Below are 104406 nucleotides of genomic sequence, written 5' to 3' on the forward strand. Positions count from 1 at the left end.
GGACAGCCCGCTGGTGCACCACAGCATCGGGTGGCCGAGGTCGCCGACGCAGTAGCGGACCAGCGTCCGATATGCCTCCCAGTCGATGTCGTCCCCGTCCGGACCACAGAACGGGGTGTAGAGGGAGTCGCCGATTCCCCGCAGTGCCCCGCGCGCCCACGCGCGCGCCTCGCTTGCCGTCGCCACAATCGACCCCTTCTCCTCAGCCGAGCGTCTAGATCTGGGCGGTCAGGTGAAGTCCGAACCGCCGTCGACGTTGATGTTGGCCCCGGTCATGTAGGAGTTGCGTCGCGAGGCGAGGAAGGCGACCACCGGCCCGATCTCCTCCGGCAGGCCCGCCCGCGGCATGTGCGCGGGATGGCCAAAGTGTTTGGCAATGGCCTCCATCAGCGCGTAGGGGTCGTCACCGTCGACACCGACCGACTTGGCCCATCCGACCAGAGACTCGGATGCGATGCTGCCGGGCGACACCACGTTGACCAAGATCTCGTCCTTGGCCAACAGCAACGAGAGGTTTTTCGACACACTCGTCAACATCGACTTGGCCGCCGTGTAGGCGGGCAGCATGACGCTCTGCCGCTGGGTCGAGTGGGCCGAGAAGTTGACGATCCGTGCCCATGGCGCCTTGCGCAGCAGCGGAAGCGCCGCGCGGACGCACCGAACCATTCCCATCACGCCGTCTTCGACGGCCTGGCGCCACTGCTCGTCGGTCAGTTCGTCGAACGTGCCCGCCGCGCCGGGCCCCACCGTGTTGACGAGCACATTGATCTCGCCGCCCCAACGCCGCCCGATTTCGGCGAACGCCTTATCGACCTGACCGGCGTCGCCGATGTCCGCGACCACCGCGACGACATCGGGGCTACCTCGCGACGTCAGATCCGCAACCGCTGTGTCGAGCGCCTCACGGCCGCGGCCGACCAATGCCACCCGGGCACTCTCGTCGGCGAGGCAACGGGCCGCCGCCAAACCCATCCCGCGGCTACCACCGACGACAACCGTTGCGGCATTCGCCAGGCCTAGATCCATGGCAAATCCCGTGGCCTATCGGAGGACTCGGTCAATGGCTTGTGCCCGGTCATCTTCGCCCGTCCAGCCTTCGTTACCAAAAAGCCTACGATAGGTATTACAGTAGCAGATGGAAAAACGCACGGAAGCCCGGTTGACGGCCATCGTCGAGCGGCAACACCCGCACGTATGCGCAGGTGAGTTGGCACGGCTCTCCGACCGCATGCACAGGATACATCGTGATGGAGGTGCCCGTAGTGGCAAAGCAGGCTACCGCCGACAAGCGTCAACGACGCGAGCGCGGATCCATCAATCCCGATGACATCATCAGTGGCGCATTCGAACTCGCAGAGCAGGTGTCGATCGACAACTTGAGCATGCCGCTGCTCGGCAAACATCTGGGCGTCGGCGTCACCAGCATCTACTGGTACTTCCGTAAGAAGGACGATCTGCTCAACGCGATGACCGACCGCGCGCTGAGCAAGTACGTGTTCGCCACTCCCTACGTCGAGGCCAGCGACTGGCGCGAGACGTTGCGCAACCATGCGCGCCTGATGCGGAAAACGTTCATGGGCAACCCGATTCTGTGCGACCTGATTCTGATTCGGGCCGCGCTCAGCCCGAAGGCGGCGCGACTGGGCGCCGAGGAGATGGAGAAGGCGATCGCCAACCTGGTCGAAGCCGGCCTTACTCCAGAGGATGCCTTCGACACCTACTCGGCGGTTTCGGTGCACGTCCGCGGATCGGTGGTGCTGCAGCGGCTCTACGAAAAGAACCAGTCCACCGATGAGGGCGCGCGCGCCATCGAGGACGCCGTCGCCATCGACCCGGAGAAGACTCCACTGCTGGCGCAGGTGAGCCGCATCGGCCATCGGATCGGCGCCCCGGACGAGACCAACTTCGAGTACGGCCTCGGCTGCATCCTCGATCACGCCAGCCGGTTGATCGAGGAGGGCAAAGGAGCCAAAGGCGGCAAGGCGGCGCCGTCACGGGCCCGCAAGGCCGCCAAGGCGCCCGGGTCGCGCGCGCGGACCAAGGCCCCGGCCGCGCGCTAGCCCACACGAATCGGCTTACTACACCTCGGGTTCCGGCACGTCGAAGTATTCGTCGCGGAGCCGGAACGCTTCCTTGGTCCCGTGCTGCGCGCGGGTTTTGACGAAGTTGAACTCTCCCGGCCCGAATTGCAGATTGGTGCCGAAGGCGTGAAAGAGGTAGCTGGCCACTTCCTCGCCCTGGTATGCCTGACTCTGTTCGACGAGACGGAACGCCTCCTTGGCGATGACCACCCCGTCGGCGGGCATCTTCGCCGCCTTCTCTGCCCAGTACCGCGCCCGAGCGGGTACCGCGGCGGAATCGCATGTGTCGGTGAAGATCCCGAGATGCTCGAGCTCGCCCGCCTCGACGACGTCACCGGTCAGCAGCAGTCGCCGGGCCAGCACGGGGCCGAGGCGGTGGAAGAACATGTGCAGGCTGCCGAGAGCGGGCCCGAGAAAGCGGGTCGCCGGCATGCCTATCTTGGTGTCGCGTGCTATCACGGAGATGTCGGTCATCAGCGCCATTTCGAAGCCGCCGCCGAGCGCGTAGCCGGCGATCTCGCCCACCGTGACCTTCGGGAAGCCCATGAAGTTGTGGTAGAAGCCAAAAGACTTACGGTCCACGGTGAGTCGCCGGCGCTGACTGGGACGGCGCTTGGCCGGCGCGTCGTCACCGTCGGTTTTGCTTGGCGTGCCGTACCAGCCATACGCGTTGTTCATGTCGGCCCCGGTGGAGAAGACTCCCCCGGCGCCGCGCAACAGCACCACCGTCAGATCGTCGTCTTCGGCCACCTCGTCAAGGCATCGGGCGACCGTCTCGCGCATCGCGGCGTCATACGAATTGCGTTGGGCCGGATTGTTCAGCGTGATCGTGGCGATGCGGCGGTCGCGGTCGACCTCGAACAGCACGCGATCGTCCGAGGAGTTCGGGGAAGTCATCTGTCGGACTCCTTTCGCCGCCTGCCGAATTGAAACCCGGCCAGCTTTTCCGGCGGTGACGCCAACGTGGTCACCTCGCCGGTGCAGAGCACTTCGTCGTCGAGCAGCAGCCGAGCCGTCGACGCGATCCCGCGTTCGATCTGCGAGCGAGCGATGTCGAACCGCAGGTCGGTCAACACCGGTGTCGGCCGGCGAAACGTCACCGCCAGCGACCGCGTCTTCCCGGACAGGCCCGTGACGCAGTTGTGGTGCTGAATGACGCAGTCGAAGAAAACGCCCAAAAAGCCCCCGTGCACCAATCCCGGTGGGCCCTCGTAGACCAGGGGAAAGTTGACCCGCCCGGTCGCCTTGTCGGCATCGAGTTCGTCGAACAGGTACTCCGGAAAGCACGGGTTGTAGGCGCCGACGTCGGTGGCGTGGTTGAGGTAGACCCGTCGGGGATCGTCGGCGATGTCACCGATCCGCGGCGCGTTGTCCTCGGGCGCCGCGGCGGACAGTTCGTGCTCCCACTGCGCGAACTTCTCGAGCATGGTGTCGACCGTCGGATGCGGATGTTCCAGTGCGACCAGCAGTGAGCTCAGGCGCCGCATGGCGCCGGCCGCGGCCACGGTCTGGTCCAGGGGCCGCTCGCCGAACCTGGCGTCGCCGGTGGGCGTCGACCCGGGCGCGGCCCGCCGCTGGGCTCCGCCCTCCTGCATGGCCATGCTTGATCTCTTTTCGCTTGGGTTTCCGGCCCGGCTATTTCCGGCGGCAGCGTACCCTGCTAACTTATACAGCGTATCAATCGTATTGCCTACTGTATGGGTAACCGTATCGGCAGAAAGGCCGGATCCGACGGTGAGTCAGGGGGCCGACGCGGCCGGTGCCGACGGTTCGGTGGCAACGCACCGAGACGGCGCGATCTTGCGGATAGCGCTTGATCGACCGGGGCGGCGAAATTCGCTGAGCGAGGCCATGATTGGGTCATTGGTGGATGCGCTGACGACAGCCGCCGCCGACGATTCACTCAGGGCGATCCTCATCCGGGGCGGTGATGACTTCTGTGCCGGGGTGGACTGGGTCGCCACCAACGACCGGCAGCGGCCCCGCACCGGCGATCTGGTGCGGCGGATCCCCCATGGCGCCCACCGGGTCATCGAACTCGTCGCGAGCATCCAGCTGCCGGTGCTGTGCAGCGTGCGGGGATGGGCAGCGGGGTTCGGCTGCAACCTCGCGCTGGCCGCCGACTTCACCATCGCCGCCTCCGACGCGGTGTTCTGGGAGCCCTTCATCGACCGCGGCTTCAGCCCCGATTCGGGCGCCACCTGGCTGCTGCCCCGGCTGATCGGCCTCGCGCGGGCGAGGCGAATGTTGTTGCTCGGTGAGAAGCTCGGCGCCGTCGACGCGGCCGACTGGGGACTGATTCACCAGGCGGTGAGCCCCGGCGAGCTCGACGACGCCGCCGAGGTGTTGCTCGAACGGCTGGCGTCCGGGCCGACGGCGGCGATGGGGCTGGCCAAGCAGGCGCTGAGCTTCGGCCAGCACGCGACGCTGAGCGAATCGATGACCCAGGAGCTGTTCAACCTCGAACTGTCCTGCCGCACAGCGGACTTCAAGGAGGGCTTGGAAGCCTTCCGGCAGCGACGCACACCGAAATTCCAGGGCAGATGAGGGAACAGGATGCCTACTGACTCGTTCGACACCATCACCTACGACGTCGACGGGCATACCGCCACCATCGCGCTGAACCGCCCGGAGGCCCTCAACGCGCTCAGCCCGCACATGATCACCGAGTTGCGGGCGGCCTACGACGAGGCCGAAAACGACGACAAGGTATGGCTGACCATCGTGACCGGGACGGGTCGCGCGTTCTGCACCGGCGCCGACGTCAAGGCCATTCCCGAAGACGGCAAGGTGATCTACGAACGCCCGTACCTGTCGACTTACGACCAATGGGAGGCGCCACAGGAGGGCACCCCGCCGTTTCGCACGGCCGCCAAGCCCGTGATCACTGCGGTCAACGGGTTGTGCTGTGGCGCCGGCATGGACTGGGTCACCACATCGGACATCGTGATCGCGTCGGAACAAGCCACATTCTTCGATCCGCATGTGAGCATCGGGTTGGTGGCCGGACGCGAGATGGTGCGGGTGTCGCGCGTGCTGCCCCGCTCGATCGCCCTGCGGATGGCGTTGATGGGCAAGCACGAACGGATGAGCGCACACCGCGCCTACGAACTCGGCTTGGTGAGCGAGGTCGTCGAACACGACCGGCTTCTCGAGCGGGCGCGCGAGATTGCCGACATCGTCAACTCCAACGCGCCGCTGGCGGTCCGGGGAACTCGGCTGGCCATCGTCAAGGGCCTCAATGTCCCGCTGCACGAAGCCGAGATCATGGCGGAAACGTTCCGCGAGCGCGTGTTGCGCACCGAGGACGCGGCCGAAGGGCCCAAGGCCTTCGTGGAGAAACGCAAGCCGGATTGGCAATGCCGATGACGTTCGAGACCATCCTGCTCGACATCGACAAGACCGCCCGGGTCGCGACGATCACGCTGAACCGGCCGGGGCAGTTGAACGCGTTCAACCGCACCATGTGTGAGGAGATGGCCGAAGCCTGGCGCACGGTCAAACTCGATGACTCAGTCAACGCTGTCGTGCTGAGGGCGGCCGGTGATCGTGCGTTCAGCGCCGGACTGGATGTCAAGACGCCCTACGGGCAGCCCGAAAACATCTGGAACCACGAGGATCCCGGCGAGTCGCTCAGCCCCAAGTGGCAGAAGATGTGGAAGCCGGTCGTGTGCGCCGTTCAGGGGATGTGCACCGCGGGCGCGTTCTACTTCATCAACGAATCGGACGTGGTCATCTGCGCGGAGGACGCCACCTTCTTCGACTCGCACGTGTCGGCCGGCCTGGTCTGCGCCTTGGAACCGATCGGTTTGATGAGGCGGATCGGCTTGGGCGAGACGCTGCGCATCGCGCTGATGGGTAACGACGAACGGGTCGGCGCCGACACCGCGCTACGGATCGGATTGGTATCAGAGGTGGTCCCCGCCGCCCGGCTGTGGGACCGCGCGCACGAAATCGCCACGACCATCGCCGCGAAGCCCCCGACCGCGACGCAGGGCACGGTGAAGGCGATTTGGGAATCGCTCGACAAGCCATATCGGGCGGCGCTCGAGCAGGGGCTGATCTACACCCGGCTGGGCAATCCGCTCGGCACCGCCGAACTCGCCGCCCAGAAGGCCGACGGCGAAGGTGCGGCGCATACTCCAAAGATTCGCTGATGCCACCGCACCCGCTCAGTCAACGCATCGCCGATGTCCTCGGTCTGCGGCCAGAAGCGCACGCCATCGAGTATGAGGGCCAATGGATCTCCTGGGCCGGGGTCGGCGCCATGGCGCAGCGCATCGCCTGTCTCGTCGCCGAGCGTGGGCCCGATGTCGGTATCCTGCTGCGCAACCGGCCCGGGCAGGTGGCCGCGTTTCTCGGCGTGCTGCTGGCCGGCGGAACGGTCGTCGTCATCAACCCGGCTCGCGGCGACGAGCGCACCAAGGCCGACGTCGCCGGACTGCGGCTGCCCCTGATCATCGGGGAACGCGGCGATCTGACGACACTGCTGCCGCCGACGACCGGCGCCAGCACTGTGGCGATTGCGGGCCGGTTGGACGACGGCCCGGCCGGCCGCTCGGCGACTCCCCGGGCACCCGGTGTCCACCCGCGGACCGGGGTCGCGGTGCGAATGTTGACCAGCGGCACGACGGGTCCGCCCAAAAGGATCGACCTCGGCTACGACATGCTGGCGCGCAGCGTGATGGGCGCCGATCCCCACCGCGCCCCGGCGCCCACCGAACTCCGTCGCGGCGTCGCGATCGTCAACTCCCCACTGGTGCACATCGGCGGGGTGTTCCGCGTGCTGCAATGCATCGCCGACGCACGACCATTCGCGCTGCTCGAACGTTTCGAGCTGAAAGCCTGGGCCGACGCGGTGCGCAGGCACCGGCCGCGCACTGTATCGCTGGTACCCGCGGCCCTGCGCACGGTGTTGCACTCGGACCTGCCGCGGGCCGATCTGGAGAGCATCCGCGCCGTGACCTGCGGCACGGCCCCACTGACGGCCGACGACGCCGACGCCTTCACCGCCAAATACGGCATCCCCGTTTTGACGTCCTACGCGGCAACGGAATTCGGTGGTGGCGTCGCCGGTTGGACCCTGCCGGATCACCAACGCTATTGGGCCGCCAAACGCGGCAGCGTCGGCCGCGCCAACCCCGGTGCGCAGCTGCGGGTGGTCGCGGACGACGGCACGCCGCTGGGGGCCGACGCGGTCGGTCTGCTCGAGGTCAAGCCGGGCCAACTGGGGCCGTCGGCCGAATGGATGCGGACCACCGACATGGCGCGCATCGACGCGGACGGCTTTCTGTGGATCGTCGGGCGGGCCGACCAGGCGATCATCCGCGGTGGGTTCAAGGTGATGCCCGACGACGTTCGCACCGCCCTGGAGAGCCACCCCGCGGTGGCGGGTGCGGCGGTGGTCGGCCGGCCCGACCAGCGTCTCGGCGCGACGCCGATCGCCATGGTGGAGCTGCGTCGGCCCGCCTCCGTCGACTCCGACGCGCTGGTGGAATACCTCGGAACACGGTTGGCGCGCTACGAGATTCCCACCGAGATCGCGATCGTCGACACCATCCCGCGGACACCGTCGGGCAAGGCAGATCTGGGGGCGGTCCAGCGCTTCTTCAGCGCGGCCGACAGTGACCATGCCCGGTGACAGCCCGACGGTCGCCCGGGTCCTGACAGAGCGCGCCCGTGCGCGCGGGAAACATCCGCTCCTCATCTGCGACGGCGACCGGATCAGCTATGCCCAAGCCGAGGCCCGCTCGGCCGCGCTCGCCCGCGGCCTGATCGCCGTCGGCGCCGGCAAGGGCACCCATGTCGGCCTGCTCTACCCCAACGGCTCGGAATTCGTCGTCGCGATGCTGGCGGCGGCGCGGATCGGCGCCGTGGTGGTTCCGTTCTCCACCTTCGTCACCGCCCGTGAGATGCACGAACAGCTGCTCGACAGCGATGTCGAAATACTCTTGAGCGCAGCATCTTTCCGCGCCCACGACTACGTGCAACGACTCGAACAAGTGCTCTCGGACCCGGAATTCGAATCAGACGACCCGCTCTTGGCCCCGGCGGCACCGCAACTGCGGCAGGTCGGCATCAGCTACCACCCCCGTGCGCGGCGGCGCGTCCGCGACATCGACCGGATCTACCGGCTGGCCGATACCGTGACCCCCGAGCTGCTGGCGGCGACGCAAGATGACCTCCGGGGCTGCGATCCCCTGGCCATCGTGTACACGTCGGGCTCCAGCAGCGCCCCCAAGGGCGTCGTGCACACGCACGGCGCGCTGCTCGAACACCAGCGCAACCTCAACGACATTCGCGGTTTGACGGCCGACGACAAGCTGTTCTGCAATTCGCCGTTCTTCTGGATCGGCGGCCTGGCGTTCGGACTGCTCGCCACGTTGGTCGCGGGCTCGACTCTGATGTGCTCCCACGCCGAGGATCCCGGCAACACGCTTGACTTGCTCGAAGCCGAAAAGCCGACCATGACAAACGGTTTCAGCGCGGGGATCGCGCACCTCGCCGACCATCCGAGCTCCCCGAGCCGTGATCTGTCATCGATGCGTCGCGGCAACCTGTACCCGATCATGGCGCCCGAGGTTCGACCGGCCGATCCCGAGCTCCGGCACAACATGCTGGGCATGACCGAGGCCGGCAGCGTCGTGCTGATCAGCGGCGACGAGACCGACCAGCCCGAGAGCAGGCGCGGATCGTTCGGCAAACCCGCGCCCGGCTTCGACACCAAAATCGTCGACACCGAAACCGGATCGACGGCCGGCGTCGGCAAGGTCGGGGAACTCTGGATCCGCGGACCTTTCGTGATGCGGCGCTACCACCGACGCAGCCGCGAGGAGTGCTTCGACGCCGACGGTTGGTTCCACACCGGGGATTTGGTGCGCGCCGACGCCGACGGGTTCTTCTACTACCTCGGCCGGCTCAGCACGATGATCAAGACGGCCGGCGCCAATGTCTCGGCCGACGAGGTGGAACGGGCGATCGCCAAGGTCACCGGCGGGCTCACCGCCCATGTCGTCGGCGTCCCGGATGCGCGGCGTGGACAGCTGGTCGCGGCGGTCGTGATCGTTCCCGACCGCGCCGCCTTCGACGAGGCGGCGCTGCGGGACGGCCTCAAGGCCGAACTGTCGGCATACAAGATCCCCCGGCGCTTCCTGGCCCTGTCGCGCGATCAACTGCCGCTGCTCTCCAGCGGCAAAGTGGACAGACAGCACCTGCGAAAGCTGCTCGATGCCTGAATCGACGACGATCGACCAGCTGGTGCGTTCGCGCGCCACCCGCTACGGCGACAAGCCAATGGTGATCGACCCGACAGCGCGCACCGGTTACGGCCAACTGGACGCGGTGACAAGGGATCTCGCCGCGGTCTTCGTCGAAGCAGGCGTCACCAAGGGGACCCGGGTCGGGCTGATCATGCCGAACGGCGCGCGCTGGGTGGAGGTGGCGCTCGCCCTGACCCGCATCGGGGCGGTGCTGGTTCCGCTGAGCACGCTGCTCGCCGCGGGTGAACTGGTCGCGCAACTGCGGGCCGCCGCGGTGCAATTCCTGATCAGCGTCGAAGAGTTCCGCGGGCGCCGCTACCTCGACGCCCTGCCACCGCGGACCGAGCTTCCCGCCCTGCGCCAGATCTGGACGGCGGACCGGCTCACCGATGCCATCGCCGGCGATCGGGCCCGCCGGCTCGTCGACGCCATGACGGGCGCGGTCACGGCCGCCGACCTCATGGTCATCATGTTCACCTCCGGCAGCAGCGGGGCGCCCAAGGGAGTCATGCATTCTCACGGCAGCGCGCTGGGCGCCGTGCGATCGGGCCTGGCCGCGCGCCGCATCACCGCCGACACCCGGCTGTATCTACCGATGCCGTTCTTCTGGGTGGGCGGCTTCGGCAGCGGCATCCTTTCGACGCTGCTGGCCGGCGCCACCCTGGTGACCGAGGAGATACCGCGACCCGAGACCACGTTGCGACTGCTGGAAGCCGAGCGCGTGACGCTGTTCCGCGGCTGGCCCGACCAGGCCGAGACGCTGGCCCGGCACGCCGCCGCGATCGGCGCCGACCTGTCCGCCCTGCGCCCCGGAAGCCTGCAGGCGCTGCTCCCGCCCGACCAGCGGGCTCAGCCCGGCGCACGGGCCACATTGTTCGGCATGACCGAGGCGTTCGGCCCGTACTGCGGTTATCCCGCCGACACCGACATGCCCGCGCCGGCCTGGGGCAGTTGCGGAAAGCCGTTCGCGGGCATGGAGATTCGCATCGTCGACGCCGACAGCGGCGAGTCCGTCCCTGCGGGCAGGGTCGGCATGATCCAGATCCGCGGACCGCACACCCTGCGGGGCATCTGTGGCCGCAGCCGAGAAGACGTGTTCACCGTCGACGGCTTCTACCCCACCGGCGACCTGGGCCGCCTCGACGAAGAGGGGTTCCTGTTCTACCACGGGCGCTCCGACGACATGTTCAAGGTCAGCGGTGCAACCGTCTATCCCAGTGAGGTCGAACGGGCGCTGCGAACCATCGAGGGCGTCCGCAGTGCCTTTGTCACCAGCGTGCCGGGAACGACGGGCGAAAAGGTGGGCGCGGCGGTGGTGTGCGAGGGGGCGCTGTCCTCCGATCACCTGAGTCGTTGTGCGCGAACGCTGCTGAGCGCGTTCAAGGTTCCGACCGTGTGGCTGTTGTTGGAATCCGATGACGGCGTCCCGCGCGGGGGAACCGGCAAGGTCGACACCGGTCGGCTGCGGGAGATGCTGATCGAGACGCTCGCGGGCTGATCGTGGTCGTGGTTACGGTCAGCGGCGGACACCGGAGACCGCCGACCGCGGTAACCGGCCCGCGCGGGAATGCCCGGCCATCCGGTCCCCGTCGACCACGACGTCGAAGGCCAGGTTGAGCCGCATCGGTTTGGTCACCGATTGCCGCCAGGTCAGCCGCGTGCCCTCGGCGGCCGCGCCACTCGTCAAGTCCCGCAACAGAACTGTCTCGCCCTTGTACGTCGCCGTGCCGGCCAGTCCGCCCGGCAACTCGGCGAACGCATACCGCACCGCCAGAGTCCCGATCGGGGTCTTGATAGTTACGTCCCAGTCACCACCGATGCCCATCTATGCCTCCACCGGTTCTCGTCCCGTCGGACGCCACACGGTGCCCCGACGCTCGTACTCGAAGAGCTCCTCGACGGCGTGCGCGACTCGCGGTCCGTACCACCGGTCCAGCAGGTACAGGGCCAGATCGAGCCCCGACGTGACACCGCCTGCGGTAATCAGGTCGCCGTCGTCGACCACGCGCGCCGCCACCGCACGCACACCCGCGGCTTCGAGCAGCTCCAGGCCCAGGTGATGAGTCACCGCGTGGCGCCCCTCGATCAGGCCGGACATCGCCATCACCACGGATCCGCCGCAGACACCGGCCACCGTCACCTCCGGGTTGTCAAACGCCTTCCGCAACAACGGTGTCAGCTCGGTCTGCGCCGCTCGGGCCAGCAGCACCGGGATGGTCTCGACACCGTCGTCCGGATCACCGGCGATGGGGCCGCTGGCGCCGGGCACGATCACGCAGCCGCTCGCCGACGGATCGAGTGCGGCGGCGGCCGTCAGCGCCAAACCGCGAGTGCCGCCGATGACACTGCGCGGCCCCTCCGCCGACACCAGCGTCACCGTCAGGTCACCCACCACACGGTCGCTGCCCGCCGCCAGGACTTCGAACGGGCCGATGACGTCGAGCGGGTCGAACCCGTCGTACAAGACAATCTGTGCGTGCACCACGTCATCGTCATCGGCCGCGTCCGACAAAACCAGTGGCTGGATTGACACTATGGACCGGTATATTGCCAACCCATGCACTCCGTGGCGATCCTGGCCGAGCCGGACGTCATCGCGTTCGATCTGGCGATCGCGATCGAGGTATTCGGTCGTGTCTGCCTCCCGACCGGCGCTCCGGGGTACCGCGTTCGGGTTTGCGGCGCGGACCCCGTCGTTCCGGCGGGACCCGTGCGGATCGCCACCGATTGCGGCCTGGCGGAACTCGCAAACGCCGATACCATCGTGGTGCCCGGGCGCAACGACGTCACGGTGCCGGTCCGGCAGGATGTCATCGCGGCGCTGAAGTCGGCGTACGGCAAGGGGATTCGCATCGCCTCCATCTGCAGCGGCACCTTCACCGTCGCCGCCGCCGGGATACTGGCTGGCAAACGCGCCACCACGCATTGGTCGGCCGCCGACCTGTTTTCCGCCGTGCATCCCGACGTCCGACTCGATGCCGCCGCGCTCTACGTCGACGAAGGCCAGGTTCTCACCTCCGCCGGGGCGTCCGCGGGACTCGACTTGTGCCTGTACATGGTTGCGCGCGACTACGGCTCGTCGGCGGCCGCCGACGCCGCCCGGTTGGCGGTCACACCCCTTCATCGCACCGGCGACCAGGCTCAGTTCGTCATTCGCCACCGCGCAAGGTCCGACACCGAACTCGACGGCCTGCTGGTTTGGCTGGAGGGCAACGCCCACCTGCCACTGACGCTCCGCGACATCGCGCGGCAGGCCGCCACCAGCGAGCGAACCCTCAACCGGCGGTTCAAGACGGAAACGGGCCAAACGCCGATGCAGTGGGTGAACAGCGTCCGGATCAAGCACGCCGAGGAGCTGCTCGAGCGCAGCTCCGACAGCGTCGAATCCATCTCGCGCCAGGTCGGTTTCGCGTCAGTGACGAATTTCCGCGAACAGTTCCGCCGCCTGGTGGGAGTGGCGCCGCAAAGTTATCGCAATGCCTTTCGCGACAAGAATCACGACACCCAGGCGTGGGCCGCGAGGCGCGCTAGGAAACCCGTGTCCACGGTTGACAGTTCTGCGACTCGAAGGCCTTGACCGCCGTGTTGATGTTCGCGTACATCGGGCCGATCGAGGTGTTGGTCTGAAGCACGTGCTCCTTGTTCGCATCGGGCGTGCTGTAGGTGAACCACGAGCACATCGAGTCCTGGGTTGGCACGTTGTTGATCCACACGCCGAAGGCCGAACCCGAGCCGCCCGTGTGGTAAAGGCCCGGTGCGATGTCGGGGCCCACGACAAAGACGCCGTTGCCGGGGATCGGGTCCAGTGGGTCGGCGACGGCCGGGGGTGCGAGAGCTATCGCGACCACGGCGACACCGAGGATGGCCGACGTGCGGATCGTTCGGGGCACTTTTCCTCGCTTATGTCGTTGCCCCCTCCCAGGGGAGAATATGCCGAGGCGCGCGCGGGAAACAACAGTTAGCCCGAGGCCGGACGGCTCCCGTCGACGACCACCCCACGAGCGGTGAGGTGGTCGATCAGGGGCACCGCGCCGGCCGCGAGATGCTGGGACATCGCCGAGCGGGCCAAATCCTCGTCGCGCTTCTTCAGCGCGGACAGGATCCGGCGATGGTCCCTCATCGACTGTTCCGGCCAGCCCTCGATGGCGGGGAACACCGATTCCGGTGCGTAGCGGGTGATCTGGGACATCAGTTGGGCCAGTTTCGGCGAGTCGGCGGCGACGTTGATGGCCCGGTGGAATTGATGGTTCAGACGCACCGTCCGCTCGTCATCGTCGCCGGCGTAGGCGTCTTCGAGCTCCGCCTGGATCTGTTTGAGTTCGCGCAGTTGGTCGTCGGTGATGTTGATCGCGGCCCGCGCGGCGAGTTCGCCGCCGACGTGGGCCTGCACGTTCGCGACGTCGGTGACGTCGCGCCCGGTCACCGGCAACACCATGAAACCGCGCCGGGGCCGTTGGTCGATCAAACCTTCGGCGCGAAGGGCGAACAGCGCTTCCCGCACCGGTGTGACACTGATGCCCAACTCGGCGGCAAGTTGATCCAGGCGGACGTAGGACCCCGCGACGTAGGTGCCATCGAAGATCCGCTGACGGATCAACCGCGCGACATCGTCCGAGAGTTGGGGCCGCGCGGCGAAATCCGGAACCGTCATCGCTACACCTGGTACTCGGCGAGCAGCCGCTTGCTAATGATGTTCTTCTGGATTTCGCTGGTGCCCTCGCCGATCAGCAGGAACGGCGCATCCCGCATCAACCGCTCGATCTCGTATTCCTTGGAATAGCCGTAACCGCCGTGGATCCGAAAGCTCTGCTGGGTGACCTCGGTGCAGTATTCGCTGCACAGGTATTTGGCCATCCCGGCGGCGACGTCGTTGCGCTCCCCCGAGTCCTTCAGCCGCGCCGCGTTGACCATCATCAGGTGCGCCGCTTCGACTTTGGTGGCCATCTCGGCCAGTTGGAAAGCGATGGCCTGATGTTCGGCAATGGGCTTGCCGAAGGTGTGGCGCTGTTGCGCGTAGCGGACCGCGAGCTCAAAAGCGCGGATGCCGACGCCACAGGCGCGGGCCGACACGTTGACCCGGCCGACCTCGATGCCGTCCATCATCTGGAAGAAGCCCTGCCCGGGGGTTTCGCCGAGGATGTCGTCGGCACTGGCCTGGTAGCCGTCGAAAATCATCTCCGTCGTTTCGATGCCCTTGTAGCCCAGCTTGTCGATTTTGCCCGGAATGTGCAGCCCGGGAACGACTTCGCCGAAACCGACCGGCTTCTCGACGAGGAACGCGGTCAGATTGCGGTGCGCCCTGTCCGAGCCCTCGTCGGTGCGCACCAGGACAGCCACCAGCGTGGAGGTGGCGCCGTTGGTCAGCCACATCTTCTGACCGTTGATCGTGTAGTTGCCATCCGGGTTGCGCTGGGCGCGCGTACGGATCGCGGCGACGTCGGAGCCCAGCTCCGGTTCCGACATCGAGAAGGCGCCCCGCGTTTCACCGGTCGCCATGCGCGGCAAGAACCGCTGTTGCTGCGCGTCGGTGCCGTGCTGGCGCAGCATGTAGGCCACGATGAAGTGGGTGTTGAGGACACCGGACACGCTCATCCAGCCGCGGGCCAGCTCCTCGACGCACAGCGCGTAGGTCAGCAGCGACTCCCCCAGGCCGCCGTACTCCTGGGGAATCATCAGCCCGAACAAGCCCATATCGCGCATCTGGTCCACGATGTGCTGCGGGTAGGTGTCGCCGCGTTCCAGCTCCGCGGCGTTGGGGATGACTTCCTTCTCGACGAATTGCCGTACGGCGGCGACGATTTCGGTCTGGAATTCGGTCAGCCCGAGGGTCTGTGCGAGTCTGGTCATGCGTCGTCTTTCCGTTTCGGGTTGCTGCGCTAGTCGATCGTGTTCGCGTCCGTCAGCCGTTCGATGTCGGCCGATGTCATTCCCAGGCGCCGCTCGAGGACCTCGGCGGTGTCTTGCCCCAGGGCGGGCGCGGCCGCGCTGGCGGGGTGGGCGCCGTCGAACGCGACCGGCAGTCCGGCGGCGAAGTAGTCGCCCAGACCGGGTTGGTGTAATCGGGAAAACACGGGGTTGGCCGTCACCTGAGGGCCCGCGGCGACCTCCGCGAAGCAGCGGTAGCGCTCGAAGAGCACCGTGGTCTTCGACAGCGTGGCGGTGACGTCGTCGGCCGTGTGATCGCTGAACCAGGTGGCGAACAGGCCGGACAGGACGTCGCGGTACCGGTAGCGGTCACCCTCGGAATCGAAGTCGACGCCCAGGGCCTCGGCTAGCGCGGACACCGCGGCGCCGGTGCCCGTCACGTCGACGAGATCGCGAAAGTGCCTGCGGGTCAGGGTGACCACCATGAACCTGGCGCCGTCGCCACAGGTGAAGTCCTGTCCGTACTGGCCGTAGATGGCGTTGCCCAGGCGCTGCCGCTGGGTGCCGGTGACCTGCGGCTCGGTCAACAGTCCCAGGTTCCCGGCCGTGGCCAGCGCGACATCCTCCAGCGCCAGGGTGATCCGCGCGCCCAGCCCCGATTCGTCCCGCCGGCGGACAGCGGTGACGACGGCCAGGGCGGCATACAGGCCGCAGCACACGTCCCACGCGGGCAGCACGTGATTGATCGGCCCGGCGTGCTCGGCCGGACCGGTGACGAGCGGGAACCCGACACCGGCGTTGACCGTGTAATCCACACCGGTGGAACCGTCGCCGCGCCCGAGCAGTTGGACGTGGATGACGTCGGAACGCTGGGCGGCCAGCACGTCGTGACCGAGCCAGGACAGCCCGGCGGCGTTAGTCACCACCACACCGTCTCCCTCGACGATGAGCCGCTGAACCAGTTCCTGCCCGTCCGGGGAGCGCAGATCGATGGTGGCCGAACGCTTCCCCTTGTTCAGGCCGGTCCAGTAGATCGACGTGCCGTCCGCCGCCAACGGCCAGCGCCGGACGTCGGAGGCGCCGCCGATCGGATCGACGCGAATCACTTCGGCGCCAAGCTGACCCAGCGTCATGCCGCAGAGCGGGGCGGCGACGAAGCTGGACACCTCCACGACGGTGAGGCCGCTCAGCGGGCCGGTCACGTCGAGGCGACCCGCTCGAACACCGCGGCGAGACCCTGGCCGCCGCCGATGCACATGGTCTCCAACCCGTAGCGCGCCTCGCGGCGGTTGAGCTCGCGCGCCAGGGTGGCCAGCATGCGCCCACCCGTCGCGCCGACCGGGTGACCGAGGGAGATCCCCGATCCGTGCACGTTTGTCCGGTCGTGGTCGGCGGTGCCGAAGTTCCATTCACGCATCACCGCGAGCGCTTGCGCGGCAAAGGCTTCGTTGAGTTCGATGAGGTCGATGTCGGACAACCGCAGGCCGGCCTTGCCGAGCGCCGCCTCGGTGGCCGGCACCGGGCCGATACCCATGATGTGAGGCGCCACGCCGGCCAGCCCCCACGACACCAGGCGCACCAGGGGCGTCAGACCGCATTCGCGCGCCTTCTCCGGCGTGGTCACCACGCACATCGAGGCCGCGTCGTTCTGTCCGCTGGCATTGCCGGCGGTCACCGTGGCTTCTGAATCCTCATTCGCCAGAACGGGTTTCAACTTGCTCAACGACTCGACCGACGTGTCGGCGCGCGGGTGCTCGTCGGTGTCGATCAATTCCTCGCCCTGCCGGGTACGCACCGCGACTGGAATGATCTCCTCGGCCAGGATGCCGTCCTTCTGCGCGGCCACCGCACGCTGGTGCGACCGCACGGCCAGTTCGTCTTGCTCCTGGCGCGGAATGCCGTACTGGCGGCGCAAATTCTCTGCCGTCTCCAGCATGCCGCCGGGCACGGGGTGATGCCGACCACCGGCGGTGGTGCGGCCACGCGCCAGCCCGTCGTGCACCCGGACGCCGGTTCGCGCGCCGCCCCACCGCATGTCGGTGGAGTAGAAGGCGACGTTGCTCATGCTTTCGCAGCCGCCGGCGACGACGAGGTCGTGATCGCCGTTGCCGACCTGCAGGCACGCTTGGATCACCGCCTGCAGGCCCGACCCGCATCGGCGGTCGACCTGCATCCCGGGGACAGTGACCGGCAGCCCGGCGTCCAGCGCCACCACCCGCCCGATCGCCGGCGCCTCACTGCTCGGGTAGCAGTGGCCGAGGATGACGTCCTGCACGGCGTCGGGCGCCAGCCCCGTCCGTTCGAGGAGACCCTTCAGCGCCGCGACCCCAAGATCGACGGCGGTCAGCGACTTGAACACCCCGCCGTAGCGGCCAATGGGGGTCCGTACGGGTTCACAGATGACGGTCTCGCGCATCGCGCTCATAGATGCCGGCCGCCGGTGATTTCCATGACGGTTCCGGTCATGTACGAGGACAGGTCAGAGGCCAGGAACAGCGCCACGCTGGCAACCTCGCTGGGTTCGCCGGCCCGCCCCATCGGCACCTCGGCAACTTTCGAATCCCAAATGCGCTGCGGCATGGCCTCCGTCATCGCCGAGCGGATCAAGCCGGGGGCGATCGCGTTCACCCGGACGCCGAGGTAGGCCAACTCTTTGGCGGCCGCCTTGGTCATGCCGACGATGCCGGCCTTCGCGGCCGAATAGTTGGTCTGGCCGACCATGCCCACCTTCCCCGACACCGAGGACATGTTGATGATCACGCCTCGCTTGTTTTCCCGCATGACGGCGGCGGCCAGCCGGGTGCCGTTCCAGGTTCCCTTCAGGTGCACGGCGATGACCTGATCGAACTGCTCCTCGGTCATCTTGCGCATCGTCGCGTCGCGGGTGATGCCTGCGTTGTTGACCATGATGTCCAGGCCGCCGAAACGCTCGACGGCGGTCTGAATCAGGGTCTCGACGTCGGCCGCCTGCGTGACATCGCAGCGGACCGCGACCGCGACGTCGTCGCCGCCCAATTGCTTGGCGACGACCTGGGTTTCTTCGAGGTTGACGTCACCCAGCACAACTCGCGCGCCCTCGGCGACAAAGCGTTCCGCGATGGCAAGACCCAGTCCCTGCGCGCCGCCGGTGATCACCGCGGTCTGACCTGTCAGCATCGACACCTGATTCCCGCCTCCCTGTGCTGTCGTCCCGGGGACACCCCGGCAGTCGAATATCATATTTCATATAGGATCTGCACCGGTGCCCGGTTCCCGCCCCGGGCCGTTGACCGGGCCGGCCGCTCGCGGCCGAGAGGCCCCGCCACTGCCAACGATGGAGCGTCCGCCTATGACCACCGCCGAACAACCCGAGGTCTCCGACGACGATTTCCAGGAGATCCTGGCCCAGACCCGCCACTTCGTCCGGACGGCCGTGGTCCCGCGCGAACAGGAGATCCTCACCGAGGATCGGGTGCCCGACGACCTGCGTGAGCAGGCCAAGAAGATGGGGCTGTTCGGGTACGCGGTGCCGCAGCGGTGGGGCGGCCTCGGCCTGAACCTGATGCAGGATGTCGAACTGGCGATGGAACTGGGTTACACCTCGCTGGCACTGCGTTCGATGTTCGGCACCAACAACGGCATCGCCGGCCAGGTCCTGGTCGGCTTCGGCACCGACGAGCAGAAGACCCGCTGGCTGGAATCGATGGCGTCCGGCGACGTCGTCGCCTCCTTTGCGTTGACCGAGCCGGGCGCCGGATCGAACCCCGCCGGCCTGCGAACCAAAGCCGTTCGCGACCAAGGCGATTGGGTGATCTCGGGGCAGAAGCGCTTCATCACGAACGCGCCCGTCGCCGACCTCTTCGTGGTGTTCGCGCGCACCCGGCCGGCCGACGACCAGGGTCCCGGGATCGCGGTATTCCTGGTCCCGGCGGACGCGCCCGGCGTCGAAGTCGGCAGCAAGGACGCCAAGATGGGTCAGGAAGGCGCGTGGACCGCCGACGTCAGCTTCGACGACGTCCGGGTCGGGGGCGACGCACTGATCGGGGGCAGCGAGGACATCGGCTATCGAGCCGCGATGACGTCGCTGGCGCGGGGCCGGGTCCACATCGCTGCCCTCGCGGTGGGCGCCGCGCAACGCGCGCTCGACGAATCCGTCTCCTACGCCGCGACCGCCACGCAGGGCGGCACGCCAATCGGACAGTTCCAGTTGGTTCAGGCGATGATCGCCGATCAGCAGACCGGGGTGCTCGCCGGCCGCGCGATGGTGCGCGAGGCGGCGCGGCTCTGGGTCTCCGGCGAGGACCGCAGGGTCGCGCCGTCGGCGGCCAAGCTGTTCTGCACCGAAATGGCCGGCAACGTTGCCGATCTCGCGGTGCAGGTGCACGGCGGCAGCGGCTACATGCACGGCGTCCCCGTCGAGCGCATCTATCGCGATGTGCGGCTGCTGCGCCTCTACGAGGGCACCAGCGAGATTCAGCGCCTGATCATCGGATCCAACCTCGTCAAAGCGGCGCAGCGCACGACATCAACGAAGGAGCGGTAATGGCAGGAAAGCTCGCAGGGAGAGTCGCATTCATCACCGGGGCCGCGCGCGGCCAAGGCCGCGCGCACGCGGTTCGGCTGGCGCGGGAGGGCGCCGACATCATCGCCGTCGACATCGCCGGCAAGCTGCCGTCCTGCGTGCCCTACGACCCCGCGACTCCCGACGACCTTGACGAGACCGTTCGCCTGGTCGAGGAAACCAACCAGCGCATCATCGCCTCGGTCGTCGACACCCGCGACTTCGAGGCGCTTCGCCGGGCCGTCGACGCGGGCGTCGCCGCGCTCGGGCGACTGGACATCATCGTCGCCAACGCCGGCGTCGCTGCCCCGCAGGCGTGGAACGAGATCACGCCGGAGAACTTCCGCGACGTCATGGACATCAACGTGACCGGCACCTGGAACACCGTGATGGCCGGCGCGGACAAGATCATCGAAGGCGGTCGCGGCGGCTCGATCATTCTGATCAGCTCCGCGGCCGGCATGAAGATGCAGCCGTTCATGGTGCACTACACCGCGAGCAAGCACGCCGTCACCGGGATGGCCCGGGCCTTCGCCGCCGAGCTGGGCAAGCATTCGATCCGCGTCAACAGCGTGCATCCCGGGCCGGTGAACACGCCGATGGGCACGGGCGACATGGTCGCCGCGGTGGGCAAGGCCATGGAGACCAACCCGCAGTTGTCCAACGTGCTCACGCCGTTCCTGCCCGACTGGGTGGCCGAGCCGGAGGAGATCGCCGACACCGTGTGCTGGCTGGCCAGCGACGAGTCGCGCAAGATCACCGCCGCGCGGATCCCGGTCGATCAGGGCTCGACGCAATACTGAGCCGGCGGGGAATACATCGCCCTGATCGATGCTTGCAGGTCACATGAAAGCCTTCACCGAGAGCGAACGTCAGGAGTTTTTGGCCGGCTTGCATGTCGCGGTCCTGTCCGTCGACGCCCCCGACGGGCGACCGCCGGCCAGTGTTCCCATCTGGTACGACTACACCCCCGGCGGAAACATCCGGATCATGACCGGGGCCTCCAGCCGCAAGGCACGACTCATCGAGCGGGCGGGCAAGGTGACGTTGGTGGTCCAGCGCGAGGAACCGCCGTATCAGTACGTGGTGGTCGAGGGCTCCATCGTGGACACCGCCAATCCCGCACCCACCGACGTGCAGGAGGCAATCGCCATCCGCTACCTCGGGGAGGAAGGCGGGCGGGCGTTCATCCGCAGCATGGAGGGTGTGGACGAGGTGATGTTCACCATTCGCCCCGACCGCTGGCTCACCGCGGACTTCACTGGCGACCTCTGAGTTCTCGGCCGATCGCCGGGCGTAGCAGATAGCGCTGGCGGCCGAAAACTACGCGCATACGCCGATGTTTGCCGCGTGCGGTTGCCGCATGCTGGCTAACATGAGCGAAATCGATCCACGGGCGGAAATGCCGCCCCTGGACTGGAGCCACGCGGCCATGAACGAGCCCCTGCCGACCGGCATCGTCACCCTGCTGCTGGCCGACGTCCAAGGCTCGACGCAATTGTGGGACTCTCAGCCCTCGGAGATGATGGCCGCGATCGCCAACCTCGACCAAACGCTGGCCGAGTTGGTGATCGGTCATCACGGCGTCCGGCCGGTCGAACAGGGCGAGGGTGACAGCTTTGTCGTCGCATTCTCCCGAGCGTCGCACGCCGTGGCATGCGCGCTCGCGATACAGCGTGCGCCCTTGGCGCCGTTGCGACTGCGCATCGGGTTGCACACCGGCGAGGTGCAGCTGCGTGACGAGAACAACTACGTGGGCCCCGCGATCAACCGGACGGCACGACTCCGCGAGCTCGCGCACGGCGGCCAGACCGTGCTGTCGGGCACTACCAGCGATTTGGTGGCCGACGCACTCCCCGATGACGCGTGGTTGAGCGATCTCGGCAGCCATGCGTTACGGGATCTGCCCCGTCGAGAGCGCGTGGTGCAACTGTGCCATCGCGACCTCTGCAACGAGTTTCCTCCGCTTCGTAAGCGGGAAACCCCTGCCACCCAACATCTTCCAGCCGAATTGACCAGTTTCGTGGGCCGCGACGCGGAAATCGCCGCGGTGCGAGACATTCTCGCGCGCGGCAGGCTGGTGACGCTGACCGGTGCCGGTGGGGCCGGCAAGACCCGGCTGGCCGTGCGGGTTGCGGCTACCGCGAGCGGCGCGTACGCCGACGGCATCTGCTATGTGGACCTGGCTCCCCTCACCGACCCCGACCTGGTGCCCGTTGCCACCGCCCGCGCGTTGGGCCTGCCGGACCAGCCGGGGCGTGCCCCGGAGAAGAACCTGCTGCAGTTCATCGGGGACCGAGAGATGTTGATGGTGCTCGACAACTGCGAGCATCTCCTGGATGCCAGCGCGGCGCTGGCCGAGACCCTGCTGGCGGCCTGCCCGCGATTGACGATGCTGGCGACGAGTCGCGAGCCGATCGGCATGAACGGCGAGGTGACCTGGCGAGTGCCGTCTTTGTCGCTAGCGGACGAAGCCGTACGGCTGTTCATCGACCGTGCCGGCAATGCGCATCCGGGCTTCCGGGCCAATGATGTCGACGCTCGCGCGATCGACGAGATCTGCCGCCGCCTGGACGGCATGCCGCTGGCGATCGAGCTGGCGGCGGCACGGGTTCGCGCGCTGTCACCTGGGGAGATTCTCGCCGGACTGCAAGACCGGTTCCGATTGCTGACCGGTGGATCGCGAACCGCGGTGCGCCGCCAGCAGACGTTACGCGCATCGGTGGACTGGTCGCATGCGCTGTTGACCGAACCGGAGCGAATCTTGTTCCGCAGGCTTGGGGTGTTCATGGGCGGGTTCAGCCTCGAAGCCTGCGGAAAAGTGGTGTGCGACAACGACCTGGCGCCACACCAGGTGATGGATGTGTTGGCACTGCTTGTCGACAAATCGTTGGTGATCGCCGAATCCGCCGACGGTCGAACGCGATACCGATTGCTCGAAACGATTCGTCAGTATGCGCAGGAGAAACTCGGCGAGTCGGCAGAGGCCGTCGCTGTCCGGGATCGGCACCGTGACCATTTCACCGCGATGGCGGCCGAACTCGACGCTCCGGGCGAGACAAGCCTGGAGATTCTGCTGGACCGGGCCGAAACCGACATCGACAATCTGCGGGCCGCCTTCGGGTGGAGTCGTGAGCAATCTGACACCGATCGGGCGTTGGAACTGGTTACTTCACTGCAGCCGTATTGGCTCACCCGGGGCCGCCTCAAGGAGGGGTCCGACTGGCTCGATCTCGCCCTGGCCGACGCCGAGGCGGGCACCGAGGTGACGCCCCGGGCGCTGGCGCGAGCCCTGGCGGATAAGGCGTTCCTGGACAACATGCGCGACCCGGATAGCTTCGCGCGAGCTCAGCGCGCACTGGCCATTGCGCGTGGGCTGGACGATCCAGCGCTGCTGGCGCGCGCCCTCACAACTTGCGGCCGGCTTGCCGCCTGGAATTCCGAACTGGCCCAACCGTATCTCTCCGAGGCGGAAAGCCTGGCCCGACAACTGGGCGACCGGTGGCGGCTCGGCCAGCTCCTCTACAGTCAGGCGCTCACCGCCATCATCGGTTCGGGAGACGTGGAGGCCGCGGTCGCCGCCGCGACGGAGGGCCGCGACCTCGCGGACGACGTCTTCGACCACGGCTACTCACGCGGATGCCGGTGGTGCCTGGCCGGAGCGCAGCTGGTGTTCGGGGATGTCGTCGGCGCGACGGAACAACTTAGCGCATTGCTGACCGAAGCGGACGCGGCGCACGCTCTGATCTGGCAGGTGTGCGCTCGCGAGCGCTTATGCCACGTCTTAGCCCACCACGGACAGGCCGACGAAGGTCGCACTCTCGCGATGGAGGCGCTCGAAGGCGCGGCCGAGATCGGCCGATACATGGAGGCCGTGGTGTACTCGTCGATGGCATTCGCGGCGCTCGCCAGCGGCGATGTGGACGCCGCCGTCGCGGCCAGCGAGGCGGCTCGCGAACGGTTCGGCGACTGGCCGGTGGCGACCATTAACGCCAAACCCTCCGGCGAAGTCGCGCTGGCACATGGCGATCTCACGTCCGCGCGCCGCTTGGCCGACGAGGGCGTTGCCGGCGCGCGAGGCTGGTTCGCAGTGCAGGCGCTGGCAATCCGGTCACGTGTGGCGTTAGCGGAAAGCCAGCCCGGTCAGGCCGAACGCGACGCCCACGACGCGCTGTCCCGCGCGGCCGAACAGCGAGCGCACCTCTTCGTACCGGACCTCTTGGAGTGTCTTGCCCGTTTGGCTCACCTCGCCGGGAACCACATGGAAGCGGCACGGCTCTTCGGGGCCGCCGACTCGATCCGCAAGCGCACCGGCATCGTCCGCTTCCGCGTGTACGACGCCGACTACGAGGCATCGGTCAATGCGACGCGTAAAGCGCTGAGCGACGAGGAATTCAGCACCGCCTGGGAAGCGGGCGCGGCCCTGTCCACCGATGAGGCGATCGCGTACGCGCGGCGCGGCCGCGGCGAACGCAAACGTCCGCCCAGCGGCTGGGACTCGCTCACCCCGACCGAACGCGACGTCGTCCGCCTCGTCAGCGAGGGATTGGGCAATAAGGACATCGGCGACCGGCTGTTCATCTCCCCGCGCACGGTGCAGACCCACCTGACCCATGTGTACGCGAAGCTGGGGATCACGTCGCGGATGCAGCTGGCGCAGGAAGCAACTCGCAGATCAGTGCTCGATTAGCTCCAGTGTTCCCAGCTCGCGGATCGCTTGGCAGCCGCGGCTGAGCATGGTCAGCACCATGTCGTCGCCCCGTTCGGTGGCGGCGGCGAACGCGAAACCCAGCGCGGAGATCAGCGGTGCCTGCAGCACCCCGAGCCGGTAATCACGCCAACAGGTTTCGCGGTCGTAGCCGGTGACGCCGCACGCCAACAGCGCGCGATGGTAGTCCGCGACGAGCCCTTCTTCGATGCCCGCGCGAAGCTGGGAACTGAGGCTGGTCGCGGTGAAGTAGGCCAGATCCCTGGCCGGCAGCCCCACGCCGAGCGTCTGCCAGTCGACCACGCAGACCCGGGTGCGGTCCGGGTCGAACAGCAGGTTGTCCAGTCGGTAGTCGCCGTGCAGCAGGGCGAACCGGCCGTACTCGGCGAGTAACCACGGCGTCACCAGACCCATTGCCGCGCTGAAGGTCTCGCGGTCTTCGGCGCTCATCCGGTCGCCCAGCTTGTCGAGCGTGATGTCGGCACTCATCTTCGCCACCTCGCCCATGCCGGCGGCGCCCGCTTCGTCCGGCCTGCCGAACGCGATGCCCGGGAAATCGAGCCAGAATGGATCGCACCAGCTGGGCGCGTGCAGGCCGGCCAGGGCGGTGACCGCGAGGCGCGCTTCGGCCTCGCCGCAGCCCGCGAGTTGATCGCCCTGCACCGCCGGCGCCTGATCGGCGAGCAGCAACGCGAAGTCCATTGCGTCGTCGGTGATCTCGGCATAGAAGCACTGCGGCGTCGGCACCTGCACCCGGTGCGCCACGGACGAATAGAACGCGCACTCGCTGCGGTATCCGATGACCACCCGGTCGCGCACGGTGTCGTCCTGCGACGGCAGCTTGATCACAAAGGTTTGCGGGAGGTCGGCGGGCTCGGTCGCGTAGCGGGCGGTCACCCGGTAGGTCGCACCCGTCTGCCCCGTGCCGATCGGGGTCACGTCCACGTCGGTGACCTCGACGGGGGTGCCGCGTCCGCTCAGCGCGGCCGATAACCATTGCGGGGTCACGTCGGCGGGATACCGCGGAATCGACACCACAGCACTCATGGGCAGCGCGCCTCCTGTACCCGGACGGCTCCGTCCGACTGACAAACTGTAAGGCATACCGCAAGAGTTGCGGTCAACTGCTGCACATCAGTCGGCGAGAATGCGCCATTCGGCGGCCTCATGCTGCTGCCGCCAGAACTCGTCGAAACGGCCACCCGCGGCGAGCAATTCGTCGACCGTTCCGTCCTCGATCACTCGGCCGTCGTCGAGGAACAGGACGCGGTCGCCTTGACTGATGCTGGCCAGCCGGTGCGCGACGATCACCTGGGTGCGCGACCGCGGATCAAGCGTCAGCGCGTCGACCACCGCGGCCTCGTTCTCGGTGTCCAAAGCGCTGGTCGCCTCGTCGACCAGCAGTATCGGCGCCGGCTTGAGCAGCGCCCGCGCGATGCTGACCCGTTGGCGTTCGCCCCCGGACAGCGCCGAGCCGCCTTCTCCGACGATCGTGTCGGCGCCGTCGGGCAACCGGCCGATGAGTTCGTCGACGCGGGCCAGGGCGACGGCCCGATTGAATTGGTTATCGCCCGCGCCGGGATCGCCGGCAGCCACGTTGTCCCGGACCGAGCCATGAAACAGGTAGGGATGCTGGAACACGACGCTGCTCGCCGCCCGGCGAGCCTCGGCGTCCAGCGTTGCGGCGTCGACGCCGTCGATCAGGATCCGGCCGCGGGTGGGCTCGTGCAGTCCGGCGATCAGCGCCAGGATGGTGCTCTTGCCCGACCCGGACGGCCCGACGATCGCCGTCGTGCTGCCAGGCGCCAGGGCGAAACTCACCCCGTCCAGCACGGGCGCGTTCGCGCCGCCATACCGGAACTCGACGTCGTCGAATTCGATGCGGGGCGCCGCGGCCACGGTCAGCGTGGCGGCCCCGGAGTTCACCAATGGCGCCGTGAGCACGGAACGGATGCGGTCGAGCGTGGCGCGAGTGCTTTCCAAGGCGGGCGCCAATTCGCTGATCGTGGTGAACGGTTCGAGGTAGCGCACGATCACGACGATCAAGGCGACGGCCTCGGGCACCGACACGGTCTTGTTGATCGTCAGGGCCGCGGTCGCGCCCGCCAGCAGAATGAGCGACAGCTGGCTGGCCAGGCTGAACAGCAGCTGGCCCGGAACCTGCATGGAGAGCAACCGCATGGTCGCCCCGTGCTGCGCGGCGAGCGCATCGCCGACCAGGCTGCGCGCCGGTTCGACCCGGCGTGCGGCCCGCAGCGCCTGCTGGGTGCGGGCGAATTCGATGATCCTCTCGGTGAGCGCGCTGTTGGCCTCGTCGGCCGCCGCGTCGGCACGCCGCGTCAGCCGCGCCGAGGCCCACAGCGCACCCAAGAGCAGCGGCACGCCGCCCAGCGCGGCCGCACCGAGCTGCCATGAGATCGGCAGCAGGGCGACGGCGATGGCCGCGGGCAGCAGGATGGCGGAGATCAGCGGCGTCAGCAGGTTGACGACCAGGCCGACCAGTTCCGGCCCGGTGGCGGCGATGGCCTGGCGCGCCGTCGCGGTGTGCTCGGCGGTGAACCAGTCGAGCCGCACGGCGGGCAACCGGTCCGCGACGTCGTGCTGGCTGTGGTCGAGGACGGTGAATCCCAGATCGAAGCCGATGCGCGCGGTCGCGGTGTCGATCACCCATCCGACGATGGTGGCGGCCGTGAGCCAGCCGAGCCACCCCAGCGCGCGATGCGGGTCGCCGAACAGGGCGCCGACCAACGGGACGAGCAGGACGGTGGCCGCCGCCCGCACCACCACCGACAGCAGCGCGAGGCAGCTGTAGGCGGTGACCTTGGCTCGCCGATCTGCGGGCAGCAGTCCCAACCAGGTGCGAATCATCGCGTCGCCTCCCGCGCCGCGGTGGCGGTGACCGGGTCCCGCCGGCCGCCTTCCCACAGCCGCCGGTACCGGCCGTCGGTGGCCAGCAACTCGTCGTGCGTGCCGCGCTCGGCGATCCGGCCGTGGTCGAGCACCACGATCTGGTCGGCTCCAGTGATCGTGTGCAGGCGGTGGGCGATCACCAGGACGGTGCGATCCCGGGTGAGCCGGTTAAGCGCCTGCTGCACAAGGTATTCCGATTCGGGGTCGGCGAACGCGGTGGCCTCGTCGAGGATCAGGACCGGGGTGTCGGCCAGGATCGCCCGGGCGATGGTCAGCCGCTGCCGTTCCCCGCCCGACAACCCCGTCCCCGCGCCCAGCACGGTGTCGTAGCCGTCGGGCAATCGCATGATGCGGTCGTGGATCTGGGCCTGGCGCGCCGCCTCCCGGATCTGCGCCGCGGTGGCATCCGGGACGGCCAGCGCGATGTTGTCCGCGACGGTGCCGTGCACCAACTGAGTCTCCTGCAGGACGAAGCCGACCTTTGCGTAGAGCTCGTCGGCGGTCATCGACCGGATGTCCTGCCCCCCAACGCGTATCGTGCCCTGTTCGACGTCGTGGAACCGGGCCAGCAGCGCGGCCAGCGTGGACTTGCCGGACCCGGACGGCCCGACAAGGGCGGTGACCGTGCCGGGCCGCAGCGTCAGCGACACGTCGCGGATCACCGGCACACCCGGGCGATAGCCGAAGCTGACCCCGTCGAACACCACCGTGGCCGACGCATCCCCGGGCTGGTCTTGCGGTTGCAGGGCGAGTTCGGGCTCGTCGAGCGTGTTCTGCAGGCGCCGGGCGGCCAGCATGCCGGCGCTGATGCCGCCCACCCCGTACGCGATCCCCAGCAGGCGCGCGCCGAATGTGGTGCCCAGCAACAGGAACGGCAGCAGATTGACCGCATTCATCCGCCCGGTGACGATGAGCAGGGTGCCGGTGAGGACGATCAACCACAAGAACGTCGACGGCCGCGTGACCAGGTCCATCAGCGTCTTCTTACCGGCCAACGGCCGCTGCCAGGACACGAGGAAATCGACGTACTCGTCGAGGCGGCGCCGGAAGCTGGATGCGGCCGCACCGCCGAAGACGCGGATGACCGGCTGACCCTCCAGGTAGGCGCCGGCCTCTCCGCTCATCTTCTCGGCCCAGCGTTGCGATTGCGGGATGCGCGGGCCCGACTGAATCGTGAGCGACGACGTCAACACCAGATAGACCAGAACGGGCAGGAACAGCACGAGCGCGACTCGCCAGTCGACGGCGAAGAGGTAGGCCAGCACGGCCACCGGGGCGATGATCGCCGCGACCGCGTCCGGGATGGCGTGGGTGACCAGGTAGTGCAGCGACAGCGTGTCGTCCTGCAACAGTTGCTTGATCGAGCCCGAGCCGCGCGCGGTGAACCAGCCCAGCGGCAAGCGAGATAGCTTGCGCAGCAACCGCGATCGCAGGTCGGCGGCGAACCGCGCGTCCACGACGTGCAACCACAGCGTGAGCGCCGCGCCGAGGACGGTGCCCGTTCCCAGCAGCGCGACGGCCGCGATCCCGACGTCCCAGAGCCGGGACGCGGGAGCGCCTGCGACCAGCAGGCGGGCCAGCTCGACCAGCAGCACGAACGGCGCCAGCTGGATCACCGTGATCACGGCCTGCAGCACGCCGGACAGGATCAGGGCCGAGCGCAGGGGCGCAAGCAACCGGCCGGCGGCCTGGGCGCGCCAACTGCCGCGGGCGGCGGGGGCGGTCGGCTGGTCGGGAGGTTTGGGCGTCGAGACCGGCTCCAGGGCAACATGATTCGCCGGCTCGGGCTCGTCGCCGCGGCGGGTGCCCATCGCCCGGCCGGCGCTCCAGTAGGCCTGGGCGTGCATCTCGGACTTGGGGAAGCCGAATTCATCGCGCAGCCGGGTTCGCACGTGCTTGAGGACCGTGGCCTCGGGGGTGGCCCACGCGTACCAGTTGGACCAGTCGCGGTTCTCGATCGCCCCGGCAAGGGATCTCTCGTCGCGGCGGGCCACCCAGTGCACCCTCAGCCGGGGGTGCGGCACGATCGGGATCAGGACGTCATGGTCGTCGTGTTGCTCGAGATACATCTCGATCGGCACGTCGTCGGGGACGACTCCGATGATCCCGTTCATGCCGGGGATCGACGCCGAGTCACCGATCAGCAGATAGCCGGCCGGCTGCTCGTCGGGCACGTCGAACCGCGACGAGCCCATCAGCGCCATGACCGCGATCGTCGCGCCCGGTTCCACGGTGCGTGCCCACTTCGACGCCGGGCCGGCGGGCTCGTGCAGCACGATGTCGACCGCGAAGCGGCCACTGGGAACGTCGGCCTCGGAGATGGTGTAAGCGCGCTGGAACTCGGTGTTGGATCCGTCCGGGTCGGGAAACCAGAACCGCAGCCAGGCCGCGGGTTCGGCGTCCACGTCTTGAAACAGCGTCGGCGACGTCATGCGCACCCGCACGAAATGCGGTGCGATTGGCACGGTTTCGAGCACCGTCGCGGTGTGGTCGCGAGCGCCGAAGCTGCGCAACATCACACCGGAGAATCCGCGTGCCATCAGCGGTCCCTTCCAGCGTCGCTCATCCCCGGCCCTCCGCTCGGTACGTTACCGCCATAAACTAAGGGTTGCCTTACCAAAGGTCAAACGTGGTGGGGCCGGGGCCGCCGGTAACCTCGAGGTGTGAGCGCTGAATCGGTGCCGCCCGTGTTGCTCTACGACGGAGTCTGCGGCGTCTGCAACTCGGTGGTCCGGGCGATACTTCGGTTTGATTCGCACGGCACCCTGCGCTTCGCGGCGCTGGACAGCGACTTCGCCCGAGCGGTCTTCGATCGGCATCCGACCATCGAAGGCGTGGACTCCGTGGTGTTCGTCGACGAACCCGAGCAGCCCGACGAACGCGTCGCCGTCCGATCCGCGGCGGCCCTGCGCGTAGTGGATTACCTCGGCGGCCCGTGGAAATTGCTCGGGGCGGCCCGCATCATTCCCGCTCCCCTGCGCGACTGGCTCTACGACAGGATCGCGGACGTCCGCTACCGCATCTTCGGCAAGCACGACACGTGCCCCCTGCCCCCGCCGGAGGTTCGCGCGCGCTTCTTGGACGCCTAGTCGATTGCCAGGTCGGCCTCGGACTCTTTGCGTTTCAGTTCGGCCAGCTTGCGGTCCTCGGCCGCGAACTCGCGATGGTGAATCGCCGACGCGTGGTGCGCGCCCACATCGGACACGCCTTGTTCGACGGTCCGGTCTTGGATCCGCGCGACTCGTTCGTGCTGCAGCGCCGATTCCTCAAAGCTGCGCGCCGCCGAGAGCCCGGCGTGAGCGGCGCGTTCGCGAGCCTCCGCGGCTCTGCGCTCCGCACGCTCGACCTCTTTGTCGGTAACTGGTTCGTCGTCTCCGGTGGCCATGGCGTCTCCCTCGTGTGCCCGTCTACCTCAAGTACCCCGCACAGAGGGTTTGACGCTTCGCGATCGACGAAGGGTGCGGGCGGAGGGACTCGAACCCTCTTCAGCTATCCTGGCTAGTGGACCACATTGCTCCCTAGCTGGGCAAACGCGCTACGCCACTTAACGCTAGTTATCTGTAACTGCCAGAGCTTTGTGTCCATGTGGTGTCCACGGAGCCTGCTGAGAGCTTTTAGCTGACGCGCGCGCGGGCACTATAAATGTCTGGCGCGCTCGCGCAATGCCAACGCCCCCCATCTGTTAGGCGGGCTATCCTGGATTTGGAGACAGAGGTTGTATGAAGTGGCAGCACCGTCGGCATGACGGTCAAGCATCGGTGTGGCATCAGGTATGTCGAGTCCGGTCGCCAAGCGACGGGCGTTAGTGTAACTTCGACGCATCGTCGCAGGTCATCGCAATCTGATCGGCCCCATCAACTGCAGGAGTAGAGTTCCACCATGCTGCCCGCCAACGTTAATATTGTCCTGACGGGAGAGAATCTCCCCGTTCAGGCCATTGCGGTCAGTGATTTCAAATTCAACGGCCGTCCATTGCGTGAAACGGTCCGCTTTCCAATGGGGTTGAATGCAGAAACCCAAGGCGCAAGTCTTCAAATATTACCTGACCGTATTCAGATACTTGTGACCGAAGTCACTAATATTGCGGCTGATGCGACCCATCTCCAAGAGATGATTGCACCCATCTTTGACTACATCGGGCCAAAATCTTTCAAAGGAGTTGGCCACAACGCTCAGTTTGTATTAGACCCCTTGATCCCCAAGAGTGCAGTTGCGAAATCTATCCTGAACGTCAGCGAGATCGCTAACATTCTTAGCGGAGACGTTGAAGAGTCGAATATCAGTGTATTTCGGCACATACCTAACGGCGCTATGTTGCGTACGACGTTTTCAACTCAAACTCCTGTCGATCGAATTGTGATGGAGTTCAACGCGCATTTCGACGTGAGCGGTTCGAGTGCGCGGGACGCAATATCCTGCCTGAAAGAGTCGCTCGATACTATGGCAGCTATCGTTGACAGAGCACAAGGGTCACTCTTAGCGGAGAAGTTAGGATCCAAATGAGCATTCAGCCGCTGTCCGACCTCACCCGACGATACTTTGGTTCGACGACCGAAGCAGACTATAGGCCTTCGGATGAATGGTTTCAGCCAACCTTTCAATATCTGTGGCTTAACGACTTATGGCTTAGTGACCGGTCCACGGTCGATCCGATGCATAGCGGGATTCTTCAATTCTCGACCACTACGGATACCGCCCCAATTTCGAGCTACTTGGCACTTAGTCGACAGACCTCGTCCGGCCCTGTTTCGTTTGCTCGCTCACTTGCCGCGAGACTGCGCACTGCAGTCAACTCCATCGATGAATGGGTCGAAGACCGGGAATACGAAAGCCTGTTCAGGCAAGAGGGCGAGCCGACACCAACGCGATGGGTCAAGCAACTCGCTCGGTTCAAAAACGGGCCGGAGATACCGCTTCGGTGGGATGATGACGAATAACACGACCATTGTTTCTCGAGCAGCCTAGCCCTGAGCTGAGACAAGGCGACATTTGTCTTGTCGATCGATTCCCTCGGTGGTCTTTGGATTCGACGACGTTGTCTCTACCGAAGGTTGATAAGCCGATATTAGCCGTTGACCAAATGCCCAGAGTTCTCAAAATCGACGATAAATTCATGGTATGCATCTGTTCTTACGACTGCGAATTAGATAATAAAATTGATCGGTCGGGGATACAACTCGCGCCAATCAAGTCTTTCCCTAAGACAAACTCGATGGAGGACTTGGAGAGATTAAGGAACAGCTGGCGGCCTGTCGGCTTCGAGTCCATGTCCGATGAACAAGCTCTCAACGCCTTAACCACGGCCGAAGAGATGGCCTTCGCCGTCCAAAACTTCTTCCCAATGCGACTGACACACACAGAGTCCGGTGAAGACGCTGTCGTCGATTTTGCGTCCATGATGAGCTTAGCGGAACCAGTGAAGGCGATCCCCCTGCTGCTATCCACTAAGCGATACGAAATGACCGAGGCAGCGCGGCGCTTCTTTCAGCTTAAGATCGCATTATTCATGGCCAGACCACCTGCTTAAAACGCCGCGAATCCCCCGAACCACGATCACCTCTTAGCAATTTTTCCCGCTGGGTTACTGGGGCCTTTGATGGAGGGCCTACCGCGTCGACTACCTACAAGCGGACCGACAGAACACCCAGGGCATCCAACTCATATGGACCCAATCGAACGCGCCGCGCGATCCGCGCTGAAGGCTATGACCCCGGCAACCCCGCCGTGGCGGCCGCACTAGAGCGGGTGCACGCCGAGCTGGAACGTTTTCGCTGGGCCGGGGACACTGGATAACCGAAGCTGAGCCGGGCCCATTGCTCGAAATCAACGACTTCGGCACCACGCCCGTCTTACGCTAGTGACCCGAGCGGGGAGAACGGGGTGATGAGCGACGACGACAACACCAGGTCGGCGGAAGACTTCACAAACGAACCGGAGACCACCGGCCTGCCGACGAGCGCTGCGCAGACACCAGACCTGGCTTGGTCGCTGGACGACTCCGATATCGAGCCACAGCATCGCTCGTGGCCTCGCACCGCTGCCCTGGCTACCGGCATCCTCGCCGCTGGATCGGGTATCGCTGCCGGATTATGGTTGGGTGTGCCAGATTTCAAGCACACTGTTACGAATGTCGTTGCACCGCGGACTAGTTCGGTCGCGCCAACCAAAGAAGATATGCCAGCACCAGTGACCACAACGGTGGCTGCCCATTGCGCACCGGGCCACAATGCCGACAAGGGTTGCCTACCGGTGGTAGTTCCTGGACCGGCAACCGTCACGGTGACGGCAACGCCGACTACCACGACGCAGCGATATAGCGACGGCGATAACGCCGAGAACATGCCGCCAGTGACGACGGCGACCAAGCCAGCACTGACATTCACCGCCGCGCAAGATCAGCAGGTGCTCGACAATCTACGGGGGCTCGGCTACACCATCAATAACCCGGCAACCGTGCTGTACTACGCACACGAATTCTGCCGACTGCTGCACCAGGGCGAGTCGATCGAGCAAGCAGACGGTCGCATTCAAGCGGAGTCAGGCGACACCACGACCAACGTATTGCAGGTCACGTCGAGCGCGCAGCTCGCCTACCCGAACTGCTACTAAGCCCTTCCCGGTTAGGCGCTTGCGAGCTACGAGCGCCACGACGGATTAGACGCCAACACCCTGCTATTCCTGGCGACAGATATCGCGCACCAACGCTTCCGGTGGCGAGCCAATTGAGCCATGTTGTCTCATAAGGTGACTCATTGCTCCGGGCAACGTACCCCACGAGCTTGTTCTCGGAACTGGCTCATGCCCGCGTCATTCATGCCAGACACTAGCGGGCTTCAAAGACCCAATTCTGCGCGTTACATCTCCTCGAGATTTTCCGAGGCGCCTTTCTTCTTCGGCATTCGCTCGAAGACTTCACGCGTCGCTTGTTGCAGCAGTTTCGGGTCGTGTCCGCCCATCTGAAGCCACCTGAGAGTTCCCCATTGCAACGTTGAGCATGCGGCACCAACAGTCTCTGTGATGAACATAGGATCGGGAAAAGCGATCGTCCGGAAATAACCCGGCTCATACTCGTCTACCGTCAAAAGCTCGAAAGCCTCTATCCCAAACCAATTCTGCCCATGGGCCGCGCCACTGGCAGCGTTCCAGAGGTAACTCCACCGATCCGCATCATGCTTCGTCGCGGTCGCAGCGTGGCGGACAAGTCTTTCGTAGCCGGGCGGCTTTTCCTTTGGGGCCGTGGCGATCGTCAGCCCTGCGCAGCGCGATTCCAAATCTGCGATCCGCTTGTCGATGCGCGCGGTGTCCAAGCCGCCCGCGAGAAGCGCGGCGCGGTGAAGATTGAAATCGCGATGCATGAGGCGGATGTGCCGCTGGGCGCACTCAACCGCTGTAGGGACCTCGACAAGCCACAGCGCATGAGCGGCAGCTTCCAGCCCAGCCCGGGCTAGGAGTAGGTATGGTCGCGGTCGAACTTCGTTCTTAGCGTCGGGATGCAGTTGGTAAGGCGCGATGACATCTGCCCAAAGGCATAGTTGCTCGGCTGCGGCGCAAAGGTAGTTCCGTATCCAAATGGTGGCCTTTTCCCATTCATAGAATGAGTCCGCCAGCGCTAGCGCACTGCCCGCCTTGGGGTCCACCACGCGCTTCAACACCAACTCGCAAGAGCGGGCCGAATAGGTGTGCCGAGTCCACTCCAGGTGGTGTTCGTCCGACAACTGGAGCCGCAGCTCATCACTCACGCTCGAAGGATACAAAACGCCCCCGACACGACAGACCGATTGGCTGATGGGCAATTGAGAGGGAATCGCGGTCAGCACCGCCGGACGGTGTGCCTGCTCGTCCGGCGTTGGACGTCACGGCTGTCGTACGTTCGTCGAGAAGGTGATCAACAGCGTGGTGCTCGGCGAACTGCCTCTGATTTCAGGGGCCGACCGCCAGGCAGCGGCACTAATCGGAGATCGCCGTCGAGAGTGTCAATGTCCCGCGTCATGACGGCGGAGCTTATGGCTGGACGGCCCGGACCGCACGTCACCTCTGGGAAGAGCCCCACACTGATCGGCGTTGCACCCAACAGGAGGTCGCTGATCATGACCGATTCGCAGAAGTGGGCCGCATGGCTGGTGGTGCTGGCCGTGGTCTTTCTGGCGCTCGCGTTCTTCGGCGAAGCCGCGCTCCTAGCGGCTGTCACCTATGTCGTGGTGCGCTTCGTGGTCATCGGCGGCATGGTCGGACTGATCGGTCTGGCGCTGCGGAAGGCTGGGTGAGCGCCCCGCTAGGGCGGTACCTTCAATCCCGTGCAAGACGACGAATACACCTACCGGGTGCGCTGGTCCGATGAAGACGGCGAGCACGTGGCAACCTGCGCTGAATTCCCGTCGCTGTCCCATCTAGATGCCGACCCGGCTGAGGCGCTGACAGGCATCCGGCAGTTGATCGCTGAGGTTGTGGAAGACCTGCGCGCGTGTGGGGAGCCGGTGCCCTCGTCCTGATGGAACCCACGGCCCCAGCCAGGCGTCCAAGCAGGCATGGATGAGATCGAACGCCCCGTAGCGCTGCAACACACGTGCGCTTAATACGCCGCGCCGTCGGCCCCGAAACCTAGCGTGAGGGCTATGAGCCAATGGGTTGTCCCTCTCGGTGTCGCGTTGATCGGGGCTGTTGCCACACTCGTCGCCGCGTACGTCGCCTATGTCAAGGACCGCAAAAACGAGCGGGCGATGATCCTTCAAGACTTGGACATTGCCGACAAGCTGCCGGATGACTCCGAGGCGCGCGACCTGCTGCGGGCCTACGCCGAAAATCGCGCGTTACTCTTGCCGCTAGAGAACTATTTTCGCTGGCTGGCACGCCGGGAACTCGGAGAAGGCTTCGTCATCCTCGCTATCAGCATGGCGGCCCCGGTGGTCACGCAAGCCACCCACATTTCACTGCAGAGGTTTTACATCTCGCTGTTCTGTTTCCTGGGCGTGATCGCCCTGCCGTGGATTTTCTACCGTCGCAGGCGTGCCGACCTCATCCAGCAATACCTCAACGAACAAGACCTCAATCCCGACGCCGTGGTGTCGATGAACGACCTCTACCTCCGAAGCTATCGGCCCATCTTTCTCAAATTGCCATCCCGTCTGAAGCGGCGCAAAACGGATGCGGAGTAACCCCATCTGCACGCCCAGCGTGCGCCTTTCACGCTCAGCGTGTATTTCTCGACAACGCATATGCGTTGTGGCACAGTGCTTTCCGTAACGCCCCGCGCACCGTTGACACCAGGGCCAGGGGTTCAGCCGAGCCTATTGGGAGATTGACAATGCACGACGCTACTCCCACTGCCGCGCTGATCACCACGCCCGGCAGCTGGCGCGACCTGACCTGGGCGATGACCGACTGGGCAATTGAAGACTGCGTGCGCTGGGACCGTGACGGCACACTCGACGCCAAAAGCTTGCTGAACTATGCGAGAAACAATATCGGTGACACGCTTTTCTGGTTCTGCAATTGAGCACCACCGCCAGCCGGGATCGCGAAATGCGCGAATTAGAACCATAGACTGGGGCCGCTCGCACGGAAAGGAGGTTAGACGCGCAAGCGACCCCAGCAGCGGCGTCTCAAGCACATCCCCGCTTGTCCTCGTCCAAGCCAAGATGTGCGAGCCAGGCCGACCGTATTGTATCCCAACCGAATTGCGCAGCATCGTAGAGATTCACTGGTAAGCATGGGGGATGTACGGCTTTCCTAGCTCCCTTACCTCTACGGGCTGCGCGAGTCCCGCGGCGTACAGTCGTTGCGCCTCTGCGAGTGTCGGCACCTCCACCACGTCGCCGCGATGGACGTCGATGCGTCCGTAGGCCTGTCCCGCAATGCCAACCTTGAATCGCACTTGCGTCGGGCCGTCTTTGGGTTTCGCTCTGAAATCCACGCCGTCGTACTCTCCCTCTTCGGAACCGGCTGCGTCGATCCAGCCGAAGGAATCTGTGCCCCAACGGTGTTGAGTCATAGGGACTCACCTACTTTTGAGGCGGTCAAGCTCTAATAGCCGCAGCGCCAGCTCGCCGGGGATGCCGTGATGTTGACGCCGGATCAACTTTCCATCGACATCGAATAGCTCGCGCGTCCGCCCCTCTTCGAAGAGATTCAGCACATGCTCGACTGTATGACCAGTCTTCGACGCTAAATCCGTTGCCGCTAGCATTGTTTCGAGCCCTGCCCCTGCAATTTGGCCAGGAGTCCTTGCGAATTCAATAGCCATAGATAATCAACCTCCGTGCAGCTCATTGGTGGAGAAATGCTCCAATAGACCGATACCGCCCATCGTCGTCAACTCCGGCACTATGCGTTGCCACACAATAGGTATCGCTGTGATGACCGCCAGCGTGCGGTCTGTGACGGTGACGATGTGGAAGCGCTCAGCCAGCGTCTCAAAACCCATCTCCCGCAGATCAGCGTCTACGCCACCTCCGTCAGTGGTCATTAAGTGCGCAAGAATCAGCGCGGCAGCGTGCTTTTCGTTGGGATCACTCGTGCGCTCGTAGACTTCGTGGAGCGCGGAAGTGACTGCCATCGCGCCCAGATCAGTGTGCAGCCGCCGTGATGCGTGTGCATAAAGGCGCAGGAGGTCCAACGCGAGCCGCGCCAGGTCGCTGCCGTCGCATTGGCTGAGAATTCGATCTCGGACAACTTGATGTCTGATGGCGAAATCTAGCGCCGTGGTCGGTTCAATCATTGCTGCCTCCTGTTCAGCCTCCCGGTCCTCAGCCTCGATCGCGGCCCAAAGCGCTTCTGGCGTCGGATATTGCGTCACCGTCGCGCAATCCGGTGAGTGCTCTTTTATCGAGTGCCACGTAGCGAAACTCAGTTCGCGGTCGGACATTTCGAATGACGCACGGTCCCAAAGGCCGCGTTCCTTATTGATCAGCGGGTTGTCGTGCCCGTCGCGCAGCCGCACGTCAACAAGGTCTTCCACCGCCTCCCGCAGTTCGGCGCGCTCCTCCGAGCCTCGCGGATGCTGGTCAGCCTCCCGGGCCAGGGCCCGCAGCTGCGCACACGTCACCGGTTCGTCGGCGGACCACGGGCACGCCGCGATGCGCGTCTCAACCCAGCGCCGCAAATAGTCGTCGGTCAACCGCTACGCCTCCTTTCGCTGCTGCGCTGGGTGCGGATTACCGGTCATTGCCTTGACGCTGGCGAGACGACCGCCGCTCTTTTTCTTGCGCTCGGGGAACAGTGCCGCACGCACCTTCAGGTAGTCACCAGTCACCTTCAGGTGGTCATGCGTCTTCGCCGAGTTATCAAGAATCTGGCAAAGGGTCCGCCCCACCTCATAAAGGTCAGGCTCCGAATCAACCACCCCCGCAAGCTCACAACGCGTGATAAACGCACTTTCATGGCGGCCGACCTCGCCGCTGGTGGAGGCCTGTGATTGATTGGCGCCACCACTTTGTTCAGGTTTGGACGAAGTTCCAGATGCACTAGGCCGCCTCGGGTTCGAGGATCGTGCCTTTGTCTTTCTTTCGATGGAGACAACATTTCCGTTGGCTTCCGCGCGCAAACGCTCGCGGCGACGTGCCGTCTTCTCTGCATTTGCAGCGCGACAACGTGAGCCAGTACATCCCCGTTGGTACATGTACATGCCGCATTTGACCCCATCGCCAATGCAGTCATCGTCCATTGCTTTATAATACCCCGCCCCGAAAGTTATTGCGACACAACAATTGTCGAGCAAATCCCAGCAAACTCCAGGTGAGTCATCCGCAAACGTCGAATTTGCACCTAGGTACCCCCGCACGTGTCGTCCAGACTCCGGACTGCCGGGCAGTCGTGGGGTGGCCAGCTATCAAAAAATGGCCCTGACGTGCGCTAATCGTATCAGCACCAACCGCCGATTTCCGCAGGTCAGAGGGTGTTTGCGGCCGAGCAGGCAGCTGGGTGCCAGTCGCCATACTCAGCAGTTAAATGTCAGCACGCGTGCCAGCAAACACAATTGGTGAGTGGGCTTGAGTGTTGCGGTTGCGTAGAGTTCAGGTGAGTCATGAATTCCGTTGCACCTAAGCATGATTCAGCGGTATGAAAACCGTTGCGGGAGCGTTGCTTTCGTTGAGTTAGGCTACACGACGGGCAGCCGGCTCATGATCGTTGGGTGCTGTGTGGCTGCCGTCATGATGCGTAACCAGGCTTCTACTGGCACATCCAGGCTGATAACGCTCTGCTGCGCCCTGTGGGTGGTCATGGCTGCTTGCTGCCATCAACGGGTGCATCAACTGTTCCAGGATGGAACGGTCGGTCTACGCGATTGATCGGCCGTCTCATCATGCGGCTGTTAGGCGTTGCCGTCCCGCCTTCCGTGCTTGGCGTTCCGCGATCAGATCGGCGGGCTTCTGCGCCCGCGATGTGCGCGGGTTAGCCGATAACACCGGCAGGGGTGGTTTCGACCGTCCTGGGCCACTTGAGCCGCTGCCACGAGCCTTCCAAGTGGTCATTGCCGTCCAGATGGTGCTAGCCATTGATCGCGTGCTCTTTCTGCGTTGGTGAGTTCATTGACTCAGCGAGTCGGGAGGTAGCAGCGGGTAGCAGAAGTAGCAGCTTTCCTACCCTTTCCCCTGTACGACGCGGCAGGGAGTAGACAAACTGCTACTCCTGCTACCCGCTGCTACCTGGTCCCCGTACCCAGTCGCTCATGTCGATCAATCGAATTCCCCTGTATCCGCGCACACCCTTGCGCCCGGTGGGTTGGATGCCGTCGATCTGGTCGAGCCGGTTGTAGTATTCGCGGCTTGAAAGGCGTTTAGCCCCGGCTGCGTCCGCGTAGTGGCAGTAGGCGGTGTAGAGGTGGGTTCTGGGTGTCCAGGCGTCGGCGTCTAGGGTGCAGTCTTCGTCTATCCAGCTCCGAACGGCGTCGGAGCGGACGATAAATTCGGCTTTGGCGTTTTGGACTGATTTGGGTTGGAGCAGTCGGCCGCGTTCCATCAGCGCCGGTAATGCTTGAATGCCTCGTGCCAAGATGCCCCGAAGCTCGTCGTCGGTCTGCAGCTGCGCGTCGAGGTTGCGGTTCTCCTTGCCGGTGAACGTGTTGGGGAACGGCACCACAATCCATCTGGCCCACCAGCCTTCAGATGAGTCAGCGGAACTGAAGGGCTTGTTGATCGAGTAGAACGGCAACGCCCACGGCGTGAAGTCGAAGACGGCACCGTATTTGATTTCCCCCTGGATGGTGTCGCCGCCGGTCATCGCTTTGAAGGTTGCAGTGTTGTCGAGCCAGCGGGAATCCATATCCCCAGCGAGGTTGATCAGTTTGCCGTAGAGCGTGGCGGCACGAAATCGGTTGTCCACCAGTTCGTATAGCGTCACCGATGAGCTGTTACGCGCTCCGACGAGACGTTTGATCACCCGTATCAGTGTGCCTTTTCCGTTGCGGCCCTTGCCGTACAAAAGAACGGCGGCGTGGTGCGGGTTGCCCGAATACAGGGTGTAGCCGACGAGTTCCCAGATGAAGCCGGGCGAGTTACCGATCGGCTTGCGACAGTCGGCGGGAAGAACGTCTTTGATGAACTGTTCGAATCTTGGGCATTTCGCGGCGGGGTCGTAGTCGACCGGCAGCTGAACGGTGCCTAGGTGTTCGGGAGTGTGTGGTGTCAGCGTGCCGGTGCGCCAGTCAACTAGGCCGTTGCGGACGTTGATGTGTTCGGGTAGCGGATCTCCGGTGATCCGAGGGAGGTCTGCCGAGTACCGGATGAGGTCAATAACGTTGGTGCCGTGGCTTTTCCGGTATCGGTTGCCAAGCCGCGAGACGATCGCTGATGTGATCTGCCCATCGTCGGGTCGCCAAACGCCGCCTTCATAGACGTAGAGACGTTGATCGGTTACGCCGTACCCGCACGTCACTTCGGTCATGACGTCGTGTGCGAGGTCTTGGGCTAGGAGCCCCTCGCGGCTGAAGAATCGTCCTGGGTTGTCCTCGTGCTGTTCGACATCGATTGCGGGAGCGGTGATGCTTGACGCACCGCCTGCGATGACACGCAAATTCGGTTTTCCTTTCGCACTGTCACTCAGGTCGGCTGCGAACACCGCGAACCCGACGTCCTGGTCGGACAGATCCGGTATGTACGTGCCGTTACCATTCGCTTTCGCGAATCCCCTATCGATCTTTGCGTTGCAGTAGTCTTCGCCTCTTCAGCGAGAAATCCGTTCTGGCGGCATGCGTCGACCAGACGTTCGCGTGCCCAGTCACGTTGCACACCAAGCTCGTCCAGCCTTGCCGCTTTGGCGAATAGAGCAGTGTCTCGTCCACCATGGCGGCCACCGCTTTTCGGCGTGTTTGCGAGTTCTTCCAATTCGCCGCGAATCGCCGCATTGATGTAAGCGTCTGAGTCGCCTCCCTGAAGGGAACTAGACTTGTGCGCAATGGGTTTCGGTCTGGCTTTGCGTATCCATTCCTGCCACGCATCCGGCAACTTAGGCGGTTTACCTGTTGGACGGCGTTGCCAATGTCTACCCGAAGCTGGCGGGGCGACGACAAAGCCCCTGGAGGTTTTCACGTCGATACCAGCCCCAGGGTGGGCGGCAACCTCGGCGGGGCTGAGATCGTGACTACCCCAAATGTGCATACCACCGCTCGGTGTGGTGGCTACCGGAAACTCGTCAAGCGGGCCAAGCTTTTCCACCAGATCGGCATAGGTAGGTAGCCCATTGACCGCATGGTCACCGTCGGGGCCTTCGACATCGATGACGCATTCGTCTTCAGCGGGCACCATCGCGACGAAATCGCATGGGTGCTTGTCCCACCACTGGACTAGTTCATCGGTGTCTGTGGTGGCCTCTGTGGGCCAACCCCAGATATGGGGTTTCTTGGTTTTCGGGACCAATGGAAACACCCGGTATCCGAGTCGGGCATATTTTAGTGCGGCTTTCAACGGTGTTGAGTCACCCGAATGATTTGCGCCTGATAGAGTTGACATCAGTTTCCCTTTAGGCGAGACCTCGGTACGGAGTAGCGACCACTGCCGGGGTTTCGTTGCAATTGGCGGCTTTTCATCTTCGCGTTTGTTTGTCGTCTGCGTATCGGCACGTGCCCGCACAGCTCCTTTGGCGCGCCTTATGTTGTGGGAGGCGCACGGCCCATAGGACCTGGCTCGCAATTACCGCGTCGCCGCAGTGCATCGGATGGGTAGACCTAGCAGACTCTTCTCACGCTCCGCTGTCGGGGTTAGCTCACATACCGGTACGTTCGCGGGTCTGGGCGTCGAGGTACTCACTGACGTCACTCCACCTGTAGAGGACGCGAGACCCGCGCTTGATGAACTTTGGCCCTGTGCCGCGATAGCGCATCTGTGCAAGGCCTGTTTCGGTGGTCTTGAGCGCGACGGCGACTTCGGTGGGTATTGCGAGGTCATGGGCAACGCTCCCGCCCCGCTGGCGTTCGTGTCTCATGGCGCATTTCTCCTGTTTCGTTCTGTGCTCCCCGCGTATTCACGGCGGTTATTGACAGAGTGGCACGCCGCAGCACACAATGTCACTGACATTAGCGACATTTCTGGTGACAGAGAGGTGGGCCGCGTTGGCATTCGAGACGGTGAGGCTCGTTTACGAGCTATCCGATGGCGGGGCCGTAGAGGTCACCGACGACACATTAGAACCGATGGGCGATGTCTTCACCTATCGGCAGCTCACGTACCGGTCCGAGGGCTGCGAAATCGTTTTCGAAGTCCACGATGGCGTGCCAGGTTGTGTCAGCGTCAGTTTGCGTGCCGGTGAAAAGCCGCTGCGAACAAAAGATCTCACAGATATCAGGCTGGACCGCCTTCGTGACGAAGCTTTCGCAGCGGTCGGCATGATCGTCCCGGACCCGGAGGGTGGGCACGAGGCGGCCCATCGAGTCGTCCGAAAAGTGCTCAACCATGCGACGTCTCGGCGCAGGCTGACACCTGATCTGCTGCGCCGTATCGCCCAGACCTACAACAACGCTCCGGCCGGAGATCGCGCGGAAGCGATCGCCGTGGCCTTCGGTGTATCCAACCGGCAGGCGTGGCGCTACATCGCAGCCGCCAAAGAGAAAGGCTTTATCGATGGCGACGATTGAGAAGTACCAGACCGGCAGCGGTGCAACGCTTTACGCTGTCCGCTACCGCACGCCCGGCAACCGGACCACTCGCAAGCGCGGATTCACTACGAAACGTGACGCGCAGATTTTCGCCAACGACGTCGAGGTCAAGAAGCTGACCGGTGACTACATCGCGCCGACGCTGGGCAAGATCACCGTGGACGAGCTGTCCGCTGATTGGCTGGCCCGCAAAAAGCAATCCACTGCCCAAAGCTATTACCGCACACTGGAAACCGCGTACCGGGTGCACGTCAAGCCGAAATGGGGTGCGGTCGCGGTCGCTGATATCGATGTGCTCGGCGTCGAGGCGTGGGTGACCAGCATGACCCGTAAAGGTTCTGGTGCGACAACGGTCATCCGGGCGCAAGGTGTGCTCTCGGGGATCTTGGCTGACGCGGTCAAGGGAAAGCGGTTGGCCGCGAATCCGGTGAAGGGTATCGACAACCTTCCCCGCAAATCGGGCAAGCGCCGGGTGTACCTGTCCGCCGACGATGTGGCGCGGCTGGCTGACAAATCCGGCGAGCACCGGGCGCTGGTGCTGGTGCTGGCGTACTGCGGGCTGCGGTGGGGCGAAGCAATCGGTCTGCGTGTGCGTCACGTTCAATTCCTGCGCCGCCGCATCTCAGTGAGTGAAAATGCCGTCCAGATTGGGGTGCGACATGTCGTCGGACCCACCAAGGGACGCGAGGATCGCAGTGTGCCGGTGCCGACGTTTGTGCTCGATGAACTGTCAGTCCTGTGCGCCGGTAAGGCACCCGACGACCTGGTGTTCGCCACGCCGGATGGCCGGTACCTCCCGCGCCCGAAGTCATCCAATGGGTGGTTCACCCGCGCGGTCACAGCGGCGAAGGTGCAACGGGTTACTCCACACGATCTGCGACACACGTGCGCCTCGCTGGCCGTGTCGGCGGGCGTCAACGTGCTGGCTCTCGCGCGGATGCTCGGGCACAAAGACCCGAGCGTGACGCTGCGGGTGTACGCCGACCTGTTCGACACCGATCTGGACGCGGTGGCGACCACTCTGCACGCCCGCTACGGGTCAGACCAGCGGGGCCCCGGCGTGACCGAGGACGGAATTGCGGAGCGATGAGCAAGGTGCAGACGTTGATCAGCACCGAATGGGTCAACAGATGGGCCGAACTGTATCCACCGGAGTACGACGACAAGCTGCGCTCTGTGCACGATCAGGTCAATGCCCGTGGTTACTACGATCGCGCCGACCTGATGGCCGTCGCGGAGTGGAAACTGAAAGGGAGCTACTGGCCCAAGCACCGCAAAACACTGAACCGGAACCTCGACGACGACATCCGTGACATCACCCGGACCGCCCTGAGCGCTCCCCTGACCATCCAGCACCGCGTGATGGGCCTGCTCTACGGCGTCGCAGTCCCGGTGGCGTCAGCCCTGCTGATGGTGTGGAACGACAAGCTGCACACCGTGATCGACCGGCGCGCGGTCAACTCGCTTGTGGAACACGGGATGATCCCCGAACCGCCAGTTGGCAAACTGCCGCCGTACCTTGATTACCTCGCCGTTTGCCAGCGGATCAGCCAGCGGTGCGGCTGCGACCTGCGTGACTTGGACCGCGCACTGTATAAGGCAAACGGGAACCGGGAACTACCGCCGCAGACCCGTGCGCACGCCTGATGACCAGCGTTTGCTGAGAGATTCCACGCGAGATTTTCGTTGGAATCCTGTGTCCATTTGGTGTCCACGAAGCCTGCCAAAGGCCCGGAATCAACCCTTGAGCTGCAGAAACACGGGTGCGGGCGGAGGGACTCGAACCCTCACGCTCTTTCGAGCACCGGCACCTAAAGCCGGCGCGTATGCCATTTCGCCACGCCCGCAGCGTGCCGATCGTACCGCTCGGTGCACGGCCGGGCCGGGCAGTGGCGCGCCTCGACGAATTCGTCGGACCCAAATCGTGAGCGGTACCTTCAAGGGGTGTCCACCACCCGTCGTCGCAGGCCCGCGCTGATCGCCCTGGTGATCGTCGCGGCTTGCGGCTGCCTGGCGCTGGGCTGGTGGCAGTGGACCAGGTTCCAGTCCGTCTCGGGCACCTTCCAGAACCTCGGCTATGCGCTGCAGTGGCCACTGTTCGCCTGGTTCTGCGTGTACGCGTACCGCAAATACGTGCGCTACGAAGAGATGCCGCCGGAACCTCGGCATGACGCCGGCCTCACCGAGATACCCGCAGGCTTGCTGCCCGAGCGCCCCACGCCGACGCAACAGCCGACCGACGACCCCGCGCTGGCGGAGTACAACGCCTACCTTGCCGAGCTAGCCAAACAGGACACCGAGAAACAGAACAGGACGACCGCATGACCACACCGGAGACGCCCGGAGCGCCCGCGTCGGCATTCCCCGTCGAGAAGATCCGCACCGCGTTGCTCGGCTACCGGATCATGGCGTGGACAACGGGGCTGTGGCTGATCGCGCTGTGCTACGAGATCGTCTCGCACCTTGTCCTGCACCACGAGATCCGTTGGATCGAGGTGGTCCACGGCTGGGTGTACTTCATCTATGTCCTGACGGCTTTCAACCTCGCGGTCAAGGTGCGGTGGCCGATTGCCAAGACCATCGGTGTGCTGCTCGCCGGGACCATCCCGCTTCTGGGCATCGTCGTCGAGCACTTCCAGACCAGGGACGTCAAGGCCCGCTTCGGGATTTAAGCCTCGAGTGTGCGCCCAGCTTCACACTCGACGCCGAACGTGCGGCTAGCTTCACACTCGGCACAACGCTAGGCCAGGTCGCGCAGCGCCGGCACTAGCAGCGCGAGCGCGCGGCCGCGATGGGACACCGCGTCCTTCTCCTCGGGGCTGAGCTCCGCCGCGGTCCGGTCGGAACCGTCCGGAAGAAAGACCGGGTCATACCCGAAACCGCCGTCGCCCCGCGGTTCCCGCGCGATACTCCCGGGCCACTCGCCGCGGACGACGACCTCGCCCGACGGCCCGGCCAGGGCGCAGGCGGAGACGAACGCCGCGCCGCGCCGGTCGTCGGGCACGTCACGCAACTGCGCCAGCAGCAGGGCGGTGTTGGCGGCGTCGTCGCCGTGGTTGCCCGACCAGCGCGCCGACAGCACGCCGGGCATCCCGTTCAACGCGGCCACCTCCAGCCCGGAGTCGTCGGCGACCGAGGCCAGGCCCGTCGCGGCGAACGCGTCGCGCGCCTTGGCCAACGCGTTGTCCTCGAAGGTGGCGCCCGTCTCGGGGGCCTCGTCGAAGGCGGGCACGTCGTCCAAAGACACCAACTCCAGCCCCGTCAGGCCGGCCGCGTCGAGCACCCGGCGCAGCTCGGCCAGCTTCTTGCGGTTGCGGCTGGCGACCAGGAGGCGTGCTGATCGCAAGCGCGGCGAAGCCGGGCGCCGCGGGTCATCGCCAGCTGGCACGGTCAGCTGCCGAACGCCTTCGGCGGCGGAGCCCCCTCGGGCAGCTCACCCGGGTACGGCAGGGCCAGCGCCTCGCGCTGGGCGGCGAACAACTTGTCGCAGGCGGCCAGCGCCACGTCGAGCAGCTTGTCCAGCGTTGACCGCGGGAACGTCGCCCCCTCGCCGGTTCCCTGCACCTCCACGAGGGTCCCGGTGTCGGTGGCCACGACGTTCATGTCGACCTCGGCCCGCGCGTCCTCCTCGTAGGGCAGGTCCACCCGAATCCGGCCGTCGACCACCCCGACGCTGACCGCCGCGATCGCGCACGACAGCGGTCGCGGGTCGGACAGCTTGCCGGCCGCGGCCAGGTAGGTCACGGCGTCGGCCAGCGCGACGAAGGCGCCCGTGATGGCGGCGGTGCGGGTGCCGCCGTCGGCCTGCAACACGTCGCAGTCGACGGCGATCGTGTTCTCCCCCAACGCCCGCAGGTCGATGCAGGCTCGCAGCGACCGGCCGACCAGCCGGCTGATCTCCTGGGTGCGCCCGGACGGACGTCCCTTCACCGATTCGCGGTCGGAGCGCGTGTGGGTGGCCGACGGCAACATCGCGTACTCCGCGGTCAGCCAGCCCAGGCCCGACCCCTTGCGCCAGCGCGGCACCCCCTCGGTGACGCTGGCGGTGCACATGACCTTGGTGTGGCCGAATTCGATCAGCACCGACCCCGCCGGGTGGTCGGTAAACCCGCGGGTGATGACTACGGGGCGAAGCTCGTCGTCGAGGCGGCCGTCTTCTCGTCTGGTCACGACGCCAACCCTAACGCGGGCTTGCTCAGACCCTTTCAGAGCGGCGGATGTCGAACGTCTCACCGCACACCACCGCATGCACGGGACCGTCGAACTCGGCCTTGGCCTCGCTGATCACGTCCTCGCGCGAGGTCCACGGCGGGATGTGGGTCAGCAGCAGCTCGCGGACGCCGGCCTGCGCCGCGGCCCTGCCGGCCTCGGTGCCCGACAGGTGCAAAGCGGGCGGCCGATCCGGCGAGTGCGTCCAGGAGGCTTCGCAAAGAAACACGTCGGCGTCGCGGGCCAACTCGACCAGCTGGTCGCACATGCCGGTGTCGCCGCTGTAGACGAACGAGGCACCGGTGGCATCGGTGATCCTCATGCCGTAGGACTCGGTCGGGTGGGCCACCACGCGGGGCGTCACCGTGAGCGACCCGAACGTCACCGGCTCGCCGTCGACCCAGTGGCGAACGTCGAAAATGTCTGAGCAGTCGTCGATTTCGCCGCCATACGGTGACGAGGCGGCACCCAACCGGGACCAGGTGTCGCCGGGGCCGTACAACAACGCCTTGCCGCCGGGGCGCGAGGGGTGATAGCGCCTCCAGACGAACAGGCCCGGCAGATCGAGGCAGTGGTCGGCGTGCAGATGCGACAACAGCACGTGCACGGAGGCGGGATCGGCGAAGCGCTGCAAAGCGCCCAATACGCCCCCGCCGAAGTCGATGACCAACGGCGGAGTGTCCGGTGCCCGGAGCAGATATCCCGACGCGGGCGAATCCGGCCCCACCACGCTGCCCGAGCAGCCGAGCACGGTTATTCGCACGGACACTACTGTGCCATGCCCGATGCGGCCGTGACGAAAACATCGCCGCATTCATGTGATGAGAATCTCGCCATCGGCGCATGGCGATCGCGAGCGCGGCGAAGCCGGGCGACGTCCCCCGCAAGCGGGTGGTGCCCCCAGGGCGCCATGATCCTCATCAGTCGATCCGCACGTGGTGGACGGGTTGCACGCCGGTGACCGCGGGCCCCAGGAACCGGGCCGCCAACTTGGTGAAGGCCTCCGGGTCGCCGGTCGCTTCGAAGACTCGGGTCGCGGGAGGCGCGTCATGCGGACGCAGCAGGTCGCGCTCGGTCAGCACCCGCAGCACCTCCTTGGCGGTTTCCTCGGCGCTGGACACCAGCGTCACGTGCTCGCCCATCGCCAGTTGGATCAACCCGGACAGCAGCGGGTAGTGCGTGCACCCGAGCACCAAGGTGTCGACCTGGGCGCGCTGCAGCGGCTCCAGGTAGCCCTCCGCGAGCCCAAGCACCTGGCGGCCGCTGGTCACGCCGCGCTCGACGAAGTCGACGAAGCGCGGGCAGGCCACCGCGGTGATCTCGGTGTCGCGGGCCGCGGCGAACGCATCCTGGTAGGCGTGTGAGTTGATGGTCGCCCGGGTGCCGATGACGCCGATGCGGCCGTTGCGCGTCGTGGCGACCGCGCGGCGCACCGCCGGCAGGATCACCTCGACGACCGGCACGTCGTACCGCTCGCGGGCGTCCCGCAGGCACGCCGCCGACGCCGTGTTGCAGGCGATCACCAACGCCTTGACGCCGCGGCCCACCAGGTCGTCCCCGATCGCCAGCGCGTGCGCGCGCACCTCGGGAATGGTGAGCGGGCCGTACGGTCCGTGCCCGGTGTCACCGACGTAGACGATGTCCTCGTCGGGCAGTTGGTCGATGATCGCCCGCGCGACGGTCAGTCCCCCGACGCCGGAGTCGAAGATCCCGACGGGAGCCAACGGCGAGCTCATGACTTGGGGCGCGGCGTCACGGCGCCGGCTTTTCTCTTCGCGCGGGCCTTGCGTTCCGGCGCGGACAACCAATACGCCGCGACGACACCGGCGATCGCACCGCAGAGGTGACCCTGCCACGACACACCCCCGCACCTGCCCAGTACCGGCATGGCCCCCAGCAGCACGCCGCCGTACGCGAACAGCACCACCAGTCCGATCACGATGTCGGCGAACCTGCGCACGAAGATCCCGAACACGAGCAGGAAAGCCAGCCAGCCGAAGATCAGGCCGGAGGCCCCGATGTGATCGGTCGGCCCACACGAGCTGCCCACGTTGCCGATGAGCCAGGTGCCGAACCCGCCGAGGATCCACACGATCGCCGTGGCCCACACGAACCGGCTCAGCCCGGCCAGCGTCATCAGGAAACCCAGCACCAGAAGCGGGATCGTGTTGGCCATCAGATGCTGCCAGTTGGCGTGCAGGACCGGGGCGAAGACGATCCCCCACAGCCCGTCGGCCTCGAGCGGCCTGATGCCGTTTTCGTCCAGGGAATGCCGCGTCAGCTGATCGATGAGCTCGACGAGGTAGAGCAACGCGACGAAGGTCAGGATCGTGGCCCCGCCCACCACCCACGTGGGCCGCTTCGCCGGGCCCGCGGGTGCGCCCGGGCGTCCCGTCGAGGTCGTCTTACCCATAGCTGCAGGTTACCGGCGCCGGCGGCGAACTCCTCATCGGCCGAACGCGCCCGGCAACAGGCCGCGGTAGGTCGGTATCCCCGCCACCGGATCCGCGGCGAACACGCCGACCAGCACCGCCCGCGCCACGCAGTCGGCCGCCGCGGCTCCCACCTCTGCGGCGAGCCTCATCTCCGGCGAGAACGAGGCGGGCGAGTCGGCCGCGGGCGGCACCTCGACGGCGCCGGTTGCCAGCGCGAAGATCGTGTCGCCGTCGTACGGGGTGTGTGCCGGGCGGACGGCGCGGGCCAGCCCGTCCTGGGCGGCGACGGCGACGCGGCGGCACGCGGCCGGGCTGAGCGCCGCGTCGGTCGCCACCACCCCGATGACGGTGTTGAGCGGGTTCTCCAGCGGGCTCGCCGCGGTGGGCAACTGCGCGAAGGCGTCGATCTGCTCCGCCGGCGGTGGCCTCAGGCCGAACTCCTCGACCAGGTCCGTCATCCACGGCAGGCCGGTGGCCCGGTCGGCGACGTCGCCGGCGGAGTTCACCACGACCACCGCGCCGACGGTCACCCCGCACGGCAGCGCCGTCGATGCCGTCCCGACACCGCCCTTGAGCACCCCGGCCCGCGCCCCGACGCCGGCGCCGACGTTGCCGATGGCAGGCGCGGCCTCGCCCTCGACGGCCGCTTCGCAGGCCAGGTAACCGAACTCCGCGGTCGGACGACAGCCCCAGCCGCCCACCGGCAGATCGAAGATCACCGCACCCGGGACGATGGGCACCACCCCGCCGTCCATCGCCACGCCGCGGTCCCGTTCTTCGAGCCAGCGCATGACGCCGTCGGCGGCCGCCAGACCGTAGGCGCTGCCCCCGGCGAGCAACACCGCGTCGATGTACCGGACGGTGTTGGCGGGATCGAGCAGATCGGTCTCGCGCGTACCGGGCGCGCCGCCGCGACAATCCACCGCGCCGACGGTCCCCGGCGGCGTCAGCACGACGGTGACGCCGGAGGCCCATCCGGCGCCCATGGTGGCGTCGGGGTCGAGCCGTTGGTGGTGCCCGACGTGGATTCCCCCGACGTCGGTGATCGCGTTCGCCCGGCGGACGTCGGCACTCATCGGGATCCCATGAGAACCAGCACGAGGTATTCCTGCAACACGGTCAGCCACTGGTAGACGTCGAAGTGCACGGCCAGCGGGTGGTCGGGGGGTAGGCGCTCCGGTCCTTCCGGCCCCACCTCGAGCATGACCCCCAGGGTCAGCCGGATGTCGTTGACCGCGGCGATCCAGGCGTTCGCGTCCTCCTCGCTCAGGTCGAACCGGCCGCCGCCCTCGGGGACGGTATCCAATAACCGCTGCGCGGCAAGGCGTTTGGCGTCGATGATCTCCGGCTCGTGCAGGCTGCGCAGCGCGGCGTTGAGGCCGTCGGCGCCCGAGCCCGATGGGTCGTCGTCGTCCGGGTGGAAGAAATCGGGCAACAGCCGGCGCAGGGTCGGATCCCTGGGCGGCTCGCTGTTGCCCGTCTTCATCCCGGTGATCTCCTCTAGTTCGTCTGCAGGAGAGGAAGATTCACGCTCGTCGAGCAACCCGATCATGGCGGTTGCCAAGTTCGTCAGCAGGGCGGCTTCGTGAGCCGCCAACGCGGACCGGAAACGGGGACCGTCCGCGGTCTCGACGCGCTTCCACTTGCGCACAGCTGATCGCCGAGGCCCTCGATGATTAACGGTCCTGCTGCAGGGTCGCCCACAAACCGGCGGCATGCAGCTTGGATACGTCGACTTCCATGGATTCCCGGCTGCCCGCCGACACCACCGCCCTGCCTTCGTTGTGCACCTGCAACATCAGCTTGGTGGCGTGCGGCTCGCTGTAACCGAACAACTTCTGGAACACATACGTCACGTAGGTCATCAAGTTGACCGGGTCATCCCACACGATCGTGACCCACGGACTCGCCGTGGCGTCTACCGGGGCGGACTCGCGTTGTCCTGTAGTGCCCGGCTTAGTGGGCGCTGACATTACAACCATGGTTCACACGATACCGAGGGTCAGGTGAGGTTTCCGAGCCCCTGATGGCAGCCGATACCGTTATGGAATGAATGACCCGGTCGTAACTGGGCTGCTTACCGACAAGTACGAGTTGACGATGCTGGCCGCGGCGCTGCGCGACTGCACCGCCGATCGCACGACGACCTTCGAACTGTTCGCGCGGCGGCTGCCGGAGGGCCGCCGTTACGGCGTGGTGTGCGGCACCGGGCGGCTGCTCGAGGCGTTGCCGCAATTCGGCTTCGGCGACGAGGCCTGCCGGTCGCTGGAGGAGTTCCTCGACCCAGATACATTGCGCTACTTGCGGGATTTCCGTTTCGGCGGCGATATCGACGGTTACGCCGAAGGCGAGCTGTACTTCCCCGGCTCCCCCGTGCTGTCGGTAACCGGCACGTTCGCCGAATGCGTGGTGCTGGAGACGCTGGCGCTGTCGATCTTCAATCACGACACCGCGGTCGCGTCGGCGGCGGCGCGGATGGTGAGCGCGGCGAGGGGCCGCCCGCTGATCGAGATGGGATCGCGGCGAACCCACGAGCACGCCGCGGTCGCCGCGGCGCGCGCGGCCTATATCGCCGGCTTCGCCGCGTCGTCCAACTTGGAGGCCCAGCGCCGATACGGCATCCCCGCCGAGGGCACGTCCGCGCACGCGTTCACGATGCTGCACGCGAGCGGCGAACCCCCCGAGGTGACCGAGCTGGCCGCCTTCCGCGCTCAGGTCGACGCGCTGGGCGCCGGCACCACGCTGCTGGTGGACACCTATGACGTGACGACCGGGGTGGCCAATGCCGTGGCCGCCGCCGGGGAGTCGCTCGGGGCGGTCCGCATCGACTCCGGCGAGCTGGGCGTGCTGACCCGCCAGGTCCGCGATCAGCTCGACCGGCTGGGCGCCACCAGGACCCGCATCGTGGTGTCCGGCGACCTCGACGAGTTCTCCATCGCCGCCTTGGGCGCCGAACCTGTCGACAGTTACGGCGTCGGCACGTCCCTGGTGACGGGTTCGGGCGCACCGACGGCGAACATGGTCTACAAGCTGGTCGAGGTGGACGGCATGCCCGTGCAGAAGCGGAGCACCCACAAGGAATCCCGCGGCGGCCGAAAAGAGGCACTGCGCCTGAGCCGCTCGTCCGGCACCGTCACCGAGGAGGTGGTGTATCCGGCAGGCCGCCCGCCCAGCGTCACCGAACCGTCGCGCACGTTGACCGTCCCGCTGGTCCGCGGCGGCGACTTGGTGTCCAAACCGAATGTGGCGGCGGCGCGCGAGCTGGTAGCTTCCGGGCTGCGCAGTCTGCCGTGGGAGGGTTTGAATCTGTCGCAGGGCGAGCCCGCGATCCCGACGACGCAGATCCCGCCGCCCCGCCCGTAGCACCGCAGAGCAAAGAGGATAGCCACGTCCGAAGTGTCCGTGCCCGAGTTGCTGGCCCTCGCCGTGGCCGCGCTCGGCGGCAGCGAGCGCAGCGGCCAACTCGAGATGGCCGACGCCGTCGCAAAGGCGTTCGCAACCGGTGAGCATCTCGTCGTGCAGGCCGGTACCGGCACCGGAAAATCACTGGCCTACCTGGTGCCGGCGATCGTCCGCGCCATCGACGACGACTCGCCCGTCGTGGTGTCCACGGCCACGATCGCCCTGCAGCGCCAACTCGTCGATCGCGACCTGCCCCGTCTCATCGATTCGCTCGCCGACACGCTCCCCCGGCGCCCGCGGTTCGCGCTGCTCAAGGGTCGTCGAAACTACCTGTGCCTGAACAAGATCCACAACGGCGCCGCCGAGGCCGAGGACGACGCCGGCGACCGGCCGCAGGAGGAGCTGTTCGATCCCATGGCGGCCACCGCACTGGGTCGCGACGTCCAACGTCTCACGGCCTGGGCGTCGACGACCGACTCCGGTGACCGAGACGACCTGAAACCCGGTGTGCCAGACCGGTCCTGGTCCCAGGTCAGCGTTTCGGCGCGGGAATGCCTGGGCGTGGCGCGCTGCCCGTTCGGCGCCGAGTGCTTCTCCGAGCGGGCGCGGGGCCGGGCCGGCGCTGCCGACATCGTGGTGACCAACCACGCGCTGCTCGCCATCGACGCCGTCGCCGAATCGGCGGTGCTGCCCGAGCACGAGTTGCTGGTGGTGGACGAGGCGCACGAATTGGTCGACCGGGTGACGTCGGTGGCCACCGCCGAACTCACGCCGGCCGCCCTGGGCGTGGCGGCGCGCCGGATCGCCCGGTTGGTGAACCCGGAACTGACCCAACGCCTGGAGGCGGCGACGGCCAACTTCGCCGCGGCGATTCACGAGGGCACACCCGGCCGCATCGACCGCCTCGACGACGAACTGGCGACCTACCTGACCGCGCTGCGCGACGCGGCCGGCGCGGCACGCTCGGCGATCGACGGCACGAGCGATGCGAAAGCCGCTGCGGCCCGGGCCGAAGCGGTGGCGGCGCTGAGTGAAATCTCCGACACCGCCTCGCGCGTCCTGACGTCGTTCGCCCCGGCGATTCCCGATCGCACCGACGTGGTGTGGCTGGATCACGAGGACAACCGGGGCGCCATGCGCCCGGTGCTACGGGTGGCCCCGCTGTCGGTCGCGGGCCTGCTGCGCGACCGGGTGTTCTCCCGGTCCACGACGGTGTTGACGTCGGCGACCCTGGTGATCGGGGGCTCCTTCGACGCGATGGCCGAGGCATGGGGCCTGACCGCCGCGGACCCCGGGAACGCGCGCTGGCGCGGCATCGACGTCGGCTCGCCGTTCCACCACGCCAAGGCCGGGATCCTCTACGTCGCCGCCCACCTGCCCCCACCGGGCCGCGACGGCACCGGTTCCGCCGAGCAGCTCACCGAAATCGAGGAGCTGATCACCGCGGCGGGCGGGCGGACCCTGGGGTTGTTCTCCTCGATGCGGGCCGCGCGGGCCGCCGCCGAGGCCATGCGCCAGCGGTTGTCGACGCCGGTGCTGTGCCAGGGCGACGACAGCACCTCCGCGCTGGTGGAGCAGTTCAGCGCCGACGCACAGACCTCGCTGTTCGGCACGCTGTCGCTGTGGCAGGGCGTCGACGTGCCCGGCCCGTCCCTGTCGCTGGTGCTCATCGATCGCATCCCGTTTCCCCGGCCGGACGACCCGCTGCTGGGGGCGCGCCAACGCGCGGTGGCGGCGCGCGGCGGCAACGGCTTCATGGCCGTCGCCGCCAGCCACGCCGCTCTGCTGCTGGCGCAGGGCTCGGGCCGGCTCCTGCGGCGCGTCACCGACCGCGGAGTGGTCGCGGTGCTGGACTCACGGATGGTGACCGCCGGCTACGGCGGTTACCTGTGCGCCTCGCTGCCGCCGTTCTGGCAGACCACGGACCCCGCCCAGGTCCGCGCCGCGCTGGAGCGGCTGCGCACGGCCTCCGAAACCCAGCCCGCCTGAGCTCAGCGGGCCAGGGTGACCAGGCCGAGCTCGGCGCTGGAAGCAAGCATCGGGTGGTGCGGCAGCACGCGGACCGTGTACCCGACGGCCCCGGCCAGCGGTAACGACAGCGTCGTCGAGAACACCTGGTTGCCGCCTTCGGCCGTCCCGGTGTACGACATCTCGACGGTCACCGGGTCCAGCAGCGCGTCGCTGGCGTCCACCCTGCCCACCACGCCCTGGACCGTGACCTCGTCGGGCGCCAGCCCGTCCAGCGCCACGGTGGCGGTCAGGGTCAGCTTGGAGCCGAGCACCGGTGTGTCCGGCAGCCCGGTGCTGTCCACGTCGGTGATGGTGATCTTCGGCCACGCCTCTTGGGCGCGCCGACGGTAGGCGGCCACCTCGCGCGCGGCGCCGAACTCGCCGCCGTCCGCGCCGTCCTCGGCGGGCCCGACGGTCCTGCGCAGCGACTGGGCGGCGTGCGTGTAGTACCGCTCCACGTAGTCGCGCACCATCCGCGAGGCCAGCACCTTGGGTCCGAGCGTTTGCAGCGTGTGGCGCACCATTTCGATCCACCGTGGCGGCACGCCGTGTTCGTCGCGTTCGTAGAACTTCGGCGCCACGGCCTGCTCCAGCAGGTCGTAGAGCGCGCTGGCCTCCAGGTCGTCGCGGCGGCCCTCGTCGGCCACGCCGTCGGCCGACGGTATCTCCCAACCGTTTTCGCCGTCGTACCACTCGTCCCACCATCCATCGCGGATGGACAGGTTCAGCCCGCCGTTGAGCGCGCTTTTCATCCCGGACGTGCCGCAGGCCTCCAGCGGCCGCAGCGGGTTGTTCAGCCAGACGTCGCAGCCCCAGTACAAGTGCCGGGCCATGGACATGTCGTAGTCCGGCAGGAACGCGATGCGGTGGCGCACCTCCGGGCGGTCGGCGAAGCGAACCACCTGCTGTATCAACGCCTTACCGCCATCGTCGGCGGGGTGCGACTTACCGGCGACGATCAGCTGGATGGGCCTGTCCTCGTCGAGCAACAGGCGTTCGAGCCGCTCCGGGTCGCGCAGCATCAGCGTCAGCCGCTTGTAGGTCGGCACCCGCCGGGCGAACCCGATGGTGAGCACGTTGGGGTCGAATGCCGTTGCGATCCAACCCAATTCAGCGTCCGATGCGCCGCGTTCGAGCCAGGACTTGCGCAGCCGTCGGCGGACGTCCTCGACCAGCGACGACCGCAGTTGCGAACGGATCCACCACAGATGGCCCGCATCAACCTGGTTCAGCCGCAGCCAGACGCCGGGATCACCGAACGAATCGGAACCGGCCAGCTCACGCCCCAACTGCAACCATTGCGGCGCGGCCCAGGTGCGCGCGTGCACCCCGTTGGTGATGGACCCGATCGGCACCTCGTTCGAGTCGAATCCGGGCCACAGCTCGTTGAACATGGCCCGACTGACCTCACCGTGCAGCAACGAGACGCCGTTGGCCCGCTGCGCCAGCCGCAATCCCATGTGCGCCATGTTGAATTTCGTCGGATCGTCCTCGGCGCCGAGGGCGAGTATGCGGGCGGTCGGCACGCCGGGCAACAACGCGGGCGCGTTCTTGCCACCGGTTTTCTCGTCCTTCTTCCCGGGGTCCTCCTCGATGTGCCCGTCGAAGTAGAGCCGCACCATGTCGATCGGGAACCGGTCGATGCCGGCGGGCACCGGAGTGTGGGTGGTGAACACGGTGCTGGAACGCACGACGGCGAGCGCGGTGTCGAAGTCAAGCCCGGCATCGGTCATCAATTCGCGGATCCGTTCCGCTCCCAGGAAACCGGCGTGCCCCTCGTTCATGTGGAACACCTCGGGCGCCGGCAGGCCTTCGATGGCGGTGAACGCGCGGATGGCCCGCACCCCGCCGATGCCGGCCAGCAGTTCCTGGCGCATCCGGTGTTCCTGGTCGCCGCCGTACAGCCGGTCGGTGATGCTGCGCAGATCGTGCTCGTTCTCGGGGACGTCGGAGTCGAGCAGGAGCAGCGGAACCCGCCCCACCTGCGCGACCCAGATCCGCGCGTGCAGCTGGGCGGAGTCGGGCAGCGTCAGCTCGACCAAGACGGGATCCCCGACCGCGTCGGTGAGCAGCCGCAACGGCAACCCCTGCGGGTCGAGCGACGGGTAGGTCTCGTTTTGCCAGCCGTCGGCGGTCAGCGACTGACGGAAATACCCGGACCGGTAATACAGGCCCACCGCGACCAGCGGCACCCCCAAGTCGGAGGCCGACTTCAGGTGGTCCCCGGCGAGGATGCCCAAACCGCCCGAGTAATTCGGCAGCACCTCGGCGACCCCGAACTCCATCGAGAAGTAGGCGATGGCCGTCGGCATCGCCACACCGTCGGCTTGCTGCTGCTGATACCACAGCGGCCGGGACAGGTAATCGTTGAGATCGGCGGCCAATTCGTCGAGCCGGCCGAGGAAGCTTTCGTCGAGCGCCAACTCATCGAGCCGTGCCGGGTTCACCGCGCCGAGCAATGCCACCGGATCAGACCCGCACCGCTCCCACAGGTCCACATCCACCGTCGCAAACAAGTCCTGGGTCGGCTTGTCCCAAGACCATCGCAAGTTGGTCGACAACTGGTCCAGCGCGGCCAGCCGTTCGGGAAGGTGAGCGCGGACGGTAAAGCGGCGGAGGGCTTTCACGCATCCTTACCTTACTGAGGATTTCGCCCCGCGCACGACGACGGTGGACAGCTTTTTCCGCCGGGGGTGTGACCGGACACTAGGGTGGGTATCGGTTAGTTATTGGGGCCGCAACGGCGCTTCCCCGCAGAGGAAGTTCCCCACGACAGGAAGTTTTCGCCAGACGAGAGGCATCCCGCGACGGAGTACACGCGGGATGCCCGCACACAATCGGAACCAGCCGACTCCTCATCGGTCCGAGTCCGAGGAAGCGGACCGATGAGGAGTCGGCTAGTCGGAAGTCTGCCGGCGAATCCGAGACCCGAGCGATCGGGCCGGGAGGAACGGGCAAATCGGAACGGAGTGTTGTGCCTGGTCGTGTCGAGATCGATAACGTCCAACCCGTCGTTTCATGCGGCGCGTATCCCGCCAAGGCCGTGGTCGGTGAGATCGTCCCGGTCAGCGCGGCGGTGTGGCGCGAAGGCCACGAGGCCGTCGCCGCCACGCTGGTCGTGCGGTACCTCGGGCCGCGCTATCCGCAAGTAACGGAAACGCGCCGAATCAAAGCGGTTCAAGCCCCCGTCAAGACGGCGACGGACGTCGACGGCGCGGTCGACCAGCAACGCGTCAAGCCGCTGCTCCTGCCGATGACGCTGGGCCTCGAGCCTTACGTCTTCCACGGGCAGTTCACGCCCGACCGGGTCGGCCTGTGGACCTTCCGCGTGGACGGCTGGGGCGACCCCATCGACTCGTGGCGGCATGGCCTGGTGGCCAAGCTCGAGGCGGGCCAGGGCGAGACGGAACTGTCCAACGACCTGCTGGTCGGCGCCGGGCTGTTCGAGCGCGCCGCGACGGGGGTACCCCGCGCGAAGCGCGACCCGCTGCTGGCGGCCGCGGCGGCGCTGCGCAAACCCGGTGACCCGGTCACCCGGACCGCGTTGGCGCTGGCGCCCGAAATCGATCAGATCCTGGCCGAGTATCCGTTGCGCGACCTGGTCACCCGCGGCGAGCAATACGGAGTGTGGGTGGACCGGCCCCTGGCCCGCTTCGGCTCCTGGTACGAGATGTTCCCCCGCTCGACCGGCGGTTGGGACGCCGACGGCAAGCCCGTGCACGGCACGTTCGCCACGGCGGCCGCCCAACTTCCGCGCATCGCCGCGATGGGGTTCGACGTCGTTTACCTGCCGCCGATCCACCCGATCGGCAAGGTACATCGCAAGGGCCGCAACAACTCTCCGACCGCCGCCCCCGGCGATGTGGGATCGCCGTGGGCGATCGGCAGCGACGAGGGCGGCCACGACGCGATTCACCCGCAGTTGGGCACCATCGAGGACTTCGACGCCTTCGTGGCGGCGGCGGGCGACCTGGGAATGGAGGTGTCGCTGGACCTGGCGCTGCAGTGCGCGCCGGACCACCCCTGGGCGCGCGACCACCGCGAGTGGTTCACCGAGCTGCCCGACGGCACCATCGCCTATGCGGAGAACCCGCCGAAGAAGTATCAGGACATCTACCCGCTGAACTTCGACAACGACCCGGCGGGCCTCTACGACGAAGTGCTGCGCGTCGTGCGGCACTGGATGGACCACGGCGTCAAGTTCTTTCGGGTGGACAACCCGCACACCAAGCCGCCGAACTTCTGGGCGTGGCTGATCGCGCAGGCGAAGAACATCGACCCCGACGTGCTCTTCCTGTCGGAGGCCTTCACGCCGCCGGCCCGGCAGTACGGCCTGGCCAAGCTCGGGTTCACCCAGTCCTACAGCTACTTCACCTGGCGCACGGCCAAGCAGGAACTCACCGAATTCGGTGACGCCATCGCCGCCGCCGCGGACTTCCGGCGGCCGAACCTGTTCGTCAACACGCCTGACATCCTGCACGCCGTCCTGCAGCACAACGGCCCCGGCATGTTCGCGATCCGCGCGGTGCTGGCGGCAACGATGAGTCCCGCGTGGGGCGTGTATTCCGGGTACGAACTGTTCGAACACCGCGCGGTGCGGGAGGGCAGCGAGGAGTACCTGGATTCGGAGAAATACGAACTGCGGCCCCGCGATTTCGCGGGTGCGCTTGCTGAGGGACGCTCCCTGGAGCCGTTCATCACGCTGCTCAACTCGATTCGCCGGCTGCATCCGGCGTTGCAGCAGCTGCGCACCATTCATTTCCACACCGTGGACAACGACGCGTTGCTGGCCTACAGCAAGTTCGACCCGGCGACCGGCGACTGCGTGTTGGTGGTGGTGACGCTCAACGCGTTCGGCGCCGAAGAAGCCACGCTGTTTTTGGACATGGCGGCTTTGGGTATGGAGCCCTACGAACGCTTTTGGGTGCGCGACGAAATCACCGGCCAAGAATTCCAATGGGGGCAGGCAAACTACGTTCGCATCGACCCTGCGCGAGCGGTCGCGCATGTGATCAACATGCCACTCATTCCGCAGGAGTCGCGAATGAAGCTGCTCCGCAGGCCACCGAACGGACCGGAGGGATTGTGAGATGAGCCAAGCCGACCAACTGGCCAGGACGCACCTGGCGCCCGACCCGGCCGACCTGGCCCGCCTGCTGTCCGGCACCCACTACAACCCGCACGGGATCCTGGGCGCGCACGAGTACGCCGACCACACCGTCATCCGGGCGTTCCGCCCGCATGCGACTGAGGTGGTCGCACTCGTCGGCGACGAGCGGTTTCCGTTGGAGCACATCGAATCCGGCTTGTTCGCCACGGTGCTGCCGTTCACCAACCTGATCGATTACCGGCTACAGATCACCTACGAGGGTGCCGAACCGTACACGGTGGCCGACGCCTACCGGTTCCTGCCCACCCTGGGCGAGGTCGACCTCTTCCTGTTCGGCGAGGGTCGGCATGAGCGGCTCTGGGAAGTCCTTGGCGCGCATCCCCGCTCGTTCACCACGGCCGACGGTGTGGTCAACGGCGTGTCGTTCGCGGTGTGGGCCCCCAACGCCAAGGGCGTCAGCCTGATCGGCGAGTTCAACGGCTGGACCGGCAGCGACGCTCCGATGCGGTCGCTCGGCTCGTCGGGGGTGTGGGAGTTGTTCTGGCCCGACTTCCCCGTCGACGGGTTGTACAAGTTTCGCGTGCACGGCGCCGACGATGTCGTCACCGAGCGAGCCGACCCGATGGCCTTCGCCACCGAAGTGCCGCCGCACACCGCATCCCGCGTCACGCGCAGCAAGTACACCTGGCAGGACGCCGAGTGGATGGAGCAGCGCGCCCAACGCAATCCGGTGTTCGAGCCGATGAGCACCTACGAGGTGCACCTCGGCTCCTGGCGCCCCGGTCTCGGCTACCGCCAGCTCGCCGAGGAGCTGACCAACTACGTGGTGGACCACGGCTTCACCCACGTGGAGCTGCTTCCCGTCGCCGAGCATCCCTTCGCCGGATCCTGGGGCTATCAGGTCACGTCCTACTACGCGCCGACGTCGCGATTCGGCACGCCCGACGAATTCCGGGCGCTGGTCGATGCGCTGCACCACGCCGGCATCGGCGTCATCGTGGACTGGGTGCCGGCGCACTTCCCGAAGGACGCCTGGGCGCTGGGACGGTTCGACGGCACCCCGCTCTACGAGCACGCCGACCCCAAGCGCGGCGAGCAACTCGACTGGGGCACATACGTTTTCGACTTCGGACGCGCCGAGGTGCGCAACTTCCTGGTGGCGAACGCGCTGTACTGGCTCGAGGAGTACCACATCGACGGGCTGCGGGTCGACGCGGTCGCTTCCATGCTGTACCTGGACTACTCGCGCCCCGAGGGTGGCTGGACGCCCAACATCTACGGCGGGCGGGAGAACCTGGAGGCCGTTCAGTTCCTGCAGGAGATGAACGCCACGGTGCACAAGAGCGCCCCCGGCATCGTCACCATCGCCGAGGAGTCGACGTCATGGCCCGGCGTCACGCGCCCGACAAACCTTGGCGGCCTGGGCTTTTCGATGAAGTGGAACATGGGCTGGATGCACGACACGCTCGACTACATCAGCCGCGACCCGATCTACCGCAACTACCACCACCACGAGATGACGTTCTCGATGCTGTACGCGTTCAGCGAGAACTACGTGCTGCCGATCAGCCACGACGAGGTGGTGCACGGCAAGGGCACCCTGTGGGGTCGGATGCCGGGCAACAACCACGTCAAGGCCGCCGGGCTGCGCAGCCTGCTCGCCTATCAGTGGGCGCATCCCGGCAAGCAATTGCTGTTCATGGGACAGGAATTCGGCCAGCGCGCCGAATGGTCCGAGGAGCGCGGCCTGGACTGGTGGCAGCTCGACGAGCAGGGCTTCTCGAACGGCGTCGCGCGTCTGGTGCGTGACATCAACGCCATCTACCGCAGCCACCCGGCGTTGTGGAGCCAGGACACCGTCCCTGACGGATACTCCTGGATCGACGCCAACGACTCGGCCAACAACGTGCTCAGTTTCCTGCGTTATGGCAGCGACGGATCCGTCATGGCGTGCATCTTCAACTTCGCGGGCAACGAGCACAGCGGCTACCGGCTGGGACTGCCGTCCGCGGGCCGCTGGCGCGAGGTGCTCAACACCGACGCCACCGACTACAACGGGACGGGCATCGGCAACATGGGCGGTGTCGATGCGACCGAGGACCCGTGGCATGGACGTCCGGCCTCCGCGGTGCTGGTGCTGCCGCCCAACTCGGCCCTGTGGCTCGAGCCCGAGTAGGCGGGCGGACGCACGCCGACCCGCTGCTGAAATCCGGCTGTCTGGCCCGGAACCTCAGTAGAGGGCGTTGGCGAGGTTGCGCCGGCCGGCGACGACCTCGGGATCGGCGGGGTCGAAGAGTTCGAAAAGCTCGATCAGCCGGGTGCGCACCCGGGTGCGCTCGTCCCCGGATGTGCGGCGGACCAACGCCGTCAGACGGTCGAACGCCGCACTCACGTCCTGGTTGAGGATTTCGACGTCGGCCGCCGCGAAGGCCGCATCGATGTCACCGGGCGCCGCATCGGCGGCGGCCACGGCGTCCGGTGGGTGCGCGGTCGCGCGCATGAGGAAGTCGATCTGGCGGATCGCGCCCTTCGCCTCGGCGCTGCCCGGATTGGCGTCCAGGATCGCTTGATACGCCCCTCGGGCGCCCTCGAAGTTACCGGCCTCCAGCTGCTCGCGGGCGGCGGCCAACTCGGGGTCGACCTCGTCGGCGTCCGCGGAATTGCCTGCGCCCCTGAGCTTCCCGGCTGTCGCGGAAAGAATTTGGTCCAGCCAGCCGCGCAATTGATCCGGCGGCTGCATGCCCTGGAAACTCGAGATCGGCTGCCCGGCCGCCAACGCCACCACGGTGGGCACCGCGTCGACACCGAATATCTGGGCCACCCTGGGCGCCACGTCGACGTTCACCGTGCCCAGCGACCACTGTCCGTAGTCCTGGGCGGCCATGCCGGACAACGTGTCCAGCAGCTGGACGCACGCGTCGCTGCGCGGGGACCACAGCAGCACCACGACGGGCACTTCCTCGGACCGCAGCAGGACCTCGGCCTCGAAGTTGGCCTCGGTGATCGCGGTGACTCCGGGGCCGCCCTCGGCGGGCGACGTTGCACCACCACCGGTCCCGCCCGGCGGTTGCTGCTGGGCCCGCTGCTTGAGGCCGGACAGGTCGACAGCGCCGGCCATCGCGGGGCCGATCGAGGGTCGCGGACGCGTCACGCCGTCAAGTTTGTCATGCGCGCCGGTGACCCATCCACCCGGTGGGGCGGACGCTCGGGGGCCGCCGCGGCGGCCCGAAATCCGCGCAGCGAAGGGGTTGCGGGCGCTGATATGACGAAGATCACAAAACTTTCCGCGCGCGCCGATCCAGCAACCTCCGCGAGCGTGCCGGCGCGGCCGCTTCGGCCCGCCCTACCTAGCCCGCAGGATCAGCGCGTCGCCCTGCCCGCCCGCACCGCACAGGGCCGCGACGCCGTAGCCGGAGCCACGGCGCGCCAGTTCCAGGGCAGCATGCAGCGTGATCCGCGCGCCCGACATCCCAATGGGGTGCCCGACGGCGATCGCGCCGCCGTTGACGTTGACGATCTCGGGATCCACGCCGAGCTCGCGGGTCGAGGCCAGCGCCACAGCGGAGAACGCCTCGTTGATTTCGACCACGTCGAGCTGGTCGACGGTGATGCCCTCGCGGCCGAGCGCCTTCTTGATCGCGTTGGCCGGCTGCGACTGCAGGGTGGAGTCCGGTCCGGCGACCACGCCGTGTGCACCGATCTCGACCAGCCAGGTCAGTCCCAGCTCCTCCGCCTTGGCCTTGTTCATCACCACCACGGCCGCGGCCCCATCGGAGATCTGCGACGCCGAACCGGCGGTGATGGTGCCGTCCTTGCGGAAGGCCGGCTTGAGGCCGGCCAGGGACTCGACGGTGGTGTTGGCGCGAATGCCCTCGTCCTCGGTGAACTGCAGCGGATCACCCTTGCGCTGCGGGATGTTGACGGGCACGACCTCGTCGGCGAAGACCCCGTCCTTCCACGCCGCGGCCGCCTTCTGATGCGACCGCGCAGCGAACTCGTCCTGCTCGGCGCGGGTGAACTGGTCGACGTCGTTGCGCTGCTCGGTGAGCGCCCCCATCGGCTGGTCGGTGAACACGTCGTGCAGGCCGTCGTAGGCCATGTGATCGAGGACCGTGACGTCGCCGTACTTGTAGCCGGCCCGGCTGTCCATCAGCAAATGCGGCGCCTTGGTCATCGACTCCTGCCCACCGGCCACCACCACGTCGAACTCACCGGCTCGAATTAGCTGGTCAGCGAGCGCGATGGCATCGATGCCGGACAGACACATCTTGTTGATGGTCAGCGCCGGGACGTCCCAGCCGATGCCGGCCGCTACGGCCGCCTGGCGCGCGGGCATCTGCCCGGCCCCCGCCGTCAGCACCTGACCCATGATCACGTACTCGACCGCCGAGGCGGGAACGTTGGCCTTCTCCAGCGCCCCGGCGATCGCGATGGCACCCAGATCGCTGGCCGAGAAGTCCTTCAGCGAACCCATCAACTTGCCGATCGGCGTGCGCGCTCCAGCAACGATCACCGATGTCGTCATAACAACCTCCCAAGGGTCCGTGGACGGCCGATCCGGCCTCCCGGAGAAGCGCAATCTTTGCCGCCAGGTTACCTTTATGTGATGACGACCGATCAAGTTGACGCCCGTCAGGTCCTGGCCACCGCGCTGGTGACGGCGATCGATCACGTCGGCATCGCAGTCGCCGACTTGGACGCGGCAATCGCGTGGTACCACGACCACCTCGGCATGATCCTGGTGCACGAGGAAGTCAACGAGGACCAGGGAATCCGCGAGGCCATGCTGGCCGTGCGCGGCGCCCCGACGGGTACCGCGCAGATCCAGCTGATGGCCCCGATCGACGACTCCTCGACCATCGCCAAGTTCCTCGACAAGCGCGGGCCCGGCATCCAGCAGATGGCGGTTCGCGTGAGCGACCTGGACAGCGTGATCGAGCACCTGCGGTCCCAGGGCATCCGGCTCGTCTACGAGGCCCCGCGGCGCGGTACGGCAAACTCGCGGATCAACTTCATCCACCCCAAGGACGCCGGCGGCGTCCTCATCGAGCTGGTCGAACCGGCTTCCTGATCACGACCACTTCCGGGTCGGACCCCGCGTAGCGCGGTGGCTCCAGCACGGGGTATGCCAATGGCGCCGATCGTCGGGTCCCCCGCGGGTTGGATCGGTCGGCCACACCACCACATGCGCGGTGCCGACGCGAATTTCGTGATCACAACCCGGACAGCGGTAGGTCTTGACCGCACGGGTGGCCGCGACCGGTCGGACCTCGTACTCGTGACCATCCGGCCCGATCTCCACCCGGCGCGACGCCGGGGACGGCGCTGACTGCCACCGCCGACGTGGCGGTATGCGGCGCCGGGCCATGCCGCCAGCCTAGCCGGGAGGCTCAGAACAGCCGGTACTCGTCGCTGTCCATCCCGCGCATCTTGTCGTAATCCAATGTGATGCAACGTATCCCGCGGTCCGTGGCCAGTGTGCGCGCCTGTGGCTTGATCTGCTGGGCCGCGAACACCCCCTTCACCGGGGCGAGCACGCTGTCGCGGTTGAGCAACTCGAGGTAGCGGGTCAGCTGCTCGACACCGTCGATCTCGCCGCGACGCTTGATCTCCACCGCGACCGAACCGCCCTGTTCGTCACGGCAGAGTAGGTCGACGGGCCCGATGGCGGTCATGTATTCGCGACGAACCAGCGTGTAGCCCTCGCCGAGCAGTTGCACGTGCTCGGCGAGCAACGCCTGCAGGTGGGCCTCGACCCCATCCTTGACCAGCCCGGGATCCACGCCCAGGTCGTGGCTCGAGTCGTGCTCGACATCCTCGACGGTGATGCGGAGCTGTTCGCCGGCCTTGTTCTGCACCACCCAGACCGGCGCCTGCTCACCGGGCTCCTCGGTGAGCCAGCACGGCGGGCTCATCCAGTTCAACGGCTTGTAGGCGCGGTCATCGGCATGCACGCTGACCGATCCGTCGGCCTTGAACAGCAGCAACCTGCGGGCCGAGGGAAGATGCGCGGTGAGCCGGCCGACGTAGTCCACAGTGCACTGGGCGATCACGAGACGCACCCGACTCACCTTAGAGCGTGGCCGACAAATTAGGCTGACGCCACCATGTCGGCCACGCAGAGCTTGGCGAAACGCATCGGGCGGGTGCTCGAGATTGTCACCCGTCAGAGCGGCCGGTTACCGGAGACCCCCGCGTACGGCTCCCTGCTGCTGGGGCGGGTTTCCGAGAGCCAGGCACGTCGCCGCGTCCGCATCCAGGTCATCCTGACCGTCTTGGTGCTGGGCGCCAACCTGATCGGGATCGCGGTGGCGCTGCTGCTGGTGATCGTCGCCGTTCCGCAGCCGAGCATCTTCCACGATGCGCCGGCCTGGATCACGTTCGGTGTCTCTCCGGCCTACATCGCGTTGGCCCTGGCGGTGGGCACCTATTGGATCACCCGCCGGACCGTGCTCTCGTTGCGCTGGGCGATCGAGGAGCGATCGCCGAACGCGGACGACGAACGCAACACCTTCCTGGCCCCGTGGCGCATCGCCCGCTTCGACCTCATCCTGTGGGGTGTCGGGGCGGTGGTGTACACGACCCTTTACGGCCTAATCAACAAGCTGTTCATCCCGCGGTTTCTCGTCGCGGTGAGCATCTGTGGCGTCTTGGTGGCCACCGCCAGCTATCTCATCGCCGAGTTCGCCCTGCGCCCCGTCGCGGCGCAGGCACTCGAGGCCGGGCCGCCGCCACGGCGTTTCTCGGCCGGGATCATGGGCCGGACCATGGTGGTCTGGTTTCTCGGTTCGGGCCTGCCCGTGCTCGGCATCGCCTTCCTCGCGGGCTTCCAGGCCGTGATGCGAAACCTGACCGAGACGGAGTTCGCGGTCGGTGTGTTGATCATTTCGATGGCCACGGTGATCTTCGGTTGCCTCTTGATGTGGATCCTGGCCTGGCTCACGGCAACTCCGGTGCGCGTGGTGCGCGCGGCGTTGCGCCGCGTGGAGCGCGGCGATCTGCGGGGCGATCTGGTCGTTTTCGACGGCACCGAACTCGGTGAGCTGCAACGCGGATTCAACGCGATGGTGGACGGGTTGCGCGAGCGGGAACGCGTCCGCGACCTTTTCGGCCGACACGTCGGCCGTGAGGTAGCCCTGGCCGCGGAACGCGAGCGACCGAAGCTGGGTGGCGAAGAACGCCACGTGGCAGTCGTATTCATCGACATCGTCGGTTCTACCCAGCTGGTGACCAGCCGGCCCCCGGCCGAAGTCGTGTCGGTGCTCAACCAGTTTTTCGGCATCGTCGTCGAGGAAGTGGACCGACACTGCGGGCTGGTCAACAAGTTCGAGGGCGACGCGACGCTGGCCATCTTCGGAGCACCGAATCACCTGGACCGCCCGGAGGATCAAGCGCTGGCCGCCGCACGCGCCATCGCAAAACGGCTGGCCAACGAAATGCCGGAGTGCCAGGCCGGTATCGGCGTGGCGGCGGGGCAAGTGGTCGCCGGCAACGTCGGCGCCAGGGAACGCTTCGAATACACCGTGATCGGCGGGCCGGTCAACGAGGCGGCCCGCCTGTGCGAGCTCGCCAAGTCCTACCCGGGCCGGCTGCTGGCAACGGCCGACGCGCGCGAGGGCGCGAGCGAGAACGAGCGCGGCCGTTGGACTTTGGGCGAAACGGTGACGCTACGCGGACACGAACGCCCCACCCGGCTCGCGCTGCCCGCCGAGACCGCCGACGCGTCCTGAGGGATTGATTTCCGACCCGAGTGGGTAAGGGGACTAAGGACATCGCCCCTCGAAGAGATTGGTGTTGACATGACCGGTAGTGGAACTGTGCGGCGGGCTTCCGTCGCTGCGGGGATCGCCGCGGCGATCGCCTTGAGTTCGTTGACCGCGGGCTGCAGCTCGGGCAACAACAACAAGAACCCGACGACTTCGACATCGACCGTCACCACCACCGTCACGACGCCCGCAAGCGTCACCACCACGGCGCCGGCCGCGACAACCCCGGCCGGGCCGGGCGGCGGTCCCGAGACCGGGCCCGGTGGCGCCACGACCGCCGGACCGGGCGGTTCCGGCGCCGGCGCCGGTCCCGGTGGGGCCAGCGCTGGTGTGCCGGGCGCGGGTGCGTCCGCCGGACCCGGCGGCGCGGGCGCCTGCGCCGGCGGCGTGTGCGTCGGGACCCCTCCCGGCCCGTAACCGCGGCGATCAATCAACGGTGGCCAAGGCCGCAACGAGGTAGTTGTCGGTGCGGGAGCCGCTCTCCCGCACCAACAACGCCACCAGGCATGAGCCGACCACCAGCAGCGCGCCGACGAAACTGACGGTCGCCGGCCACCCACCGATGCCGTACACCAAGCCGCCGAGCGCGCCGGCCACCGATCCACCCAGGTAATAGCTGAACAGATACAGCGCCGACGCCTCCGCGCGGTCGCGCCGTGCCACGGCGCCCACCCAGCCGCTGGCCGCGGTGTGCGCGGCGAAGAAGCCACCGGTGAAAACGCCGACGCCCACCACGATCGCGGCCACGGCGTGCGGGACGGTCAGCAGCAGACCCGTCGCCGCAACCGGCAAAGCGACTCCCAGCACGAGCGGGCGTCCCCTGCGGTCGGCAATCCGCCCGGCCGCCACCGACGTCCAGGTGCCGACCAGATACAGCAGGAACAGCAGCCCTACGACCGACGGTGCCAGCCCGAACGGCCGGGCGGTCAGTCGGTAGCCGAGGTAGTTGTAGACCGTGACAAATCCGCCCATCAACACGAACCCCACCGCGAAAAGCTTCAGCAGCAACGGATTTCGCAGATGTGCCGCCAGGTTGCGCACACTGGCCCGCACGCTCATCGGCTTGGGGTCGAAGAACTGCGACCTGGGCACCAGGGCGGCGAAGGCCAGCGTGCCGGCGAGCGTCGTCACCGAACACACCAGCAGCGCGACCCGCCAATTGCTCGCCTCGATGACCAACGACGGGACCAGCCGACCGGCCAACCCACCGACGGTCGTTCCGGCGATGTAGCGGCCCATCGCCGCTCCGAGCGATGAGGCGTGTACCTCCTCGGCCAGGAACGCCATCGCGACGGCGGGTATCCCGGCCAGGGCCACGCCCTGGGCCGCGCGGCCGACAAGGAGCACGCCGAGCGTCGGGCTGAACGGCAACACCAGCCCGATCACGCTGGACGCCACCCCGGAGGTCAACATCACGGTGATGCGCCCGTAGCGCTCGGACAGGATGCTGGCGGGAATGATGCAGACGGCGAGCATCCCCGTCGTCAGCGAGACCGTGAGCGCGGCCGCGGCCGGGCCGATCCGATAGGAGGCCGACAGCGCCGGCAGCAGCGCCTGGGTGCAATACATCGCGGCGAAACTGGCCAGGCCGGCACCGCACAGCGCGCCGGTCAACCGGCGGTAGCCGCGGGTTCCGGCCCGGTGCGGGCTGACGGTGGGGGGACGCTGGGGCATGCCATTGATCCTGCGCGCCCCGGTGAAACGAAGGAAATGAATTGTTTGCCGGTTTAATATGCTGTTGCGGCATAAGACGAGGCGGTGGGCGTGGTAGGCGACGATTACGAGTGGTTCGTCACACTCGCGGAGCTGGAACACGTCACGGCGGCCGCCGAGCAGCTTCGCATGGCCCAGCCGACGCTCACCCGCATGCTCGCCCGCCTCGAGCGGCGGCTGGGCGTCGCGCTGTTCGACCGCCGCGGCAAGCGCCTCTCCCTCAACACCTATGGCCGGATCTTCTACGAGCATGCCCGGCGAGCGCAGCTGGAACTCGACTCAGCCAGACGCGCGATCGACGACTTGGCGAACCCGGCCGTCAGCGAGATCCGGGTGGGTTTCCTGAACTCGTTCGGGGCGACGGTCGTGCCGCGCTTGATCGCCCGGTTCAAGGAGTCCTCCCCGCGCGTCGCGTTCGCGCTCGAAGAGGGCGCCGCCGAATCGATCGGCGATCTGGTGCTGGCCGGGCGAGTCGACGTCGGGGTGGTTTCACCGCGGCCGCGGCGCCCAACTCTGGCCTGGCGCAGCCTGTTTCGACAGCGGCTCGGTGTCGCGGTGCCGCGCTCCCATCGATTCGAGGGCATCGCCGCGGTGTCCATGACCGATCTTGCCGACGAACCGGTCGTGGCCATGCACCCCGGGTTCGGCATGCGACGGCTGCTCGACGAGCTTTGCGCCGCGGCGCATTTTCAGCCGCGGATCGTGCTGGAGGCGGCGAACCTCACCACGACCGCGGGCCTGGTGGCGGCCGGGCTGGGCGTCAGCCTGATGCCCATCGACGGCAGCGACTACGCACCGGGGTTGGCCGTGCGGCCGCTTGCCGACGCCGACGCATACCGCGACGTGGGGATGATCTGGGATTCGGGGCGTCCGCTGTCCCGCCCGGCCCGCGATTTCATCTCGGCCGCCGCGGCCGTGCGCCACGACGGCCCGTAGGCCGGCGTCCCACTGCCATGTCGCTTTTCCGCCAGTTTTGTCACCGGGCGGGTGTAAGTCTTGAAAGCGTGCACGATGACTTCGAACGCTGCTACCGCGCCGTCCAGTCCAAGGACGCCCGGTTCGACGGCTGGTTCGTCACGGCGGTGCTGACGACCCGCATCTATTGCCGGCCCAGTTGCCCGGTTCGGCCGCCGTTCGCCCGCAACGTGCGCTTCTACCCGACCGCCGCCGCCGCCCAACGTGCCGGATTCCGGGCGTGTAAGCGGTGCCGCCCCGACGCCTCGCCCGGGTCACCGGAGTGGAACGTGCGGGGGGACGTCGTCGCCCGCACGATGCGCCTGATCGCCGACGGCACCGTGGATCGCGAAGGCGTCGGCGGCCTGGCGGCGCACCTCGGCTACACCACCCGCCAGCTGGAGCGGCTGTTGCAGGCCGAGGTCGGCGCCGGGCCGCTCGCGTTGGCCCGCGCCCAGCGGGCGCAGACGGCGCGCCTGCTCGTCGAGACCACGGACCTGCCGTTCGGGGACATCGCGTTCGCGTCGGGGTTTTCCAGCATCCGGCAGTTCAATGACACCGTGCGCTCGGTCTTCGAGAGCACACCGACGCAGCTGCGCCGGCGGGCCGCGGTGCGGGCCGCGACGGGCACCGCTTCGCCGGGGGCGGTGTGCCTGCGATTGCCGGTCCGCACGCCATTCGCCTATGAGGGCGTCTTCGGCCACCTGGCCGCCGGCGCCGTGCCCGGCTGCGAGGAGATCCGCGATGGCGCGTATCGACGGAGCCTGCGTCTCCCGTTCGGCAACGCCGTCGCCTCCCTGGCGCCGGCCGTCGATCACGTCCGTTGCGTGCTGGTGCTCGACGACTTTCGCGACCTGACCACCGCGATCGCCCGCTGCCGCCGGCTCCTGGACCTCGACGCCGATCCCGAAGCGGTGGACGACGCCCTGTCCGGGGATGCCCGCCTGCGTCCGGTCGTGGGAAAGGCTCCCGGACAACGCATTCCACGCACCGTCGACGAGGCCGAGCTTGCCGTCCGCGCGGTGCTGGGCCAGCAGGTGTCGACCAAGGCGGCCAGAACCCACGCCGGTCGCCTGGTCGCGGCCTACGGGCAGCCGATCGCCGATCCCGACGGTGGGCTGACCCATACCTTTCCGTCCGTGGAGCAGCTCGCGGAGATCGACCCCGTCCACTTGGCCGTCCCCAAGGCCCGGCAACGAACGGTGAGCGCGCTGGTCGCCGCGCTCGCCGACGGCAGCGTCGTCCTCGACAGCGGGAGCGACTGGGAGGCCGCCCGCAGACACTTGCTGGAGGTTCCCGGGGTGGGCCCATGGACCGCGGAGGTGATCGCGATGCGCGGCCTCGGTGACCCGGATGCCTTCCCCGCCACCGACCTTGGGCTTCGGTTGGCCGCCAAGCGATTGGGCCTGCCGACCGACGAACGGGCTCTCGCCGGCCACGGCGCCCGGTGGCGCCCCTGGCGGTCCTACGCCACCCAGTACCTCTGGACCACCCTCGAGCATCCGGTAAACCAATGGCCACCACAGGAGGTCGCATGATCGAGTACCGCACCATCGACAGCCCGATCGGGCCGCTGACCCTCGCCGGTCAGGGCTCGGTTCTGACCATGCTTCGGATGGTCGACCAGACCTACGAACCCAGCCGCACCGGTTGGGCACCGAACCCCGCGGCGTTTCAGGCCGCCACCGAACAACTCGACGCCTACTTCGCCGGTGAATTGACCGAATTCGATTTCGACTTCGAATTGCGCGGCTCCGAATTTCAGCGGCGGGTATGGACGGCGTTGCAGACAATTCCGTACGGCGAAACCCGATCGTACGGAACGATCGCCGCCCAGATCGGCGCGCCTGGCTCCGCGCGGGCCGTCGGATTGGCCAACGGCCACAACCCCATCGCGATTGTCGTTCCCTGTCATCGCGTCATCGGCGCCAACGGCAGCCTCACCGGCTATGGCGGCGGCCTGGACCGCAAGCAAACCCTGCTCGCATTGGAACGCAAACATGCGTCGACGAATGCGGCTTTGACATTGTTCGACTAAAACGGCCGGCATCGAGAATGCAAAAACACCCCCGTTGCCGGGGGTGTTTTTGTGTATGTTCGGCGGTGTCCTACTTTTCCACCCGAAAGGGCAGTATCATCGGCGCTGACAGGCTTAGCTTCCGGGTTCGGAATGGGACCGGGCGTTTCCCTGTCGCTGTGGCCGCCGTAACTCTATTTAAATTTGGTTTCGGTGGGGGGTGTGGTGTTCAGAGCGTCCCGCGACGAATAGTCGAAGGGACTGAACAGTGGTTGCGATTGTGTGTTGGTAAGTTTTCGGCCGGTTAGTGCCAGTTCCCTGCACCCATTACTGGGCTTCCAGGTCTGGCCTATCGATCCCGTGGTCTGCGGGGGGCCTTATCCCTCTAAAAGGGTGAGAAACCTGATCTTGGAGAAGGTTTCCCGCTTAGATGCTTTCAGCGGTTATCCTGTCCGAACGTGGCTATCCAGCGGTGCCCCTGGTGGGACAACTGGTATACCAGAGGTTCGTCCGTCCCGGTCCTCTCGTACTAGGGACAGGTTTCCTCAAGTTTCTGACGCGCGCGGCGGATAGAGACCGAACTGTCTCACGACGTTCTAAACCCAGCTCGCGTGCCGCTTTAATGGGCGAACAGCCCAACCCTTGGGACCTGCTCCAGCCCCAGGATGCGACGAGCCGACATCGAGGTGCCAAACCATCCCGTCGATATGGACTCTTGGGGAAGATCAGCCTGTTATCCCCGGGGTACCTTTTATCCGTTGAGCGACACCCCTTCCACTCGGGGGTGCCGGATCACTAGTCCCGACTTTCGTCCCTGCTTGACTTGTAAGTCTCGCAGTCAAGCTCCCTTGTGCACTTACACTCAACACCTGATTGCCGTCCAGGTTGAGGGAACCTTTGGGCGCCTCCGTTACATTTTAGGAGGCAACCGCCCCAGTTAAACTACCCGCCAGGCACTGTCCGTGAACCCGATAAGGGTTCGACGTTAGGTGTCCAATACGATCAGAGTGGTATTTCAACAACGACTCCGCCCCAACTGGCGTTGGGGTTTCACAGTCTCCCACCTATCCTACACAAACCGTACCGAACACCAATACCAAGTTGTAGTGAAGGTCCCGGGGTCTTTTCGTCCTGCCGCGCGTAACGAGCATCTTTACTCGTAGTGCAATTTCGCCGAGTCTATGGTTGAGACAGTTGGGAAGTCGTTACGCCATTCGTGCAGGTCGGAACTTACCCGACAAGGAATTTCGCTACCTTAGGATGGTTATAGTTACCACCGCCGTTTACTGGGGCTTAAATTCTCCGCTTCACCTTACGGTTAACGGGTCCTCTTAACCTTCCAGCACCGGGCAGGCGTCAGTCCGTATACATCGTCTTGCGACTTCGCACGGACCTGTGTTTTTAGTAAACAGTCGCTACCCACTGGTTTCTGCGGCCGAATCCCGCTCCCACCGCAAGGGTGTTCACGGTATTTCGGCCCCCCTTCTCCCGAAGTTACGGGGGCATTTTGCCGAGTTCCTTAACCATAGTTATCTCGTACGCCTTGGTATGCTCTACCTGACCACCTGTGTCGGTTTGGGGTACGGGCCGTGTGTGTGCTCGCTAGAGGCTTTTCTTGGCAGCAGAGGATCACCGAATTCACCTCAACCGGCTATGCATCACCTCTCAGGATTAATGAGCGACGGATTTGCCTATCGCTCTCCCTACAGGCTTGCCCCAGTATTACCACTGACTGGTACGGCTACCTTCCTGCGTCACCCCATTGCTTGACTACTACCAGCGAAGGTCCCACGCAGCCCCGAAACTCCATGCCCCCGAAGGGGAATGGTCGATCCGGTTTTGGGTGGTTAGTACCGCTGATTCGTCAGGGACGCCCACACACGGGTACGGGAATATCAACCCGTTGTCCATCGACTACGCCTGTCGGCCTCGCCTTAGGTCCCGACTCACCCTGGGCGGACTGGCCTGGCCCAGGAACCCTTGGTCTTACGGCGGGCAAGGTTCTCACTTGCCTTATCGCTACTCATGCCTGCATTCTCACTCCCCCAAACTCCACCACCGGTTACCCGGTAGCTTCGCTGCATGGGGGACGCTCCCCTACCCAACCTTGCGGTTGCCGCGGCTTCGGCGGTGTGCTTGAGCCCCGCTACATTATCGGCGCACAATCACTTGACCAGTGAGCTATTACGCACTCTTTCAAGGGTGGCTGCTTCTAAGCCAACCTCCTGGTTGTCTCTGCGACTGCACATCCTTTTCCACTTAGCACACGCTTAGGGGCCTTAGCCGGCGATCTGGGCTGTTTCCCTCTCGACGTACGGAGCTTATCCCCCGCCGTCTCACTGCCACGCTATACACCACGGCATTCGGAGTTTGGCTGACGTCAGTAACCTAGTAGGGCCCATCGGCCATCCAGTAGCTCTACCTCCGTGGTGAAACACGTAACGCTGCACCTAAATGCATTTCGGGGAGAACCAGCTATCACGGAGTTTGATTGGCCTTTCACCCCTACCCACAGCTCATCCCCTCAGTCTTCAACCTAAGTGGGTTCGGGCCTCCACGCGGTCTTACCCGCGCTTCACCCTGGCCATGGGTAGATCACTCCGCTTCGGGTCCAGAACACGCCACTACACCCCAAAGGGGATGCGCCCTATTCAGACTCGCTTTCGCTGCGGCTACCCCGCACGGGTTAACCTCGCGACGTGTCCCTGACTCGCAGGCTCATTCTTCAAAAGGCACGCCATCACCCCACAAGGAGGCTCTGACGGATTGTAGGCACACGGTTTCAGGTACTCTTTCACTCCCCTCCCGGGGTACTTTTCACCATTCCCTCACGGTACTAATCCGCTATCGGTCATCGAGAAGTATTTAGGCTTACCGGGTGGTCCCGGCAGATTCACAGCAGATTCCACGGGCCCGCTGCTACTCGGGTGTTGATATAAGGCAGGTGCCGGGTTTTCGCGTACCGGGCTTTCACCGTCTACGGCGGGCCGTCCCAGGCCACTTCCGCTAACCACGACACTTTCTGACTACCCCTCAGCCAGGTAGAGCTGAGACATATCAATCCCACAACCCCGCACACACAACCCCTACCCGGTTATCCATGCATGCGGTTTAGCCTGTTCCGCGTTCGCTCGCCACTACTAACGGAATCACAATTGTTTTCTTCTCCTACGGGTACTGAGATGTTTCACTTCCCCGCGTTACCTCCCGCACCCTATATATTCAGATACGGGTAACACGACATCACTCGTGCTGGGTTTCCCCATTCGGAAATCCTCGGATCAATGCTCGGTTGACAGCTCCCCGAGGCATATCGCAGCCTCCCACGTCCTTCATCGGCTCTCGATGCCAAGGCATCCACCATGCGCCCTTAGACACTTACTTACACACAAGAGTTTCAAAAGAAATTACACATTTCGATGAACACGTCAGCCACGAAGGACTACGCGTTCATCTAGATGCTCGCAACCACTATCCAATACTCAAACACCACACCCCACCACCAAGATGGAGGGACAACCACACGGACTGGCCGAGTGTTGCCTCAGGGCCCAATAGTGTGTCTGGCAATCATTTGCTGTTGTGCACCCGGCCCCCGCCCACTACAGGCGAGGACCCCTCACGGCTCGCACCCCACCAATTGGAGTGCTTTTCGTGGTGCTCCTTAGAAAGGAGGTGATCCAGCCGCACCTTCCGGTACGGCTACCTTGTTACGACTTCGTCCCAATCGCCGATCCCACCTTCGACAGCTCCCTCCCAAAGGGTTAGGCCACTGGCTTCGGGTGTTACCGACTTTCATGACGTGACGGGCGGTGTGTACAAGGCCCGGGAACGTATTCACCGCAGCGTTGCTGATCTGCGATTACTAGCGACTCCGACTTCACGGGGTCGAGTTGCAGACCCCGATCCGAACTGAGACCGGCTTTAAAAGGATTCGCTTAACCTTACGGCATCGCAGCCCTTTGTACCGGCCATTGTAGCATGTGTGAAGCCCTGGACATAAGGGGCATGATGACTTGACGTCATCCCCACCTTCCTCCGAGTTGACCCCGGCAGTCTCTCACGAGTCCCCGGCATTACCCGCTGGCAACATGAGACAAGGGTTGCGCTCGTTGCGGGACTTAACCCAACATCTCACGACACGAGCTGACGACAGCCATGCACCACCTGCACACAGGCCACAAGGGAACGCCTATCTCTAGACGCGTCCTGTGCATGTCAAACCCAGGTAAGGTTCTTCGCGTTGCATCGAATTAATCCACATGCTCCGCCGCTTGTGCGGGCCCCCGTCAATTCCTTTGAGTTTTAGCCTTGCGGCCGTACTCCCCAGGCGGGGTACTTAATGCGTTAGCTACGGCACGGATCCCAAGGAAGGAAACCCACACCTAGTACCCACCGTTTACGGCGTGGACTACCAGGGTATCTAATCCTGTTCGCTCCCCACGCTTTCGCTCCTCAGCGTCAGTTACTGCCCAGAGACCCGCCTTCGCCACCGGTGTTCCTCCTGATATCTGCGCATTCCACCGCTACACCAGGAATTCCAGTCTCCCCTGCAGTACTCTAGTCTGCCCGTATCGCCCGCACGCTCACAGTTAAGCCGTGAGATTTCACGAACAACGCGACAAACCACCTACGAGCTCTTTACGCCCAGTAATTCCGGACAACGCTCGCACCCTACGTATTACCGCGGCTGCTGGCACGTAGTTGGCCGGTGCTTCTTCTCCACCTACCGTCAACTCACGAAGTGAGCCTTCGTCGATGGTGAAAGAGGTTTACAACCCGAAGGCCGTCATCCCCCACGCGGCGTCGCTGCATCAGGCTTGCGCCCATTGTGCAATATTCCCCACTGCTGCCTCCCGTAGGAGTCTGGGCCGTATCTCAGTCCCAGTGTGGCCGGACACCCTCTCAGGCCGGCTACCCGTCGTCGCCTTGGTAGGCCATCACCCCACCAACAAGCTGATAGGCCGCGGGCCCATCCCACACCGCAAAAGCTTTCCACCACAAGGCATGCGCCAAGTGGTCCTATCCGGTATTAGACCCAGTTTCCCAGGCTTATCCCGAAGTGCAGGGCAGATTGCCCACGTGTTACTCACCCGTTCGCCACTCGAGTACCCCCGAAGGGGCCTTTCCGTTCGACTTGCATGTGTTAAGCACGCCGCCAGCGTTCGTCCTGAGCCAGGATCAAACTCTCCAAACAAAATCTCCTCGCAGAACGAGGTGAATTCAAATCAGAGATACCTGACAAGACGCCAATAACTGGCATCAAAAATTGCCATACCCACACACGGGGAGTGCTAGGTATGGCCAAAAAAACAACAACAAATAAAAAGACCAAACACACTATTGAGTTCTCAAACAACACTTGTTTCGCCCGTTTTGGGCAACCCTGCCAGCTTAATACAAGTCCGGCAGTGGAGTCAACTCCCAGTTTCGGTCTTCCAGAGACCGTGTCGGGAGCAGCCGTGCCAGGCTAGTACCAATCCAGCGAGGGAGTCAAGAGCCCGGGGTGTCGGTCACCTGGTGTGGCGACCGCCCCTGCGGGGCACTGACTTTGGTTACTCTACCCGCTCGATCTCCGCTCCCAAAATCGCCAGGTTTTCGACGAACAACGGGTAGCCGCGATCGATGTGGAAGACATCGTGAACCTCGGTGTCACCGTCGGCGACGAGCCCCGCCAGAACCAGTCCGGCGCCGGCCCGGATATCGGAACACCACACCGGCGCGCTGGACAACTGCGGCAGGCCGCGCACGACGGCATGGTGGCCGTCCGTGCGGGCGTCGGCACCCAGCCGGATCATTTCTTCGACGAAACGGAACCGCGCCTCGAAGACGTTCTCCGTGATCATCGACGTCCCGTCGGCGATCGACGCCAGCGCGATCGCCATCGGCTGCAGGTCGGTGGGAAACCCGGGGAACGGCAAGGTCGCCACGTTAACGGCCTTGGGCCGTTCGTACTGGGTGATCCGAAAGCTGTTGTCCGTTTGGGTGACCGTCGCGCCGGCGTCGTGCAACTTGTGCAGCACCACCTGCAGGTGGGCCGGGTCGACGCCCGTCACCGAGATGTCGCCGCGGGTCATCGCGGCGGCGATGCCCCAGGTGGCCGCGACGATGCGGTCCCCGATCACCCGGTGCTCGGTGGGGTGCAGCCGCGGGACGCCGGTGATGGTCATCGTGGGCGAACCGGCGCCTTCGACCTGTGCGCCCATCTGATTCAGCATGGTGCACAGGTCCACGACGTCGGGTTCGCGCGCCGCGTTGTGAATCGTGGTGACGCCCTCGGCCAGCACGGCGGCCATCAGGATGTTCTCGGTGGCGCCCACCGATGGGAACTCGAGCTGGATCTCCGCACCGCGCAACGTGTCGGCCTGAGCGACGACGCAGCCGTGCTCGATGTTGCACTGCGCGCCCAGTTGGCGCAGGCCCGCCTGGTGCATGTCCAGCGGCCGAGACCCGATTGCGTCACCGCCCGGGAGCGCGACCCGGGCGCGCTTGCACCGGCCGACCAGCGGCCCGAGCACGCAGACCGACGCCCGGAACTGGCGCACCGCGGCGAAGTCGGCGTCGTATTTCGGCTCGTCGGGCGAGGTGATTCGGGCGACGTCGCCGTCGAGCTCGACGGTGGCGCCCAGGCCGCGCAGCACCTCGGCCATCAACGGCACGTCAAGGATGTCGGGGCAGTTGGTGATGGTGCTGGTGCCTTCGGCCAACAGCGCCGCGGCCATCAGCTTGAGCACGCTGTTCTTGGCGCCCCCCACTGCGACTTCGCCGGACAACCGGTTGCCTCCGGTCACCACGAATCGCTCTGCCACCCGCGTCAGTCTAGTGAAGCGGTATCGGGTTGTCAGTCAAGCCATCAGCCAAGCCAAGGCGCCGCCCCGCCTTGCCCCGCAGTACCGTCATGCTCATGGCGATACACCTGACCCGCATCTATACCCGGACCGGTGACGACGGCACGACGGGGTTGAGCGACTTTTCGCGGGTCTCCAAGAACGATCCGCGCCTGGTCGCATACGCGGATTGTGACGAGGCGAACTCGGCGATCGGTGTCGCGATCGCCTTGGGTCAGCCCGACGACGAGACCGCCGGCGTGCTGCGGCAGATCCAGAACGATTTGTTCGACGCCGGGGCGGATCTGTCGACGCCGGTGGTGGAGAACCCCGAGCACCCCCCGCTTCGGGTCACCCAGCCCTACATCGACCGGCTCGAGGGCTGGTGTGACAAATACAACGAAAACCTGCCGGCGCTGAATTCTTTTGTGCTGCCCGGTGGTTCGCCGCTCTCAGCGCTGCTGCACGTCGCCCGCACGATCGTCCGTCGTGCGGAACGGTCGGCGTGGGCGGCTATCGATGCCGCGCCGCAGCAGGTCAACGTCCTGCCGGCGAAGTACTTGAACCGCCTCTCGGATCTACTTTTCATCCTCGCGCGCGCGGCCAATCCCGACGGCGATGTGCTCTGGAAGCCGGGCGGCGGCGCGCCCGACGCGAGTTAGCTTGCCGCCCAAGGCCTAGACGCTGCGACGACGAGCGCGCGGCGACGGGCGGGACTCCAGCCACGACAAGAAGGCCGTCAGCGCCCCCTTGTCCAGCGCGATCTCGTAGCCGGCCCTGCGGTCCTGCGTCGTGTCGCGCAGCTCCAGCACGACGATCTCGTCGGTCATGATGTCGAATTCGTCCCCGCGCGGGGCGCGGCGGGCCACGATCTCCACTCCCCTGCGGCTGAGGCGGCGGTCCGGCCACAGACGCAGGCTGGACAGCCGGTAGAACGCGGCCTCGCCGCCGCGGTAACGAATCACACCGTGGCGCCAGCCGTGGCCCCCGACCGCGGGAATGTCGCGCATGATCCCCGCGGTGCCGCCCTGACGCAGCTTCCACAACCGATAACTCAGCGCGACAACCGCGCCCGCCAGGACGACAACGAGCACGACCATGCCAACCATGGGCGCGCTCATCGTCGGCTAGTCGATCGCGCCGACGGCGCGCAATCTGCCGCGCCCCCGCGCCGCGATGCGTGGGTCGTCGGACTCCGAATCCTCCCTGGCGGCGCTCTCGTCGATCTCGGACTCGAACGCGGCGGACTCGGCCAGCACGGTCACCGTCTCCTCGGTGACCGACAGGAAGCCGCCTTCGATGGCGACCCGCAGATCGTCTTCGCCTTCGCGCTCGACCCGCACCATCGCGTCGTCGACCAACTGGGCGACAATCGGGATGTGCCGGGGCAGGATGCCGATCTCGCCGACGGTGGTGCGGGTGAACAAAAACGTTGCCTCACCCGACCAGATCTTCCGGTCGACGGCGACTATCTCGACGTTCAATTCCGCCATGCCACAGAGCCTTTCAGAGCCTTAGCGCTCAGTCCTCAGGATTCCAACTTGGCGCCGAAGCTTTCGGCCTTCTTCGCCAGGTCGTCGAGGCCGCCGATCAGGAAGAAGGCCTGCTCCGGGATGTGGTCGAAGTCGCCCTTGGACAGGCGGTCGAACGCCTCGATGGTCTCCTTCAACGGCACGGTGGAACCCGGCTGGCCCGTGAACTGCTCGGCCGCCATCATGTTCTGCGAGAGGAACCGCTCGATGCGCCGCGCGCGCTGCACCAGCTGCTTGTCCTCTTCCGAGAGCTCGTCGATACCGAGGATCGCGATGATGTCCTGAAGGTCCTTGTACCGCTGCAGGATTCGGATGACTTCCTGCGCGACCCGGTAGTGCTCGTCGCCGACGACACTCGGGTCCAGGATGGTCGAGCTCGACGCCAGCGGGTCCACCGCCGGGAAGATGCCCTTGGAGAACACCGAACGCGACAGCTCGGTGGTGGCGTCCAGGTGGGCGAACGTGGTCGCGGGCGCGGGGTCGGTGTAGTCGTCGGCGGGCACGTACACGGCCTGCATGGACGTGATCGAACGGCCCCGTGTCGAGGTGATGCGTTCCTGCAGCTCACCCATCTCGTCGGCCAGCGTGGGCTGGTAACCCACCGCCGACGGCATGCGGCCGAGCAGCGTGGAGACCTCGGATCCGGCCTGCGTGAAGCGGAAGATGTTGTCGATGAACAGCAGCACGTCCTGGCCGGCCTCGTCGCGGAACCACTCGGCCATCGTCAGCGCCGACAGCGCCACCCGCATACGGGTGCCGGGCGGCTCGTCCATCTGACCGAACACCAGCGCGGTGTCCTTGAGCACGTCGGCTTCTTTGAGTTCGACCCAGAGGTCGTTGCCCTCGCGGGTGCGCTCGCCCACGCCGGCGAAAACCGAAGTACCACCGAAGTTCCGGGCGATACGGTTGATCATCTCCTGGATCAGCACCGTTTTACCGACGCCGGCACCGCCGAACAGTGCGATCTTGCCGCCTCGCACGTACGGGGTGAGCAGGTCCACGACCTTCAGCCCGGTCTCCAACATTTCGGTGCGGGGCTCGAGCTCTTCGAAGGCCGGCGGCTTGCGGTGGATCGACCAGTGCTCGAAGTCCTGGCCGTACCCCGGCTTGTCGAGGCAGTCGCCCAGCGCGTTGAAGACGTGGCCCTTGACCTCCTGGCCGACCGGCACCGAGATCGGCTTGCCGCTGTCGGTCACCTCGACGCCCCGGACGAGGCCGTCGGTGGGCTGCAACGAAATCGTGCGGACCAGGTTGTCACCGAGGTGCTGTGCGACCTCCAGGGTGAGGGTCTTCTTGAGTTCCTCGAACGTGATCTCGGCGTTGAGCGCGTTGAACAGTTCCGGTACGGATCCGCGCGGGAACTCGACGTCCACCACGGGGCCGGTGATCCGCACCACGCGGCCGCTGGTCTCGGACTTGGTGGACTTGTCAGTCTTCTCGGCGGTTCCAGTAGAAGCGGCCATATTCTTCTTCTCTTCCTCGTGTGCTACTGAGCGTCGGCGAGTGCGTTTGCACCGCCGACGATTTCGCTGATCTCTTGGGTGATTTGGGCCTGCCGCTCGCGGTTCGCCATCAGCGTCAGTTCCTTAATCAGGTCGTCCGCGTTGTCGGTTGCCGACTTCATCGCCCGTTGGCGTGACGCGAGCTCCGACGCCGCCGATTCCAGTAGCGCGGCGTAGACGCGGGTCGTCACGTACCGAGGCAGCAGCGACTCGAAAAGCGTTGTCGCGTCCGGCTCGAACGAATACAACGTGTGCAGTTCGTCGGTGTCCTCGACGTACTCGACGACCAGCGGAGCGATGCGGTGGGCCGCCGCGGCTTGCGACATCATCGACTTGAACTCCGAATAGACGATGTGCAGTTCGTCGACGCCCTGGTCCTCGGATGACTCGTCGTCACCCGCCCCCTTCATGAACGTCTCGACCAGCGTCGAGGCGATCTCCGCGGCGTTCTCGTACTGGGGCTGCTCGGAGAAGCCGGTCCACGATTCGGTGATGTCCCAGTTGCGGAACTTGAAGTAGTTCAGCGCCTTCCGGCCAACCGTGTACACGACCGGCGTCTTGCCTTCCTCCCTCAGCAGGGAGAAAAGCTCCTCGGCCCGACGGAAGATGCTGGAGTTGTACGCCCCGCACAATCCGCGGTCGGAGGACACCACCAAAACGCCGGCCCGCCTGGGTTCCTCTCGCTCGACCAGCAACGGGTGGTCCAGGGCGGCTTCGGACGACAGCGTGGTCAGCATCGCGGTGATCTGGAACGCGTACGGCCTGGCGGCGTCGAGCCGAGCCTGCGCCTTGCCGATGCGCGATGTCGCGATCATCTCCTGGGCCTTGGTGATCTTCTTGATCGACCCCGCGGAGCGAATCCGCCCGCGTAATTCGCGAAGTGTGGCAGCCATTGTTAGCTACTTCTTGTCCTTGCCGTTCTTGGAGTCCTTCTTGTCCTTTGGCTTCTCTTTCTTGACCTGGACCGACTCCTTTTCGAGATCCTCTTCGTCCAGGGGCTCGACGTGCTCGTCGGGTACCACCGACCCGCCGCCCGTGGCGGCGAACCCCTTCTTGAAGTTGTTGATGATCTCGGTCAGCTGGTTCTCGCCCTCTTCGGAGAGCTTTCCGCTGTCGCGGATACCGGCCAGGAAGTTCTCCTCCGAGGCCCGCATGTGGTCCAGCAACTCGGTTTCGAAGCGCCTGACGTCCTCGACCGGCACGGAGTCCAGGTGGCCGCCGGTGCCCAGGAAGATCGAAACCACCTGCTCCTCAACCGGCATCGGCTGGTACTGCGGCTGCTTGAGCAGCTCGACCAGCCGTTCGCCGCGCTCCAGCTGCGCCTTGGAGGTCGCATCCAGGTCCGAGGCGAAGGCCGCGAACGATTCCAGCTCGCGGTACTGCGACAGGTCCAGACGCAGCGAGCCGGCGACCTCTTTCATGGCCTTGATCTGTGCCGCACCACCCACGCGGGACACCGACACACCAACGTTGATGGCGGGACGCACACCCTGGTTGAACAGATCGGATTCCAGGAAGCACTGCCCGTCGGTGATCGAGATGACGTTGGTCGGGATGTAGGCCGAGATGTCGTTGGCCTTCGTCTCGATGATCGGCAGACCGGTCAGCGACCCGCCCCCGAGGTCATCGGAGAGCTTCGCGCAGCGCTCCAGCAGCCGCGAGTGTAGGTAGAACACGTCGCCGGGGTAGGCCTCGCGACCCGGCGGGCGGCGCAGCAGCAGCGAGATCGCGCGGTACGCCTCGGCCTGCTTGCTCAGGTCGTCGAAGACGATCAGCACGTGCTTGCCGTCGTACATCCAATGCTGGGCGATCGCCGAACCGGTGTACGGCGCAAGCCATTTGAAGCCGGCGGAGTCGGAAGCCGGGGCCGCGACGATGGTGGTGTAGTCCATCGCGCCGCCCTCTTCGAGCGCCCGACGGACCGAGGCGATCGTGGTGCCCTTTTGGCCGATCGCCACATAGACGCAGCGGACCTGCTTCTTCTCGTCGCCGCTTTCCCAGTTTTCGCGCTGGTTGAGGATCGTGTCGACGCAGACGGCCGTCTTGCCGGTCTTGCGGTCGCCGATGATCAGCTGACGCTGGCCGCGACCGATCGGGGTCATCGCGTCGATGGCCTTGATGCCGGTCTGCAGCGGCTCGCTCACGCTTTGCCGCTGCACCACCGACGGCGCCTGGATCTCCAGCGCGCGGCGAATGTCGGTGTCGATGTCTCCGCGACCGTCGATGGGGTGGCCGAGCGGGTTGACGACGCGCCCCAGGAACGCGTCACCGACGGGCACCGACAGCACCTCACCGGTGCGCTTGACCTGTTGCCCCTCTTCGATTTTCTCGAAGTCACCCAGGATCACCGCGCCGACGCTGTGCTCGTCGAGGTTCAGCGCGACGCCGAGGACCCCACCGGGGAACTCGAGCAGTTCCTGGGTCATGACGGAGGGCAGGCCTTCGACGTGCGCGATGCCGTCCCCGGCCTCGACGACGGTGCCGACCTCTTCGCGGGAGGTATCGGAGGTGAAAGAGTCTACGTACTCCTCGATGGCGCTCTGGATGTCATCAGCGGAGATTGTCAACTCGGCCATGGCTTTTCGTCTTCCTACTTGATCTGGGTATCGCGTGCGGTTATGGGGAGTGGTCGGGTCAGTCGGGCAATTGGGCCTGGGCAGCGGCGAGGCGCGAAGCGAGTGTCCCGTCAATCACTTCGTCCGCCACGGAGATGAGCAGGCCGCCCAGCAACTCCTCGGAGGTCTGCAGCTGCACCGTCACCGGATGACCGTAGATGCGGCCGAGCACGTCGGTGAGGCGAGAGCGCTGGGAGTCGCTGAGTTCGGCGGCCGCACTGACCTGCGCGACGATCTCGCCGCGGCGTGCCACCGCGACTTTCGCCAAGAACTGGATGGCCTCCTCGGCCGACTCACCCCTGAGCAGTCGGACGGTCTGGGTCAACAGCGCCACCACGATCGGGTCCACCCTGCCGCTGGAGCTGTCAAGCACCTTGCGCAGCAGGTCGATCCGGCCTTCCACCGGCATGCCGTAGTCGCCCAACAGGATGGCGAGTCGCGGCTGCGCGTCCAGGATGCGGGCGAACCGGAACAGCTGGTCTTCGATGTCGTCGACCTTGTTCTCCCGTTCGGCGACTTCGAGCAATGCCTGCCGCGAGATGTGCTCGATCGCGTCGACCAAATCGGAGTTGGCCGACCAACGTTCCGACACGGCCAGACGCAGGACGTCGAGCGTGGCGTCGGACACCTTGCCCGAGACCAGCCGCTCGATCAGCCGGACGCGGGGCCCCGCGTCCTCGGCGGGCACGGTCAAATACCGGGTGACGACGATCTCCCGGTCCAGCATCTCGGCGACCGAAACGAGCTCGGCCGAGAGGTTGGAAAGTGCCCTGTTGTCAAGGTCTTTGGCGATGTCGCTGAATTGCTCCGCCAGACCGGCCACTGCCACCCGGCTCGCGGAGCGCATCTTGGCCAGCAGCGGGTACTCGACCTCCGCGGGCGCCGGGGCCATCGCTTCGAGGTCGTCCAGGAAGCGGTCGACGGTGCCGGCCTGCTGCTCGGGGTCGGCGACGTAGTTCCGCACTAACTCGCCCGCCTGGCGCACCGCCTCGTGGCCGAGCTCCAGGCGGAGCTGGCGGCTGAGCTGTGTGCGCAGCAAGTCGACCTGGCGGCCGCCCTGTGCGGTGATGCGTTCGAATTCCGCCTCTGCCTGGGCCCGGAACTGTTCGGCGATGCGCCCAGCATCGGTCTGAGCTTCTTCGACGAGCCGTTCGGCCTCGGCCTTGGCGGACTCCACGGCGTTGCTGTGGGCCGTCGTCGACTCTTTCAACCGTTCCGCCGCCGCCGCAGAGTCTTTCAGCTGCTGGCGCACGGCCTCTTGACGAGCGGCCATCAGACGACGCACCGGCGGCACGACGTACCGCACGACCAGAAGCACGATGGCCGCGAATCCGATCAACTGCCCGATGAAAGTCGACATGCGCGATTACCGTCCAGACTTCCCGGTTGCGGACGTGGCGGTGGTAGCCGGGGTCACCTCGACGCCGAGGATCCGGCTGGCCAGCGTCGCCGACATGCCCGCCACGTTGGCGCGCAGATCCAGTTCCACGGCGTCTCTCTCCCGCTTCAATTGCTCGGATGCCATTTGCAACGTCGACATCACCTGCTGCTCGGCACGGGCGCGCGCGTCTTCGACCACCTTACGGCCCTCGGCGCGGGCGTTGTCGCGCAGCGACGACGCCTTGACCCGGCCCTCCGTCAGGGCTTCCTCATAGTCAGCCTTGGCGGCGTCGAACTGCTCGGTCGCCTTCTTGTTGTCGGCGGCCGTCTTGGCAACCATGTTGTCGCGCTCGCGCAACACCCGCATGACCGGCGGCACCACGAAGGTGCCGATGACGGCCAGCACGATCAGGAAGATGGCCAGCACGAAGAAGAACGTGCCGTTGGGAACGAGGAAGTTGTTGCCTCCCTCGGCCATCACCTGGCTGGATGCCAGAACGCTCAGACCCGCGTCACCCATCACAGCGAACTAGGTGCCGACGGGTGTGGCGAACACGAACAGCGCCATGAAGGCCAGGTTGATGAAGTAGGCGGCCTCAACCAGACCGACGGTGATGAAGAACGGCGTGAACAGCCGACCTTGCGCCTCGGGCTGACGGGCGATGCCGGAGACCAGCGCGTTACCGGCAATACCGTCACCGATACCGGCGCCGATCGCGCCACCGCCCATGATGAGTCCACCGCCGATGAGCGCAGCGGCAGCGACTTGGGGGTCCAGAGCCATTCTTATCCTCCTTGATAGCTGGTAGCGGTCTACCAGGCCTCTGTAATGGTGTGTGGGACAAAGCAATTGGTTGTCTCAGTCATGATGTTCCTCGATCTCCATCGCTTGGCTGAAGTAGAGGATCGTCAAGATCGAGAAGATGAACGCCTGGATCGCCCCGACGAAGAGGTCGAAGGCCTTCCAGATGGCGTTGGGTGCCCACATGATGTACGGCGGGAAGAGCGCGATCAGCGCGACCAGGATGCCGCCGGCGAAGATGTTGCCGAAAAGTCGGAGCGACAACGAGATCGGCTTGGCGAGCTCTTCGACGAGGTTGATCGGCGCCAGGAACGCCACGTGGCCCTTGAGCACCGCGAGCGGGTGGCCGACGATGCCGCGGCGCCAGATGCCCGCCACGTGGTAGCAGACGAACACGAAGAGGGCCAGGGCCAGAACGTAGTTGATGTCTGCGGCCGCCGACTTCAGCAGCTCGGTGGTGTGCCCGGACTTGTCCGTGTATTGCAGCGGAAGCACCGACAGCCAGTTGGAGATCAGGATGAACACGAAAATGGTGACCGCCAAAGGCAATACGAACGGCGCGATCCGCATCCCGACCGCGCTCTCGATTTGATCGCGCATCTGGACGGTGATGGCCTCCCAGAAGAGTTGCACGCCGCTGGGGACGCCGGTCGATGTGATCTTCGCGCGCAGAAAGAAGGCCAGCGCCAAGACGATCACCGCGGCGATCGCGGTCGACAGGATCGTGTCGGTGTTGACGGTCAGCCCGAGCCACTTGGCTTGGTTGTGCTCGCCAACCTCGATCGCGGCGGCCAGGAACGTCGTCTCAGTCATCGGTGCTGTTCTTTCCTTCCGTGCCTTCCGATCCCGCCATCGCCCCGCCCGCGGAGTCGTCGGCCCAGTCGCCGGCGCGCAGCTTCTTCCACACCGGAAGAGCCGTCGACGCCACCAGCAAGACCTGGAACAGCGCCAAGCCGAACACGACGCCCAGGCCCGCGGGCCGGAAGATGTAGGCGATGATCAGCCCGATAACCGTGATGACGGCCAGCCGGGTGGCCGAATTCAGCGCCATCGTGCTCTTCATCGGATGCTCTTTGGCGGTGATCGACGCGACGGAACGACGCACCAGCAGGGCGTTGAGCAAACCAAGCAGCAACCCGACGCCGAAGAACACCCCGACCATCAGGTGGCCGGTGAATCCGGCGGCGGCAACCGCCACCGCGGTGACGGCGATGCTGAGGACCAACAAGCGGACCGGTCGGAACGCAACAGAGGGGAACACCAACGGCGCGTCCTGCGCTGGTGTCGTCACTGCAGCACCTCAATCCCAAGTTGGTGAAGCGGGAGTCCCCCGACCGACTGATCGGTGGCCCGCCGAGCGTATCGCACGTCACAGTGGATCCACCCAAGGGGTATCACCCGACGCGAGTCCTCAACCCACCCGATCGGAACGGCGCCCGACGGACCGGCGATCTGTGCGGCTTTTTGGGGTTCTACCTGCACCGTACCATACGGCGAGGGCCACTACTACTAGCTGTCGTAGTCGCTGTCTTCGTACTCGTCGCGCCGGCGCATGAGCGGGATCGCGGTCGCGATGCCGGCCACCACGATGGCGCCCAGCATCACCGCGGCGGTGTCACGCGGGTTGAAGAAAATCGTGCTGGCGGCGCCGAACGCCACAATGCCCACCCAGAGGTAGATCAGCAGCACCACCCGGCGGTGCGAATGCCCGATCTGCAGCAGGCGGTGGTGCAGGTGCATCTTGTCGGGGCTGAACGCGCTGCGGCCCGCACGGGTGCGGCGCACGATCGCCAGCAGCAAATCCAGCATCGGCACGAACATGACCGCCACGACCAGCAGGAACGGCGACAACAGGGCGAACACGTCGCGCGCACCGTAGGCGTTCTGCGAGACAGGGCCGGCGGCGGTGGTCGAGGCCGCGGCGAGCATCAGGCCGATCAGCATCGAGCCGGAATCACCCATGAAGATCTTGGCGCGATGAAAGTTGTGCGGCAGGAAGCCCAGACACGCCCCCGCCAACACCACGGAGATCACGGCAGGCGGATAGAAGAGGACATCGCCGCCGTGGTCGCGCAGCAGGCCGACCGAGAACATGCAGATCGCCAGCGCGGTAATCAGCCCCAGCCCCGCGGCCAGTCCGTCCAGCCCGTCGACGAAGTTCATCGCGTTCACGATGGACACGGTCAGCGCCAGCGTGAGCAGGATCGACGAGGCCTGGTCGAGCACGATCGTGCCGACGCCGCCGATCGGTATGTAGAGGACGCTCCAGGCCACCCCCATTGTGACCAGCACGCTCGCCGCGGTGATCTGGCCGGCGAACTTCGTCAGGGCGTCCAGGCCCCAGCGGTCGTCGATGAGCCCGATGCCCATGATCACCGCGCCGGCCACCAGCACCGCCGGCATGCCCGTCGAATAGACGAAGCCGCGGGTCAGCGCCGGAAGCTGCGACGCCAAGAAGACGGCCGAGATGACGCCGAGGAACATCGCCAGCCCGCCCATGCGTGGGGTCGGGGTCACGTGCACGTCGCGTTCCCGCGGATAGGCGACGGCGCCCAGCCGGGTGGCGAGCACGCGCACGGGACCGGTCGCGAAGTAGGTGATGATCGCAGCGGTCAGACCCACGAGGGCGAGCTCGCGCAGCGGGACACCGGCGCCGCGGTCGGACAGGGCGAGCAGGCCGTTGGCGAGGTTGGCTACGTCGCTGGCCGGGTCGCTGGACACGTCGAGACCGTACTGCACCAACCTGGCAACGAGGGAACCGCTCCGGTCAGGCCTGGGCGGTCAGGCTTTCGGCGTCCACCCCGAGCACTTCGGCGATGCGTTCGGCGCTCACCGGACCCGGTCGCAGGATGCGCGGGGCGGTACCGGTCAGGTCGACGATAGTGGACGCCGCCTGCTGCTCGGCCGTCCCCGCGTCGAGATACACGTCGACGAGCTCGCCGAGCTGACTGCGGGCCTCGTCGGCGTTCACGGCGGGCGGCCGGCCGGAGACGTTCGCACTGGATACCGCCATGGGCCCCACCTCGCGCAGCAGCTCGATGGCCACCGGGTGCAGCGGCATCCGCAGCATCACGGTGCCGCGGGCGTCGCCGAGGTCCCATTGCAGCGACGGCGCCTGCGTCACCACCAGGCTCAGGGCGCCCGGCCAGAACGCGCGGATCAGGTCGCGCGCCCCGCCCGGCATGGTGTAGACCAGGCCCTCGATGGTGTGCCAGGAGCCGACCAGCACGCCGACCGGCATGTCCCGGCCGCGCCCCTTCGCGGAGAGCAGGGCCGTCACCGCGGCGCTGTTGAAGGCGTCGGCGCCGATGCCGTAGACGGTGTCCGTCGGCATGACGACCAGGCGGCCGCCCTTGATGGCGCCCGCCGCCGCGGCGATTCCGCGCGCACGCTGGTCAGGATCGGCGCAGTCGAAGACTTCAGTCACCGGCGCCACCCCTTCGTGCCGTCACGAATCTCGGCCGTCCGGCCAGGTCTTTACGCTGCGCGATCTCTTCGAAACGCGCTGTCCCGCGCACTAATTCGACGGTCTCCGCCGAGGTGGTGTCGTCGTGTTCGACGGCGAAGACGCCACCCGGGCGCAGCCAGCGCCCGGCCAGCTCGACGATCGGGGCGATCACGGCCATCCCGTCCGGGCCGCCGAATACGGCGTGGTGTGGATCATGTTGAGCCACTTCGGGTTCCACGGGTGCGGCGTCGGGCACATAGGGCGGGTTGGCCACCACCACGTCGACACCGCCGTCCAGTTCTGGCAGGAGGCCGGGCGTGGTGACGTCGGCCCGCACGAGTTCGACCGCCGTGCCCACCGCGTTGCGGCGCGCGTATCCGAGGGCGGCCTCCGAGTCGTCGACGGCGATGATCCGCGCCCCGGGGTTCAGCTGGGCCAGCGCCACCGCCAACGCGCCGGATCCGGTGCACAGATCAACGATCACGGGCCGGGAAGGGAGGCGCTGTTGGCCGACCCACGCCAAGAGGGCTTCGGTCTCCGGGCGCGGTATGAAGACGCCGGGGCCGACCTGCAGCATCAGCGGTCCGAACGCGGCCGTGCCGGTGAGATGCTGCAACGGCACCCGCCGCGAGCGCGCGGCCACGACATCGTGGTAGCGACCGTAGAAATCGTCGCCGGGCGAATCGAGCAAGGCCAGCCGGCCCCGCTCGGTGCCGGTCACATGCGCAGCCAGCTCCTCGGCATCCCAACGCGCGGAGGCGATTCCCGCTTCGGCGAGCGTCGCCGCAGCGGAATCGATCGCGCGCCGCACGGCACTCATGCCTGTTGCAGCCGGGATTGTTTGTCGGCCGCGCCCAACGCGTCGAACATCGCGTCGAGGTCCCCGTCGAGCACCTGATCGAGATTGTGCGCCTTGTAACCGATCCGGTGGTCGGTGATCCGGTTCTCCGGGAAGTTGTAGGTGCGGATTCGTTCGCTGCGGTCCACGGTCCGGATCTGGCTGGCCCGATCTGCCGACGCGTCGGCCAGCGCCTGTTCTTCGGCCAGCGCCTGCAGGCGAGCGGCCAGCACCTGCAGCGCGCGCGTCTTGTTCTGCAGCTGCGAGCGTTCGTTCTGACAGGTCACCACGATCCCGGTGGGCAGATGCGTGATCCGCACCGCGGAGTCGGTGGTGTTCACCCCCTGCCCGCCCTTGCCGGACGAGCGGTACACGTCGATGCGCAGATCCGACTCGTCGATCTGGACCTCGCCCACTTCCTCGGGCTCGGGATAGACCAGCACGCCCGCCGCCGAAGTATGCACCCGGCCTTGGGATTCCGTCACCGGGACGCGCTGCACGCGGTGCACTCCGCCCTCGAACTTCATTCGGGACCACACCCCGTCGGCGGAGTCGCCCTTGCTGGCGATGGACAGCGTCGCGTCCTTGTAGCCGCCGAGATCCGACGTCGTCTCGTCCAGCACGGTGACGTTCCAGCCGTGCCGCTCGGCATAGCGGATGTACATTCTGGCCAGGTCTGCCGCGAACAACGCGGATTCCTCGCCGCCCTCACCGGATTTGACCTCGAGCACGATGTCGTCGGCGTCATGCGGGTCGCGCGGCGCCAGCATGTCGGTCAGTTGGGTGTCCAGATCGGCCACCCGCGACTCGAGTTCGGTCACCTCGTCGGCGAAAGATTCGTCGTCGGCGGCCAATTCCCGGGCGGTCTCCAGATCGCCGCGCGCCGACTCCAATTTGCGATACGTGGCGACGATCGGGGCCAACCGGGCGAACCGGCGACCGGCCTTGCGCGCCTCGGCGGGATTGCTGTGCAGGTCGGGATCCGCCAGCCGTTGCTCGAGCTCGGCGTGTTCGGCCAGCAGCACATCGATCGTCTGCACCGGCTGCGTCATATCTCACCTCCTGCCCGCCATATTGCCGCGAACGCAGACCGACGCCCGGCCTGTGCTCTCGTGCACAGTTCGGGCGTCGGCAATGCAGCTATTTGTCGGTGTTGTCCGCACCCTTGCGCTTGCCGTACCGCTTCTCGAAGCGGGCCACGCGGCCACCGCTGTCCAGAATCTTCTGCTTGCCGGTGTAGAAGGGGTGGCACTGCGAGCACACCTCGACGACGATGTTGCCGCCGGGCTTGGTGCTGCGCGTGGTGAAGGTGTTTCCGCACCCGCAGTGCACGGTGGTCTCACCGTAAGCGGGGTGAATGTCAGATTTCATGCTGTCCTCTTCGATCTTGTCGAGCGTCGATTATGCCAGGTCAACCACTGTGTCCCAAAACAACGGGGTACCCGTCCACATTCCCGGCGCGTGGGCCGCGCCGAAACTTAAACCATGGCGGCGTGCGCCGGCGTGTCGTGTGCGTGGTTTAAGTGTCGCGGTGCCCGGCGCCGAGTATGGGGCTAGTCGTTGTCCATCGATCCCGGCGTGGTCTTGGAGACCTGCACCAGGAACTCGTAGTTGTTCTTCGTCTTGCGCAGCTGGGACATCAGCAGGTCGATGGCCTGGTGGGAATCCAGACCCGACAGCACGCGGCGCAGCTTGTGCACGATCGCGAACTCGTCCGGCGAGAGCAGCAGCTCGTCCTTGCGGGTACCGGAGGGGTTCACGTCGACCGCCGGGAAGACCCGACGCTCGGAGATCTTGCGGTCCAGCTTGAGCTCGGCGTTACCGGTGCCCTTGAACTCCTCGAAGATGACCGTGTCACCGGTGGAGCCGGTCTCGACCATCGCGGTGGCGATGATCGTCAGCGATCCGCCCTCCTCGATGTTTCGCGCCGCACCCAGGAATCGCTTCGGCGGGTACAGCGCGGTGGAGTCGACACCACCGGACAGGATGCGGCCCGACGCGGGCGACGCGTTGTTGTAGGCGCGGCCGAGGCGGGTGATCGAGTCGAGGAGCACCACGACGTCCTTGCCCTGCTCGACGAGCCGCTTGGCGCGTTCGATGGCCAACTCCGCGACCGAGGTGTGGTCCGACGGCGGCCGGTCGAAGGTGGAGGCGATGACCTCGCCCTTGACCGAGCGGGTCATGTCGGTGACCTCCTCAGGGCGCTCGTCGACGAGCACGACCATGAGGTGGCATTCCGGGTTGTTGCGGGTGATCGCGTTGGCGATGTCTTGCAGGATCGTCGTCTTACCCGCCTTGGGCGGCGACACGATCAGCGCACGCTGCCCCTTACCGATCGGCATGATCAGGTCGATGACCCGGGTGGTCAGCCGGTCGGGGGTGGTCTCCAGGCGAAGCCGCTGGTTGGGGTACAGGGGCGTCAGCTTGGAGAAGTCGGGGCGCTTCTTGGCGTCCTCGACGGGACCGCCGTTGACGCTGTCCAGGCGCACCAGCGGGTTGAACTTCTGCCGCTGGTTGGGCTGTTCGCCGTCCTTGGGCACGCGCACCGCGCCGGTCACCGCGTCACCGCGGCGCAGGCCGTTCTTGCGCACCATGTTCATCGAGACGTAGACGTCGTGCGGGCCGGCCAGGTAACCGGAGGTGCGCACGAACGCGTAATTGTCGAGCACGTCAAGGATGCCGGCGACGGGCTGCACCACGTCGTCCTCGCGCAGTTCGGTGTCGCCGCCCTCGCCGGACCGCTCACCGCGCCGCCTGCGATCGCGGAAACGGCGCCCCCGGCGGCCCTGACGGCCCTCGCCGTCGTCGTCCTGCTGGTTCGAGCCGCCACGGCCTTGCTGGCCGCCAGAGCCCTGCTGATCACCGCTTTGGTCGCCACCGGAGTCCTGGCCGCGCTCCTCGCTCTGGGAGTCACGCTTGCCGCCCTGGCGGGTGTCCTCTTCCGAAGAGGCAGCGCCCTCGCGATTGCGGGAGCGCTCGCCGTCGGAGTCGTCGCCGCCGCGGGCCGCTCCGGGCTCGCGGGAAGCGCTGCGCCGTTCGCGGCGGGGCGCCTCGGTGGTCGTACCGTTCTGGTGGTCCTCGCCGGCCGGCGCCTCGGCGCTGGCGGTGTCGGACTTGCCGCTCTCTTCGGGCGCCGCGGGGGCGGAAGTCCCGTTGGACTGTCCCCTGATTTCCTTTATGGCGGCGATGAGTTCGTTCTTGCGCATGCCCGACGTCCCCTTGACGCCGACTTCGTTAGCCAGCGCGCGCAGTTCGGGAAGCACCATGGTGGACAGGGAGCCCACAGGGGCATTGGTTTTGCCGTCGGATGTGTCTGGGGTCACGGCGTTCGACACCTCATTGCTGTCGGTGCTCGCGTCAGCCGTGAACAAGTCCGTATCGGTCACGGATTTCCTTTCTTCCCCCGCTGAACAGGTCATCCGGGGGGTTCGTTGCATTCAGCAAATCGCCGAGTGCGCCCAAATATCGACTCTGCAACGGTGATCGCCTTAATCGGCGGAGTAAGCGGCGAACCTCGTTCACGAGAAGAATTGGTGTGTCCTAGCGGCAAGGCAGTATGGATGCAGATGCAGATGCTGCGATTGCTGGACGGAACCGAGGATAGCCCGCATCGTTGTTGGAAGCAAGCAAACCCTCCGGCCACGCTGTGGATCAACCGGAGACTGTGACGCCCGGGCTCCAGCGAACTCCATCGCCGGCGGTCATCTCAGTCAGGGCAAATCCGTTGGCCGCCCCGTACTCCACCACTTCCGTGGGCAACTCCGGCGCTGTGCTGAGCGCAATCAGTGCTGGACCCGCCCCGGAAAGTGTCGCTGACACGCTATGACGCCGGAACAGCCGCAAATATTCCGCGGAGCCGGGCATCGCCGGAGCGCGCTGGGGTTGGTGCAGCACATCCTCGGTGGCGGGCATGAGCAGGTCCGGGCGTTCGGTGAGCGCCACCACCAGCAAGGCGGCGCGGCTGACGTTGAACCGGGCGTCTTTGTGGCTCACCTGGGCGGGCAACAGCCCCCGGGTCTCGGCGGTCAGGGAGCGCTCCTGGGGTATCGCGCAGTACAGCCGGATGTCGGGGTGCAGCCGCAGCGGCACCGCCGAATACTTTGGCCGATCGCCCGAGGCGTCGATCCAGGACACCACCGCACCGCCCAGTACCGCGGCGGCGGCGTTGTCGGGGTGGCCCTCGAACTCCGACGACAGCTGAATCAGCTGCGCGTCGTTCAGAGGTTTCGAATCAGACTGCGCGACAAGGCCATTCGCCGCCGCCAGGCCGCCGACGACGGCCGCCGCCGACGAGCCGAGACCGCGGGAGTGCGGGATGGCGTTGCGGCAGCGAACGACCAGGCCCGGGGCCACGACGCCCGCGGCCCGCAGCCCGCATTCGACAGCGCGCACCACCAGGTGTTCGGGTCCCCGTGGCACCTGTTCGGCGCCCTCGCCTTCGACGAGCACCACCAGTCCGGAAGCGGTTGTCTCCACGAAGATTTCGTCGTTGAGGCTCAATGCCAGCCCGATGCTGTCGAACCCGGGACCGAGGTTGGCGCTGGACGCCGACACGACGGAGCTTGCCACCAGCCCGGCGGGCAGCATCTGGGTCGTCATTTGTTACGCAAGTCCCAGCTTCTCGACGACGAGCACCGGATCGACGGGCAGCGGGGACACGGTCGGCATGTCCCGCAGCGCCGTGTCGGGGTCTTTGAGGCCATTGCCGGTCACCGTGCAGACCACCGTCGACCCGCGCGCCACCCACCCGTCGTCGACGGCCTTGAGCAGACCGGCGATGCTGGCCGCCGAGGCGGGCTCGACGAAGACGCCCTCGCTCTCGGCCACCAAGTGGTACGCGGCCAGGATCTCCTCGTCGGTGGCCGCCAGGAACCGCCCGTTGGACTGCTGCTGCGCGTTGACCGCGGCCGCCCATGACGCGGGCGCACCGATGCGTATCGCGGTCGCGATCGTCTCGGGGTGGCTGACCGGTGCGCCGTGCACCAGAGGAGCGGCGCCGGCCGCCTGCGTGCCCAGCATGCGGGGCAGCTTGTCGATCACGCCGTCGTGGTGATATTCGGTGTAGCCCTTCCAGTACGCGGTGATGTTGCCCGCGTTGCCGACCGGCAGGGCGTGCACGTCCGGCGCGGCGCCCAGCGCGTCGACGATCTCGAATGCCGCGGTCTTCTGGCCCTCGATGCGCACCGGGTTGACGGAGTTGACCAACGCGATCGTCGGGAAGTCGGCGGCCATCTTGCGGGCCAGTTCCAGGCAATCGTCGAAGTTGCCGTCGATCTGAATGATCTTGGCGCCGTGCATGACCGCCTGCGCCAGCTTGCCCATCGCGATCTTGCCCTGCGGGATGAGCACCGCGCAGGTGATGCCGGCGCGGGCGGCGTAGGCCGCCGCCGACGCGGAGGTGTTGCCGGTCGACGCGCACAACACGGCCTGCTGGCCGCGCGCCAGTGCGTCGGTGACCGCCATCGTCATGCCCCGGTCCTTGAACGACCCGGTCGGGTTGAGGCCCTCGACCTTGAGATGAACCGTGCAGCCGGTCTTCTCGGAAAGACGCGTCGCCGCGATCAGCGGGGTGCCGCCCTCGAGCAGGGTGACCGGCGTCCAGTCGTCGCCGATCGGCAGCCGATCGCGGTAGGCGGCGATCAACCCCGGCCACGGTTGGTGCACGGCGGTGCGCGGGACGCTCATCGGCCGGTCTCTTCCAGGCGCAGCACACTGGTGACGCCCTGCACGACGTCCAGATCGGCCAGGGCATCGACGGTTTCGGACAGCGCGGCGTCGGTGGCGCTGTGGGTGACCACCACGACGCGGGCTCCCACCCGCCGGCCGCCTTCGTCCACGACGCCCTCCTGGCGGACCTCGGCGATGCTCACCTCGCGCTTGGCGAATTCGGCCGCCACCGTGGACAACACACCGGGCTTGTCGGCGACGTTCATGCTGACGTAGTAGCGGGTGGAGATGAAACCCATTGGGGCCACAGGAAGCTGGGCGTACTTGGATTCTTTCGGCCCGCGGCTGCCCAGTACCCGGTTGCGCGCGGCCATCACCAAGTCGCCGGTGACCGCGGATGCGGTGGGCGCCCCGCCGGCGCCCTGGCCGTAGAACATGAGCCGGCCGGCGGCCGCGGCCTCGACGACGACCGCGTTGAACGCCCCGTTGACGGTGGCCAACGGGTGCGACAGCGGCACCAACGCCGGATAGACGCGGGCCGACACCCGTTCCTGACCGTCCTCGGTGGTGACGCGCTCGCAGATGGACAGCAGCTTGATCGTGCAGCCCAGGGACCGCGCGGAGGCGAAGTCCGCCGGCGTGATCTTGGTGATGCCCTCGCGGTAGACGTCGTCGGCCGTGACCCGGGTGTGGAAGGCGATCGACGCCAGGATCGCGGCCTTGGCCGCGGCGTCGTAGCCTTCGACGTCGGCGGTGGGATCGGCCTCGGCGTAGCCGAGCGCGCTCGCCTCGGCCAGGGCGGTGTCGTAGTCGGCGCCGGTGCTGTCCATCGCGGACAGGATGTAGTTGGTGGTGCCGTTGACGATGCCGGCCACCCGTAGCACGGTGTCCCCCGCCAGCGACTGGGTGAGCGGGCGGATGACCGGGATGGCGCCGGCGACCGCCGCCTCGAAATACAGGTCGACATGGGCGTTTTCGGCGGCCTGCGCCAGCTCCCCGGTGGAGGTGGCCAGCAGCGCCTTGTTCGCCGTGACGACCGACTTGCCGTGCTCGAGCGCGCGCAGGATGGCCTTTCGCGCCGGTTCCACCGGCCCCATCAACTCCACGACGATGTCGACGTCCTCGCGCGAGACGAGTTCCTCGACGTTGTCGGTGAGCAATTCGATCGGGACGCCACGGTCGGCGGCGACCCGCCGCACCCCGACGCCGCGCAACACCAGAGGCGCACCGACGCGAGCCGCGAGATCGTCAGCGCTGCCCTCGATGATGCGGACAACTTCGCTTCCGACGTTGCCCAACCCGAGCACCGCTACGCCGACAGGCTTTTCGTCACGGGGCACCGTTCACCTCACTTCCAGACTCAGTAGATCGTCGACCGTCTCGCGGCGCAGGATCAGGCGGGACCGGCCCGCGCGCACCGCCACCACCGCCGGACGACAGATCATGTTGTAGCGGCTCGACAGCGAATAGCAGTAGGCACCCGTTGCGGCGATCCCGAGCAGGTCACCGGGCCGCAAATCGTCGGGCACCCACGCGTCGCGGACGACGATGTCGCCGCTCTCGCAGTGCTTTCCGACGATCCGCGCCAGCGTCGCCGGCCCGTCGCTGGCCCGTGACACCAGCCGGGCGTCGTACTGCGCGTCGTAGAGCGCGGTGCGGATGTTGTCGCTCATGCCGCCGTCGACGCTGACATAGCGGCGCTGGGCTGTGCTGCTCACGTCTACGTCCTTGACGGTGCCCACCTCATACAGCGTGATGGTGCCCGGCCCGGCGATGGCGCGTCCGGGCTCCACCACCAGTCGCGGGGTGGGCAACCCCACGGCCGCCGACTCGTTGCCGACGATGGCGGTCAGCTTGGCCGCCAGTTCGGCCACCGGCGGCGGATCGTCGGTGCCCAAGTACGAAATCCCCAGTCCCCCACCGAGATCCACGGTGGAAATCTGACCCGTCTTGTCGACGCCGAACTCGTCGACGATTCGGTGCAACAGCCCGATGACGCGATGCGCGGCCACCTCGAAGCCGTCGACGTCGAAGATCTGCGAGCCGATGTGACTGTGCAGCCCCACCAGGCGCAGGTGATCGGTGGCGAACACCCGGCGCACCGCGGCCATCGCCGCGCCGCTGGCCACCGACAACCCGAACTTCTGGTCCTCGTGTGCGGTGGAGATGAATTCGTGCGTGTGTGCTTCGACGCCGACGGTGAGACGCACGTAGACGTCCTGGACGACGCCGGCCTCCCCCGCGATCGTGTCGAGGCGCTCGATTTCAGTCATCGAGTCCAAGACGATGTGCCCGACACCGGCTTTGACCGCGGCGGTCAGTTCCGCGACGGACTTGTTGTTGCCGTGGAACGTGATCCGGTCGGGGGGAAAGTCGGCGTGCAGGGCGACGGCGAGTTCGCCGCCGGTGGACACGTCGATCGACAGGCCTTCCTCGTCGACCCACCGGGCGATCTCGGTGCACAGGAAGGCCTTGGCCGCGTAGCACACGTTCTGCCCGCCGCCGAAGGCCGTCGCGAGTTCGCCGCAGCGGGACCGGAAGTCGTCCTCGTCGATGACGAACAGGGGGGTGCCGTACTCCTGGGCGAGCTGGGTGACCGGGATTCCGGCGAGGACGGCCACACCCGAATCGTCGCGAACGATGTTGCGCGGCCACACATTCGGCGCAAGCCGCAGCAGCTCGTCGGGCGATTGCGGCCGCGGCGTGCTGTCGGGATGCCGGGTCTCTTCGGCGTGCCGAGGACCGGCGGGGTGCACGTTCACATTCGCTCCGGAGCGGTGACACCGAGGATCGTCAGCCCGTTGGCGATGACCTGGCGGGTGGCCTGGCACAGCGCCAGCCGCGCGGTGTGCAGGTCGGTGGGCTGCTCGTCCCCCTGGGGCAACACGCGGCACGAGTCGTAGAACCGGTGGTAGTCGCCGGCCAGGTCTTCGAGGTAGCGGCACACGCGGTGCGGCTCCCGCAGGGACGCAGCCGTTTTGAGCACGCGGGGGAATTCCCCGATGCTGCGCAGCAGCGTCCCCTCCTTGTCGTGGCTGAGGAGCTCGAGGTGGCCCGTGTCGGGGATCAGCCCCAGTTCGGCGGCGTTGCGGGCCAACGCCGAGAGTCGGGCGTGCGCGTATTGCACGTAGTAGACCGGGTTTTCATTCGACGCCGACGACCACAGCGCCAGGTCGATGTCGATCGGGGTGTCGACCGAGGAGCGGATCAGGCTGTAGCGCGCCGCGTCGACGCCGATCGCATCGACCAGGTCGTCGAGCGTGATCACCGTCCCGGCCCGCTTGCTCATCCGGACCGGTTGGCCGTCGCGGACGAGGTTGACCATCTGTCCGATCAGCACCTCGACGTGGGCCGGGTCGTCACCGAACGCGGCGGCCACGGCCTTGAGCCGGGCGATGTATCCGTGGTGGTCGGCGCCGAGCATGTAGATGCACAGGTCGAAACCGCGCTGCCGCTTGTCCAGGTAGTAGGCGATGTCACCGGCGATGTAGGCCGGCTTGCCGTCGCTCTTGATCACGACGCGGTCCTTGTCGTCCCCAAAAGCGCTGGTGCGCAACCAGGTTGCGCCATCCTTCTCGTAGATATTGTTGGTCTCGCGCAGCCGGGCGATCGCCTGGTCGACCCGGCCGCTGGTGTGCATCGAGTCTTCGTGGGTGTAGACGTCGAAGTCGGTGCCGAACTCGTGCAGCGACTCCTTGATGTGGGTGAACATCAGGTCGACGCCGATCTCGCGGAACGTCTCGTGCATCTCGGCGGCGGGCAGGCTCAGCGCGTCGGGCGCCTTCTGCAGCACCTGCGCGGCGATGTCGTTGATGTAGGCGCCGGCATAGCCGTCCTCCGGCGTCGGTTCGCCCTTCGCGGCCGCGATCAGCGAGCTGGCGAACCGGTCGATCTGTGCGCCGTGGTCGTTGAAGTAGTACTCCCGCTCGACGGCGGCGCCCTGGGTGCTCAACAGCCGGCCCAGAGCGTCGCCGACGGCGGCCCAGCGGGTGCCGCCGATGTGGATCGGCCCGGTGGGGTTGGCCGAGACGAACTCGAGGTTGATCTTGTGGCCGGCCAGCAGGTCGGAATGGCCGAAGGTGTCGCCGGCGTCGATGACGTTGTTGACGATCACCGCCTGCGCCGACGCCTCGAGGCGCAGGTTGATGAAGCCGGGCCCGGCCACCTCCGCCGAGGCGACGCCGTCGGCCTGTGACAGCGCCTCGGCCAGCCAGCCGGCCAACTCGCGAGGGTTGGCGCCGACCTTCTTGCCCAGCTGAAGCGCCAGGTTGCTGGCGTAGTCGCCATGCTCGGGGTTGCGCGGCCGCTCCACCGTGACCGTTGCCGGCAAGGCGGCAGCGTCCAGCCCGCGCTCGGTCAGCACCGCGGAAGCGGTGCTCCTGAGCAGCTCAGCGAGGTCAGCGGGGGTCACGAGCGTCCATCCTATTGGCTGAGGTGCCCGCGCCCCGAATCCATTGCGGTGGTCGAGCGATCACCGCGATGAGTTAGTCTGTCTGGGCCCACTGGCGCATCATGGTCTCAATGCGCCCCCGTAGCTCAGGGGATAGAGCGTCTGCCTCCGGAGCAGAAGGCCGCAGGTTCGAATCCTGCCGGGGGCACAGCGCATTTGCGCAGTTAGATGGTTGTATTAGGCAACCTACTTCGACGTCGAATACCCAGGCGTGCCCCTCAGAATTCGCAGGACCTGGTGTCAGCAAACACGGCGTGGGAAATTTCAACCGCCAGCGACACCAACCAAGAGGAACCGGGTGCCAAACCAATCCACCGACCGATCGCGACGCTCGAAGGTGTTCGGCGACATCTGCGAGCACGCTGAGCGCGTCATCGTTTGAGCGCTAGTCATTCCCGGCGTGACCACCCGCCTGGTTAACCACTAGGGGGTTTACACGCGGAATATCGAGCGTGTACCGCGAGTCGCTGGTCTAGTTCCTGTTCTGAGCCGTCCGTATGGCTCCCCGCGATGACGCGCACGATGATGAGTCGCGAAAGTATACGAGCACACGGCAAATTACCAGTCCGCGTCTGAATAAGTTGATCCTGCTTCCCTCGGGGCGGCCCGTGACCCGTCCAGACGTTGGGCCGATAGCACCGACGGGACCAACGCCATGGCGAAGGTATGAGGAGACCGTTCTACGGAGTCGTCTCGACATGTCCCTATCGGATTACGTTTTTCGCAGGATCCCGGTGACGCCAGCCGCTAGCAGCGCGGTCAGTGCCCAAGCGGTCAATTTCAGCAATGGGAGTGCGATGGTGAGCCAGTTGGTTGCGTCGGAAGGGATAGCCCAGTCAGAGGTCATGTTGCCGAAGTTGGGAGCCACTGCAGACATGGTGTACGTGAAGGGGTTCAAGCACGGATAATCGAGTCGCAGATCACACGATTCCTGCGCAGTAATCCGCTGTGGAACCGATCTATGGGTCTGCTCAGCGTAGGCGAGGGCGGCTTTCGCAGCGGCGTCCCTGTTGGTCGGGACGAAGTCGGCGCGATTGGCGGCAACAATGATGGTGGCAACGAGGACGACGATGGCGAGCCAGAACCCGGCGAGCAGCGGGTAGTAGCCGTGTCCGACTAGTGCACCGTAGAGGCTCCGGAGAATCCTTGTCGGTATGCGTGACTGCCGCGTGACTTTGGTGGCGGCCGCGAACCGCAATCTTCGGGCGCCGACAGGGTCGCCGTTGCGTTCATAGACTGCCGCCAAAGCGTGCAAAGGTTGGGCGGAACTTTCATCAGTTTTCCCTAACCAACGTCGGGCAGCGGCCCAATTTGAGCGCAGCGGGCCGTCAACGTCCGAGACTTGCCACCCCGTGGCTACTAATGGCGCCGGCGGATTCGCATCCGTGACCAAGTTGCCGATCTCCGTCTTGTATAGACGGACCGTGCCCTCAACGTCTACATCCTGGATCTTCAACAACCTCATCGAGGACGCATCCAGCTTGAGTGCGTTGTCGTCGCCATTGCGCAGCTTGGCTCTGCTCAGCGCAAGGCCCCCGCTGATGTCGACGCTCACGGCAGAGAACTCGCCGTGTGCTTCGCAGCCGATGGCTAACACATCGCCCCTGATCTGGGCACCGTCGAGGAGCAGCGCCTGGCCATTTCCATTGCGCAGCTTGGCTTCATTGAGCTCAAGGGCCCCACCGATGTGGGCCCGCATAGCGCGGAGTGTGCCGTCGGCTTCGCAGCCGTTGGCGAACATACCGCCGGCGATGTGTGCGCCGTCGAGGACCAGCGCGTTGCCGTCGGCATTGCGCAGCTTGGCCTCGCGGAGGTCAAGGACTCCACCAATGTGGGCGCGCGGCGCCCAGATTACGCCGTCGACTTCGAAGCAGCTGGCGATTAGGGAACGCTTGATCTCAGCGCTGTCGAGGATCAGCGCGTTGCCGTTGCCATTGCGCAGCTTGGCCTCGACGAGCTCGACTTGCCCACCAATGTGGGCATGTGGCCCCCAGAGTGCGCCGTCGACTTCGCAGCGGTTGGCGAGCACGGCACCGGCGATCTCAGCGCCGTGGAGGATCAGCGCGTTGCCGTTGCCATTGCGCAGCTTGGCCTCGACGAGCTCGACCTGCCCATCGACGCGCACTTGCGGGACACGGACTTCACCATCGGCTTCGCAGCCGTTGGCGAGCACGCCGGCGATGATGCGGGCGCCGTCGAGGATCAGCGCAATGCCGCCGGCACCGCGTAGCTTGGCCTTAGGGAGCTGTAGGAAACCACCGATTTGGATGCCTGCAGCTCGA

At 66.2% G+C, this 104406-nt stretch carries 96 protein-coding genes, 2 tRNA genes and 3 rRNA genes (1 of these 101 only partly in view); 37 read left to right on the forward strand and 64 right to left on the reverse strand.

Annotation, left to right across the window (positions count from 1 at the left end):
• Together A5681_RS23055 and A5681_RS23060 are read right to left on the reverse strand one after the other, a co-directional pair.
• Positions 1–186, reverse strand: partial view of a dihydrodipicolinate synthase family protein gene (locus A5681_RS23055; RefSeq protein ID WP_067281023.1) — the start only. It extends 822 nt beyond the left edge of the window; only the first 186 of its 1008 coding nucleotides appear in the window; its start codon is at positions 184–186; its stop codon lies off the left edge, out of view.
• Between the two features lie 42 nt (positions 187–228).
• Complete coding sequence (locus A5681_RS23060) at positions 229–1026, reverse strand: SDR family NAD(P)-dependent oxidoreductase (RefSeq protein WP_067281026.1); 798 nt, start codon at positions 1024–1026, stop codon at positions 229–231.
• 221 nt (positions 1027–1247) lie between these two features.
• Between A5681_RS23060 and A5681_RS23065 the strand changes: the two genes are divergently transcribed.
• Complete coding sequence (locus A5681_RS23065; protein WP_067281029.1) at positions 1248–2060, forward strand: TetR/AcrR family transcriptional regulator; 813 nt, start codon at positions 1248–1250, stop codon at positions 2058–2060.
• Positions 2061–2078: 18 nt separating this feature from the next.
• Here A5681_RS23065 and A5681_RS23070 read toward each other — a convergent pair whose 3' ends face one another.
• Positions 2079–2978 (reverse strand): enoyl-CoA hydratase/isomerase family protein, encoded by a 900-nt coding sequence (locus A5681_RS23070; protein ID WP_067281033.1) that lies wholly within the window; start codon positions 2976–2978, stop codon positions 2079–2081.
• Positions 2975–3682, reverse strand: coding sequence for a hypothetical protein (locus tag A5681_RS23075; protein ID WP_067281037.1), 708 nt, complete (start codon positions 3680–3682; stop codon positions 2975–2977). The genes A5681_RS23070 and A5681_RS23075 overlap by 4 nt, the downstream gene beginning before the upstream one ends.
• A 133-nt stretch (positions 3683–3815) precedes the next feature.
• On the opposite strand from A5681_RS23075, the gene A5681_RS23080 reads away from it, so the two are divergent.
• Genes A5681_RS23080 through A5681_RS23105 form a run of 6 tightly spaced genes read left to right on the forward strand, consistent with a single transcriptional unit; the run spans position 3816 to position 10838 of the window.
• Positions 3816–4628: an enoyl-CoA hydratase/isomerase family protein gene (locus tag A5681_RS23080; protein WP_067281040.1), complete on the forward strand. Its 813-nt coding sequence runs from the start codon at positions 3816–3818 to the stop codon at positions 4626–4628.
• A 9-nt stretch (positions 4629–4637) separates the two neighbouring features.
• Entirely contained in the window at positions 4638–5450 is an 813-nt protein-coding gene (locus A5681_RS23085; protein WP_067281044.1) for an enoyl-CoA hydratase/isomerase family protein, read from the forward strand.
• Entirely contained in the window at positions 5441–6238 is a 798-nt protein-coding gene (locus A5681_RS23090) for an enoyl-CoA hydratase/isomerase family protein (RefSeq protein ID WP_197498698.1), read from the forward strand. Before A5681_RS23085 ends, A5681_RS23090 begins: the two co-directional genes overlap by 10 nt.
• Complete coding sequence (locus tag A5681_RS23095) at positions 6238–7722, forward strand: class I adenylate-forming enzyme family protein (RefSeq protein ID WP_067281047.1); 1485 nt, start codon at positions 6238–6240, stop codon at positions 7720–7722. The genes A5681_RS23090 and A5681_RS23095 overlap by 1 nt, the downstream gene beginning before the upstream one ends.
• Complete coding sequence (locus tag A5681_RS23100; RefSeq protein WP_067281346.1) at positions 7712–9316, forward strand: class I adenylate-forming enzyme family protein; 1605 nt, start codon at positions 7712–7714, stop codon at positions 9314–9316. The genes A5681_RS23095 and A5681_RS23100 overlap by 11 nt, the downstream gene beginning before the upstream one ends.
• Complete coding sequence (locus A5681_RS23105) at positions 9309–10838, forward strand: class I adenylate-forming enzyme family protein (RefSeq protein WP_067281049.1); 1530 nt, start codon at positions 9309–9311, stop codon at positions 10836–10838. Before A5681_RS23100 ends, A5681_RS23105 begins: the two co-directional genes overlap by 8 nt.
• Positions 10839–10856: 18 nt before the next feature.
• Here the strand turns inward: A5681_RS23105 and A5681_RS23110 are convergent, their stop codons facing one another.
• Positions 10857–11165 (reverse strand): hypothetical protein, encoded by a 309-nt coding sequence (locus tag A5681_RS23110; RefSeq protein ID WP_067281053.1) that lies wholly within the window; start codon positions 11163–11165, stop codon positions 10857–10859.
• Positions 11166–11822, reverse strand: a complete 657-nt coding sequence (locus tag A5681_RS23115; RefSeq protein ID WP_067281349.1) for a DJ-1/PfpI family protein — start codon at positions 11820–11822, stop codon at positions 11166–11168.
• Positions 11823–11897: 75 nt separating this feature from the next.
• Here A5681_RS23115 and A5681_RS23120 point away from each other — a divergent pair, with 75 nt between their 5' ends.
• Positions 11898–12917 (forward strand): GlxA family transcriptional regulator, encoded by a 1020-nt coding sequence (locus A5681_RS23120; RefSeq protein WP_082968506.1) that lies wholly within the window; start codon positions 11898–11900, stop codon positions 12915–12917.
• Here the strand turns inward: A5681_RS23120 and A5681_RS23125 are convergent.
• The 6 genes from A5681_RS23125 to fabG form a co-directional block, all read right to left on the reverse strand.
• Entirely contained in the window at positions 12868–13230 is a 363-nt protein-coding gene (locus tag A5681_RS23125) for a hypothetical protein (RefSeq protein ID WP_067281056.1), read from the reverse strand. The two genes, A5681_RS23120 and A5681_RS23125, sit on opposite strands and share 50 nt — an antisense overlap.
• A 68-nt stretch (positions 13231–13298) precedes the next feature.
• On the reverse strand, positions 13299–13991 hold the full coding sequence (locus tag A5681_RS23130; protein ID WP_067281059.1) for a GntR family transcriptional regulator: 693 nt from the start codon (positions 13989–13991) through the stop codon (positions 13299–13301).
• Between the two features lie 2 nt (positions 13992–13993).
• Complete coding sequence (locus A5681_RS23135) at positions 13994–15187, reverse strand: acyl-CoA dehydrogenase family protein (RefSeq protein WP_067281063.1); 1194 nt, start codon at positions 15185–15187, stop codon at positions 13994–13996.
• 29 nt (positions 15188–15216) lie between these two features.
• On the reverse strand, positions 15217–16407 hold the full coding sequence (locus tag A5681_RS23140) for a CoA transferase (RefSeq protein WP_067281068.1): 1191 nt from the start codon (positions 16405–16407) through the stop codon (positions 15217–15219).
• A complete protein-coding gene (locus tag A5681_RS23145; protein ID WP_067281071.1) occupies positions 16404–17630 on the reverse strand; it encodes an acetyl-CoA C-acetyltransferase in 1227 nt (408 codons plus the stop codon). The genes A5681_RS23140 and A5681_RS23145 overlap by 4 nt, the downstream gene beginning before the upstream one ends.
• Positions 17627–18424, reverse strand: coding sequence for a 3-oxoacyl-ACP reductase FabG (gene fabG, locus A5681_RS23150; protein ID WP_082968507.1), 798 nt, complete (start codon positions 18422–18424; stop codon positions 17627–17629). The genes A5681_RS23145 and fabG overlap by 4 nt, the downstream gene beginning before the upstream one ends.
• Before the next feature lie 109 nt (positions 18425–18533).
• On the opposite strand from fabG, the gene A5681_RS23155 reads away from it, so the two are divergent.
• The 4 genes from A5681_RS23155 (at position 18534) to A5681_RS23170 (ending at position 24435) form a co-directional block, all read left to right on the forward strand.
• Positions 18534–19727, forward strand: coding sequence for an acyl-CoA dehydrogenase family protein (locus A5681_RS23155; RefSeq protein ID WP_067281074.1), 1194 nt, complete (start codon positions 18534–18536; stop codon positions 19725–19727).
• Positions 19727–20548 carry a mycofactocin-coupled SDR family oxidoreductase gene (locus A5681_RS23160; RefSeq protein ID WP_067281076.1) on the forward strand — a complete coding sequence of 274 codons (822 nt, stop codon included), beginning with the start codon at positions 19727–19729 and terminating at the stop codon, positions 20546–20548. Before A5681_RS23155 ends, A5681_RS23160 begins: the two co-directional genes overlap by 1 nt.
• Positions 20549–20591: 43 nt before the next feature.
• Positions 20592–21020, forward strand: coding sequence for a pyridoxamine 5'-phosphate oxidase family protein (locus tag A5681_RS23165; RefSeq protein ID WP_067281079.1), 429 nt, complete (start codon positions 20592–20594; stop codon positions 21018–21020).
• Between the two features lie 100 nt (positions 21021–21120).
• Complete coding sequence (locus A5681_RS23170) at positions 21121–24435, forward strand: helix-turn-helix transcriptional regulator (RefSeq protein ID WP_231996400.1); 3315 nt, start codon at positions 21121–21123, stop codon at positions 24433–24435.
• On the opposite strand, the gene A5681_RS23175 is transcribed toward A5681_RS23170, so the two are convergent.
• The 3 genes from A5681_RS23175 to A5681_RS23185 all read right to left on the reverse strand — a co-directional run bounded on the left by A5681_RS23175 (position 24421) and on the right by A5681_RS23185 (position 29903).
• Positions 24421–25500 carry a phosphotransferase family protein gene (locus tag A5681_RS23175; RefSeq protein WP_067281083.1) on the reverse strand — a complete coding sequence of 360 codons (1080 nt, stop codon included), beginning with the start codon at positions 25498–25500 and terminating at the stop codon, positions 24421–24423. The two genes, A5681_RS23170 and A5681_RS23175, sit on opposite strands and share 15 nt — an antisense overlap.
• An 87-nt stretch (positions 25501–25587) precedes the next feature.
• Positions 25588–27321: an ABC transporter ATP-binding protein gene (locus A5681_RS23180; RefSeq protein WP_067281356.1), complete on the reverse strand. Its 1734-nt coding sequence runs from the start codon at positions 27319–27321 to the stop codon at positions 25588–25590.
• A complete protein-coding gene (locus A5681_RS23185) occupies positions 27318–29903 on the reverse strand; it encodes an ABC transporter ATP-binding protein/permease (protein ID WP_067281088.1) in 2586 nt (861 codons plus the stop codon). The genes A5681_RS23180 and A5681_RS23185 overlap by 4 nt, the downstream gene beginning before the upstream one ends.
• Before the next feature lie 123 nt (positions 29904–30026).
• Between A5681_RS23185 and A5681_RS23190 the strand changes: the two genes are divergently transcribed.
• Positions 30027–30452, forward strand: a complete 426-nt coding sequence (locus tag A5681_RS23190) for a thiol-disulfide oxidoreductase DCC family protein (RefSeq protein WP_067281091.1) — start codon at positions 30027–30029, stop codon at positions 30450–30452.
• Here the strand turns inward: A5681_RS23190 and A5681_RS23195 are convergent.
• Positions 30449–30748 (reverse strand): hypothetical protein, encoded by a 300-nt coding sequence (locus tag A5681_RS23195; protein ID WP_067281094.1) that lies wholly within the window; start codon positions 30746–30748, stop codon positions 30449–30451. The two genes, A5681_RS23190 and A5681_RS23195, sit on opposite strands and share 4 nt — an antisense overlap.
• Positions 30749–31242: 494 nt before the next feature.
• On the opposite strand from A5681_RS23195, the gene A5681_RS27265 reads away from it, so the two are divergent.
• The 3 genes from A5681_RS27265 to A5681_RS26810 all read left to right on the forward strand — a co-directional run bounded on the left by A5681_RS27265 (position 31243) and on the right by A5681_RS26810 (position 33972).
• On the forward strand, positions 31243–31866 hold the full coding sequence (locus tag A5681_RS27265) for a hypothetical protein (RefSeq protein WP_156738108.1): 624 nt from the start codon (positions 31243–31245) through the stop codon (positions 31864–31866).
• A gap of 709 nt (positions 31867–32575) precedes the next feature.
• Entirely contained in the window at positions 32576–32890 is a 315-nt protein-coding gene (locus tag A5681_RS23200; protein ID WP_067281098.1) for a hypothetical protein, read from the forward strand.
• Positions 32891–33246: 356 nt separating this feature from the next.
• Positions 33247–33972 (forward strand): DUF732 domain-containing protein, encoded by a 726-nt coding sequence (locus tag A5681_RS26810; protein WP_082968508.1) that lies wholly within the window; start codon positions 33247–33249, stop codon positions 33970–33972.
• 245 nt (positions 33973–34217) lie between these two features.
• Here A5681_RS26810 and A5681_RS23210 read toward each other — a convergent pair whose 3' ends face one another.
• Positions 34218–35102 carry a hypothetical protein gene (locus A5681_RS23210; protein ID WP_067281106.1) on the reverse strand — a complete coding sequence of 295 codons (885 nt, stop codon included), beginning with the start codon at positions 35100–35102 and terminating at the stop codon, positions 34218–34220.
• A 348-nt stretch (positions 35103–35450) separates the two neighbouring features.
• Between A5681_RS23210 and A5681_RS27275 the strand changes: the two genes are divergently transcribed.
• The 4 genes from A5681_RS27275 to A5681_RS23225 all read left to right on the forward strand — a co-directional run bounded on the left by A5681_RS27275 (position 35451) and on the right by A5681_RS23225 (position 36856).
• On the forward strand, positions 35451–35627 hold the full coding sequence (locus tag A5681_RS27275) for a hypothetical protein (protein ID WP_156738110.1): 177 nt from the start codon (positions 35451–35453) through the stop codon (positions 35625–35627).
• A 30-nt stretch (positions 35628–35657) separates the two neighbouring features.
• Positions 35658–35852 (forward strand): hypothetical protein, encoded by a 195-nt coding sequence (locus A5681_RS23215; RefSeq protein ID WP_067281110.1) that lies wholly within the window; start codon positions 35658–35660, stop codon positions 35850–35852.
• 123 nt (positions 35853–35975) lie between these two features.
• Entirely contained in the window at positions 35976–36515 is a 540-nt protein-coding gene (locus tag A5681_RS23220; protein WP_067281113.1) for a hypothetical protein, read from the forward strand.
• 149 nt (positions 36516–36664) lie between these two features.
• Entirely contained in the window at positions 36665–36856 is a 192-nt protein-coding gene (locus A5681_RS23225) for a hypothetical protein (protein ID WP_067281116.1), read from the forward strand.
• Positions 36857–37057: 201 nt separating this feature from the next.
• On the opposite strand, the gene A5681_RS23230 is transcribed toward A5681_RS23225, so the two are convergent.
• From A5681_RS23230 to A5681_RS26815, 6 genes are all read right to left on the reverse strand, one after another.
• Positions 37058–37351, reverse strand: coding sequence for a hypothetical protein (locus A5681_RS23230; protein ID WP_156738111.1), 294 nt, complete (start codon positions 37349–37351; stop codon positions 37058–37060).
• Positions 37352–37357: 6 nt separating this feature from the next.
• Positions 37358–37603 (reverse strand): hypothetical protein, encoded by a 246-nt coding sequence (locus tag A5681_RS27280; protein ID WP_156738112.1) that lies wholly within the window; start codon positions 37601–37603, stop codon positions 37358–37360.
• A gap of 6 nt (positions 37604–37609) precedes the next feature.
• Positions 37610–38476, reverse strand: a complete 867-nt coding sequence (locus A5681_RS23235; protein ID WP_067281121.1) for a hypothetical protein — start codon at positions 38474–38476, stop codon at positions 37610–37612.
• Between the two features lie 3 nt (positions 38477–38479).
• Positions 38480–39022, reverse strand: coding sequence for a hypothetical protein (locus A5681_RS27285; RefSeq protein ID WP_156738113.1), 543 nt, complete (start codon positions 39020–39022; stop codon positions 38480–38482).
• A 968-nt stretch (positions 39023–39990) separates the two neighbouring features.
• Positions 39991–41415, reverse strand: coding sequence for a DNA primase family protein (locus A5681_RS23240; protein WP_067281123.1), 1425 nt, complete (start codon positions 41413–41415; stop codon positions 39991–39993).
• Entirely contained in the window at positions 41397–42425 is a 1029-nt protein-coding gene (locus A5681_RS26815) for a bifunctional DNA primase/polymerase (RefSeq protein WP_156738114.1), read from the reverse strand. The genes A5681_RS23240 and A5681_RS26815 overlap by 19 nt, the downstream gene beginning before the upstream one ends.
• Before the next feature lie 479 nt (positions 42426–42904).
• Here A5681_RS26815 and A5681_RS23250 point away from each other — a divergent pair, with 479 nt between their 5' ends.
• From A5681_RS23250 to A5681_RS23260, 3 genes are read left to right on the forward strand one after another with little or no spacing between them, the layout of a single operon-like run.
• Positions 42905–43426, forward strand: coding sequence for a hypothetical protein (locus tag A5681_RS23250; RefSeq protein ID WP_156738115.1), 522 nt, complete (start codon positions 42905–42907; stop codon positions 43424–43426).
• A complete protein-coding gene (locus A5681_RS23255) occupies positions 43413–44537 on the forward strand; it encodes a tyrosine-type recombinase/integrase (protein WP_067281130.1) in 1125 nt (374 codons plus the stop codon). Before A5681_RS23250 ends, A5681_RS23255 begins: the two co-directional genes overlap by 14 nt.
• Positions 44534–45094 carry a hypothetical protein gene (locus tag A5681_RS23260; protein WP_067281133.1) on the forward strand — a complete coding sequence of 187 codons (561 nt, stop codon included), beginning with the start codon at positions 44534–44536 and terminating at the stop codon, positions 45092–45094. The genes A5681_RS23255 and A5681_RS23260 overlap by 4 nt, the downstream gene beginning before the upstream one ends.
• A 117-nt stretch (positions 45095–45211) precedes the next feature.
• On the opposite strand, the gene A5681_RS23265 is transcribed toward A5681_RS23260, so the two are convergent.
• Positions 45212–45294: transfer RNA gene (locus A5681_RS23265), tRNA-Leu, on the reverse strand.
• A 97-nt stretch (positions 45295–45391) separates the two neighbouring features.
• On the opposite strand from A5681_RS23265, the gene A5681_RS23270 reads away from it, so the two are divergent.
• Complete coding sequence (locus A5681_RS23270; RefSeq protein ID WP_067281135.1) at positions 45392–45772, forward strand: hypothetical protein; 381 nt, start codon at positions 45392–45394, stop codon at positions 45770–45772.
• Positions 45769–46119 carry a DUF3817 domain-containing protein gene (locus A5681_RS23275; RefSeq protein WP_067281139.1) on the forward strand — a complete coding sequence of 117 codons (351 nt, stop codon included), beginning with the start codon at positions 45769–45771 and terminating at the stop codon, positions 46117–46119. Before A5681_RS23270 ends, A5681_RS23275 begins: the two co-directional genes overlap by 4 nt.
• 68 nt (positions 46120–46187) lie before the next feature.
• Here A5681_RS23275 and rdgB read toward each other — a convergent pair whose 3' ends face one another.
• From rdgB to clpS, 8 genes are all read right to left on the reverse strand, one after another.
• Positions 46188–46793 (reverse strand): RdgB/HAM1 family non-canonical purine NTP pyrophosphatase, encoded by a 606-nt coding sequence (gene rdgB / locus A5681_RS23280; protein ID WP_067281143.1) that lies wholly within the window; start codon positions 46791–46793, stop codon positions 46188–46190.
• A 44-nt stretch (positions 46794–46837) separates the two neighbouring features.
• Positions 46838–47617 (reverse strand): ribonuclease PH, encoded by a 780-nt coding sequence (gene rph / locus A5681_RS23285; RefSeq protein WP_067281146.1) that lies wholly within the window; start codon positions 47615–47617, stop codon positions 46838–46840.
• A 25-nt stretch (positions 47618–47642) separates the two neighbouring features.
• Complete coding sequence (locus tag A5681_RS23290; RefSeq protein ID WP_067281149.1) at positions 47643–48425, reverse strand: cyclic nucleotide-degrading phosphodiesterase; 783 nt, start codon at positions 48423–48425, stop codon at positions 47643–47645.
• Positions 48426–48576: 151 nt separating this feature from the next.
• A complete protein-coding gene (gene murI, locus A5681_RS23295; protein ID WP_067281152.1) occupies positions 48577–49392 on the reverse strand; it encodes a glutamate racemase in 816 nt (271 codons plus the stop codon).
• On the reverse strand, positions 49389–50069 hold the full coding sequence (locus A5681_RS23300; protein ID WP_067281154.1) for a rhomboid family intramembrane serine protease: 681 nt from the start codon (positions 50067–50069) through the stop codon (positions 49389–49391). Before A5681_RS23300 ends, murI begins: the two co-directional genes overlap by 4 nt.
• Before the next feature lie 33 nt (positions 50070–50102).
• Positions 50103–51167, reverse strand: coding sequence for a P1 family peptidase (locus A5681_RS23305; protein WP_067281156.1), 1065 nt, complete (start codon positions 51165–51167; stop codon positions 50103–50105).
• Complete coding sequence (locus tag A5681_RS23310) at positions 51164–51742, reverse strand: DUF2017 domain-containing protein (protein ID WP_067281158.1); 579 nt, start codon at positions 51740–51742, stop codon at positions 51164–51166. Before A5681_RS23310 ends, A5681_RS23305 begins: the two co-directional genes overlap by 4 nt.
• Positions 51743–51767: 25 nt before the next feature.
• Complete coding sequence (gene clpS, locus A5681_RS23315) at positions 51768–52073, reverse strand: ATP-dependent Clp protease adapter ClpS (protein ID WP_067281162.1); 306 nt, start codon at positions 52071–52073, stop codon at positions 51768–51770.
• A gap of 67 nt (positions 52074–52140) precedes the next feature.
• Here clpS and A5681_RS23320 point away from each other — a divergent pair, with 67 nt between their 5' ends.
• Entirely contained in the window at positions 52141–53454 is a 1314-nt protein-coding gene (locus tag A5681_RS23320) for a nicotinate phosphoribosyltransferase (RefSeq protein ID WP_067281164.1), read from the forward strand.
• Between the two features lie 18 nt (positions 53455–53472).
• The gene (locus tag A5681_RS23325; RefSeq protein WP_067281166.1) at positions 53473–55482 is read left to right on the forward strand and encodes an ATP-dependent DNA helicase; all 2010 of its coding nucleotides are present in this window, start codon (positions 53473–53475) and stop codon (positions 55480–55482) included.
• Between the two features lie 2 nt (positions 55483–55484).
• On the opposite strand, the gene glgP is transcribed toward A5681_RS23325, so the two are convergent.
• Entirely contained in the window at positions 55485–58130 is a 2646-nt protein-coding gene (glgP, locus tag A5681_RS23330; protein WP_067281168.1) for an alpha-glucan family phosphorylase, read from the reverse strand.
• 347 nt (positions 58131–58477) lie between these two features.
• Here glgP and A5681_RS23335 point away from each other — a divergent pair, with 347 nt between their 5' ends.
• Both A5681_RS23335 and glgB read left to right on the forward strand, forming a co-directional pair.
• Positions 58478–60592 carry an alpha-1,4-glucan--maltose-1-phosphate maltosyltransferase gene (locus A5681_RS23335; protein WP_067281170.1) on the forward strand — a complete coding sequence of 705 codons (2115 nt, stop codon included), beginning with the start codon at positions 58478–58480 and terminating at the stop codon, positions 60590–60592.
• 1 nt (position 60593) lies between these two features.
• Positions 60594–62789: a 1,4-alpha-glucan branching protein GlgB gene (gene glgB, locus A5681_RS23340; RefSeq protein ID WP_067281173.1), complete on the forward strand. Its 2196-nt coding sequence runs from the start codon at positions 60594–60596 to the stop codon at positions 62787–62789.
• 54 nt (positions 62790–62843) lie between these two features.
• On the opposite strand, the gene A5681_RS23345 is transcribed toward glgB, so the two are convergent.
• Both A5681_RS23345 and A5681_RS23350 read right to left on the reverse strand, forming a co-directional pair.
• Positions 62844–63764, reverse strand: a complete 921-nt coding sequence (locus tag A5681_RS23345) for a tetratricopeptide repeat protein (protein ID WP_067281175.1) — start codon at positions 63762–63764, stop codon at positions 62844–62846.
• A 192-nt stretch (positions 63765–63956) separates the two neighbouring features.
• Positions 63957–65138: an acetyl-CoA C-acetyltransferase gene (locus tag A5681_RS23350; RefSeq protein ID WP_067281178.1), complete on the reverse strand. Its 1182-nt coding sequence runs from the start codon at positions 65136–65138 to the stop codon at positions 63957–63959.
• 78 nt (positions 65139–65216) lie between these two features.
• Here A5681_RS23350 and mce point away from each other — a divergent pair, with 78 nt between their 5' ends.
• Positions 65217–65684 (forward strand): methylmalonyl-CoA epimerase, encoded by a 468-nt coding sequence (gene mce, locus A5681_RS23355; protein WP_197498699.1) that lies wholly within the window; start codon positions 65217–65219, stop codon positions 65682–65684.
• Here the strand turns inward: mce and A5681_RS26820 are convergent, their stop codons facing one another.
• Positions 65685–65981 (reverse strand): hypothetical protein, encoded by a 297-nt coding sequence (locus A5681_RS26820; protein ID WP_082968510.1) that lies wholly within the window; start codon positions 65979–65981, stop codon positions 65685–65687.
• A gap of 22 nt (positions 65982–66003) precedes the next feature.
• Entirely contained in the window at positions 66004–66675 is a 672-nt protein-coding gene (nucS, locus tag A5681_RS23360) for an endonuclease NucS (protein WP_067281184.1), read from the reverse strand.
• A 45-nt stretch (positions 66676–66720) separates the two neighbouring features.
• Between nucS and A5681_RS23365 the strand changes: the two genes are divergently transcribed.
• Positions 66721–68343: an adenylate/guanylate cyclase domain-containing protein gene (locus A5681_RS23365; protein ID WP_067281187.1), complete on the forward strand. Its 1623-nt coding sequence runs from the start codon at positions 66721–66723 to the stop codon at positions 68341–68343.
• Positions 68344–68412: 69 nt separating this feature from the next.
• Complete coding sequence (locus tag A5681_RS27535; RefSeq protein WP_197498700.1) at positions 68413–68796, forward strand: hypothetical protein; 384 nt, start codon at positions 68413–68415, stop codon at positions 68794–68796.
• Between the two features lie 9 nt (positions 68797–68805).
• Here A5681_RS27535 and A5681_RS23375 read toward each other — a convergent pair whose 3' ends face one another.
• The gene (locus A5681_RS23375) at positions 68806–70053 is read right to left on the reverse strand and encodes an MFS transporter (RefSeq protein ID WP_067281193.1); all 1248 of its coding nucleotides are present in this window, start codon (positions 70051–70053) and stop codon (positions 68806–68808) included.
• 90 nt (positions 70054–70143) lie between these two features.
• On the opposite strand from A5681_RS23375, the gene A5681_RS23380 reads away from it, so the two are divergent.
• The 3 genes from A5681_RS23380 to A5681_RS23390 all read left to right on the forward strand — a co-directional run bounded on the left by A5681_RS23380 (position 70144) and on the right by A5681_RS23390 (position 73084).
• Entirely contained in the window at positions 70144–71028 is an 885-nt protein-coding gene (locus A5681_RS23380) for a LysR family transcriptional regulator (RefSeq protein WP_156738119.1), read from the forward strand.
• A 68-nt stretch (positions 71029–71096) separates the two neighbouring features.
• Positions 71097–72584, forward strand: a complete 1488-nt coding sequence (locus A5681_RS23385) for a DNA-3-methyladenine glycosylase 2 family protein (RefSeq protein ID WP_067281200.1) — start codon at positions 71097–71099, stop codon at positions 72582–72584.
• Complete coding sequence (locus A5681_RS23390; protein WP_067281203.1) at positions 72581–73084, forward strand: methylated-DNA--[protein]-cysteine S-methyltransferase; 504 nt, start codon at positions 72581–72583, stop codon at positions 73082–73084. Before A5681_RS23385 ends, A5681_RS23390 begins: the two co-directional genes overlap by 4 nt.
• A 57-nt stretch (positions 73085–73141) precedes the next feature.
• Here A5681_RS23390 and rrf read toward each other — a convergent pair.
• From rrf to murA, 4 genes are all read right to left on the reverse strand, one after another.
• Positions 73142–73254 (reverse strand): 5S ribosomal RNA (gene rrf, locus A5681_RS23395).
• A 93-nt stretch (positions 73255–73347) separates the two neighbouring features.
• Positions 73348–76447, reverse strand: a 23S ribosomal RNA gene (locus A5681_RS23400).
• A 284-nt stretch (positions 76448–76731) separates the two neighbouring features.
• Positions 76732–78260 (reverse strand): 16S ribosomal RNA (locus A5681_RS23405).
• Together the 16S, 23S and 5S rRNA genes form the textbook arrangement of a ribosomal RNA operon.
• 358 nt (positions 78261–78618) lie before the next feature.
• Positions 78619–79872, reverse strand: a complete 1254-nt coding sequence (gene murA, locus A5681_RS23410) for a UDP-N-acetylglucosamine 1-carboxyvinyltransferase (protein WP_067281208.1) — start codon at positions 79870–79872, stop codon at positions 78619–78621.
• A 95-nt stretch (positions 79873–79967) separates the two neighbouring features.
• Between murA and A5681_RS23415 the strand changes: the two genes are divergently transcribed.
• Positions 79968–80552, forward strand: a complete 585-nt coding sequence (locus A5681_RS23415) for a cob(I)yrinic acid a,c-diamide adenosyltransferase (RefSeq protein ID WP_067281359.1) — start codon at positions 79968–79970, stop codon at positions 80550–80552.
• 15 nt (positions 80553–80567) lie between these two features.
• Here A5681_RS23415 and A5681_RS23420 read toward each other — a convergent pair whose 3' ends face one another.
• The 21 genes from A5681_RS23420 to argS form a co-directional block, all read right to left on the reverse strand.
• A complete protein-coding gene (locus A5681_RS23420) occupies positions 80568–81011 on the reverse strand; it encodes a DUF2550 domain-containing protein (RefSeq protein WP_067281211.1) in 444 nt (147 codons plus the stop codon).
• A gap of 6 nt (positions 81012–81017) precedes the next feature.
• Positions 81018–81383, reverse strand: coding sequence for a F0F1 ATP synthase subunit epsilon (locus tag A5681_RS23425; RefSeq protein ID WP_067281220.1), 366 nt, complete (start codon positions 81381–81383; stop codon positions 81018–81020).
• A 35-nt stretch (positions 81384–81418) separates the two neighbouring features.
• Positions 81419–82885 carry a F0F1 ATP synthase subunit beta gene (gene atpD / locus A5681_RS23430; RefSeq protein WP_067281226.1) on the reverse strand — a complete coding sequence of 489 codons (1467 nt, stop codon included), beginning with the start codon at positions 82883–82885 and terminating at the stop codon, positions 81419–81421.
• A gap of 23 nt (positions 82886–82908) precedes the next feature.
• Complete coding sequence (locus A5681_RS23435; protein WP_067281235.1) at positions 82909–83817, reverse strand: F0F1 ATP synthase subunit gamma; 909 nt, start codon at positions 83815–83817, stop codon at positions 82909–82911.
• 6 nt (positions 83818–83823) lie between these two features.
• Positions 83824–85500, reverse strand: coding sequence for a F0F1 ATP synthase subunit alpha (gene atpA, locus A5681_RS23440; protein WP_067281241.1), 1677 nt, complete (start codon positions 85498–85500; stop codon positions 83824–83826).
• 58 nt (positions 85501–85558) lie between these two features.
• Positions 85559–86899, reverse strand: a complete 1341-nt coding sequence (locus A5681_RS23445) for a F0F1 ATP synthase subunit B/delta (protein WP_067281243.1) — start codon at positions 86897–86899, stop codon at positions 85559–85561.
• Positions 86900–86905: 6 nt separating this feature from the next.
• Positions 86906–87439, reverse strand: a complete 534-nt coding sequence (locus tag A5681_RS23450) for a F0F1 ATP synthase subunit B (protein WP_067281245.1) — start codon at positions 87437–87439, stop codon at positions 86906–86908.
• 9 nt (positions 87440–87448) lie between these two features.
• Complete coding sequence (locus A5681_RS23455) at positions 87449–87697, reverse strand: F0F1 ATP synthase subunit C (RefSeq protein WP_024636915.1); 249 nt, start codon at positions 87695–87697, stop codon at positions 87449–87451.
• An 81-nt stretch (positions 87698–87778) separates the two neighbouring features.
• Positions 87779–88534: a F0F1 ATP synthase subunit A gene (atpB, locus tag A5681_RS23460; protein WP_067281249.1), complete on the reverse strand. Its 756-nt coding sequence runs from the start codon at positions 88532–88534 to the stop codon at positions 87779–87781.
• Positions 88527–89012: an ATP synthase subunit I gene (locus A5681_RS23465; protein ID WP_067281256.1), complete on the reverse strand. Its 486-nt coding sequence runs from the start codon at positions 89010–89012 to the stop codon at positions 88527–88529. Before A5681_RS23465 ends, atpB begins: the two co-directional genes overlap by 8 nt.
• A 218-nt stretch (positions 89013–89230) precedes the next feature.
• Positions 89231–90460: a glycosyltransferase family 4 protein gene (locus A5681_RS23470; protein WP_067281363.1), complete on the reverse strand. Its 1230-nt coding sequence runs from the start codon at positions 90458–90460 to the stop codon at positions 89231–89233.
• A gap of 28 nt (positions 90461–90488) precedes the next feature.
• Complete coding sequence (locus tag A5681_RS23475) at positions 90489–91148, reverse strand: L-threonylcarbamoyladenylate synthase (RefSeq protein ID WP_067281366.1); 660 nt, start codon at positions 91146–91148, stop codon at positions 90489–90491.
• Positions 91141–91989 (reverse strand): peptide chain release factor N(5)-glutamine methyltransferase, encoded by an 849-nt coding sequence (gene prmC, locus A5681_RS23480; RefSeq protein WP_067281261.1) that lies wholly within the window; start codon positions 91987–91989, stop codon positions 91141–91143. Before prmC ends, A5681_RS23475 begins: the two co-directional genes overlap by 8 nt.
• The gene (gene prfA / locus A5681_RS23485) at positions 91986–93059 is read right to left on the reverse strand and encodes a peptide chain release factor 1 (RefSeq protein ID WP_067281268.1); all 1074 of its coding nucleotides are present in this window, start codon (positions 93057–93059) and stop codon (positions 91986–91988) included. The genes prmC and prfA overlap by 4 nt, the downstream gene beginning before the upstream one ends.
• A gap of 88 nt (positions 93060–93147) precedes the next feature.
• Positions 93148–93378 (reverse strand): 50S ribosomal protein L31, encoded by a 231-nt coding sequence (gene rpmE, locus A5681_RS23490; RefSeq protein WP_055402362.1) that lies wholly within the window; start codon positions 93376–93378, stop codon positions 93148–93150.
• 182 nt (positions 93379–93560) lie between these two features.
• Positions 93561–95393, reverse strand: a complete 1833-nt coding sequence (gene rho / locus A5681_RS23495) for a transcription termination factor Rho (protein WP_067281270.1) — start codon at positions 95391–95393, stop codon at positions 93561–93563.
• Between the two features lie 265 nt (positions 95394–95658).
• Complete coding sequence (gene thrB, locus A5681_RS23500) at positions 95659–96606, reverse strand: homoserine kinase (RefSeq protein WP_197498701.1); 948 nt, start codon at positions 96604–96606, stop codon at positions 95659–95661.
• 3 nt (positions 96607–96609) lie between these two features.
• On the reverse strand, positions 96610–97692 hold the full coding sequence (gene thrC / locus A5681_RS23505) for a threonine synthase (protein WP_067281280.1): 1083 nt from the start codon (positions 97690–97692) through the stop codon (positions 96610–96612).
• Entirely contained in the window at positions 97689–99014 is a 1326-nt protein-coding gene (locus tag A5681_RS23510) for a homoserine dehydrogenase (protein ID WP_067281284.1), read from the reverse strand. Before A5681_RS23510 ends, thrC begins: the two co-directional genes overlap by 4 nt.
• A gap of 3 nt (positions 99015–99017) precedes the next feature.
• Positions 99018–100436, reverse strand: coding sequence for a diaminopimelate decarboxylase (gene lysA, locus A5681_RS23515; protein ID WP_067281289.1), 1419 nt, complete (start codon positions 100434–100436; stop codon positions 99018–99020).
• A complete protein-coding gene (gene argS, locus A5681_RS23520; protein WP_067281295.1) occupies positions 100433–102085 on the reverse strand; it encodes an arginine--tRNA ligase in 1653 nt (550 codons plus the stop codon). The genes lysA and argS overlap by 4 nt, the downstream gene beginning before the upstream one ends.
• Positions 102086–102199: 114 nt before the next feature.
• On the opposite strand from argS, the gene A5681_RS23525 reads away from it, so the two are divergent.
• A tRNA-Arg gene (locus tag A5681_RS23525) sits at positions 102200–102272 on the forward strand.
• A 564-nt stretch (positions 102273–102836) separates the two neighbouring features.
• Here the strand turns inward: A5681_RS23525 and A5681_RS27540 are convergent.
• On the reverse strand, positions 102837–104406 hold a 1570-nt coding region (locus tag A5681_RS27540), incomplete at its 5' end, for a hypothetical protein (RefSeq protein ID WP_197498702.1).

This window comes from Mycobacterium scrofulaceum, assembly GCF_001667885.1.
GTDB classification, from domain to species: Bacteria; Actinomycetota; Actinomycetes; order Mycobacteriales; family Mycobacteriaceae; genus Mycobacterium; species Mycobacterium scrofulaceum_C.

Coding starts and splice junctions, on each gene's coding strand:
- A5681_RS23425 (WP_067281220.1), bottom strand. CDS start 81,383: ATGGCGGAATTGAACGTCGAGATAGTCGCCGTCGACCGGAAGATCTGG.
- thrC (WP_067281280.1), bottom strand. CDS start 97,692: ATGAGCGTCCCGCGCACCGCCGTGCACCAACCGTGGCCGGGGTTGATC.
- A5681_RS23130 (WP_067281059.1), bottom strand. CDS start 13,991: ATGACGGTTCCGGATTTCGCCGCGCGGCCCCAACTCTCGGACGATGTC.
- rpmE (WP_055402362.1), bottom strand. CDS start 93,378: ATGAAATCTGACATTCACCCCGCTTACGGTGAGACCACCGTGCACTGC.
- A5681_RS23275 (WP_067281139.1), top strand. CDS start 45,769: ATGACCACACCGGAGACGCCCGGAGCGCCCGCGTCGGCATTCCCCGTC.
- A5681_RS23165 (WP_067281079.1), top strand. CDS start 20,592: ATGAAAGCCTTCACCGAGAGCGAACGTCAGGAGTTTTTGGCCGGCTTG.
- A5681_RS27280 (WP_156738112.1), bottom strand. CDS start 37,603: ATGGCTATTGAATTCGCAAGGACTCCTGGCCAAATTGCAGGGGCAGGG.
- A5681_RS23365 (WP_067281187.1), top strand. CDS start 66,721: ATGTCGGCCACGCAGAGCTTGGCGAAACGCATCGGGCGGGTGCTCGAG.
- A5681_RS23160 (WP_067281076.1), top strand. CDS start 19,727: ATGGCAGGAAAGCTCGCAGGGAGAGTCGCATTCATCACCGGGGCCGCG.
- atpD (WP_067281226.1), bottom strand. CDS start 82,885: ATGGCCGCTTCTACTGGAACCGCCGAGAAGACTGACAAGTCCACCAAG.
- A5681_RS23090 (WP_197498698.1), top strand. CDS start 5,441: ATGCCGATGACGTTCGAGACCATCCTGCTCGACATCGACAAGACCGCC.
- A5681_RS23180 (WP_067281356.1), bottom strand. CDS start 27,321: ATGATTCGCACCTGGTTGGGACTGCTGCCCGCAGATCGGCGAGCCAAG.
- A5681_RS26820 (WP_082968510.1), bottom strand. CDS start 65,981: ATGGCCCGGCGCCGCATACCGCCACGTCGGCGGTGGCAGTCAGCGCCG.
- A5681_RS23200 (WP_067281098.1), top strand. CDS start 32,576: ATGGAGGACTTGGAGAGATTAAGGAACAGCTGGCGGCCTGTCGGCTTC.
- atpA (WP_067281241.1), bottom strand. CDS start 85,500: ATGGCCGAGTTGACAATCTCCGCTGATGACATCCAGAGCGCCATCGAG.
- A5681_RS23375 (WP_067281193.1), bottom strand. CDS start 70,053: ATGCCCCAGCGTCCCCCCACCGTCAGCCCGCACCGGGCCGGAACCCGC.
- A5681_RS23095 (WP_067281047.1), top strand. CDS start 6,238: ATGCCACCGCACCCGCTCAGTCAACGCATCGCCGATGTCCTCGGTCTG.
- A5681_RS23145 (WP_067281071.1), bottom strand. CDS start 17,630: ATGAGCGCGATGCGCGAGACCGTCATCTGTGAACCCGTACGGACCCCC.
- A5681_RS23300 (WP_067281154.1), bottom strand. CDS start 50,069: ATGGGTAAGACGACCTCGACGGGACGCCCGGGCGCACCCGCGGGCCCG.
- A5681_RS23105 (WP_067281049.1), top strand. CDS start 9,309: ATGCCTGAATCGACGACGATCGACCAGCTGGTGCGTTCGCGCGCCACC.
- fabG (WP_082968507.1), bottom strand. CDS start 18,424: ATGATATTCGACTGCCGGGGTGTCCCCGGGACGACAGCACAGGGAGGC.
- A5681_RS23450 (WP_067281245.1), bottom strand. CDS start 87,439: ATGGGTGACGCGGGTCTGAGCGTTCTGGCATCCAGCCAGGTGATGGCC.
- A5681_RS23185 (WP_067281088.1), bottom strand. CDS start 29,903: ATGGCACGCGGATTCTCCGGTGTGATGTTGCGCAGCTTCGGCGCTCGC.
- A5681_RS23195 (WP_067281094.1), bottom strand. CDS start 30,748: ATGGCCACCGGAGACGACGAACCAGTTACCGACAAAGAGGTCGAGCGT.
- A5681_RS27285 (WP_156738113.1), bottom strand. CDS start 39,022: ATGGACGATGACTGCATTGGCGATGGGGTCAAATGCGGCATGTACATG.
- A5681_RS23435 (WP_067281235.1), bottom strand. CDS start 83,817: ATGGCTGCCACACTTCGCGAATTACGCGGGCGGATTCGCTCCGCGGGG.
- glgB (WP_067281173.1), top strand. CDS start 60,594: ATGAGCCAAGCCGACCAACTGGCCAGGACGCACCTGGCGCCCGACCCG.
- A5681_RS23225 (WP_067281116.1), top strand. CDS start 36,665: ATGCACGACGCTACTCCCACTGCCGCGCTGATCACCACGCCCGGCAGC.
- A5681_RS26810 (WP_082968508.1), top strand. CDS start 33,247: ATGAGCGACGACGACAACACCAGGTCGGCGGAAGACTTCACAAACGAA.
- A5681_RS27275 (WP_156738110.1), top strand. CDS start 35,451: ATGACCGATTCGCAGAAGTGGGCCGCATGGCTGGTGGTGCTGGCCGTG.
- A5681_RS23305 (WP_067281156.1), bottom strand. CDS start 51,167: ATGAGTGCCGACGTCCGCCGGGCGAACGCGATCACCGACGTCGGGGGA.
- A5681_RS23070 (WP_067281033.1), bottom strand. CDS start 2,978: ATGACTTCCCCGAACTCCTCGGACGATCGCGTGCTGTTCGAGGTCGAC.
- A5681_RS23415 (WP_067281359.1), top strand. CDS start 79,968: ATGGCGATACACCTGACCCGCATCTATACCCGGACCGGTGACGACGGC.
- prfA (WP_067281268.1), bottom strand. CDS start 93,059: ATGACGCAGCCGGTGCAGACGATCGATGTGCTGCTGGCCGAACACGCC.
- A5681_RS23445 (WP_067281243.1), bottom strand. CDS start 86,899: ATGTCGACTTTCATCGGGCAGTTGATCGGATTCGCGGCCATCGTGCTT.
- A5681_RS23220 (WP_067281113.1), top strand. CDS start 35,976: ATGAGCCAATGGGTTGTCCCTCTCGGTGTCGCGTTGATCGGGGCTGTT.
- A5681_RS23060 (WP_067281026.1), bottom strand. CDS start 1,026: ATGGATCTAGGCCTGGCGAATGCCGCAACGGTTGTCGTCGGTGGTAGC.
- A5681_RS23420 (WP_067281211.1), bottom strand. CDS start 81,011: ATGAGCGCGCCCATGGTTGGCATGGTCGTGCTCGTTGTCGTCCTGGCG.
- A5681_RS23135 (WP_067281063.1), bottom strand. CDS start 15,187: ATGACCAGACTCGCACAGACCCTCGGGCTGACCGAATTCCAGACCGAA.
- atpB (WP_067281249.1), bottom strand. CDS start 88,534: ATGACTGAGACGACGTTCCTGGCCGCCGCGATCGAGGTTGGCGAGCAC.
- A5681_RS23230 (WP_156738111.1), bottom strand. CDS start 37,351: ATGACTCAACACCGTTGGGGCACAGATTCCTTCGGCTGGATCGACGCA.
- A5681_RS23390 (WP_067281203.1), top strand. CDS start 72,581: ATGATCGAGTACCGCACCATCGACAGCCCGATCGGGCCGCTGACCCTC.
- thrB (WP_197498701.1), bottom strand. CDS start 96,606: ATGACGACCCAGATGCTGCCCGCCGGGCTGGTGGCAAGCTCCGTCGTG.
- A5681_RS23075 (WP_067281037.1), bottom strand. CDS start 3,682: ATGGCCATGCAGGAGGGCGGAGCCCAGCGGCGGGCCGCGCCCGGGTCG.
- A5681_RS27535 (WP_197498700.1), top strand. CDS start 68,413: ATGACCGGTAGTGGAACTGTGCGGCGGGCTTCCGTCGCTGCGGGGATC.
- A5681_RS27265 (WP_156738108.1), top strand. CDS start 31,243: ATGCTGCCCGCCAACGTTAATATTGTCCTGACGGGAGAGAATCTCCCC.
- A5681_RS23175 (WP_067281083.1), bottom strand. CDS start 25,500: ATGAGTGCTGTGGTGTCGATTCCGCGGTATCCCGCCGACGTGACCCCG.
- clpS (WP_067281162.1), bottom strand. CDS start 52,073: ATGGTTGTAATGTCAGCGCCCACTAAGCCGGGCACTACAGGACAACGC.
- A5681_RS23255 (WP_067281130.1), top strand. CDS start 43,413: ATGGCGACGATTGAGAAGTACCAGACCGGCAGCGGTGCAACGCTTTAC.
- A5681_RS23320 (WP_067281164.1), top strand. CDS start 52,141: ATGAATGACCCGGTCGTAACTGGGCTGCTTACCGACAAGTACGAGTTG.
- A5681_RS23085 (WP_067281044.1), top strand. CDS start 4,638: ATGCCTACTGACTCGTTCGACACCATCACCTACGACGTCGACGGGCAT.
- A5681_RS23120 (WP_082968506.1), top strand. CDS start 11,898: ATGCACTCCGTGGCGATCCTGGCCGAGCCGGACGTCATCGCGTTCGAT.
- A5681_RS23155 (WP_067281074.1), top strand. CDS start 18,534: ATGACCACCGCCGAACAACCCGAGGTCTCCGACGACGATTTCCAGGAG.
- A5681_RS23100 (WP_067281346.1), top strand. CDS start 7,712: ATGCCCGGTGACAGCCCGACGGTCGCCCGGGTCCTGACAGAGCGCGCC.
- A5681_RS23260 (WP_067281133.1), top strand. CDS start 44,534: ATGAGCAAGGTGCAGACGTTGATCAGCACCGAATGGGTCAACAGATGG.
- prmC (WP_067281261.1), bottom strand. CDS start 91,989: ATGAGTGCCGTGCGGCGCGCGATCGATTCCGCTGCGGCGACGCTCGCC.
- A5681_RS23350 (WP_067281178.1), bottom strand. CDS start 65,138: ATGACGACATCGGTGATCGTTGCTGGAGCGCGCACGCCGATCGGCAAG.
- murI (WP_067281152.1), bottom strand. CDS start 49,392: ATGAGCTCGCCGTTGGCTCCCGTCGGGATCTTCGACTCCGGCGTCGGG.
- A5681_RS23065 (WP_067281029.1), top strand. CDS start 1,248: ATGGAGGTGCCCGTAGTGGCAAAGCAGGCTACCGCCGACAAGCGTCAA.
- A5681_RS23110 (WP_067281053.1), bottom strand. CDS start 11,165: ATGGGCATCGGTGGTGACTGGGACGTAACTATCAAGACCCCGATCGGG.
- A5681_RS23170 (WP_231996400.1), top strand. CDS start 21,121: ATGAGCGAAATCGATCCACGGGCGGAAATGCCGCCCCTGGACTGGAGC.